Raw genomic sequence first — 108822 nt, 5'->3', positions numbered from 1 at the left:
ATTCCGCGATTTCGATTATACCGCCTGAGCTGATGAACCATTAAGGATTGAAGTGTGGAGACCGAAAGCATCCTCGAGATTGCCGGCCGCCTGACTGCTCCGGTTGTCGTCAGGCGAGGGATTTCAGTTTGAAACGCTGCAGCTTTCCGGTTTCAGTGCGAGGCAGCGCGTCGACGAAACGAATCTGTCGCGGGTACTTGTAGGGCGCGACGGTGTTTTTCACGAACTCCTGCAGTTCGGTGGCCATCTGCTCACTCGGCCGGCACTCTGGCTTGAGCACGACGAAGGCCTTCACAATCTGGCCCCGGGCCTCGTCCGGTACGCCGGTCACGCCGCACTCGGCCACGGCCGGATGTGCGAGCAGCGCCCATTCCACCTCCGGGGCCCCGATGTTGTATCCCGACGACACGATCATGTCGTCGATCCGGGCGTGGTAATAGTAGTAACCGTCCTCGTCCCTGTGAAAGGCGTCGCCGGGCAGGTTCCAGCCATTGCGGACGTAATTCTTCTGACGTTCGTCGGACAGGTAGCGACATCCGGTCGGCCCCTTGATCGCGAGCTTTCCGACCTCGCCGGCCGGCAGCGGATTCATGTCGTCGTCGACGATCATGCCGCTGTAGCCGGGCAGTATCCGACCGAGCGATCCCGGGCGGTAGTCCTCGGGCCCGGAGCCGAGATAGATGTGGATCATCTCGGTTCCGCCTATGCCGTCGTGAATCTCGATCCCGGTCGCATCGCGCCATCTGTCCCGGGTGTCGGTCGGCAGGGCCTCGCCCGCCGACACGCACTTGGCGAGCGAGCCGAGGTCTCGCGTGGAGGCCAGATTCGCCATCTGTCGATAGGCTGTGGGTGATGTAAAGCAGATGGTCGCCCGATGTTCGGCGATCGCATCGAGCAGGCGCTCGGGATTGAGTCGCTCGAGCAGGACCGTGCTGGCCCGCGCCCATAACGGAAAGCACAGCAGGCCGCCGAGTCCGAACGTGAACGCCAGCGGCGGCGTGCCGATGAAGACGTCGTCCTGGGCCGGCTTGAGGCAATGACGCGGAAAGACTTCGCACATTGCCATCACGTCCCGGTGGAAATGCACGGTGCCCTTGGGCACACCGGTGGTCCCGGACGTGAATGCGATCAGGGCCGGATCGTCGGCTGCGGTGTCGATCGTGTCGAAGCGTCCCGACTTCGTCGCCGCGCGCGCGTCCAGGTCGCCGCCGGAACCGTAATGCACAATGTGTGCGAGCGCAGGATGTTGTGCCTGGGCTGCGGCCAGCTCATCGGCGAGCGTCGAATCGCACAGCGCGTGTGACACCTCGGCGATCCGGATCACGTCGCCCAGTTCCTTCGCACGCAGCAGCGGCATGGTCGGTACCGCCACGCCGCCCGCCTTCAGGACCGCGAGCCAGCATGCGGCGAGCATCGGATTGTTGCCGCTGCGCAGCAGCACCCGGTTGCCGGGGACGAGGCCGAGATCCTCGACCAGCACCGCTGCGATGCGATTGACCTGGTCCAGCAAAGCCCGGTAGGTCCAGCGTGTGGACGCGCCGATGATCGCAGGTCGGTCGCCATGGCCCTCTTCGATGGCCTTTTCCAGCAGTTCAGCACAGGCATTGAGGCGATCCGGAAACTGCAGTTCCGGCCGCTCGAAGATCAGTTCGGGCCACTGATCTGCGGGTGGAAGGTGGTCACGGACGAAGCTGTCCCGATGGGCGCTGTGGGTCATGGTTGTCTCCTCTACCGTCTGCTGCGACAGGCGATGCGACGCATCCGACCGGCCCGTCATCGTCATTGCAATCCTTGCACTCCAGTTTCGAAAAAAATCACGAAGCTGTCAAGAACTAAATAATTTAACAGTAAAGTAATGCTTGCGTTCCCGAACTGGAATCAGATCGTCAGGGTGCCGACACTGGCGCCTCCGCATACGTAGAGCGTCTGGCCGGTGACGAATCCGTTGGCCGGGTCGGCGAAGAACATCACTGCGCGGGTGACGTCGCCGGGCAAGCCGATCCTGCCGACGGGAATGTTGCGGGCGAGCGCAGCTTCACGTTCGCTGCCTTCCGGAACGACATCGTGGAACATGTCGGTCTTGATGGGTCCGGGCGCCACCACGTTGACGGTGATTCCCTTGGGGGCGAGTTCGAGCGCCCAGGTGCGGGCCATGCCGATCATTCCGGCCTTGGTTGCCGAATAGGCGGTACGGGTCTGAAGGCCCAGTGCCCCGCGGGACGACATCATCACGATGCGGCCGAAGCGTGCGGCTTCCATTCCGGGCAGAACCGCCTGTACCAGGCTCAGCACGGATCCGAGGTGAATCTGGGTCAGGCCGTTGAGTTGGTCCAGTGTCACGTCGGCAAGCAGGTTGGGCCAGATCACGCCGGCGTTGTGCACCACATGACTGACCTTGAAACGGGATGCGATCTGCGCACTTGCAGCCTCGGTCGCGGCCGGATCGAGCAGGTCGACCTGAACGGCGTGCAGGCGAGGGTGAGCCCAGTCCGGAGCCCGTCTTGCCATCGACACGACCTCGTAACCCTGTTCCAGCAGGCAACGACAGATATCCGCACCGATGCCGGCGCTGCCGCCGGTGACGACCGCTGTATGCCGATCATTCATGGATGCGCCCTCATTCAAGCGTCGGCGCGAGCGCGAGCACGCGCAAGGGGCTGCCCGAGCCGCTGCGAATCTTGAGCGGCGCGGCCAGGATGAGGGTGCCCTGTGGCGGCAACTGATCCAGATTGGTCAGGCACTGCAGGCCATACCGGTTGTTGCCATGCATGAAGTAGTGGCAGGGGTAGGGCGGATTCAGATGCTGGGCCTGGCCGGCATCGGTACCGACCGACTCGGTGCCGAAACCATGCACATTGCGTTCCTGGATCAGCCAGGGTACGACCTGGGCATCGGGGCCGGGCGAGTGCGCGCCGTCCTCCGCCATGTTGAGGTAAGCCTTCGGCGTGGTCCGCTTGGACCAGTCGGTACGCATCAGCACCCAGGATCGTTCCGGAATCCGACCGTGTCGTTCTTCCCAGGCCTTCACGAAGTCGATGGTCAGCAGGAAGTCCGGGTTGTCGCGCGACTCGGCCGAAGTATCGATGACGACCGCGTGGGCAATGAAGTTTTCGACCGGAATGGAGTCGACACAGTTGTTCGGCTGGTCCTTGCCCGACACCCAGTGCACCGGCGCGTCGAAATGCGTGCCGGTGTGCTCCGACATCGAGAAGTTGTTCCAGTACCAGGCCGGACCACGTTCGTCATAGCGGGAGATCTCTTCCAGCCGGAACGGCCAGGCCTGGCCGAACTCCGGCGGCAGCACGATGGTGGGAAACTCCGGTGTCAAAGTCTGGGTGAGGTCGACCAGCTTGAGCCGGCCTGAAAGCAGTTCCTGCAGGAATTGCCCGAGAATCGGATTGGGGGTGCTCATCGAAGAACTCCGTTGAAATGGCAGGCAGGAATAGAGACCTGGCGCGGATGGCCGGCAACCCACGCGGAACGGACGTTCCACCGCCCGGCCGGAAAAGCCGCGATCAAGCCCTCAGCTCCCGTTCGACCGCCTTGTGGTTTTCGCGCAGCCGGGTGCGCAACTCCTCGGCGACATCGCCCACGTAGGCATCCTCCACGCCGTCCCGCAATGCCTTGACGACGGATCCTGCAATCGTCGAGGGTGCAAGCTTGGGCGGGGGCGTCAGCTGGTCCCAGCTCTCTTCTGCCGGGCCCGAGAACACGTTCAGCACCCTTACGCCGGCTCCATGAAACTCCGATCGCAAGGTCTTTGCGACCGACAGTGCAGCGGCCTGCGCAGCGCTCCATGCACCCCGGGCAGGGAGTGGGGACAAGGCGTAGATCGAAAGCAGATTCACCCACGCGACCGCATGGTGGGTGCCGTCAGCGGCGCGAAAACAGAGTCCGGGGCCAAAGGCCTGTGCAACGCGCATCAACCCGAACACATTGATCTCCATCGCGTCCTTTGCGAGGATGACGTCACGTCGGGTCATCACGCCGCCGTCCCGAAGATGGTCGGCGGTGTTCACGACGATCTCGACCCTGCCCCCTATCGAGGCTGCCAGCCGGTCCACCGAATCGGTGTCGGTCACATCGAGCTCGACCACCTGCAGGCGTGGATCGGATGCGGCGAAGGCGTCGAACACCGGGTCGGTCTTCCAGGTCTGACTGTCGCCGATAAAAACGATGTTCGCATCGGCGGCCAGCATAGCCTTCGCGACCGCCATGCCGATCTCGCTGCGTCCGTCGGTGACCAGCACCCGCCGATACTTGGGGTCACAGGTGGATTCGCGAAGCTGGGCGTCGTCCTGCATGGCGGGTGTATCCTTTTCCGGTAGGGCATGGAGAACCGCCTGGCCGCTGCGGTCGAGCTTGAGCACAAGTCTGACCCGAACCCCGTCACCAGCCACATCCTGATGCACATGGGCCACGACCGAAGGGCCTGCGTCCATTCTGACCGTGCCGATTCGCCAGGGCAGGCGTTCCCTGAAGTAGAGATCGTTGCTGTGACGCAGCACGGTGGTCGCGACGACTTCGCCGCCATTGGGCACGGCCTGCCAGGCCAGCCGGTCGGACAGGCACTGTCCGCACACCTCTCGCGGGGGATACTGAACGATGCCACAGTCGGCGCACACCTGTAGTTCGAAAAGGCCTTCTGCGGCCGCACGGGTCAGACCCTGTGCGGCACGGCTGCGCGGTGAGGGAGGGCGTGTCGGCAGACGCGTGCGCGCATTGGGATTCTTCTTGCGGGGCCGGGCGAGCGGTTCGGTCATGCGGCACCCCTCTTCAGCAGGGCAGCCCCGGAACACAGGCCGCGATCGTAGTTGATCATGCCGAAACCGGAGACCAATCCGATCGCCGCCCCTTCGACCTGCGTCGGCCCGGCACAGCCGGTGAGCTGGCGCAAGGCCTCGACCATGCCCAGATAGCCGCCCGCAGCACCAGCCTGACCGACCGACAGCTGACCACCTGAGGTATTGAACGGAAAACTTCCATCCACGGTGAAGGTGTGGCGACGGGTGAATTCGGGGGCCTCGCCCTTGGCGCAGAATCCGAGATCCTCGAACTGCATCATGTTGATCACCGGGTAGTCGTCATAGGTCTGCAGGAAATCGACATCCTCGGGTCCGATTCCGGCGTGCTCATACAACGCGTCCCTATCCATTTCCCAGCCTCCACGAAACTGGATCGGGTCTTCCGGAAACGCGTTGTGCCGCTCGATGGTCGAGCCGATGCGGGCGAAAGGCAACCGCAGCGCGCCTGCCCGTGATTCGCTCATGACCAGAAACCCTTCGGCGCCCGCGCAGGGCATGACGCAATCGAAGAGGTGAATCGGATCGGTGATCGGCCTTGCGTCCATGTATTGCTTGAGGCTGAGCGGTTTCTTCATCAGCGAATGCGGGAAGCGGAGCGCGTTGTCGCGTTGGGCGACGCACAGCTTTCCGAAGTCCTCGCGCGTGGCACCGTAGCGCCGCATGTAGTAGTCGGTCAGCAGCGCAAAACTCGCGTTGGGCCCGCCCGCGCCGTAAGGATAGACCGCGTCCTGGGCAAACTGCGAGAACTGGCTGACCGTGTTGCGAAAGGAATCGACATGGTTGGTGTCGCCGGCGATGCACGCGATGACCTCGGCGTCGCCACATTGCACCGCGCGTGCCGCGCGGCGAAGTGCGACCACGCCGCTCGCGCCCCCCATCGGAATGTGGTCCAGCCAGCACGGACTCATGCCCAGATGCTGCATCAGGCCGACCGCGGTGTCCGGTCCGAGCGTGAAGCTCGACACGCAGACTCCGTCGATGTCCGTCTTGTTCACGCCCGACGCACGAATCAGGGCGCGAAGTGCCCCCCCGAGCCACCAGTGCGCGCTGCGGGTCGAGTAGCGTACATACGGGACGGTGACCGGAACGGCTGCAACCACTCCATCGTAGGATTTGCGCGGTGTCATCCGGTATCTCCCTGACGTTTCTTGAGCCCGCGGGTGTCCACGCAGTTGGGTGCATCCAGCAGCGAATGGGCGAGCGCCTTCAGCTCGCCGCGCTGTATCTTGTTGGTCGCGGTCAGCGGCAGACTGTCCACGAAGACCACATAGCCCGGCGCCTTGAAGTACGCGAGTTCGGCGAGACACCACTCGACCAGTCCGGTCGCGGTCTGCTCCATCGCCGCCCGGTTGACCGGTGTCACCACCGTCACCACGCAGGCCATGATCTCGTCGCCTCGCACTGGATCGGGAACCGCTGCGACCGCGACCGACTTGACCTGTCGGTGCTGCTGCAGCACGCTCTCGACCTCGACCGCGGCGATGTTCTCTCCACTGCGGCGGATCACGTTCTTCTTGCGGTCGACGAAATGCAGTTGGCCGTCGGCGTCTCGGCGTACGATATCTCCGGTATGGAACCAGCCGCCTGCCCAGGCTTCGTCGGTGGCGACCTCGTCCTTGAGATAGCCGGCGAAGAATCCGTAGCGCGGATCGTCGCCGGCGTGCTTGACCAGCAGTTCGCCCTGCTGTCCGACCGCGGCTTCGTGCCCGTCGTCCGTGACCAGGCTTACCCGCACGTCCTCGCCTTCACGTCCGAAGCAATTGCTGCCGACCTGCCGCGGTTCCCTGTTCGCGATGATGACAGCGCCGGCACCGGTTTCGGTCATCGCCCAGGCCTCAAGCAGTGGAAATCCGAAGCGGTGCTCGAAAGCGGCGTGCAGCGTGCGATCGACGCCTGCGCCGAAGGCGAAGCGCACATGATGGTTCCTGTCCTCCGGACTTTCGGCTGCCTTCATCAGCATGGCCGGCATCACGCCGAGATAATGGACGACCGTGGCACCCGACGCGCGCACGCTGCGCCACCAGCTGCGAGGGTGAAAGCGATCCAGCGGAATCAGGCAGCCACCGGTGAAGATCATCGCCATGGCCGAATACGCCATCGCGTTCATGTGAACCAGGGGCAAGGGCGTGATCATCCTGTCGCTTCCGTCACGCAGCTCGGCCAGTCCACCGATGCCGGCGTACCATCTGCCGGCATGCAGGAAGTAGCGGTTCGGAAGGATGCAACCCTTGGGACGACCGGTCGTGCCCGATGTATAGAGCAGCGCGCACTCGGTCAGCTCGTCCGGAGCGGTGCCCGCCAGCGGCGGGGCCGAATCCGGTACGGGCGGGGCATCGCCGTCGGCCATCACAGCCATGCGGCGACCGGCCCGCCTGGCCCCCTCCAGGAGATCGCCGTGTCGGCCGGGTAGCGCCACCGCGAGCGCGATCCCGGAGTGGCCGATCAGATACTCGAGTTCGGCCGCGCGCAGGTCCGGATTGATCGGCACCACCGACGCGCCGAGCGCGTTCAGCGCAAACCAGTGAAAGAAGAAGGCCGGGCGGTTCTCCAGCAACAGACCGACCCGATGGCCGTGGCCATAGCCTGCGGCCGCATACGACGATCGCAGGAACTCGATCTGCGCGGCCGCCCCTGCATAGCTGATCTCGCCTGCTTCGATATCATAGAGGGCAGCGGTCTCGTCCAGTATGCACAGAAACGGCCTGGGCGCCCAGCGCGTGGCCGCGAGCGAGAACGCCTGATGCACGGTTGAAGTCAAGTTGAATTCCTCGTCTACATGAACAGCTGGATGTTGCCGAAGGCCGCATCACAGTTGACCAGATCGACTCGCTTGAGCCGGATCCGCAGTTTTCCGTCATCATCGACCAGCGTGTAGGTGCTCCAGCCGGCATAAAGCGTCTGGGTGTCGAGCCGCGTCTCCACGTAGTGGAAGGCGCATCGAACCGTGTATTCGCCGGCGACCGGATTGGACGCCTCGACGGTCGGCGCCTGCAGCAGGTGGTGGCTGCGGCTCATCGGCTGCTGCGAGAAGGTCCGCTGGCCCGACAGCCGCTCGACCCGGATCTTCAGCAGCAGCTTGTCTTCATAGAGGAGGGAAGTGTGCAGCCTCGGATCCTGCTGGTCGCGTGCGAGTGGCATCCAGTAGTAGCCGTCCTCGGCGAACAGGCTCAGCCAGTCCTCGAAGCGCTGTTCGTCCAGCATGCGCGCCTCCGCGTAGACGAAGTCGCTAAGTTGCTGCGGGGTGATTTCCTTGCTCATCGTGACTTCCTCACATGCTTTCGGTCATGAACCGGGCCCACGCGCGGAACTGGTTGCGCATCTGCCACTCGTTGGTGCCGTTGGTGACCACGTTCTTCTGGTCCCTTTCAGCCGGATCGAACAGACGCGCGACATTGACCCAGTCACGTCCGCGCGATCTCAGCCCGTCCTGGGCGCGCTCGTACATCTCGAGATCGTCATGTCCGACCACCGACGTGGGTGCATTGATCAGCCGGTTGTACATCAACGTGCGCTCGAGCAACAGGTCGGGCGCACCGACCAGGCGGAAGGTCCACGACTCGACCAGGGTCCTGTCCACCGCGATCGGCTTGAACAGGCGCAGCGTCTGAATCGGCCCCTTCACCATGATGTTCGGGAAATAAACGGTGTTGTGACGGGTGTCGCCGAGAATCCTGGATGCCCGTTCCTCGCCGTAGGCCGCGACCATCTGGTCCCAGTAACCGGGCACCGGCGAGTAGGCAGCATGGATCGAGTCGGCTACGCCAGTGTGCCCGTGACCGTTCTCCCAGATACGAATGCCCATACCTTCGAAGAATTCGTAGCTCGACATGAAGGGCGCGAACAGTTCGACCGCCATCGGTTTCGGGGTGCCCTCCGGCGCCTGTTCCCAGGCCTTGACCGCCGTCCCCGCCGACGATTCATGTGCGACCATCGGATGGCAGGTGTCGGTCTGGTTGTCCACCAGCATCTTCCAGTTGCAGTTGTGCATGTAGCGCAACACACCGCCCGCGATCTCCAGTCGGCCTTCGGGCGACCTGTCGATCATGTTGTCCAGCGTCGAAAGCGATTCGCCGAAGAAATCCCCGAACGAGATACCGCCCGGGTTCAGCTTGCAGAAGACGAATTCCCGATAGGCCCGAACCTCCGGAACGGCCGCCATGCCCTGACTGCCCTCGCAGGATTCGAACCCGGTGTTCTCGTAACCCTTCTTCAGCGGAACGCCAAGCAAGGAACCGTCGGTTTTGAAGGTCCATGCATGATAGGGGCATCGAAAGAACTTGCCGGTATTGCCGCAGACACCCCCCGCGACCTTGACGCCCTTGTGTGGACAACGGTTGTACAGCACCTTGATCGAACCGTCGCTATGGCGAACCATGACCACCGCTTCGCGACCGACCGTGGTGGTGTAATAGTCGCCCTTGTTCGGCACCTGGCTTGCGTGGCCGACATAGACCCAGGTATTGGCGAAAAGATGCTCCATCTCGAGGTCGAAGACCTCGGGGTCTGCGTAAACGTCCTTGTGTACCTCGAGATCCCGCACCAGCGCGCGAACCGCATCCGGGTTATCCCTGTATTTGCTCATTGCCGTCTCCTCCTGCGTCACTGCGCTCAAAGATCCAGAACCAGCCGCGGCGACTTCGAGCGCGAGACGCAGATCTGGATCAGTTTGCCTTCTGCCTTCTCGGCGTCGGACAGGTAATAGTCGCGATGGTCGGGCTCGCCTTCGAGCACCACCGCCTGGCATACGCCGCATTCGCCGCGCTTGCAGTCGAAGAAGGGGTCGAGCCCTTCGGCTTCGAGCACGTCGAGAATCGTCCTGTCCGGTGGCACCTCCAGCACCTTTCCGGCCTGACGCAGTTCGACTTCGAAGCTGTCATCGGTGGAGGAGGGCGCCGCCGTCGCAAACAGTTCGAAATGAATCCGTTCCGGCGGCCAGCCACGTGTCCGGGCGCCTTCGATCGCCGCGTCGATCATGGCCTTGGGTCCGCAGGTGTACAGGTGCTGGTGCGTGTCCAGCGCATCGAGCAGGGCGCCCAGATCGAGCCGGGTATCGGCTTCGTCATCGGCATGAACGATCAGGGCCTGCTCCGCGAGTCCGGTGAGTTCATCGATGAAAGCGAGTTGGTCGCGACTGCGTCCGCTGTAATGCAGCACGAACGGGCGGCCGCTGCGTCTGAGCGCTGCGACCATCGATGCGATCGGCGTGATGCCTATCCCGCCGGCGATCAGCACGACCGGTCCCTCGCCCTGTTCGGCCGGATGGAGCGGAAATTCATTCTTCGGTCCGACGACTCGGAGCCGGTCGCCAGCCTTCAGCGCGTGCATATGCGAAGACCCGCCCTTGCTCTGTTCCTCCAGCCTGACCCCCAGTCGGTAGCGGGCGGGGCGTTCGAAATCCGCCTGCTCGGTCGAGAAACTCACCAGGGAGTAACAGCGCGGGTCGCGCAATCCGGGGATGCTCACCTGCAGATGGGCGCCCGGCGAGAACGGCGGGAGAGAGGTTCCGGCTGGCGCGCGCAGATGCAGGGTGCGAATCAGTGGGGTGCTCGCGCATGTTTCGCAGATTTCGAGTTCCAACTCTTGCATGACAGTCGTTCCTGGGTGGTTCAGGCCGGGTTGCGGCTGAGACTAGGGTTTCCGGGGGAGGTCGGCGCCAGGCGCCCCAGCGCTTCATCCAGCGTGCGTCCCTGCTCGTCCGCCAATGCAGCGACGCGCAGGTCTCGGAGCCGGGTGGCGGCGTCGGCCTGTCCGGCCAGCGCGTCTGCGGCATTCATCAGTTTGCGGAACCGGTCGTCACCCCGTTCATGGGTACCCGAATAACCCTTGACCAGACGACGACAATTGAGGACTTCCACCGCCAGGTCGTAGTCCCTGGCGACCAGGTGCTTTGCCCGGGCCAGCCAGTCGTGAATGCCGGCAAACTCGATCTCGTGTCGCAGCGTCCTTCTACGGAAACGACGCATGCCGGCCAGGCCGTAGAGCGACAGAAACCACAGCAGCGTGCCAGACCTGATCCGACGCCCCTTCTCCATGCGACGCTTCACGAAAGCGCCGATCGATGTCGATCGTTGCAACCAACGGCCAAGGCCCGCGGGCAACGTTCCGCATATCTCCTCTAGACGAGGATGCATGAACTCGGTCGTGTAGACGATCTGATCGCCGGTGGCGCCCACTTCGGCACGCACCCGTTCGAAACGACTGCCGCGGGTCTTCAGGTCGGCAACCCGGATCACGTCGTCATAGGACATCGCGACCGCGAGATAGCGCGCGGCCGCGTGGCTGAGTGCCCATTGCCGTTGTTCGCCGCGATGTTCGCGGTCCATTCCATGCAGCGCGGCAAGGAGGTCCAGATACTCGCCCGCATAGTCGAGATCCTGATAGTCGATCAGACGACGCAGGCCGGCTACCAGCATTGGCTGAAGCGCGGCCGGAAAGCCGTTGCGAACCTTGCCGAGCAATGCGTTCACGGCCGGATCGCCGGCTGTGTCAGGGACGTCCGGTTGGGCGCGGCTGGTGTCGATCTGGTCCGGCCTTGCGGGTGCCGCGCGGGCGGCATCGTAGGCGTGCGAAAAAGCACGCAGGCTCGCGTCGACGCCCTTTCCGGAGTGCCGGATCGTGTCTTCGAAGGCTTCCCGGGGGAATGGCAGGGCATCGCTGCCGGCGATCGCACCGAACAGGCTGGCGGAGATCACGCTGCCCGCTTCGTCAGCCATCTTCTGAAGATCGAAACAGACCATTCGCTTCGCAGCTTCACGGCCGGCATCGATCACCTTGTTCGGATCGCCTATGCCATTGCCCAACGCCGCCTTCTCGGCGACGGCCAGACTGCGGTGGCTCGACGTGATCAGCAGCGTACGGTCAGGGGTCACCAGGCCTCGCTGCATCGCGCGTCCGGCTTCCATCAATTCGGCGGCCACGACCAGGTCGACATCACCCGGGGTCGGCATCATCGCGAGAGCGGGCGGGCGGCCGGCCCGGGCCACTGCGGATTCCGGGATCAGCTCCAGATAGTAGATCGTCGCCCCGGTGCGTTGCGCAACCCCCGGCACAGATGTCGTCTGGGCCCACCAGTGCCCGGATTCCGCCATCTCAACGATCCAGTCGGCCAGTACGCCGCCACCTTGACCCCCCATTGCGAGGATCGCGATCTTGATCGGCTCGTCATCGAACAGCGTGATCTTGTTCATGCGCTCGATCTTCCTTTCTCACAGAGCGTGGCGAGCGAGCCGCGCCGCACGACGACGCTGCAGGAAACCGATCACCGACGCCCGTATTCGCGCAATGAAGCGGTCGAAGCCGCCTGGATTGTGAATGACGTCGGCACGGTAGAAGGACGGGCAGAGCACCGCGGCTTCGGCCACCTCGCCGCAGTTGCCGCATGCGACGCAGCTGTTGTCTACATGGGCGACAGGATCTTCCTTGAGCGGATCGCCACTGTCCTTGACGGTCAGCGACGGGCAGCCCGAAAGACGGATGCAGGCGTGGTCTCCGGTGCACACATCAGGGTCGACGCCGAAGCGCTGCTTCACGACCCGTTGGCCGGATCTCACGGCCTGGTTGAACAATGGCTTTTCGCGACGCTGGCGGTTCAGCATGCACTCGGACTGCGCAATGATGACCTTCGGCCCCTTCACCGGCGTGGTCAGTGCTTCCTCCAGGGTCGCCTCCATCTTCGCGACATCGTAGGTCCGGTCGATCACGCGCACCCACTCGACGCCGACGCCTCGCACCGCCTTGTCGATCGGATTATTGGTCATCCGGTCGGGGTTCTTCGCCCGGGAGGACAGGATGTCCTGTCCTCCGGTCGCGGCCGAATAGTAGTTGTCGACGATGACGATCACGCCGTCGTATTTGTTGAAAACGGCGTTGCCGATGCCGGACGCGAGACCGTTGTGCCAGAAGCCGCCGTCGCCCATGAACGCGATCGCACGCTTGTTCGACCTGACGTTGAAGGCGGACGCACTGGAAGCGCCCAGGCCATAACCCATGGTCGTGGCACCGAGGTTGAACGGCGGCAGGATCGAGAACAGGTGACAGCCGATATCGCAGGAAATGTGGTGTTCGCCCAGCTTCTGCTGCACCAGCGTGACCGCCGAGAAGATCGGCCGTTCGGGACAGCCTACGCAGAACCCGGCAGGCCGGGCGGGTACGACGCCGGACAGGTCGGCGATTTTCGGATGAAAGATGATCGGACTCGCTGCCGGTTTGCCGACGGGCGCGTCATGCTTGACGTCAGCCAGAACGGTGACAGTTTCGTCTGCCACCGCGGGTGCCTGGGTCGCGAGCACATCGGGTCGATGGAGCTGCAGAAACGCATCGATACCCTCGCGCATCACCTGGGTCGTGTATTCCCCTGCCAGGGGCAGCACGTCCTTGCCGGACAGATGCGCGAGCACCCCATGCTTGCGCAGGATGGAATGCAGATTCTGTTCAATGTAATCGGGCTGTCCCTCCTCGAGCAGCAGCACGGCCTGCTTGCCCTCGCAGAAGCCGAGCACTTCCTCATCGATGACCGGGTAGGTGACGTTCATCACGTACAGCGGTATGCGCGAATTGCCGAAGCTGTCGGCCAGGCCGAGAAGCTGCAGCGCACGAATCACCCCGTTGTAGAGTCCGCCCTGGAGAATCAGTCCGATGTCCTCGATGTCACCTTCGAAGAACTCGTTGAGCTTGCGATCTCGGATGAAGCGAACCGCCGCCGGCCAGCGCTGCTTGATCTTCTCGTGCTCATGCACGAAGGACGCCGGCGGCAGCACGATGCGACTGGTGTCACGTACCGGGTTTTCCAGCGCCTGGGCCAGCGTGAAGCTGGGGCGCCGGTTCTCCTTGGTGATGAAGCGGCCATGCACGTGACAGGAGCGAATCCGCATCTCGAGGATGACCGGGGTGTTGCTGGCTTCGGACAGTTCGAAACCGTCCTCCACTGCCTTCACGATGGACTCGAGGTTTGGGCGGGGGTCGAGCAACCACATCTGCGATTTCATTGCAAAAGCGTGGGTGCGCTCCTGGATGATCGACGAACCCTCGCCGTAGTCCTCACCGACGATGACCAGTGCGCCGCCGGTGACCCCGCCCGATGCGAGGTTGGCCAGGGCGTCTGACGCGACGTTGGTGCCGACCGTTGACTTCCAGGTCACCGCGCCACGGATCGGATAATTCACGGAGGCTGCGAGCGTGGCCGCCGCCGTGGCTTCCGAGGCGCTTGCCTCGAAATGCACGCCGAGCTCCTCGAGAATGTCGTTCGCATCGGCGAGGACGTCCATCAGATGCGAGATCGGCGAACCCTGATAGCCGGCGACATAACCGACACCCGATTGCAGCAGGGCCTTGGTGACGGCAAGAATGCCTTCGCCGCGAAACTCCTCGCCGGCCGGGACCTTGAGTTGCTGTACCTCCTGTTTGAACGAACGTTCAGCCAAGGTGCGTCTCCCCGTTCGAACGCCGGCAGCACTCCGACGCCATTGTTGGAGCTGGGTGCCCGGCATCGATAACCATCCGGACCAGCAAGACCACTATCGGTTCAGTCACTGTCTCGAGTTCCGTTCAGCCAAGCATCGCTTTGGGCAGGTAGAGCACCATGTCGGGGAACACCCACATCAGCCCGATGCAGATGACGTAGGCGAGCAGGAAGTAGCTGACGCCCCTGAAGATGGTGCGGACCGGGATGTCAGGCGCCAGTCCATGAACGATGAACACGTTCACGCCGACGGGCGGGGTGATCGCACCCATCGTCGTCACGATCGTGAGTATCACGGTGAACCAGATCGGGTCATAACCCAGCGCGGCAGCCAGCGGGAAGAAGATCGGGATCGTCACCACGAGAAATCCGAGCGCATCCATCAGCGCGCCACCGATCAGATAGATCAGCAGTACTACCAGAAGGATCGCGAACGGTTCCACCGGCAGCGACGTGGCCCAGTCCGCGAGCTCGAACGGCAGGCGCGAGACGGTCAGAAATCGGCCGAAGAGCACGGCGCCGGTCATCAGCAACATGACCATCGCGGAAATTCGCAGGGTTTCGACCAGAGACTGGATGATCCCCCTGAGTGACAGACGTCGACGCAGCAGACCCACCATCAGCGCGCCGAAGGCACCTGCCGCACCGGCTTCGGTCGGCGTGAACCAGCCCAGGTAGAGCCCTCCGATGACGAGCATGAAAAGGATCATCGTCTCGATCACGCCCGACAGCGACGACAGCTTCTGCCTCATGCTGGTCCGGGGGCCGATCGGACCGAGCTTCGGGTCGCGCAGGCACAGGAGCAGGATGGTCAGCAGAAACAGCGCCGTCAGCAGCGCGCCCGGGATGATGCCGGCAAGGAACAGGCGCAACAGGGACTGTTCGGTCTGCATCGCGATCACGATCATCACGACGCTAGGCGGAATCACGATACCGAGCGTACCGCCGATGGCCACCGCGCCGCTGCTGAGGGTCGGGTGATAGCCGTATTTGCGCATTTCCGGCAACGCAATCGTTCCCATAGTGGCCGTCGTGGCGGAGTTGGAGCCGCATATGGCCGAGAAACCCGCACTGGCGAGGACGGTGGTGCCGGCGAGCCCGCCAGGCAGTCGACCGAACCAGGTGTAGGCTGCGTTGTAGAGTCGTTCGGTGATCCCGGCGCGGTAGGCGAACTGCCCCATCAGCACGAAGAGCGGGATCACGCTCAGTCCATAGGACGAGAACTGCGACCACACATTGGTCGAGAGCAGATGGGTTGCCGCCGGTACGGACAGCAGGTAGGCATTGCCGAGCACACCGGCGAGCAGCATCGCGAAAGCGATCGGCATGCCCAACAGCATGAACACAAACATGACTGCCAGCCCGATCAGGGCAACGGTGACGGGATCCACTGGATATATTCCTGCCGGTTCGGGGTTCTAGGAGCGACCGTGCGGAACGAACAGATTGATCGTCGCGCGCACGAAATCGACCAGCAGGCTGAGCGCAAGCCCTGTGCAGCCGACTGCGACCACATACACCCATGGATAGACGACGACTCTCAGCGTTTCGGACAGGGAGCCGGTGCGTTGAAGAACCTGACCGTATTTCGCGACATACCAGGCCACGGCGACAAAAAGGAGCAGAGCCAGCAGGCAGGTCACCAGGTCGACCGCGGCTTTCAGGCGGGGACCAAAACGGTTTTCGAGCAGTTGAACTGCGACATGTCCCTTATGCTGCTGGACGGCACCGAGTGCAAGCGCCATGGCACAGGCGGAAAGCCAGCCGATCACTTCATAGGAACCGGCCAGTGTCACGCCCCATGCCCGCAAGACCATGTCGGTCACCGTCAACAGCAACAATGCGAGCAGTGCGAGGCCAGCGAACCAGAGCAACACCTTATTGACGAATGTGCTGAATCCCTCGAGCCATTTCATCACAGTCTTCTCCAGTGGCGTCCCGTTTCGCTGGTCGATCGGATCAGTCCGCCTGCTGCGCGGCGAACTGGTCGCGCAGTTCGTGCAGGCGCTTCAGATAGCCCTCGGCGTCGAAGCCCTTCGCGGTCAGGTCCCGCACCCATTCCGCTTCCATCGGAGCCAGCTTCGCATCCCAGTTCGCACGCTCTTCGTCGGTGAGCGAAACGACTTGCAGGTTATGTTCCTTCTTGCTCCATTCCAGGGCCGCCCCGACGTTCTCGTTGTCGTGATAATTTCCGGTCCAGGTCGCCATCTCGGGACCCAGTTCGTCGATCACGGCCTTCACGTTGTCGGGCAGACCCTCCCAGCGCTTACGGTCCATGACAGCGGCGAAGCTGACCACGACGGTCGGGTAGTCGGTGACGTACTTCAGGGATTCGGCCAGCCGGAAATCCTGCAGAACCTCGCGCGAGGTCATGGCCCCGTCGATTACGCCAGTCTGGACGGACTGAGGCACTTCCGGCATGGGCATGCCGATCGGCGCGGCGCCGAGCGCGCTGAGCACCGGAACGCCGGTCCCCGCCGCGCGAAGTTTCATGCCGCTGAGCTCGGCTGCGTTCGAGGCCGGCGTGCGTGACATGATGTAGCCCGGTTCGTTGGTGAACATCGCGATCACCTTGAAATTCTCGAACTCCTTGGGCTGGACTTCCTGGGTCAGCGCCCACAACGTCTGACTTGCGACCGTGGCGTTGGGGAAGCCGAGCGGCAACGAGGTGCCGGCGGTCAGCGGAAACCGGCCCGGATCATAGGAAGGCGCACCCAGGCCGATATCGGCGACACCACTGCTTACACCGTCAAACATCTCGCGTGCGCCGAGCAGGGTGCCGCCCGGGAATGTCTGCACCTGGACCTGACCGTTGGTGCGCTCGTTGATCTGCTGCGCCCAATGTTCCATCTGCCTGGCCGGGAAGGTCGTGGCCGGTGCAAAGAAGGCGTATGTGAGCGTGATGGCCTGAGCATTGACGACCGCGGGAGAAGCGAGAACGACCAGGCCTGCGATCATCGAACAGAGTCGAGTGGAACGAAATGTCGAGCGATTCATGTTGTCACCTCATGTTTGTGGGCATAACAGGTCAAACGCGTGCCGTCGGGTAAGACACGTGATGCTGCTCTCCAAGCACGGTTCAGGCCCGATCGACGCTCGGTGATAAAAAACTTTCGACCGTCGCCGAAAACGACCATCCTGACCTCGGATCTCCTTGCGTGGCATCGAACCGATGCCTTTGCTTCTGTCCTGATAAATAATTTAAGGATAAAACAATCGGGGGTCAATAGAAAACATGAAATTTCATCTGGTTTGAAAAAATGCATGCAAAGACAATTACATAGTTGACTCCTTATGGTGCATCGCCGCACTGGAGTGGTGCAGATGATCCGGCATTGAAAGCATCGGCTATTCTGAACTTGAACCCGTCGGTACGCACCTGTGACTCTGGATTCATTGATGCGGAAGTCGCCGCGGCGTCTCGCTGCGCTTCCTACTTTCTGGTTCAGAAGAGGGATTGGAAAGATGCTCCGGCTGACTAGACACGGTTGCCCGGTGGTCAGCGGTTCGGGTGTGCCGCGGTTTTCGTGCTCAAATATAGTCTCGATCATTGACGAGGAAATGCGTGTGAGCGCGCTCCCGCACGAGAATGCCGGCAAGGGCGACCAGGAAGGGCCGGCTCGACGGCCGCGCTTCATCGACGACTACCTGCCGTATCTGCTCGCTCAGGCCAGTCAGCGTATTTCGGGGGAGTTTCACCGCGAGGTCAACCGTGCAGGTCTGTCGGTGACCGAATGGCGCATCCTGGCAAGCCTCGAAGGGAGCGACGGGGAGAGCATCGGCACGCTCGTTCAACTGACGTTGACGAAGCAGCCGACGCTGAGCAAGGTCGTTCAGCGCATGGAAGCCGAAGGCCTGGTCCGGCGTCACGGTCTCAGAGCCGACCGGCGCCAGACCCTGGTCAGCATCACACCGCACGGACATCGTCTCACCGAATCGCTCAGAGCGCGCGCTCGTCAGCATCAGGCAGCCATTCTGGAGCCTTTCGGACTGGACCAGGCCATGACCCTGATCGGCATGCTGAAGGCGCTTCTCGCCCTTCATCCGCATGCGGGGTCGATCGACGAGGATCGCAGAACGCGGTGACGGCAGCGACCGTCGGGCGCGGGATCAGGGACCGCAACGAGTTCGGGCAGGGTGTTGACAGAATAGTTTAGACATGAAATATTATTCGCTAAATGGGCAGGCATCGTCGATGTCCTGCAAGCCTGACCCGGCCGAGCCTGCCGGACAATCGAAGGAGCGACAGCATGCGCATCGTATGTATTGGCGGAGGACCGGCAGGACTCTACTTCGCGATCCTGATGAAGAAGCTCAACCCGTCCCACTCGATCACGGTGGTCGAACGCAACAAGCCCTATGACACCTTCGGCTGGGGCGTGGTCTTCTCCGACGCCACGATGGATAACATGCGTGAGTGGGATCCGGTGACCGCCGATGCGATCCAGGTCGCGTTCAACCACTGGGACGACATCGAACTGCATTTCAAGGACCGCTCGATTCGCAGCAGCGGTCATGGGTTCGTCGGCATCGGGCGCAAGAAGATGCTCAACATCCTGCAGGACCGCTGCGAACAGCTTGGCGTGGAGCTGGTGTTCGAGACGGACGTCGAGTCCGATGCAGAGTATCCGGATGCGGATCTGATCATCGCCTCCGACGGGATCAACTCGAGGATCCGCAGTCGCTACGCGGACGTCTTCAAACCGGACATCGTGACGCGGCCCAACCGCTACATCTGGCTGGGCACGAACAAGCTCTTCGATGCGTTCAACTTCATCTTCGAGAAAACCGAGCACGGCTGGTTCCAGGCGCACATATACAAGTTCGACGACCAGACGACCACCTTCATCGTCGAGACGCCGGAGCATGTCTGGAAGGCACACGGGCTCGACCAGTTCAATACCGACCAGTCCATCGAATTCTGCGAGAAGCTGTTCGAGAAGCACCTCGACGGTCATCCGCTGATGAGCAATGCGCGCCATCTGCGCGGCTCGGCGTGGCTCAACTTCCAGCGGGTGAAGTGCGACAAGTGGTACCACTTCAACGGGAAGAGCCATGTCGTGCTGATGGGGGATGCGGTGCACACCGCGCACTTCGCGATCGGGTCCGGCACCAAGCTCGCACTCGAGGATGCGATCGAACTCACCCGTCTGTTCAAGGAAGAGGGCGACACCGCGGAGCACATTCCCGATGTACTCGCCCGATACCAGCAAGTGCGAAACATCGACGTGCTGCGGCTGCAGAATGCGGCCTGGAATGCGATGGAGTGGTTCGAGGTCTGCGACGCGCGCTACTGCGACACGCTCGAGCCGGAGCAGTTCATGTACTCCATGCTGACCCGCTCACAGCGGATTTCGCATGAGAACCTGCGTCTGCGCGATGCACAGTGGCTGGAGGGCTACGAGCGCTGGTTCGCGCAAAGCGCGGGCGTGCCGGTCAGACCGGATGAGCAGGCGCCGCCGCCGATGTTCACGCCCTACACGCTGCGTGGGCTCACGCTTGCGAACCGGATCATCATGTCACCGATGGCCATGTACTCGGCCGACGACGGTGTCGCGGGGGACTTTCATCTGGTCCACTTCGGCTCGCGCGCGCTCGGTGGTGCGGGCCTGTTGTACACCGAGATGACCTGTGTATCGCCGGATGCGCGCATCACGAAGGGCTGCGCCGGAATGTACAAGCCGGAGCATGTCGGTGCATGGAAGCGAATCGTGGATTTCGTCCATGCCAATTCTGGTGCGAAGATGGGTATCCAGCTGGGGCATGCCGGCCGCAAGGGTGCGACCAGGCTGGCCTGGGAAGGCATCGACGAGCCGCTGGAGTCGGGTGCGTGGGAGCTGATTTCGGCATCTGCACTGCCTTACCTGGAACACTCCCAGGTGCCGCGTGAAATGAATCGTCACGACATGGACCGAGTGAAGGCCGATTTCGTGCGCTCGACCGAGATGGCTGCGGAAGCCGGTTTCGACATTCTCGAGTTCCACTGCGCACATGGCTACCTGATGTCGAGCTTCCTGTCGCCGCTGACCAATCGACGCACCGACGACTATGGTGGCACGGTCGAGAACCGGGCGCGCTATCCGCTGGAGGTTTTCGCCGCCATGCGTTTGGCATGGCCTGCCGACAAACCGATCTCGGTCCGTCTGTCCTGCCACGACTGGTTCCCGGGCGGCAATACGGCCGACGATGCGGTCGAACTGTCGCGCCTGTTCAAGGCGGCCGGTGCCGACATCATCGACTGCTCGTCGGGCCAGGTGTGGAAGGGCGACAAGCCGGTCTATGGCCGCATGTACCAGACGCCATTCGCCGACCGGATCCGCAATGAAGTCGGTATCCCGACCATTGCGGTGGGCGCGATCTTCGAGGCGGACCATGCCAACAGCATCATCGCGTCGGGCCGTGCGGACCTGTGCGCGGTGGCCCGACCGCACCTGGCCGATCCGTACTGGACATTGCACGAGGCGGCCAAGGTCGACTTCCCGGGGCTCGCGTGGCCGAAGCAGTACCTGTCCGGCCGCGCGCAGTACGAGACCAACCTCAAGCGTGCCGCCGCGGTTGCGGGCGGTTGAGGCGGCTTCGGTATGGAGACACTGACCAGGTCGGCAGGCAGTCCGCCGGGCACCGATCTCGCGGGCTCACACGCAGTGGTCACCGGTGGCGGTAGCGGCATCGGAGCGGCCATCGCATTGGAACTGGCACGCCTGGGGGCGACGCTGACCCTGGTGGGACGCCGCGCCGACGCGCTGGAGGCGATGCGTGCGCGTCTGCACGGGCAAGGCCACGGCATCGCGGTCGCCGACATCACCGATCATGACGCGATTCATGTGGCACTGGATCAGGCCGCAGGCGCACGCGGACGGGTCGACATCCTGATCAACAATGCTGGGGCGGCCAGAAGTGCGCCGGCGGCGCGCACCCCGCTTGAACTGTGGAACGAGATGCTCGCGGTGAACCTCACCGGCACCTATAACTGCGTGCACGCGGTCTTGCCGGGCATGCAGGCGGGCAGGGCTGGCCGCATCGTGAACATCGCCAGCACGGCGGGGCTGGTCGGGTATGCGTATGTCTCCGCCTACTGCGCGGCCAAGCATGGCGTGATCGGCTTCACGCGCGCGCTGGCGCTGGAAGTGGCTAAGCAGGGCATCACCGTCAATGCGGTCTGCCCGGGGTATACGGACACGCCACTGCTTGGGGATGCGCTGGACAACATCGTCGCCAAGACGGGGCGCAGCGAAGACGAAGCCAGGACGGTGCTTGCCGCAAGCAATCCGCAGGGGCGCCTGGTGAGTCCGGAGGATGTGGCGTGCACGGTGGCCTGGTTGTGTCTGCCCGGATCGGAGGCGATCCACGGGCAGGCGATTCCGGTGGCCGGTGGCGAGGTCATGGCCGGTTGAACCATGTCGATGTCCATGTGACATCGAATGAAGCAAGAATCGATTGCACGGCTGGCGTGCTTGCCACAGGCACGCGGTGCCAAGTGATCAACGGACAACGCAACGGACTGCCGCCACCAGCGAGGACATGGTTGCACCACGATCGAACAACAGAATCAGGAGAACGGAAATGGCTGAACTGTCGATGCAGGACCACAAGCGTCCCTTCAAGGGCTACAGTGCGCGCCACTTTCAATGGACGTGTTCCGAGGATGGACGGGTCGCGACGATCACGCTGAACCGTCCGGACAAGAAGAACCCGCTGACCTTCGACTCGTATGCCGAACTACGCGACCTCTTCCGCGACCTCAATTATGCGAACGACGTGCGGGCGGTAGTCATCACCGGCGCCGGCGCGAACTTCTGTTCGGGCGGCGACGTGTTCGAGATCATCGAACCGCTCACCCGGATGAGCATGCCGGAGCTGCTCGAGTTCACGCGGATGACCGGCGATCTGGTCAAGGCGATGCGCAAGGCACCGCAACCGATCATCGCCGCGATCGACGGCATCTGCGCCGGGGCCGGCGCGATGCTTGCCCTCGCGTCCGATTTTCGCCTCGGAACGCCCGACACCCGGACGGCCTATCTGTTCACGCGCGTCGGCCTGGCGGGCGCGGACATGGGGGCCTGTGGCCTGCTGCCGCGCATGATCGGACAGGGCCGGGCCACCGAGCTGCTGATGACCGGCCGCGCGATGAGCGCCGACGAGGGGCTTGCCTGGGGTTTCTTCAGCGCCTTGCATCCGTCAGCCCACGTGCTGGACAAGGCGCTCACGCTGGCGCGCAACCTTGCCGATGGGCCGTGGTTCGCGCATACCGTCACCAAGACCATGCTGAACCAGGAATGGAACATGGGCATCGAGGAGATGATCGAGTCCGAAGCCCAGGCCCAGGCGATCTGCATGATGACCGGTGATTTCCGCCGTGCCTTCGAAGCGTTTGCGGCCAAGCAGAAGCCCGTCTTCGAGGGCAATTGAGGGCCGGCAAGCAATGCTGCTTCACGAGCGTTTCCTCACCGGCCCGAGGCTCAGGGCCAACGGGTAAGGCTTAGACAATGGACAGAACCTCTCTCGAACTGCCGTTCTTCGGCCCCGAACACCGCCAGCTGTCGAACGCGATCTTCGACTGGGCCACGGACTCGATGCCGCAGGTCGATCATCATGACACGGACAACGCCTGCCGCCAGCTGGTGTCGGCACTCGGTCAGGCCGGCTTCCTGCGCTACTGCGTGCCTGCGGCCCATGGTGGCGCGCTGGAAGAACTGGACTCGCGTTGCTTGTGCATCGCACGCGAAACCCTGGCGTATCACGACGGACTGGCCGACTTCGCGTTCGCGATGCAGGGGCTGGGTAGCGGCGCGATCACCTTGGCGGGCAGCGAGTCCCTGAAACGCGAGGTCTTGCCCCGAGTGGCCGCGGGCGAATGGATCGCCGCCTTCGCGCTGACCGAACCGGATGCCGGCTCGGACGTCGGGGCGATGGCCTGCGAGGCGCGGCTCGAGGGCGACCACTACGTGATCAACGGCGAGAAGACCTGGATCTCCAATGGCGGTATCGCCGATGTGTATTGCCTGTTCGCCCGCACCGGCGAAGCGCCCGGCACGCGAGGCATTTCGGCCTTCGTCATCCAGCCGGACATGCCGGGCTTCGAGGTCGCCGAACGGCTGGACGTGATTGCGCCGCATCCGCTCGCACGGCTGCGTTTCACCGACATGGCGGTGCCGGTCGCGAATCGCCTGGGTGCTGGTGGCGAAGGCTTCAAGATCGCGATGCGAACACTCGACATCTTCCGCGCGTCAGTGGCCGGGGCTGCGCTCGGCTTCGCGAGGCGGGCTCTCGACGAGGCACTGAGCCATGCGTGTGGCCGCAGGATGTTCGGCCACACGCTGGCCGATTTTCAGCTCACGCAGGCGAAGCTCGGCGACATGGCCACGGACCTCGATGCGGCGGCGCTGCTGACGGCGCGCGCCGCGTGGAAACGTGACGTGCAGCGCCAGCCGACGACGCGCGAGGCGGCGATGGCGAAGATGACCGCGACCGAAAACGCGCAGCGGGTCATCGACGCTGCGGTGCAGATGCACGGCGGCCAGGGTGTGCGTAGCGGCGTCAAGGTCGAGTCGCTGTATCGCGAGATCCGCGCGCTTCGCATCTACGAAGGTGCGACCGAGGTGCAGAAACTCATCGTCGCGCGCGAATTGCTCAAGCGCTGACGCCCACACGGTCCATCTGGAATCCCGTCGGCATGCTCATCGACATCAGCCCCGCCATTCATCCGTCGCTCCCGGTGTGGCCCGGCGACGCACCGGTCGAGTTCGAGCGCACCTGGAGCATCGGTCCGGAGTGTCCGGTCAATGTGTCGAAGATCAGCCTGTCGACGCACACCGGCGCGCATGTCGATGCGCCGTTTCATTTCGACGCAGACGGTCAGACCATCGACGAGTTGGCGCTGGATACCTATGTCGGCCGGTGCAGGGTCATTCATGTCTTCGGTGCGCGCGGGACGATCACACCGCAGCAGGTGGCTGGTCATTTAGAAGACTGCCCGCCGCGCGTGCTTTTCCGCACCTACGAGATGGCGCCGCAACGCGCTTGGGACAGCGCATTTTGCGCGATCGCGCCTGAAACCATCGACCTGCTCGCGGCTGCGGGCGTGCGGCTGGTGGGGCTGGACACCCCGTCGCTGGATCCGGAAAGCTCGAAGACCATGGACGCCCACCTGGCGGTATGCCGTCACGGTATGGTCATCCTGGAAGGCCTGGTGCTGGACGCTGTCGCCGAGGGGGACTACGAACTGATCGCGCTGCCGCTCAAGCTCGCGGGACTGGACGCATCGCCTGTGCGCGCGGTGCTCAGAACCATCGATGGACGGAGGGCATGATGATGACGACACGATCCTTCCTCGTTCAGCGCGATGCCGAGGATCCACTGCGTGGCTTTCGCGCGCGTTTCGCACTGCCGACCGGCGTGATCTATCTCGATGGCAACTCGCTCGGCGCACGACCGGTCGCGACCGGCGAACGCTTGCGCCACGCGATCGAGCACGAATGGGGCCAGGACCTGATCCGGAGCTGGAACAGTGCCGACTGGATCAACCTGCCGGCGCGGGTCGGCGACAAGATCGGCCGGTTGATCGGTGCGCGGGACGGCGAGACGGTGGTCGCGGACTCCACGTCGGTGAACCTCTTCAAGGTGTTGGCTGCCGCGCTCGCGCTACGCCCCGGTCGGCACCGCATCGTGTCCCAGCGCGACAACTTTCCCACCGATCTCTACATGGCCCAAGGGTTGGCCGGCTTCCTTGGAAAGGGGCATGAACTGGTGCTGTTGCCGGACGATCCGGATGTCGAGACGGTGGAGTCCGCACTGGACGACGACACCGCGGTGCTGATGCTCACGCATGTCAATTACCGCAGCGGCCGCATCCACGACATGGAGCGCCTGACGACTGCGGCGCATGCGGCTGGCGCGCTGACGATCTGGGATCTTGCCCATTCGGCTGGCGCCCTCGTGGTCGACCTGAACGCGGTGCACGCCGATTTCGCGGTCGGTTGCGGTTACAAGTATCTGAACGGCGGGCCCGGCGCGCCAGCCTTCCTGTGGGTCGCCGAGCGGCACCAGAATGGTTTTTCGCAGCCGCTGTCCGGCTGGATGGGACATGCCGCGCCGTTCGCGTTCGATGCCGACTATTCCCCGGCCCCGGGCGTCGCCCGCTATCTGTGCGGAACGCCGCCGGTTCTGGCGACGACGGCACTCGAATCCGGGGTGGACCTGATGGTCGAGGCCGACATGACCCAGATCCGGCACAAGTCGGTCGCACTGACCGAACTGTTCATCGAACGGGTCGAGGTCCGCTGCCCTGGTCTCACGCTGGCCAGTCCAAGGGATTCGCGCATCCGCGGCTCGCAGGTGAGCTTTCATCATCCGCAGGGCTATGCACTGATGCAGGCGCTGATCAGTCGAGGGGTGGTGGGCGACTTCCGCGCACCGGATATCGTCCGCTTCGGTTTCGCGCCGCTCTATGTCGGCTACTGCGACGTATGGGATGCGGTCGAGACCCTGTCCGACCTGCTGAGCACCGGCGCCTGGGACAGGCCCGAGTTCCATGCACGCGCTGCAGTGACCTGAGGAGGCCTGTCAGATGAACCCGACCCATCAGCCTGCCATGGCGTCCGCCGACGGCGTCTTCGTCGCCCATCACCCGGTGCGGTTTTCGGACTGCGATCCGGCCGGCATCGTGTTCTTTCCGAACTATTTCCGCATGCTCAATGCGGTGGTCGAGGATTGGCTCGCCCACATCGGCCACCCGTGGACCGAACTCCTGGTCCGGCAACGTGTCGGCACGCCCACGGCACAGCTCGACACGCGTTTCGAACGACCGTCGCACTTCGGAGACACGCTGCGCTTCGAGCTCGGTGTCGAGAAGCTCGGCAATGCGTCGCTGGTCCTGCACCATGCCGTCAGTTGCGGCGGCGAAACCCGTTTTACCGCCGATCAGGTGCTCGTGGCGACCTCGCTCGACACCCATCGTGCAATTCCCTGGCCGGCGGATGTCCGTGCGGCCATCGCACATTTCAAGGAGAAAACGTGATGCACAGAGTTCTTCAACCGGAAGGATGGATGCAACCCAAGGGTTACGCCAACGGCATCGAGGCGCGCGGCCGCCAGATCTTCGTGGGTGGGCAGGTCGGCTGGAACGGACAGTGCGAGTTCAAGAGCGACGATCTCGTGCAGCAGACGCTGCAGGCGCTCCAGAACATCCGCGACGTGCTCGCGGTCGCCGGTGCCGGGCCCGAGCACATGACGCGCATGACCTGGTACCTGATCGACAAGAGGGAATACAACGCGCGACTCAAGGAGATCGGAGCGGTTTATCGCGAGGTGATGGGCAAGAACTTTCCCGCGATGACGGCAGTTCAGATTGCCGATCTGGTCGAAGAGGGTGCGAAGGTCGAGATCGAGGTCACCGCAGTCATCCCGGACTGAACCGACAGCCTCCTGGTCCGCCTCACGAAGATGGGCGCACAACGGGTCGACAGCAAATGGTGCAAAGACGTCCCCGGGTGACAGGATGCAGTTGTTGTTGCCAGACGTAATAGCCTTCGCCCTCGCGCTTCGATTCGCCTAGACTCGGAGCATTACGTGCGAGCACTTTTCACTGACGGAAATCTCATGATCGATCTGAATCTTATCGGCAGATTGGCCGCTGCCATCTCACTCGGCGCGCTGCTGGCCACACCGGCGTACGCGCAAAGGCTGGACGGCGCTGGTGGCGGCCGAGTCGAGCGGGCGGAGCAGCATGGGCAGCAGGGGCGTGGACAGGCTCAGCCTCCAGCCAGGGGCGGACCTCAAGGCAACCGCGGCGGAAACCGCGATGAGCAGCGGGCCCAACGCGACGGCCGGGCGGACGCGCCCGCGATCAGCGTGCATTTTACGGATCGCCATCGCACCCAGGCCAGGAGTTACTATGCTGACCAGATCCGCGCGGGGCATTGCCCGCCCGGTCTGGCGAAGAAGCGCAACGGCTGCATGCCGCCCGGACTCGCAAAGAGGTGGCGGCTGGGTCAGCCTCTGGGTCGTGACGTCAGCTTCTACGATCCGCCGTCGGCGATCATCAGGGCCTTTGGCGCGCCGCCGCGCAATCACCGCTATGTGCGGGTCGACAATGACCTGCTGCTGATCGAGATCGGCACCCGACTGGTCATCGACGCAATCGAGGGCCTCGGCAACATGTAGACCCCCATGGAGCGGGCGAGGGCGCAGGCTCAGCGTTGTACCGGGTTCAGCACTGCCGCCTCGCATAGCAGCGTTCGTTGCTGCTCGAGGTAGTGCAGCCAGGCTAATCGGGCGCGCCCGTGGGCCTCGGCCATATCGATCGGATACCTCAGCAGGCTCTCGACGGCTCTCGGCCCGTCTTTCCAGGACAGCATGCGTAGCGGTAGCAGCACCTCGGTGCTCACGCTCGCGGCGTGCGCGTCGCTGACGAGGCGATGCGCCGCCTCCTGCGTGCGTCGGTACAGGCTGACATGGTCCGGATGCGTCTCGCTTGCCAGGTCGGCGAGCATCTCCGTGATGTCGAATATCGTGATCAAGACCGTCCTCTTAGTGCGCGGAAGTGCGCGGTAAGCAGCATTCGGAATCGATTCGGCACATCTTGTGGTGATTATGCAAAAAAAAGCGGGTGTCGCGATACCCGCATGCGGCAATCCTGCAACAGATGCGAGTTCTTCTCTGCGGACTTTCTCACGGATCACGCACATGCCGGAATCGATGCCGGGTCCGGTATGCTTCCAGTCGAAACCATGCGGGAAGATCTTGATAAGCGCCAGTCCGGTCACGCTCGAAGGATATGGTGTGCGGCTCGAACCGCTCGCGCCAGGTCATCGGGACGAACTCGCCTCGGCGGCGGACGGCCGCCTGTGGGAGTTGTGGTTCGCATCGGTCCCGGCGCCGGATCAAACGGCTGCATATGTCGCCCAGGCGCTCGCGGGACAACAGGTGGGGCACATGCTGCCATGGGTGGTGCGGGAGTCGGCCAGTGGAGCGATCTTCGGCAGTAAGCGCTTTCACGACATCGTGGCCGCGGCCGATCGTGTCGAGATCGGTTATACCTGGTACGCGAAGCGCTTGCAGCGCAGTCATCTGAACACGGCCTGCAAGCTGCTGTTGCTGGCAAATGCGCTCGAAGCAGTAGGGTGCAAGGTGTTTGGCTTGCGCACCGAGCGTTTCAACTTTTCATCGAGGCGGCCGATCGAGGCCCTCGGCGCACACAGGGACGGCATCCTGCGTCACCATGCACTGCGCGCCGACGGTTCGGTCCGCGACACGGTCATGTACGGCATTCTGGCGAGCGAGTGGCCGGACATCAGACGTCACCTGGAATTCCGCCTGCAGCGATGGCAGGAAAGGGGGAACTGAGTGTCGCGGTAACTCGCCGGCCGAGGGTAGCATTCCGCCCGCGTATTTGCGCTAAAGATCCCGGCTCCGAACATTCAAGCATGGAGACAACATGACCAAGAATCCTTTCGATATGTCCGACGACCCGGTCGTGCCGCTCGATGACGGCGCCGCCGACCACCTCGCCGGCATGTGCCTGCCCGACGTCGCGCTGCAGAGCACCGATGGCACGGTGGTGAATCTCGCCCACCTTGCCGGCGCCTGGGTGATCTACGTGTATCCGCGAACCGGACGCCCCGGTGAGCCGAGCCCGGATGGCTGGAACGAGATTCCCGGTGCGCGCGGCTGTACGCCGCAAGCGTGCAGCTTCCGCGACCACCATGCCGAACTGGCGGAACTGGGAGTCAGGGTGACCGGATTGAGCGCACAGAGCAGCGAAGATCAACGCGAGGCACGCGACCGGCTTCATCTGCCTTTTTTGCTGCTCAGCGATGCGTCGCTACAGTTGAAGGGCGCGATACGAATGCCGACCTTCGTCGCGGCCGGCAAGGAGCTGTACAAGCGCATGGCGATCGTCGTGGTCGATGGCCGGATCGTAAAGGTCTTCTATCCGGTGTTTTCGCCCGCGCGGAACGCGGAAGAGGTGCTGGCCTGGCTCACGCAGAATCGCGAACTCATCCCGGTCGGAAGCGCCTGAGCCGCACTGGCACTGGCCGGGGGCGTGACGTGAGGCGTCGCGCCGAGCGGCCCCGTCGATTCGCGAGTGCCAGGCTCGTCCGACGGTCGCGTCGAGTATGTCCGCGAACGTCAGGGACTGGCGTAGGTTCGCTGATTCGACATAATGTAGGCGGACGCCGGGAGGCGGGGACGACAAGGTGAGGTCGGCCGCCGATCAGTAACTAAGTTTGCAGGATGACCCGCATGGAACAACTGGCGTGGAGTGACGCGCTGATGACCGGTATCGACGTGATCGACCGCCAGCACCGTGGACTGGTGGACATGGTCAATGCGACCGCGAAAAGGCTGGTCGGCGATGACGAGCTCGGTGCCGAGGAGGTTCGCGCGCTGGTCGGGTATCTGAAGGATTATGCCGAGGTCCATTTCGGTACCGAGGAAGCGCTGATGGCCTTGTGCGAATTGTCGCCCGGCTACGCTCAAGACCATCATCGGAAGCATTCCCGCTTTCTGTCGCATGTGGATGACATGCTCGACCAGCTCAGCGAACGTGCGGTGCCGGACGGTCGTCAGCTTCTGCGCTTTCTCGGACGATGGCTCATCGGTCACATCCAGGGCGAGGATCAGGGGCTCGCCCGGAAGCTGCGCGCTGCGCAGAAGGGTGCCACACGCGAACTTGGCGATCTTGCCGCAGCCGGTTCGACGGCTGGCCCCTCCAGCGCGATCGCCGTTGCACCGGCCTTCGATCTCGCGCTCGCGCAGGGCACTGCCACGCTGCATGCGAGCGAGGAGGACGTGCTGGCGCTGATCGACAAGGATGCGAACGCGGCGGTGGTGATTACGCTCGACGTATCCCTGCTTCCCGGCGTCATTGTTCACGCCAATGCGGTAGCGGCGAACTTCTTCGGATCCGATCCAGAAGGACTTCAGGATCGATCCAGCGCGGCGCTGTTCTCGGCGGCACAGATACAGCGCCTGCCGATCGTGATGAGTCAGGTGCTGATGTCCGGTCGCTTCGAAGGGCTGATCGAGTGCGTCGGGACGGACGGGGTGGCCAGACCCGTTTCCGCGCGCATCACGCATCTGGTGCTGCACGGACGGATGGCGATCCTGATCGTATTCTCCGTGCCGGCGGCGTCGGCGAACGCGTTCGCTGCGACTGGGCCGGCGCACGTGCCGGGCGGACGCGTGCAATCGGACGAAACGATACTGGCCCTTCACCCGTTGTTCCAGGACCTCGCTCGGGACGAGCTGGGCATGCTGGAGGGAGTCGCCAAGCTGATCCGGCTTTCCAAGGGGCAGACCCTGTTCCAGAAGGGGGACGAACCGGCGGGCCTGTTCATGCTGGTCAGCGGACAGATCAGTCTGGTCGCATCCAACAGTCGCAACGAGGAGCGGGTGCTGGATATCGTCGATCCGCCCGGGGTTCTGGGCGATGTCGAGATCTTCGCACGGCGCCCGTCCAGCGTGACCGCGCAGAGCCTGGCGCCGTCGGTCCTGCTGTTGATACCGGCCGATATGTTGCGTGGCCTGCACTTATCCAGTGTTGCGTTCGCGGCAGCCGCCGCGACCCATCTGGGGATGAAACTGTATCGATCCACCGCCCGGATCGAGGCCTTGACGCTGCATACCGCGCTGGAGCGGATCATCGATCATCTGCTGGAGCATGCGCGTCCTGTCGATGACGGTGGCGTCGAGGCGGTGCTGCCGGCACAGAAGCAGGTGATCGCGTCCTATCTGGACATCAATCCCTCCTCGCTGTCGCGGGCCTTCCAGCTGCTTGCCGAGAAGGGTCTGCTCACGATCAGCGGCCGCTATGTTCACATCCTGGACCCGGCCGGTCTGGTCCGGCTGCGCGCGCAAGGCGCGATCGGCTAGCCGGGCGCAGTCCGCCGTCGCAAGCGCTCGGGCATCGGTCCGTCGGAACCGGTGATCCGGTCACGTGTGCGTCAGCGCATCCCTGGCGCGCTGCTGCGGCGGAGACGCCCGTAAGGCCTGACGGTACGCACCCACAATGCCGAGCAGGTTCAACAGCAACCACGAACATTCCAGGGCCACCAACGCGCCGGCGAACTGCAGCAGGCCTGGATGGGCGGTCACGACCCCGAGTACGAGCATCGTGACCGCAACCGCATGGGCGGTCAGCTGCGCTTTCGCCGGTTTCTCGGGTTGGAGCTGCTTTACATTGGGGGCCTTCAGGCCGACCTGGGTCAGGTGAAGCCAGGCAAGAAACGGCACGATCTTGTAAAGCATGCCCTGGATGATGCTGACGAAACCACCATAGAGCACCAGCACACCGCACAGTACCGGAAGTACCGGATGGTCGATGAAGTCCTGCGCCAGCAACGGAACCAGACCGCCCAGCAGACACAGGATTCCGAATCGATAGGCGCGAAAGCTCGCGTCCGGACGACCGCGCCGGGTCTTTCGCAACTGACCGAGGGTGACCACCAGAAAGCTCGTAGCCAGCAAGCCCAGCCCCCAGGTCATGACGGACGCAGCCAGCGGCCAATCCAGTACGACCGGTACGGACCACAGCAGCAGCGCCAGTGCGCTCGTGATCGCCCACCAGCGGGTCAACAGTACAGGGTAGGGTGGCGTGATCTGGAACATCGGCACCACGATCCAGCTCGTCGCCGCAAGCAGGATGCCGGCACCGCCGAACAGCGCCCACCCGACATGCAGCTTCAACGTGGTCATCAGCGGCAGCCCGAGACCCCTGGCCAGGATGAACGTGACCGTCAGGCCCAGCATCACCGCGACCGCAAGTCCGATCAGCGCAATCCGGATGTCCCGCTGGCTTCCGCTTCCGGATGGCGCGCGCAGCAGCGCGAGTGCCGCGGCGGCAACGAACGCGGCCATGCCTGTCCCGAGCAACCAGCTCGCCAGGATCAGCCACGTGGGCGTCATCGTCAGCAGGCCGCCTGCCAGCGTCAGCGTGCCGGCGCTCAGCAGCGTGTGGACGACGATCGCACTGCGCCGCACCGCGGGCAGGCCGCCGCCGCATACGACCGGAAGGATCTGGAACAGCGCGCCGACCATGACCATCAGCATGAAACCGACGGTGATCAGATGGGTCGTCGCGAGCGCACCCGGCGTCCACCGCGAGTCCATCAGGTCCGGCATCAGCACCAGCATCGATCCGGCAGCGACGCCGAACAGCGGCGCAGTGAGAAAAAACCTCAGCGGCGCCGAAAACGGCGGCGCCGCATCATAACCCAGCCCGTGCCCCAGGCTCATGGCGCGGTGATGCCGATCTCGACCACGCCATCGTCACGGATCGTATGACCGTGCTTGTAGCCGTCCCGGTCCAGGATCCGGAAAAGTGGCCACGGCATGCGGTCCAGCAGAACGGTCAGGCTGTCGCCTGCGGGGAGATCGGCGAGTGCTTCCATTACCATCTCGAACGGCTGTGGGGGCTCGAGGCCACGTGCATCGACGATTTTCGCGCTCACCACGTGGTCCTCCCGCTTCGAGACGCGGCCCGGTCATGGTTGCCGGCCACGTTCTCGGCCTGCGCAAACGGTTCATCGCGGTCGCGGTGATCGTCGCCCATCCATCCGGTGATCAGTTTCATCATGCGCCCTCCGTTCGCGTCCAATGGATTCTTCCGAATGGTGGCCGGCGTCGCCTTGATGTCAATCAACACCGACCGATGACGGACCTGCACTGCGCACCCGTGTCAGCGCGCAAACGGGTTAGAATCCGCCGTTCTTCGTTCAGGATTGAACTAATGGCGTACGGCGAACGACCGAATGCGTGGGTCACGCTTTTCCTGCCCTTCGCGCTCGGCTACTACCTATCGTATCTGCTGCGTACCGTGAATGCGGTCATCTCGCCCGATCTGACGCGCGATCTCGCGTTGTCCGCGGCCGATCTCGGTTTGTTGACCAGTGCGTACTTCCTGACCTTCGGCATGGCCCAGATCCCGCTCGGCATCGCACTGGACCGCTACGGACCGAAGCGCGTCGAGGGTTTCCTGCTGCTGCTGGCGGCGATCGGTGCGGCCGCGTTCGCCCTCGGCGAGACGCTCGGGCAGCTCGGACTGGCACGCGGTTTGATCGGACTCGGCGTGTCGGCCTGCCTGATGGCGGGGCTGAAGGGCTTCGCGATGTGGTATCCGCCCGAACGCCAGAGCTCGATGGTCGGCTTCATCATGGCCGCGGGGGCGCTGGGCGCGCTGACCGCGAGTGCGCCGGTCGAGGCGATGCTGCCGGTACTGGGTTGGCGCGGCGTGTTCTGGGTCATCGCGGCGCTGGCTGCCGGTGTGGCGCTGTTCATCTTCCTGTCCCTGCCCGGCGACGCGCTGCACACGTCGAACGACAGCATCCCCGAAGCGTTCAGGTCGGTCGGACACATCTTCGTGTCACCGTCATTTCTGCGATTCGCGGGTTCGGCGATGTTCTTCACCGGCGGGTTCATGGCCTTGCAAAGCCTGTGGGCCGTCCCGTGGCTGATGAACATCAACGGCATGTCGCTGACCCGCGCAGCGAGTTATCTGATGGTGCTGAACATCGGCATGCTGGCCGGACAGTTGTCCATCGGCATGCTGGGCACGCGGCTGAACCGTCGCGGCGTGCATCCGCTCAACATGATGCAGTTCGGCTTCACGATGATGCTCGTGGTCCAGCTCCTGATCCTGTTCGACTGGGGCCCGGTGATGTTGTTGTGGTTCCTGCTGGGCGTGTTGTCGTCGGTCAACTCGCAGGCCTACCTCGCGTGTGCGTCGCACTTTCCGAAGGAAGCCTTCGGCCGGGTCAGCACTGCGATCAACCTGATGGCGTTCCTCGGGGCCTTCACCGTCCAGTGGGGATTGGGCTTGGTGCTGGATCTGCTGCAGGGTGGCGGGTGGTCGGCCGCAGGCGCCCTGCGGGCCGCTTTCGCCGGACTCATCGTGCTTCAGGCCGCGAGCCTGGTCCCGTTGTTGTCACGCGGTCGAAAGGCGGTTCAGACGAACTGACCGGCGGCATGGCCCGAGGACCAGGCCCACTGGAAGTTGTATCCGCCCAGGTGTCCGGTCACGTCCATGACCTCGCCGATGAAGTAAAGACCCCGGCAGCGGACCGCCTCCATCGTCTTCGAGGACAGCGCATGGGTGTCGACGCCGCCGAGGGTCACCTCGGCCTTGGCGTAGCCCTGGGTTCCGGACGGTGTGATGGTCCAGCCAGACAGCGCATCGGCCACGGCCTTCAGTTCGGCCGGTTGGAATTGCCGCATTGGTCTCTCCCAACCGTGAAGCGCGCACCACGCCTGCGCGAAGCGACGGGGCAGCTTTTCCGACAACAGGTTGGCGAGCAGGCTCCGTTCGTCCGCATGCCCGGACAACCAGGCTTCGGTGTCGGTACCCGGCAGCAGGTCGATGCTGACCGGCTCCCACGGGCGGTCGTCGTAGGCCTGGACCTGCCAGTAGCTGCTGACCTGCAGGACCGCCGGTCCCGACAGTCCGCGATGCGTGATCAGCATCGCGTCGCGGAAGCGTGGGCCGTTGCAACTGGCCTCTACGTTCAGCGACGCGCCGGCGAGGGCCTGAAAGCGTTGCAGGGTTTCCGGCGGCAGCGTCAGCGGCACCAGTGCCGGTCGTGGCGCCACCATCGGAATGCCGAACTGTTCCGCGACCCGATAACCGAACGGGGTGGCACCGATCTTCGGAATCGACAGCCCGCCGGTCGCGATCACCAGGCTCGCGCAGTGCAGTCGGCCGCGCGTCGAGTCCAGGGCGAAGCGCGACCCGTCTTCGTCGATCGGCTCGATTGCGGTGACGCTCGCCGGCATGGCCCACTCGACGCCGGCACTATCGCACTCGGTGCGCAGCATCGCGATGATGTCCTGCGCCGAGTCGTCGCAGAACAGCTGGCCGTGCTCACGCTCGTGAAAACGGATGCGGTGGCGCCCGATCAATTCGATGAAATCGTTGGGTGTGTAGCGGGCGAGCGCCGATCGCACGAAATGCGGATTGCGGCACAGAAAATTCTCGGGGCCGACCTTACGATTCGTGAAGTTGCAGCGACCCCCGCCCGAGATCCGGATCTTCTCGGCGAGTTTGACTGCGTGATCGACGAGCAGCACGCGCCGACCGCGATGGCCGGCCTGCGCCGCACACATCATGCCGGCCGCGCCGGCGCCGATCACGATGACATCGAAACGGGGATGTGACACGTTTTCAGCCTGAATCCGGGAGATGGGGGACGATACGTGTCGTTGGGCACTTCGCAAAGTGGAGGGTGCTAACGAGCCCGCGGGGCGAGATCACACTGTCACCCGATGAGGGGGGCAGGCGGGCCAAACTCGACTTCCGACTCGCCCGCTTCGCAGATCAGGCCGCAGCGAGCGCCTGATCCAGGTCGGCGATCAGGTCGTCGACATGTTCGATCCCGACCGACAAGCGGATCATGTCCTCGGTGACGCCCGCCGTGGCCATCTCCTCGGGGGAGAGCTGCCGATGCGTGGTCGAGGCCGGATGGCAGGCCAGCGACTTGCAGTCGCCGATGTTCACCAGGCGGGTGACCAGTTGCAGCGCATCCTGGAAGCGCGCACCGGCTTCCATGCCACCCTTCACACCGAAGTTCAGGATCCCCGACGCGCGCCCCCCCATGTACTTGGTGACCAGCCCGTAGTCCCTGTGGTCCTCGAGGCCGGCGTAGTTGACCCAGCCGACCTTGGAATGGTCCCTCAGGAAGTTCGCGATCTTCACGCTGTTCTCGCAGATACGGTCCATGCGCAGTGCGAGCGTTTCGATGCCCTGCAGGATCAGGAAGGCATTGAACGGCGAGATCGCTGCGCCCATGTTGCGCAAGGGCACCACGCGGGCGCGACCGATGTAGGCCGCCGGGCCGAGCGCCTCGGTGTACACGACGCCGTGATAGGACACGTCCGGTTCGTTCAGGCGCCTGAACTTCTGTTTGTGATCGGCCCACGGGAACTTGCCGGAATCGACGATGACTCCGCCGATCGAGTTGCCGTGACCCCCCAGGTACTTGGTCAGCGCATGCACGACGATATCGGCACCATGCTCGAACGGACGGCACAGGTAGGGTGACGGCACCGTGTTGTCGACGATCAGCGGCACGCCATGGCGGTGGGCGACGGCTGCGAGCTTCTCGAAATCGGTGACGTTGCCGAGCGGATTGCCGACCGATTCGCAGAAGATCGCCTTGGTGCGCTCGTCGATGAGCCGGTCGAAGGTATTCGGGTCGCGGTAATCGGCGAAACGCACCTCGACGCCGTATTGCGGTAGCGTATGCGCGAACAGGTTGTAGGTGCCGCCGTACAGCGTGCTCGACGTGATGATGTTGTCGCCGGCCTCGGCGATGGTCTGGATCGCGGCGGTGATGGCTGCCATGCCCGAGGCCATCGCCAGTGCGGCGATGCCGCCTTCCATCGCGGCGACCCGCTTCTCGAGCACGTCCTGGGTCGGATTCATGATGCGGGTGTAGATGTTGCCCTGTACCTTCAGGTCGAAAAGATCCGCGCCATGTTGCGTGTCGTCGAATGCATAGGATGTGGTCTGGTAGATCGGTACCGCGACGGCCTTGGTGGTCGGATCCGGCGAATAGCCGCCATGGACGGCGAGTGTCTCGAGTTTCATTGGCGAGGCTTCCTTTTTTGTCTGCTGGAGCGCGCAACGAGTATAACCATCGCGCCTCGCATACAGAAGCGACGTCGGACGCGTGTTCCGGGGCGCGCAAGGAGATGGCGGATCCGCAGCGACTGCGATGATGCGGCTTGCAGCGCAAGGTCCAGCGGGTACCATAGGCGGACTCGGACAACACGCCGGATCGAACCATGAAGAAATGCAGGGTAGTCGTGCTGCTGTCGCAGAAGGGCGGGGCGGGCAAGACCACGGTCACGATGCAGCTTGCGGCCGGTCTCGCATTGCGGGGCCATAAGCTGGGTGTGATCGACCTCGATCCGCAGCAAAGTGCATTGCGCTGGGCCGAATCCGCGCCGGATGCGCACCCTTTTCCGGCCGCGGTGCGCGCGGCCAGCGGCGACACCCGCGAGATTGCCGATACGCTGAAGGCGTTCGCGAAGGGTTTGGACTGCGTGCTGATCGACTGCCCGCCATCGATCGAACATTCCCACACGCTGACCGCACTGGATCTGGCCGATCTTGCACTGGTGCCGGTGGTGCCCAGTCCGCCCGATCTGTGGTCCGCACGCGCGGTCGAACGCCTGATCCTGCAGCGTATGGGAAGCAAGGGGCGCCTGCGTGGCGCGATGCTGCCCAACCGCGTGCAACGCACTGCGCTGGCCGGTAACGTGCTGGAGGTGATGCGGGAGTTCACATTGCCGGTGCTGAACGCGTCGCTGTCGCAGCGCAATGCGTACGCACAGAGTGCCGTGATCGGTGCATCCGTGTTCGATCTCGGCAAGGCGGCCGAGGCGTCACAACTCGAGGTCAACTGGTTGGTGGATGCAGTGCTCGAACTGCTGGAGAGAGCTTGATGACGACAAGTCACAGAACCCAATCGGCGCTGCGCGCAGCGCTGCAAAAAGAGGATGCCGCGCTGGTGAAGCGATTGCCCGACACAGCGGCAAAGCGTGCCACGACACCGATCAAGGACTCGCCCGGCGGCCCTGCGGTATCTGAACCGACGCCGGCACGCAAGCCTGCGGTGCGCCGCCGGACGACGGGTGCGTCCGCGGCAGCAAAGGCGGACGCTGTCGCCCGCAAGCCGAAAAAAGTCGCGGAGTCACCCTCGGGCGGCGTGGCTCGACCGCCGGTCACGCCTGCGGCAGGGCCGGTCGCCGATGCGGCGGTGGCCGAGCCGCCCAGGGCCGAAAAGCGCGTACGCGAGGACTTCGTGCTATCGGTCAAGGACGTCGAACGGCTCAGACGGGTGCAGTCCGCGGTCGAAAAGGCTGCGCCGAAACCGTCACGCTCGGCATTGCTGCGGGTCGCGGTCAGGTTGCTGGGCGAGCAGGACCCTGCGACGCTTGCGACAGTTCTGGAAGGACTGCCGCCGCTGAAGAAGAAGGGCAAGCGCGGCAAGAAGTGATCCGGATGCGCCCGGCAGCGGCAGGATCGTCACCCGCTCAGTGAAAGTCGCGGCTGCGCGCGTCCAGCTCGCCCAGCAGTCCGGACAGGTCGACCACGCGGCCGGCCTGCAGATGTACGACGCTGCCCTGACGGCTGATCTGACCATAGACGCCGAGCAGGCGTGCCCCCAGCACTTCCCGACGCTGACGCTCGATCAGTTCCGGACGCACGATGATGTTGATCAGGCCGGTTTCGTCCTCGAGCGTCACGAACATCGTCCCCCTGGCGGTGCCGGGACGCTGACGGCAGGTGACGATGCCGGCCGCCCGCGCCAGTTGCCGGTCGGCGCAGCCGGCGATGTCGGTCGCGCTGAGAAAACGCATGCCGGCGAGCCTGCTGCGCAGCAGGTTCAGCGGATGGCGGCCGAGCGTGAAACCGAGGCGGGCGTAATCGGCCGTCAGGTCTTCGGCTTCGGACGGGGCGACCAGACTGGCCGGTGATTCGGTGATCGGCGCGCCCTGCAGCACGCCGTCGGCGGGTCGGCTGCCGGCCGCCAGCCACAGCGCCTGACGGCGATTGCCGGCCAGACCCGCTAGCGCACCGGCGGCCGCGAGCTTCTTCATGTCGGGCGGGTCGATGCCGGCGCGTGCGGCCAGATCGTCCACCGACCGGAAGGAGCCGGACTGGCGGGCTGCGACCAACCGCTCGGCGGTCTCGCGCGCCAGCCCCTTGACCAGACGCAGGCCGAGTCGAGCAGCCGGTTCGGGTGATGGTGAAAAAGGCAGCGCGCCGTTCGCATGCCCGGCACGGACCACGCCGCCGGTCGCGGCCTCCAGCGTGCAGTCCCAGTCGCTCGCGCACACATCCGGGCCCCGTATCTCCACGTTGTGCCGCCGTGCATCCTGGATCAGTTGCGACGGGGAATAGAAACCCATCGGCTGGCTGTTGAGCAGCCCGCACAGGAAGGCGGCCGGTTCGAAGCGCTTGAGCCAGGCCGAAAAATACACCAGCAACGCGAAGCTCGCAGCATGGGACTCCGGAAAACCGTAGCTGCCGAAGCCTTCGATCTGGTTGCACAGGCGTTCGGCGAAGGCTTCGCAATAGCCGCGCTCCGCCATGCCGGCGAGCAGGCGGGCACGATGGCGCTCCAGCTCGCCCTTGCGCCGCCACGCCCCCATGGAGCGCCGCAACTGGTCGGCTTCGCCCGGCGTGAACCCGGCCGCGACCACCGCCAGCTGCATGACCTGTTCCTGGAAGATCGGTACCCCGAGGGTGCGCTCGAGCACGGCCTGCACGCCACTGCACTCGTCTGGCGCCGACGCGGCGGGGCGCGGATAATCGATCGCTTCACCGCGTTCGGCGCGCGCGCGCGCGTCCAGATACGGATGCACCATGCCGCCCTGGATCGGCCCGGGGCGCACGATCGCGACCTCGACCACGAGGTCGTAGAAGCGCCTGGGTTTCAGGCGCGGCAGCATCGTCATCTGCGCGCGCGACTCGACCTGGAACACACCGACCGAATCGGCCTCCGACAGCATCCGATACACCGCCGGCACCTCGCGCGGAATGTCGGCCAGCGTGAAGCGCCAGTTGCGCCAGCGCGACACCAGTTCGAGGCTGCGCCTGAGCGCCGACAGCATGCCCAGCGCCAGCACGTCGATCTTGAGCAGGCCGACCGCATCGAGGTCGTCCTTGTCCCACTGGATCACGGTGCGGTCGGCCATCGCCGCATTCTCGATCGGCACCAGCTCGTCCAGCCGGCCGCGCGCGATCACGAAGCCGCCGACATGCTGCGACAGATGGCGCGGAAAGCCGATCAGCGCATGGGTCAGTTCGACCAGCAGACGTACCGTCGGAGCGTCCGGATCCATGCCGGCCTCGCGAATGCGTTCGGGCAGGATATGGCGCCCGTCGAACCAGAAATGATCCCGGGTGAGCCGCTCGATCCGGGCCAGCGGAAAACCCAGGGCCCGTCCGACGTCGCGCAACGCACTGCGGGGACGGTAGCGGATGACGGTCGCGGCCAGCGCGGCGCGCTCGCGGCCGTATCGGTCGTAGATGTACTGGATGACTTCCTCGCGCCGGTCGTGCTCGAAATCGACATCGATGTCCGGCGGTTCGTTGCGCTCCCTGGAGATGAAGCGCTCGACCAGCATGATGCCCAGTTCCGGATCGACCTCGGTGATCCCCAGCGCCCAGCACACCACCGAATTGGCCGCAGAGCCGCGTCCCTGGCACAGGATGTCGCGGCTGCGTGCAAAGCGGACGATGTCGTGCACGGTCAGAAAATACGGTTCGTAACCGAGTTCGGCGATCAGCGCGAGTTCATGTTCGATCTGGGCGCGCACCCGGACGGGCACCGCATCCGGGTCCGGACTGCCGTAACGCCAGCGCAGGCCGTCCTCGACGAGGTGGCGCAACCATGAAGCGGCCGAATGTCCGTCGGGCACGATCTCGTCCGGGTAGGCGTAGCGCAGCTCGTCCAGGCTGAAGCGGCACTGACCGGCGACCCGCAGGGTTTCGGCCAGCAGCGCGGGCGCATGGCGCCGTGCGAGCGTGTCGCGCGGATGCAGGCAGCGCTCGGCATTGGGCGCGAGCCGCAGCCCGGCTTCGGCGACCGTGGTGCGCAGGCGGGTGGCCGCGAGCACATCGGCCAGACGACGCCGTCCGGCATCGTGCATCAGCGCACCGGTGGCCGCGAGCGCAGGCAGGCCGGCGCGTGTCGCAAGGTCCGTCAGCCGGGTCTGCCGCGCATGGTCGTCCGGCCCGCAGTGCAGGCTCACGGCCAGCCAGGCGCGTGCCGGAAAACAATGCCCCAGCCAGATCGCGTCGGCCAGCAGTGACGCATCATCGAAGTCGTCATGCTCCGGTGCCACCAGCAAGGCGATGCAGTCCGGCAGGCCGGCCTCGATGTCGGCCCTGCACAACCGGTATTGGCCTTTCCCGGCCTGTCTGCGGCCGAACGAGATCAGGCGCGACAACGCGCCGTATCCCTCCCGGTTCATCGCCAGCAGCACGACGGTCGGTCCATCCGTGAGACGGATCTCGGTGCCGATGATCAGTTCGAGCGCCAACGATTGGCGCCTGATCTCCTGATGCGCGCGCACCACGCCGGCGAACGAACATTCGTCGGTGATCGCCAGGGCCGCATAGCCGAGCGCCGCCGCCTGCGCGACCAGTTCCTCCGGATGCGAGGCACCGCGCTGGAAGCTGAAATTGCTCAGGCAGTGCAGCTCGGCATAGGGAAGCGTGTTTTGTGGGCTATACATATGTACAGTATAGCGTGTCGAATGTTGCCTTCTCAGGGAAGTCGAGACCCGTCGGGTCATTTACGCGGTGCCCGAGCCGGGTGTCTTCGCTGGCGGGGCAGACGCTCGCGGCCTTCGGCTTCCCGGATCGGCAAGCGCCTGCGGGGCGGCGACGGAACTCGGCCGCTGCGCGGCCTCAGACAGCCGTCGCCTCGTTTCCCCGCAGCCACTTGCCGATCCGGCGCTCACGGACAGCCCCGCCAGCGAAGACACCCGGCTCGGCTCGGCGCCGTGGTTCGACTGAGGTGCTCCGGATTGCGGGGTTAGAATTCGGACTCCTCCTCTGGCGCCCGATCGCGATGACCACACCCATCCGCTACACGATCACACCATCCAACCCGGCCGCGCACCTGTTCCGGGTCACCTGCACCGTCGCCACGCCCGACTCGGCCGGGCAACGCTTCAGCCTGCCGGTGTGGATACCGGGCAGCTACATGATCCGCGAGTTCGCGCGCAACATCGTGACGATGACGGCCGAGGCCGAGGGCAGGCCGGTGCGGCTCGACAAGCTCGACAAGAATACCTGGCAGGCCGCGCCGGTCGGTCCGGGCAAGGCGCTCACGCTGAGCTACGACGTTTATGCGTGGGACCTGTCGGTGCGCGCCGCGCACCTGGACCCGACCCACGGCTTCTTCAACGGCACCAGCGTCTTCGTCGCGGTGCAGGGTCAGACCGACCGTCCCTGTCGCGTCGACATCGAGGCGCCGCAAGGCAAGGCCTACACCGATTGGCGGGTCGCCACCGCACTGTCACCGCTTGCTGGCCACACAGCCGGAAAAAGCCGGCACGCACGCGGCGGCTTCGGGCCGTATCTGGCCGCGGACTACGACGAGCTGGTCGATCATCCGGTCGAGATGGGCACCTTCACGCAGTTCGCCTTCGACGCGGGCGGCGTACATCATGAATTCGTGATCACCGGCCGGCACGACTGCGACACGGCGCGCCTGTGCGCCGATCTCGGCCGGATCTGCGCCTGGCAGATCGAGCTGTTCGGCCAGCCCGCGCCGGTCGACCGCTATCTGTTCATGGCCATGGTCGTCGGCGACGGCTACGGCGGGCTGGAGCATCGGGCCTCGACCGCCTTGCTCGCGAGCCGCAAGGATCTGCCGTGGCCGGGCATGCAGGGCCTGCCGGACGGCTACAAGACCTTCCTGGGCCTGTGCAGTCACGAGTATTTCCACACCTGGAACGTCAAGCGCATCAAGCCGGCCGCGTTCGTCCCGTACGATCTCGACCGCGAGAACTACACCCGGCTGCTGTGGGCCTTCGAGGGCTTCACGTCCTATTACGACGATCTCGCGCTGGTACGGTCTGGCGTGATCGGCATGGAGGACTATCTCGGCCTGCTCGGCAAGACCATCGCCAATGTGTTGCGCGGCAACGGTCGGCACAAGCAGAGCGTCGCCGAATCCTCGTTCGACGCCTGGACCAAGTACTACCGCCAGGACGAGAACGCGCCCAACGCGATCGTCAGCTATTACGCCAAGGGCGCGTTGATCGCGCTCGTGCTCGACCTGCAACTACGCGAGGCCAGCCACGCCAAAGTCAGTCTGGACGACGTGATGCGGCTGCTGTGGCAGCGGCATGGGCAGACCGGCGTCGGCGTCTCGGAAGACGGTCTGTTCGAACTGTTTGCCGAGGTGGCCGAGCGCGGCGCGCCGGGGAGCGGGCGCAAGCTGTCGGGCTGGCTGCGGCGGACCGTGTCCGGCACCGGCGACCTGCCGCTGGAGCGCCTGCTGAAAACCTTTGGCGTCGCCTGGCGCACGGAGGCCGCAAGCAAGGGGCCGGTGCTCGGGGTCAAGCTCGCGGGCGGCAACAATGAAACGCGGGTGGCCAATGTCTTCGATGGCGGACCAGCCCAGCTCGCCGGATTGTCGGCCGGCGATGTGCTGATCGCGGTGGATGGACTGAAGGTCGGCGGGGCGGATGCCGTCGATGCGATGCTGGCCAGACGCAAGCCGGGCGAGCGGCTCGAACTGCATGCGTTCCGCCGGGATGAGCTGATGCGCTTCGACGTGGTGCTGGCGCCCGCGCCGGAAAGTGACGTGAAACTGTCGCTTCGCCCGAAACCGGGTGCCGCGGCGCTTGCGCTGCGCAAGGGCTGGCTGGGCGGCTGAGTGGTCGGTGTGGGCGGATCCTCGATCGGCCCCCGCGCCTCTGATCGGGCAACAGGGTCCGACAACGGATTGCGGCACCGAAGTCAGGCCGCGTGTTCGCGTTGCCGGAATTTTCCGCGCCAGTAGTACCAGGCCGGATAGGCCAGCGCGAGCGCGACGATCATCAGGAATCCGATGCTCTGCCAGAACGCGATCGGGTCGGTCGCGAGCAGGTATTGGCGTTGCGGGCGGGAAAAGCTGATCGAGCCGGCGAGCACCGCACGCAGCGCGCTGGCGGCCAGCGCGAGCGCCGGCGAGAACCACACCAGCAGGCCGACTGCGACGATGAGCCGGTCGAACAGCGGGGCGCTTCGGGTTCTGGCGCGATAGACGCTCTCGACGCCGTACCATACCGCCATCAACAGCGACGCCAGCGTCAGGATCGGCGTGATCGCGAGCACGGTACCGAGCAGCGCGGAGGCGATCAGAAAAATCCCGCCCTCGAGTGGAACGATGCGCAGCCAGATTGGTTCGACACGGGCGAAGAGCCACAGCGTGACCGGCAACAGCACCAGGAACAGCATCGTCGTGAAGCGCGCACGACGGCGCATGAAATCGCCATCGAGCTCGTCGTCGTCGTGGCGTTGGGGCAGGAAGGGCATCGTGGGGGCCGGCGTGAGGTGGAGGACGTTCGAAGCGGTCGGGCGTGAAGCGGACCGCGCGTAGTCTATCCAAAATAACCATGCACGTACCAGCCTTCGGGCGGATCGAGCCGACGGAAGATCCACCACAGCGCAGCGTCGGCGCTGCGGGCGACGAAATAGTCGCGGCGCACGTCCTCGCCATCCCACCAGCCCGACTCGATGCGCTCGGGACCACTTTCAAGCGTCAGCATGCGAATGGACGCGAGCGGGCGGGGCTGCGGCAACAGCCACAGCGGACGGGCTGCGGTGCTCATCGTGGGCCGGGCCGCGTCGACACGCCCGGGTTCGGTCACGCGCAGCGCGCGTTCGGGACGATGGTCGGGCCAGGCAGTCAGGCCGGTCACGGCCTGCGTGCCAAGACGGGCGCGCAGGCGCTCGAGCAGCAGCGACGCGGCATCGGCGTCGCGCGCAGGATCGCCGAACAGATCGGGCGTGGCCGACGCGCGCAAGACCGGATCGTCCGCGCTCAGACGCAGCGCCTCGACCGGCCCGGCCAGCTCCAGTGCGGCCAGCTGCTCGCGCAGGATCAGCTGCAGACGACCCGCATCGCGGTCCGGACGGGCGGTGACGATGTCGAGCACCGTGTCCTCGTGTTCATCATGCTCGAGAACGAGACGGCAGCGATCCACCACGGCATGGAGCCGGTCCAGCCATGCGACCAGATCGGCGATCAGACGAGCCGATGCAAACAGCAGGGGCTCGCTGTCGAGGACCGGACAGGGCAGCGCCAGCCGCGATTCGAAGCGGGCCGGCGGAACATGCCACGGACGCGGATCCGGAATCTCGCCGCGCGCGAGCGCAAGCGTGTGCATCACGGCGCTCGCGTGGCGGCGGGCCAGGCCGTCGCGGGGCAGGCGGGCGATGTCGGCGATCCGCTGGATGCCGATGCCTTCCAGCAGTTCCAGCATGGCGGGTGTGACCTCGCCGCCGGTGGCAAGCATCGCGACCGGCAACGGATCGAGCTCGCGCTTCCAGTTCTGCTCCGGCGTGATCAGCAGACCTGGGCGGCATTCGGCCAGCCAGCGGGCCGCGAGCGGGGTCGGCGCCGCAGCGAAGCGGATCTGCAGGCCCAGTGCGGGCACGGCCTGTTCGATCGAACTCGCGAGGGTACCCAGCCCCCCGAACAGGCGCAGGCTGCGACTGACTTCGAGCAGGACCGCATCGGGTGCGGCGATGCTGACGTCGGACGTGAAGCGGCCTGCCCAGTTGGCGACCGCTTCGAGCGTGTCGTGTTCGAGCGTGCGATTGCGTTCGAGCAGTTCCAGCGTCGGCGCCACCGCCAGCGCGCCGGCCACAGTGCCGCCGGCCTCGACACCGCAGGCCAGCGCCTGCGCACTGACCGCGATCAGGCGCTGTCCCGGACTGTACTCCACGACCGCGATCAGCCCTGGTTCAGGCACGCCACGGGTGAAGGCCTGCAGCGGCAGTGCGGCTAGATGGAGGGCGATCCACAGCATGATGTCTTCCATGGTCGACGGTGCCGCGCACCGGAACCAGAACCGGCGTCGGAGCGATCGGGCCGCGACGCTTGAGTATCGTGATCGCGAGCAGTCCGCCATCGCCGTCCGCATCCAGCCGTAGTCGCAGCACGGCGGGGGAGGGTTGCTGCGCCGCGCTGGCGGGCCGGAACAGGAACAATGGGGTTTCCGACGCTTCCGCAGCCAGTTGCAGACGACGCAGCACCGAATTGTCCGTTCGTCTGATCCATGCAAGCACCGCATGGCATGCGCTGGAAGCCAGGGCCTGACGCGTCGCCCACACGACGGCGGACGCAGTCTCGGGAGTGATCAGCAACAGACGTGGCAACGGGATGCCGGCGGCCGCGAGTGCGGGGGCGTAAGGCAGATGCGGCGGTGTGATCCACGCGATCCAGCGATCCGGGGCGACCGAGCGCAACCAGGGCAACAGCAAACCGACCTCACCCACGCCCGGTTGATCACCGATCAGTTCGATCAATGCACCGCGAGGCCAGCCTCCACCCGGCAGCGCGGCATCGAGCTGGGCAAAACCGGTCGAATGACCAGGGGTGGCTGGTCTGAGCAGGCTGTCACCCCGCCACACCAGGTCTCGCGGTAATTCAGCCAGGGATGGGGCAAGCACGGGTTTCATCGTGATCGGATCAGACCGGCATGCCGTTGCGGATCAGTCCTACCGCAACGCCCTCGATGATCAACGGTTCGCGGCGGGTATCCACGATGATCGGATCGAAATCCGGATTGGCCGGCAGCAGGGTCACGGTCGCGCCCTTGCGCGAAAAGGTCTTCACGGTGACCTCGTCCTGCACCCGTGCGACGACGATCTGACCCTTGCGCGCTTCGCTGCAGCGATGCACGACGAGCAGGTCGCCATCGAGGATGCCTGCATCGCGCATGCTCATCCCGGTCACGCGCAGAAGATAGTCGGCCCGCGGTGAAAAAAGGGCAGGATCGAGCTGATGGCGTGATTCGATATGTTCCAGCGCCAGAACAGGGTTGCCGGCGGCGACCCGGCCGACCAGCGGCAGACCCAGCCCCTCGGGCAGGCGAATGCCGCGGGCGCGGCCTTCCTCGAGCTTGATCGCGCCCTTGGCGGCCAGGGCCCGGAGATGACTCTCGGCCGCGTTCGGCGAACGGAAACCGAAGGCGGTGCAGACCTCGGCACGCGTGGGCGGGCGCCCGTCGGACTCGAGGGTGCTTCGGATGAAGTCGAGAATCTCGCGCTGGCGATGGGTGAGATGAGCGTCCAAGATCGTCATTCCTGAAACCGGATACTGTATTTTTGAACAGTTCTACAGGCTTCGCAAGCTCAACATGCTTGCACAAGCACCTTGAGCCTACCGAAACGGTGGACTATTCATTCAGATAGCAGTCATCTCCGAAGAAGACGCAGGGCCGCCTCGAGTTCTCTTGGGACAGGATCCATGCAGCGGATCCTCGGGGTGCTCGACAACGACAAGATATCGGGAGACAAGCCATGGCACTGCAAAGCACAGGTTCAGGCATCGCCGCATCAGGCGTCGGTAGTGTTCGCTCCGGCTCTCGGCTAGAATCGGGCCCACGCCAGGGAGTGCAGAGAGCGAATATGATTCAGATCGGTGAGGACGCCCCCGTTTTTTCGTTGCCCGACGCCGACATGGAATTGTTCGATCTGGCAGAGGAGATCGGACGACACCATGTGGTTCTCTACTTCTACCCACGGGACAACACGCCGGGTTGCACCTTGCAGGCGGCCGATTTCAGTGATCATGAAGATGATTTCACCAAGCTCGGTGCAATCGTAGTCGGCATCAGTCCAGACGACTGTCTGACCCATGCCGAATTCCGTGACTACCACGGTCTGTCGATCCGTCTGTTGTCCGACGAAGATACCGAGGTCTGCCGGCTGTATGGCGTATGGCAGTCCAGAATGGTCGATGGCGTACCCAGGGTGGGGCTGGCGCGCACGACCTTCATCATCGACAAGCACGGCGTCGTTCGCCATATACTGCGAGATGTATCCCCTCGCGGCCATGCGGCCGATGTTTATAAACTGGTCAAGGACCTGGAAACGGAATATGCAAACGGAAATCGTTAAGAACACGGTCGTCACACTCAAATACACGGTTCAGGACACCGACGGCAACATGATCGACGACGGCGCGCAGCCGCTCGTGTATCTGCATGGCGGCTACGACGGAATCTTTCCGGCTCTCGAGGAGGTCCTGCATGGCAAGAAGGTCGGCGAGAGCTTTCAGATCAAGCTCCAGCCCGAGGACGCATTCGGTGACTATGACGAAGAACTGGTCCTGATCGAGGACGTCTCCCAGTTTCCGGAGAACGTCGAAGTCGGCATGTCATTCGAACGGGTCGGCGACGACGGCGAGGAAGACCTCGTGTATCGCATCACCGATATCGCCGAAGGCAAGGTCGTCGTGGATGGCAACCATCCGCTCGCTGGTGTGGCGCTGGTGTTCGATGGCAGTATCGCCGAGGTCCGTATGGCCAGTGCCGAGGAAATCACCCATGGACATGTCCATGGGGCGGGTGGCCACCACCATTGACAGTCATGAACTGACCAAACGTTTCCTGCTCGGTCAGTTCCGCTTCATCGTCCCCGGGCCCCGATGGCGCGGGCGGCCTCCACGGCGCCCGACGGGTCCACCCCGTCGGGCACGAGCAAGGTATAGCCGGGTCCGACCCGGCTGCGCGCATTGAGACCATTGACCTGCTGCAGCTGCGCGACCGACAGACCGAAGCGGCGTGCGATCGTTGCCAGGTCTTCGCCTCGTCTGAGTTCGTAGGTTTTCCAGCGCTTGCCACCATTCTCGATTTCGCCGAGACGTTCCCGGAAAGGACCGGCACGGTCGACCGGAACCACGAGTGACTGACCACTCAGATTGACCACCGGCCGATTGAAGCCGGGGTTCAGTGCGATGAACTCGTCGATCGGCATTCCGGCGAACTCTGCGGCCGTGGCCAGATCGATTCCGCGTGGCGCCTCGACCGTCGTGAAGTGCTGATCGTTCGACACGTGCGGCAGTTCGAAGTTGAACAGCTCCGGTCTGGCGACGATGTTCTTCAGGGCCTGCAGTTTCGGGATGTAGCCGCGCGTCTCCGGCGGCATGTCCAGATACTGGTATTCCGCCGGCAGGCCAGCGTCGCGATTGCGCCGCATCGCTCTGCCGACCGCACCTTCCCCCCAGTTGTAGGACGCCAGCGCGAGATGCCAGTCGCCGTGCATCTCGTAGAGGTATTCGAGGTAGTCGAGCGCCGCGTCGGTCGACGCGATCACGTCGCGTCGCTCGTCCACCCACTTGTCCTGGACCAGATTGAAGTTGCGACCGGTCGAGGGGATGAACTGCCACAGCCCCGATGCATGAGAACGGGAATAGGCCAGCGGGTTGTAGTTGCTCTCGACCATCGGCAACAGCGCCAGCTCGGTCGGAAGACCGCGTTGCTCGAGCGCGTCGACGATGTAATACAGATAGCGTCCCCCCCGCTCGAAGACCTGTTTGAGAAAGGCAGGGCGGTTCAGGTAGAAGGTCTGTCGCTCGAGCACCGGTTCGCTGTCCAGGTCCGGCATCGCGAATCCGCGCCGAATTCTGTCCCAGATATCGTTCGCATCACGCGTCAGATCCAGCTTGAGCACTCTGGGCTGGTGGATAGGCAACTCCAGAACCTGTTGGGAAGACAGACTGAGTCCTGGCGTGCGGGTGCCCTGGAAGTCGGCCCGAGCCGGTGCGCGATCGGTGTGAGCGTCATGGTCGAGGGCGCTCCCCGATATTTCGGCACAGACCCGTGCCGCACTCAGTCCGAGTGCCGCGACGAGAACGCAACTGGCCAGACGAAGCGACATCGACGCAGACGCCTTTGGGGAAGGGAGTTCGAGTCTAGGCTACCCGGTCCATCCGCGTCAAACCGCCGGCGATCGGCCTTTCGCCGGCATCCAACGGCAGGAATGCGAATGGGCCACGCCGGTTTTTCGCCCCGCCCAATCAGAACTTGATAGCATTGAAACCCTGCTCCAGTGGATGAAGATCACACATGAAAGCCCTGGTCATAGAGGACACGGTCACCAGCGCGACCGTGATCTGCCATCTGCTCGAAAGAATGGGGCTTCAGCCGCTTCACGCACGCGACGCAGAGCAGGGCGTAGAGGCCTTCAAGCGCGAACGGCCCGATCTCGTGCTGCTCGATATCGTGTTGCCTGGCATGGACGGTTTCGAGGTCGCGCGTCGAATTCGTCAGCTCGAAAAGGACGGTGAATGGACGCCGATCATCTTTCTGTCGGCGCGCGCCAGCGATGAAGACCTGGCCCACGGCATCAACGTGGGGGGTGACGATTATCTGGTCAAACCTGTCCCGGAGCTCGTGCTCAAGGCCAAGGTTCGGGCCATGCAGAGGATTGCGCAGATGCGCTATTCATTGCTGGTCCTGACCCGCAAGCTCGATGAGGCAAACCGGGAACTCACCCGCTTGTCCGAAGTGGACGGTCTGACCGGGATTGCCAACAGACGGTGTTTCGACGAGACACTGTTGCGCGAATGGCGCCGCGCCGCGCGCAAGGGGACGCCGATCTCGCTGCTGATCGCGGACGTGGACCATTTCAAGGATTTCAACGACGGCTACGGGCACCAGCTCGGTGACGAGTGCCTGAAGAAAGTCGCGCATGGGCTGAAGGCCTGCCTGCACCGTTCGACCGATCTGGCAGCACGATACGGCGGGGAGGAATTTGCGGTGATCCTGCCCGATACCGATGCGGTCGGTGCCGCCGGCGTTGCCGAGACGATGCGTTCGGCTGTCGCAGACCTTCAGATCGCGCATGCCTTTTCACCGGTCGCCACACATGTGACGATCAGCATCGGGGTCGCCACCGCTACCCCCGACCGCTCGGACGAGCATGGCCATCGGGTCCTCACACAGCAAGCCGACCAGGCCTTGTATCGCGCAAAGCGCGCCGGGCGCAACCGTTATATGCAGGCGGAGCCCGGCCAGTTGATGGCACTGCGTTGACCGGCCCGCTGGAAGGGCTCAGAAGCTGTCCTTCCAGGCCCGCATGGCGGTGAAACAGGCCAGCGAATCGGCCGGCACCTGCCCTGCATGCGCCGCGACCGCGGCGAGTACCGAAGGCTGACCCGCGCGCAGAAACGGATTGATGCGCTTTTCGCGCGAGATCGTGCTCGGCAGCGTCGGCAGGCCCCGGGCGCGCAGCGACTCGCAGGACGCGCGCCACGCATCACGATCGGGGTTGATTGGATCGGCGGCAGCGGCAAACGCGAGATTGGCCAGCGTGTACTCGTGGGTGCAGAAGACCCGTGTATCCGGAGGCAGCGTCGCGAGCCGCTCCAGCGAGGCATGGAGCTGGCTCGCCGTGCCACCGAGAAGGCGACCGCAACCGCCACTGAACAGCGTGTCGCCCGGAAACAGCATGTCTCCCGACAGGTACGCCACATGCGTCCGGGTGTGTCCCGGCACCTCCAGCACGTCGAAGCTCATGTCCATGTCCGGCAGACGAATCACGTCATGTTCCCCGACCTGCCGGCTCACGCCGTCGATCGGTTGGCCCCGCGGTCCGAATACCGGTATGTCGCGATCCGTGACGAGATTCAGGATGCCACCGGTGTGATCCGCATGATGATGCGTGATCAGGATCGCGCTGAGCGTCAGACCATGCGCGCGCAGCCAGTGCTCGACCGGCGCGGCATCACCCGGGTCGACGACGACGGCGCGATTTCCCACCTGCAGCAACCAGATATAGTTATCCTGAAAGGCGGGGAGCGGTACGATCTCAGGTTTTTGGGCTGTCGAATGTCGAGTATTCATGTTGCGCAGACCTTCTCGGACTGGTTGAGCACGCCACAGGGGCAGTACCTGCTTCAATGGGAGCAGAGCCGATTCGATGCCATGGTGGCCGATATTTTTGGTTATAACGCAGTTCAGATCGGCCTGCCAGCCCAACCGTTCCTGCGCAGCAATCGCATCTCGTATCGTTTGTCGACCGCCGAGCAGGGCGAAGCACAACTGCTTTGCGACCCTTTTGCGCTGCCTCTGGCAACCACGAGTGTCGACCTGGTGCTGCTTCCACATGTGCTCGAGTATTCCCGCCACCCTCACCAGGTGCTGCGCGAAGTCGAACGCGTGCTGGTGCCGGAGGGCAGCGTGATCATCGCAGGTTTCAATCCGTTCAGCCTTTTCGGGCTCCGGCGCGCGCTGGCGAGGCGCGGCGCGAGCGTGCCCTGGCAGGGTCACTATTTTTCCGCGCCCAGAATTCGCGACTGGCTGACGCTGCTGGGGTTCGACACGCAATCGGGCGGTCTGGGCTGCTACGCACCACCGATGAGTTCGAACAAGTGGATCGAGCGCTGGGGGTTCATGGATCGGGTGGGTTCGCGCTGGTGGCCGTTCTGCGGCGGCGTTTACATGTTGCAGGGCATCAAGCGCGTCCATGGCATGCGACTCATCACGCCGAAATGGCGCGATAATCACGCCTCCAAGAAGGCCCTGTCACCGGTGGCGCGAAGAACGCGCAACTTGCCGGGTAACTCACATAAGACGGATTGATGGAACAGATCGAGATATTTACCGACGGAGCCTGCAGCGGCAATCCCGGGCCCGGCGGCTGGGGTGCGATCCTGCGCGCCGGGGGGCATGAGAAGGAAATCTGGGGTGGAGAGCCGGATACCACCAACAACCGCATGGAACTGACCGCGGTCATTCGTGCGCTGGAACTGCTCAAGCGCCCGGTGCAGGTGCGCGTCTACACGGACAGCCAGTACGTGCAGAAGGGTATTTCCGAATGGATCCACGGCTGGAAGGCGAGGGGGTGGAAGACCGCCTCGAAGACACCGGTCAAGAATGTCGACCTTTGGCAGGCGCTGGACAAGGCCACCGGAACACACCGTCTGGAGTGGATCTGGGTCAGGGGCCATGCTGGCCATGCCGAGAACGAGCGGGCAGACGAACTCGCACGCAAAGGCGTGGACGCGGTGCGAAGGGCCGGTGTGACGGTCGATGGTTGAGCCGCGCTGTGAGCCGTTCACCGCCAGGCATGTCCCGACCCGGAACAGGTCCGCAACATGATGAAATCAATGGAGGGTGATGCTTGAGACAGATCGTACTGGACACCGAAACGACCGGCCTCGACTGGCGCAACGGCGACCGCGTGATCGAGATCGGTTGCGTTGAACTGCTGAACCGCAACCTGACCGGTCGCCACTACCATGTCTACCTGAACCCGGAACGCGGCATCGCCGCAGAGGCGATCGCGGTGCATGGCATCACCGAGGAGTTCCTGGCCGACAAACCCAGGTTTCGGGATGTCGTGGGGGACTTCGAAGCCTTCGTGCGTGACGCGGAGCTGGTCATCCACAATGCGAGCTTCGACGTAGGCTTCCTGAATCACGAACTGAAGCTGCTTGGGCGCGAACCGCTGGAACGGGTCTGCAGCGGCGTCATCGATACGCTCAGGATGGCCAAGGAGCAGAACCCGGGCAAGAAGGCTTCGCTGGACGCCCTGTGTGACCGCCATCAGATCGAGAATGCACATCGTACATTGCACGGTGCCCTGCTCGACGCCGAGATCCTGGCGGAAGTCTATCTGGCGATGACCCGCGGTCAGGAGAGCCTGATCATGCAGCTCGACGAGCCGGCGCCAGACGCCAGCGAATCCGCCGCTCGGCTGGGCGACAGGGCGCCGATCCGCATCATCCGGGCATCGGCCGACGAACTCGCCGAGCACGACAAGGTGATCGTCGACATCGACAAGGCGACCAAGGGCCAGTGCCTTTGGCGGGTGCCGGTCGAGGAGATCGAACCGGCCTGAGCGTTGCGCACGGACACGATCCCGCGACGAGCCCGCTTCAGCGCGGATCGGACGCGCGAAGCACCTCTTCGCCGATGGCGAGGCAGGAGGTCAGGCCGGGCGACTCGATGCCGAACAGATTGATGAGACCGGAGATGCCGTGTTCGGTCCGGGTGTCGATCCTGAAGTCCGCCGGAGCTTCGCCGGGACCGACGATCTTGGCACGAATGCCGGCATAGTCCGGCGTCAGCGCATCGTCGGGCAGGGCGGGCCAGTAACGCCTGATCGCGTCGTCGAAGCCACGCAGGCGCGCCGGATCGACACGATAGTCGAACGGCTCGGGCTGCGAGAAGTCGTGTGCTGCGACGATGGCCGGATCCAGCCATTCCACGTCCGGGCCGAAACGCGCCCGCCCCTGCAGGTCCAGTGTCAGGTGGACGCCGAGGCCACCGGGTTCCGGCACCGGATAGACGAGGTGGGAGAACGGGGTCCGGCCGCGCAGCGAGAAATAACTGCCCTTGGCGAAGCGGGCGGGTGCGACCCATGCCGGCGGCAGGCCTTGCAGGCGTGATGCGAGCAGGGGTGCGAAAAGCCCGGCGGCATTGATCACGGTGTTCGCAGTGACGCTCATCGGTGCCTCGCCGCCGGTGTTGAGCAGCAGGCCGTCTTCGACTACCCGACCGTCGCGCACCGGGGTCTTCAGCGCGAGTATCGCACCGGCGTTCTCTGCGTCGCCGAGCAGCGCCAGCAGCATGCCGTGGCTGTCGACGATGCCGGTGGACGGCGAATGCAGCGCCGCGACGCAGCTCAGCTCGGGTTCCAGCGCGCGCGCGTCGGCCGATTCGATCAGACGTACATCGCCGACCCCGTTGGCGTGCGCCGCGCGGGCGATCTCCCCGAGTCGCCCGCGTTGTTCGTCGGACGTGGCGACCACCAGCTTGCCGCAGCGACGGTGCGCGACGCCGCGTGCGTCGCAGTACGCGTAGAGCAGGTCGCGCCCGCGCACGCACAGACGCGCCTTCAGAGAACCGGGCGGGTAGTAGAGGCCGGCGTGGATGACCTCGCTGTTGCGACTCGAAGCGCCGGCCCCGAAGTGCGGCGCCGCCTCCAGGATCAACACTTCGCGGCCGGCCAGCGCGAGGGCCCGCGCGCACGCCAGTCCGACCACGCCGGCGCCGATCACGACGCAATCCACACGTTCGATCACAGTATCAGCCTCCCGCCGGGAAGGCTGCCCGACGCTTCGACGCGTGCGACCGTCGGCAGAAGGTCCAGGCCGGTACGCTGCTTCAGTTCATGCGCGCGCTGGCGAATCTCCGCGACCGGCAGCGAGATCGGCTCGCCGTCCGCGGCCAGCGCGATCACGTTGCCGCTGTCGCAGGATGGAAACGCGATGGCGCGATCGTCGAAGGCCTGGATGATGCGTTCCACACTGGCTCGAAAACCCCGCGAGCGTCCGAACAGGTTCGCCGCCATCAAGCCCTGGTCGGACAGCCGGCCACGGACGGCGGCATAAAAGGGCAGCGTGTCGAGCGCGCCTGCGCGCGCATTGCGATCATAGCCGTCGACCAGGATCGCATCGAAATGACGCTCGGTCCGCAGCACATAGTCGACCCCGTCCCCGATCTGGATGGCCAGTCGCCGGTCGTCGTCGGGGAGACGAAAGAACTGGCGGGCCGCAGCGACCACGCGTGGTTCGATCTCGACGACCTGTATGCGGGTCCAGGGACAGTGCCGGTACAGGAACTTCGTGATCGAGGCCGCGCCCAATCCGATCACCAGGGCATTGCGTGGCCAACCCTCCGGTCTGAGCAGCAGGCCGGACATCATCTCCCGCGTGTAGACCAGCTCGAGCGCGTCCGGCGCACGGATGCGCATCGCGCCCTGAACCCATTCCGAGCCGAAATGCAGGTAGCGGATCCCGCCTTCCTCGCTGATGTCGATCGGGGTGCTCATCGGCTTCAGTTCAGCATGCGCTTGAGCGCGTAGAGCCGCTCGAGCGCCTCGCGCGGCGACAGCGCGTCCGGGTCGATGTCGGCGAGTTCGGTCAGCACCGGATGCGACAGGGTCTCCGGCTCGGGTTCGGGCAGATCGATGAACAGATCGGCCTGCGGACCGGCGGCCACCTCACGGTTCTCCAGCGCACGCAGGCGGCGTCTTGCATCCCGGATCACCGCGGCCGGGACCCCGGCCAGTGCGGCCACCTCGATACCATAGCTCTGGCTGGCCGGCCCTTCTTCCAGCGCATGCAGAAACACGATCCGGTGCCGATGTTCGACCGCGTCCAGGTGTACGTTGGCGCACTCGGCGTAATCCTGGGTCAGGCGGGTCAGCTCGAAATAGTGTGTCGCGAACAAGGTCAGACAACGATTGCGCTCGAGCAGGTGGCGCGCGATCGCGAAGGCCAGCGCAAGGCCGTCGAAGGTCGAGGTCCCGCGGCCGATCTCGTCCATCAGGACCAGGCTGTGCCCTGTCGCACCGTGCAGGATCGCCGATGCTTCGGTCATTTCCACCATGAAGGTCGATCGACCGGAGGCGAGATCGTCGGATGCGCCGATCCGCGTGAAGATCGCGTCCAGGGGTCCGATCCGGGCCGCGTCGGCCGGCACGAAGCTGCCGACGTGGGCCAGCAGTGCGATCAGCGCGACCTGGCGCATGAACGTCGACTTTCCGCCCATGTTCGGCCCGGTGATCATCAGCATGCGCCGGATCGGCGACAGCGCGCAGTCGTTGGCAATGAAGTGCTCGACCTGGCGCTCGACCACCGGGTGGCGCCCGGCGACGATCTCCATCCCGGGCTGGTCGACGAACACGGGGCAGATGTACCCGTGACGCAAAGCGGTTTCAGCGAGCGCAGCCAGGCCGTCCAGCGTGGCCAGGGCGCGGGCGATGCGCTGCAAGACCGGCACCGCTTCGGCAAGTGCGTCCAGCAGTGCCTCGAACAGGATCTTCTCGCGCGCGAGCGCGCGCTCCTGGGCCGACAAGGCCTTGTCCTCGAAGGCCTTGAGTTCCGGGGTGATGTAGCGCTCGGCATTCTTCAGCGTCTGGCGCCGCCGGTAGTCGTCGGGTACCTTGTCGCTGTTGGCGCGGCTGACCTCGATGAAGAAGCCATGGACCCGATTGAACTCGACCTTCAGGTTCGAGATACCCGTGCGCGCCCGTTCCCGGGTCTCGAGTGCGAGCAGGAACTCTCCACAGTTGTTCTGGATGTCCCGCAGTTCGTCGAGTTCGGCATCGAAACCCGGTGCGATCACGCCCCCGTCCCGCAGTGCGACCGCCGGATCCGAGGCCACCGCTCGGGTCAGCAAATCGAGCACCGGATGCGGTGTCCGTACATCGTCGGCCAGCGCGCACAACAGTTCGGCCTGCGGGTTCAGCAGCGTCGAGGCCAGCTCCGGCAGGCGTGCCAGACTGTCGCGCAGCGCGGCCAGATCGCGCGGCCGGGCGCTGCGCAGCGCAATACGGCTGCAGATGCGCTCGATGTCCGCGACGCCGCGCAACGCGGCGCGCACCGCGGCGAGGCGCATGCCGTCGCCGTCACCGATGAATTCGGCGATGACCGCATGTCTGGCCGCCGCGGGACGACTGTCGCGAAAGGGGTGATGCAGCGCGTGCCGCAACCAGCGCGCCCCCATGCTGGTGACGCAATGGTCGAACAGCGAGAGCAGGGTCGGGGAGGCCTCGCCCCGCAGTGTTTCGGTCAGCTCCAGATTGCGCCGCGTAGCCGCATCCATGCGCAGGAACGCGCTCTCGCGCTCGACCCGCAGCGTCGTGATGTGGTCCAGGCTCTGGCGTTGCGTGCTGCGCGCGTAGTCGAACAGTGCGGCCGCGGCGGCGATCGCGACGCCAAGTCCTTCGGCCCCGAAGCCGGCCAGATCGCGGGTGCCGAAATGCTCGGTCAGCAGCCGCTGTCCGGTTTCCCGGTCGAACTGCCAGTCTGCGAGCCGTCTGAGTACCGGCGACAGCGATTCGAGCAAGGGCAGGGACAGACCGTCCGGGGTCAGCACTTCGGCCGGACGCAGGCGCTCGAACTGGTGCTGCAGTTGTTCGGCGGCGCACTCCATCAGCACCAGATCGCCATTGGCCAGATTCAGCCACGCCAGCCCGAGCTGTCCCCGATGCAGCGTCGCGGCCAGCAGCAGCGCGTCGCGCCGCTCATCGAGCAGCGCGGCATCTGTGAGTGTGCCGGGCGTCACGATGCGGCTGACCGCACGCTCCATCGGACCCTTGGTCGCACCCGGTTCGCCGACCTGCTCGGCGATGACTGCCGACTCGCCGAGCTTGACCAGCTTGGCCAGGTAGGGCTCGAGCGCGTGAAAGGGAACGCCGGCCATCTTGATGGGCTGGCCGGCCGACTGACCCCGTGTTGTCAGCGTGATGTCGAGCAGCCGGGCGGCTTTTTCCGCGTCGTCGAAGAAGAGCTCGTAGAAGTCCCCCATGCGGTAGAAGAGCAGCGTGTCGGGGTGCTGCGCCTTGAGCACCAGATACTGCTGCATCATCGGGGTGTGGCTGGACATTGCGTCCGCCACGGTCGCGGAATTCATAAGCTCACTCTTTGGCGGACTCACGAGCCCGCCCTGATTCATGTCGATGCCGGATCGGGTGCCGTGCGGGACCGCGCGGGTGATCCGCGCGGCCGGGCGGGCCAATCCTGGTCGGCGCATCTGCCACCGAAGCACATGCGCCGCACGAACGCGGACGCACGGCGGCTGGCGCCACTGCGGCTGCGGCGATATCTTACCAGCACCGAATGACCCGGGCGCCTCACGGCTGACGTCCAGGGTGCGACAGCGCATCGTTGCCGCGGCGGCGGGGGCGCACATGCCGGCGCGACGACACAGTTATGGACCCGCGTGCGACGATCGGCTATATCCAGTATGTCGATCCTGACTATCCGTCCCTGCAAGGAGGGCTGCAATGAACTGGAGAGCGCGCAAACATGAAGAGGTCTATTCGGACGCCGAGGTGCAGCAGCGCCTGGAGGAGGAATTGCCGAAGTGGTATCTGGAAAACGGCTGGATACGACGCAAATACAAGACCAGCGGCTGGAAATCGACGCTGATGGTGGTCAATGCGGTGGGACATCTGGCCGAGGCCGCGTTTCACCATCCCGATCTGGCCGTTTCATATGCTTTCGTGACGGTCAAGCTGGTGAATCACGCCGCAAAAGGCATCACCCACAAGGACTTCGAGCTGGCCCGCAAGATCGAGGAGGTGATCATGTGGCAGCCCGGCATGGAGGAAGGTTCGAGCCTGGAAGGAACGCCTGACGACCCCCGCTTCAAGTACCTCAATTACGATTAGACCGTGCGCCCTTGACCCCAGCCGGCGAAATCGCGATTCGCGGCGAAGTGCTGCGCGGCGCCGACCAGGGCCTTTGTGAGCGGAGGATCGAAGGGGCTGTGACCAGCGTCGTCCGGCAGATGCACCTGCATCAGCCCGGCACCGCCGGGTCTCCCGGGCCAAGCCTGCACGCCGCGTACTTGAATTCCGGAATCTTCCCATAGGGGTCAAGCGCCGGATTGGTCAGGATGTTCGCCGCGGCTTCCACATAGCAGAAGGGCACGAAGACCATGCCTTCGGGCATCAGCGGATCGCTGCGGGCGGTCAGCACAATCTTCCCGCGGCGGGTTTCGATCGTCAGCGCGGCGCCCGGTTCGAGGCCCATACGGGCGAGTTCGCCGGGGGCCAGTGTGGCCACGGCCGCAGGTTCCAGCGTGTCGAGCACGGTGGCGCGGCGGGTCATGGAGCCGGTGTGCCAGTGTTCGAGCTGACGGCCGGTGATGAGCACGGTCGGGTAGGCGTCGTCGATCGGCTCGTCGGGCGGCAGCGGGACGGTGGGACGGAAACGGGCGCGACCGCTGGCGGTGGGAAAGCGGTCGCCGAACACCACATCCATGCCGGGCGCGTCGTCCGCGGGGCAGGGGTAGGTGACGGATTGCTCGGCTTCGAGCCGTTCCCAGGTGATGTGGTCGAGCGAGTGCATGCCGCGCTTCATCTCGGCGAACACGTCGCGCGGGTGGGTGTAATGCCAGTCGAGGCCGAGGCGGCGAGCGACTTCCTGGATGATCCACCAGTCGGGGCGGGCGTCGCCGGGCAGCGGCACGGCGGCGCGGCCCATCTGCACCTGGCGGTTGGTGTTGGTGACGGTGCCGTCCTTCTCGGCCCAGGCGGAGGCGGGCAGGATGACGTCGGCGAACTGAGCGGTTTCGGTGACGAAAATGTCCTGCACCACGAAGTGTTCGAGCCTGGCGAGTGCGCCGCGTGCATGATCGAGGTCGGGGTCGGACATCGCCGGGTTCTCGCCCTGGATGTACATGCCGCGGATGGTGCCGTCATGAATGGCGTGCATGATCTCGACTACCGTGAGGCCGGGTTTGTCCGCGAGCGGGGTGTTCCACAGCTCCTCGAAGGCGGCACGGATCTGCACGTCACCCACCGGCTGGTAGTCGGGGAAGACCATCGGGATGAGGCCGGCATCGGACGCCCCCTGCACGTTGTTCTGGCCGCGCAGTGGATGCAGGCCGGTGCCCGGTCGGCCGATCTGGCCAGTGGCGAGCGCGAGCGAGATCAGGCCGCGCGCGTTGTCGGTGCCGTGGGTGTGCTGCGAGATGCCCATGCCCCAGAAGATCATCGCGCGTTCGGCTTGGGCATACAGGCGGGTGATGTCGCGGATCTCATCGGGGGCGACGCCGCAGGCGGGTGACATGGCTTCGGGTGTCATCGGTGCGACATGGGCCTTCAGCGCCTCGAACCCTTCGGTGTGTCCGGCGATGTAGGCCTCGTCGTAGAGCTTCTCGGTGACGATGACGTTGAGCATGGCGTTGAGCAGCGACACGTCGCTGCCCGGCGTGAAGCGCACCATGCGATGCGCGTAGGTGCCCATGGTGATGCCACGTGGGTCGAGCACGATGAGCTTGGTGCCGCGCTTGGCCGCCTGCTTGAAGTAGGTGGCGGCGACCGGGTGGTTGACGGTCGGGTTGCAGCCGGTGAGGATGACCACGTCGGCCTGCTGCGCCTGCATGAAGGAAGCGGTGACCGCACCCGAGCCGATGCACTCCATCAGCGCGGCAACCGAACTGGCGTGGCACAGCCGCGTGCAGTGGTCGACATGGTTGGAATGGAAACCGGTGCGAACCAGCTTCTGGAACAGCCAGGCTTCCTCATTGGAACACTTGGCGCTGCCGAAGCCGGCCAGCGCATTGGGGCCGTGTTCGTCGCGCAGGCGTCGCAGGCCGGCGGCGGCAAAGTCCAGCGCCTCGTCCCAGTTCGCGACGCGGAAGTGCGTGAGCGGCTCGGCGGGGTCGAAGCTCGGGTCGAGGCCCTTGGGCACGCCTTCCCGACGGATCAGCGGCATGGTCAGGCGCGAAGGGTGGTTCGGGTAGTCGAAGCCGAAGCGGCCCTTCACGCACAGACGGTTCTCGTTGGATGGGCCGTTGCGGCCTTCGACGAAGACGACCTTCTCGTTCTTGACGTGGTAGGTGAGCTGGCAGCCGACCCCGCAGTAGGGGCAGACCGAATCTACCGTGCGATCGGCGCAGGCCGAGTCGCCGCGGCCGGTGGCATCGACGATCGTGGCCGGCATCAGTGCGCCGGTCGGACAGGCCTGTACGCATTCTCCGCAGGCCACGCAGGTGCTGTCGCCCATCGGATCCTCGAAATCGAACACGATCCGTGACGATGGCCCGCGATGGGCGAGCCCGATCACGTCGTTGACCTGGACCTCTCGGCACGCCCGGACACACAGATTGCAGCCGATGCATGCATGCAGGTCCACATGCATCGCGGGATGCGAAGTGTCCGGGCTGGACGTTTCGTTGCGGCGTGCGGGGAGACTCTGCCGCACCGCCACGGCATCGATCCCGAGCTGTTCGACCATGTCCCAGAAGTGGCTGGAGCGGTCCGGGCTGCGTTCGCGCGCAGGCTGATCCGCGAGCAGCAGTTCCAGCACCCCTTTGCGGGAACTGCGGGCACGCTCGGAACTGGCGCTCTTGACGACCATCCCGGGCGCGGCGGTCCGGATGCAGCTCGCCGCCAGCGTGCGTTCGCCCTGGATCTCGACCATGCATGCTCGGCAGTTGCCATCGGCACGATAGCCCGGCGCGTCCTTGAAGCAGAGGTGGGGGATGAGCTCACCCGCCCGCTTGGCCACCTGCCACAAGGTCTCGCCGGAAAAGGCCTGAACCGCAACGCCATCGAGCGTGATTTCGAAGGCTTCGACCTGCGCGCTCGCCGTCGCGGGATTCCGGGTGATCATCGTCATTGCGCTGCATCCCTGTTCTCGCCCCGCACGGTGACGCCTTGCTGCGCGAGTTGCTTGGGAAAGTACCGGAGTAGTCCCAGTACCGGGTTCGGTGCGGCCTGTCCGAGGCCGCAGATCGACGCGTCCTGCATCACCTGCGCCAGGCGTCCGAGCTGGTCGGCGTCCCATTCGTCGCGGGCGAGCAGCGTCAGCATCTTCTCGGTTCCTACGCGGCAGGGCGTGCATTGGCCACAGGATTCATCGGCAAAGAAGGCCATCAGATTGCGCGCTACGGTGCGCAGATCATCTTTGTCCGAAACGACGATCACGGCAGCCGAGCCGATGAAGCAGCCGTAGGGCTGCAGGGTATCGAAATCGAGCGGGATGTCGGCCTTGGAGGCCGGCAGGATGCCACCCGAGGCTCCGCCGGGAAGGTAGGCAAGCAACGCATGCCCCTCCAGCATCCCACCACAGTGTTCGTCGACGAGCTCGCGCAAGGTGATGCCTGCCGGGGCGAGATGCACCCCAGGTTTATTGACCCGGCCGGACACCGAGAAACTGCGCAGGCCCCTGCGTCCATGGCGGCCCTGATCCGCAAACCACGCGGCGCCGCGCTCATACAGCAGAGGAATCCAGTAGACCGTCTCGACGTTGTTCACCAGCGTGGGTCGGTCGAACAAGCCTTTCTGTGCAACGAAGGGCGGGCGGTGCCTGGGTTTGCCGGGTTTGCCCTCGAGCGACTCGATCAGCGCGGATTCCTCGCCGCAGATGTACGCACCCGCGCCGCGGCGCATCACGATGAAGCCGGGTTGGACCAGACCGGCCGCCTCGAGCTCGCCAATCGCGTCGCGCAAGACCTGGTGCAGGCCGGGGTATTCATCGCGCAGATAAATATAGATCGCACTGGCCTCGACGGCCCAGGCGCTGACCAGTGCACCCTCGAGAAACCGGTGTGGCGCCTGTTCGAGATAGAACCGATCCTTGAATGTGCCGGGTTCGCCCTCGTCGGCGTTGATGACGACGTAGCGGGGCGCCGGCTCGGCGCGGACGAACTGCCATTTCCGGAAGGTCGGAAAACCGGCGCCACCAAGCCCGCGCAGCCCGGACGCTTCGAGCAGGCGGGTGAGTTCGTCGAGTCCGACCTCGCCATCGCGCGCGTGTTCGAGCAGCGCATAGCCGCCTTCGCTGCGATATTCCGACAGCCGTTGCCAGCTCACTGGTTGAGGATGAAGGTCACGCGAGTCGAGCACTCGCTGCACCGCCGTCGGCGTCGCATGGCCGAGGTGACGATGACCGATCTCGACCACCGGTGCGTCCTCGCAGCGGCCCATGCAGGGGGCGCGTGTCACCCTGACTTCGGACGGGTCGTGCGCGGCAGTCAGTGCGGCATGCAGGGATTGGGCACCGGCCAGCTGACAGGACAGCGAATCACAGACCCGGATCGTGATCGGTGCCGGAGGCACTTCTCCGTCCCGCACGATGTCGAAGTGGGCATAGAACGTCGCGGTCTCGTAGACGGCGGCCATCGGAAGATTCATCCAGTGCGACAAGGCCCGCAAATGCCGAAGAGACAGGCAGCCGAATCGATCCTGGAGTGTGTGCAGGTGCTCGATGAGCTGGTCGCGACCACGCCCCTTGCCGTTCAACAGAGCGGAGATCTCGTCGAGCGCTTTGGGGTCGAGCTGGCGGCCGCGCGGTGTGCTCCGGGTCTTGCGGGTGTCGGGTACTCGAGTAGAGGTGGGCGTCGATGGGGACATCTGCGTGAAGTTTCCCTGACTGGAGGTTGGATTCGACCGCGGTAGGCGATCGTAGCAATGTTCTGGCCCGCGTTGGCAGCTCTGCTGATGCACGCACCACGATTTCGATCATAATGATTTCCCACGCGTTGCGGCTCGCAGATCCTGGACGGGCAGACTGATCGCAGTCACTCCGGAGGAGATGATCATCGGGGCGCGTTCTGTTACTCACCTGTTCTGCAGAACGCAGCAACCGGCGAGCGCTTCAAGCAGGTGTTCCATTGAGCGCTCGCTCCGGGCATCATTCGGTCTCGATCCCGGGGTGTCTTTCAGGTCGAGCTGGTTCGGACGACTCCCGCGTACGCTGGGCATTGGATAAAACTACACAAGGGTCGTTCATGTTCGTCTATCTTGGCCTGGGGTCGAACCTGGGCGATCGGTGCGCCCACCTCGAAAGCGCCATCGTGCAGTTGCAGGCAAGGGGAGTGGTCGTTCGACGGATTTCGCCGGTGGTCGAAACGCCGGCGTTGCTGCCCGAATCCGCCCGCACGGACTGGAATCTTCCGTACCTGAACCTGGCGCTCGAATGCGAAATGCCAGCATGCTCCCCGGAGCGCATGAGCGAATGGATCGACGAGATCCAGGCCAATCTGGGGCGCAACGACGATGATCGCTGGTCGCCGCGGACGATCGATATCGACATCCTGCTGTGGGGCGAGGCGCGCATCGACACGCCCCGACTGACGATCCCGCATCGCGACCTGCACCGTCGGCAGTTCGTGCTGACACCGCTGGTGGCGCTGCAGCCTCGCCTGGTCGTGCCCGGGCACGGGGGTCGGACCTTGATCGAGTGCTCGGTCGAGCTGGGCCGGCCGGTCCCGCTGTGGATGGGTATCCTGAACGCGACGCCGGACTCCTTCAGCGATGGCGGTCGGTATCAGCAGATCGAGACGCTCGATGTCCATCTGGGCGCAATGATCGACGCCGGCGTGCACATCATCGATGTCGGCGGTGAGTCGACGCGTCCCGGCGCCCAGGCGATCCCGGCGGACAGCGAATGGGCGCGTATCGCACCGGTGCTCGAGCGTCTGATCGATCGTTTCGGCGGGGCACTGTTGCGCCCGCAGATCAGCGTGGATACGCGTCATCCGGAAACCGCGCGGCGGGCGCTCGAACTCGGTGTGGACATGATCAATGACGTCAGCGGTCTGACGGACCCCGCGATGATCGAGTTCGCACAGGGCAGCGGCAAGGACTGGGTGGCCATGCATCAGCTGAGCGTTCCGGTCGATCCGGCCGTCACGCTGCCGGCAGATTGCGATCCCGTCGCAGCGGTCGAGCAGTGGCTGACGGACCGGATCGAGAGGTGGGACAAGGCGGGGCTCGACCTGAATCGGATCGTCTTCGACCCGGGCATCGGCTTCGGCAAGGACGCGCTGCAGTCGCTGAAGATTCTGCGTGAAATAGATCGCTTCCGCCGATACGGGCTGCGCGTGCTCGTCGGCCACTCGCGCAAGTCCTTCATGAAGAATTTTTCGGCCCTGACGAACGACATCAAGGACCTCACCACGCTGGGCGCTTCACTCGACCTGTGTGCGAAGGGCGTGGATATCCTGCGGGTGCATAACGTCCCGCTGCATGCTGCCGCCTACCGCGGCTGGTCGCACCTGGCCGTCTGAGCGGCACAGGCCGGATCGTTTCTGCCTGCGCACCCGCGGGCAGGCCGCCGGGACCGCGCCGACGTCGGGCTCCGATCGCGGTCGCCCGTTTCGTCGGCGTGTGTGGTGAGCGATGATTGGTTCATGTTCGGATGCATTCGCAGGCGGGTTCAAGCACCGATAGGGTGCGCCGGCCCGAAGGCCGGGCGGGAAATCAACTGTTCGTCATCAGTGAGGGCAGCCAGGTCGCGATCTCCGGCACGGCCGCAATCACGACCAGCAGGAACAGGACCATCACGAGGAACGGGATCGTTGCATAGAAGAGCGGTCCCATGCGGATGTCGGCCTGCACGATCGCGATATGTGCCGCAGCGGTCCGGATACCTAGTGCCAGCAGGCCGGTAGAGCCAGGCTGACCCACGCGATCCGCCACCGCAAATGAGAGCAGGCCCTAAGGCTCTTGATGATCGAATTACGGATGTTTCTCTCCTCGTGTGTGGTTTTGGTGCAAGTCTTGTTCGAATCAGCTGATGCTGATGCTGATGCTGGATACGTGTGCTCGGGCGGACTCACTTCGGCGCGTCGGGCTGTCTGCCCGGTGCGGCGGCGCTGAAGGCCGGCAACGCGTTGCAGGCCTCGTCGATCGACACGATGATCGGCCAGCGCGCCAGGTCGACCTCGAAGCGACGCGCGCTCTCGACCTGCGGAATCAGGTATACGTCGGCCAGCGTCGGCGTGTCTCCGAAGCAGAACCGGCCGCGACGGGTGTCCGCGGCGAGCAGCGCTTCGAGCGCGTCGAATCCCGCCGCGATCCACGTCCCGCACCAGGCCTTCACTGCCGTCTCGTCGCAACCGAATTCCTTGCGCAGATAGTCCAGAATGCGCTTGTTGTTGATCGGATGGATGTCGCACCCGACGATGGCCGCCAGCGCGCGCACCCTGGCCCGGTCCTCGGCGCTCGCCGGCAGCAGCGGCGGCTCGGGATGACGCTCTTCCAGCCACTCGATGATCGCGGGCGACTGGATCAGCGTCAGTGCTCCGTCGGTCAGCGCCGGCACCAGTTGCTGCGGGTTCAGCGCCTTGAACGCTTCCCGCTGGTGCTCGTTGCTGCGCAGGTCGACCGGCACGTATTCGTATGCCAGGCCCTTCAGGTTCAGTGCGATCCGCAGGCGATGCGAGGTGCCGCTGCGAAAGAAGTTGTGCAGTTTCATAGATGGAATCCCCCTTCAATTCTTGGTCAGGCAGTTCGTGACGTTCCAGCCGTACAACCACTCCATTGCGTCATAGAAACGCTTGGCGCTGCGACCTTTCCACAGTTCGTTGCGCACCAGCCGTTCGACACCGCTGGCATGGTAGATGCGACCCATTCTTCCTTGTTGCGTCATGTGTGTCTCCTCGTTTACTTATTCGGCAGGGCCGATGGTCAGCGCGACGTCGCCCACCCCATCGACATGGCCGGTGATCATGTCGCCCGGCTGAACCGCACCCACACCTTCCGGCGTACCGGTGTAGATCAGGTCACCCGGCTCCAGGTGATAGAATTTCGACAGGTCCGCGATGATCTCGCGCACATTCCAGATCAGCTTCGACAGGTCGGAGCTCTGCTTGGTCTCGCCGTTGACCTTCAGGTCGATCGCGCCCTTCTCGAGCACGCCCAGCCCGGCAGCCGGCACGATCTCGGAGCACACCGCAGAGTTCTCGAAGTTCTTGCCGAGGTCCCACGGTCGGCCCTGCTCACGGGCGACGAGCTGCAGATCGCGGCGGGTCATGTCCAGACCGGCGGCATAGCCGTAGATCATGTCATCGGCGTCCGCTTCGGCGACACGAAAACCGGGCTTGCCGATCGCCACGACCAGTTCCATCTCGAAGTGATAGTTCGACGTGCCGGTCGGGTAGGGCACGGTCGCGCCGGACTCGATCAGGCTCGAAGCGTCCTTCAGGAAGTAGAACGGGCTCATCGTGGCCTTGTCGACCGGACGACCCATCTCCACCGCATGGGCGTGATAGTTGCGGCCCACGCAGAAGATGCGCTTGACCGGCAGTCGTGCGTCGCTGCCGCGGACCGGCAGGGAATAGACCGGGGAGGGGTTCCACAGGTAGTTGGTCTGGCTCATTTGGGTACTCTCCATGTCGAATGGGTTGAGGATGTGTGGCGGCGTTCAGGCGCGAACTGCGTGACGTACGCGACCTGCACCGCGTCGATCTGCGGCTGGGTTTCGGTCAGATTCCGCAGTGCGGCGCGCGCTTCCGCCCACGGGTAACGCAGCATCGGGTAGCGGCGCTCGCTGTCGCGGGAGAACACCGGGGACGGCACCAGGCCGCCGCGCGCGTAATTGCGTTCGAGCTGCGATGCGATGACATCCTGCACCTTGCCCTCGACTGCATAGGACGTCTCGGTGTAGCAGATCAGCGGCAGATCGAGCACATCCAGCCAGACCATCGGTTCGCTGCCGTCGTGACCATGCTCATGCCACAGGCCGGTCGGGGTCAGGATCAGGTCGCCGCGGCTCATCGGGCATTTCTCGCCATCCACCGTCGTGTAGGCTCCTTCGCCCTCGACGATCATGCGAACTGCGTTTGGCGTATGCCGGTGCGCCGGCGCCCACTCCCCCGGCAACAGCAGCTGCATGCCGAGGTACATCGACGAACTGGCCTGCATCTTCTCCAGTCCATGGCCGGGGTTGGCCAGCACCAGCACGCGACGCTCGGCTTTCTCGATCGGGGTCAGCTCGCCGGCCTGGATCAGCAGCGGACGCAGCGCCGCATACGACCAGAAGGTCGGCTTGGTACGCGAACCGGGCTGGCCCGGCGGCAGTACCGCGCGGAGGCTGGGCCACAGCGGCACCAGATTCTGGGCGGTCAGGGCTTCGCGGTATTCGAGGGGCAGGTCTTCCAGGGTTCCGAGCTGGTGCATGTTCGCGTCTCCAATGTTGGACGAGGGCCGCACGTGAAGCGCGGTGCGAAATCGATCATCAATCGTTTTCCAGGCATCAGTGACGTTTCTGTGGAACGAACTATAGGCTTGGCGCACAATTCGATCCATGCAATGCATCGAATAAATAATATTCTTAAATCGAATAAAACCCATGTCCAAAATGTCGCTCGATATCCGGCTCCTCCAGGTCTTCGATGAGATCTACAAGACGCGAAGCGTCAGTCGCGCAGCCGATCAGCTCGGTCTGGGCCAGCCGGCCGTCAGCATCGCGCTGGGCAAGCTGCGCGCGCATTACGACGATCCTCTGTTCGTGCGAACCTCGTCCGGCATGGACCCGACCCCGCTGGGTGAAGAGTTGGTCGAACCGATAAGGCACGCAATCGAAGCATTGCATGCGGCGATGGGACACCGCTCCGAATTCGATCCCGCCACGGTCCAGCGCACCTTCACGATCGCGATGCCCGACATCTCCCAGCTCGTGCTGCTGCCCACGCTCTGGGCATGGCTGCGCAAGGTGGCGCCCGGCATCAAGATCGAAGTGGTGAATCTGTCGACCGATACGGCACGCATGCTCGAATCCGGGGAGGCGGATCTGGCGCTGGGTTTCATGCCCCAGCTCGATGCGGGCTTCTACCAGCAGGCACTGTTCAGACAGAATTACGTCTGCCTGGCAAGCACGCATCATCCGCGGATACGGGGCGGCCTCAGCCTGTCACAGTTCGAGGCCGAGGATCATGCGGTGGTGACGACCTCCGGTACGGGTCATCTGCATGTCGACCACGAACTGGCGCGTCAGAACATAACGCGCCGGATCGCGGTCAGGCTGCCGACCTTTCTCGGTGTCGCCTTCGTCATCGAACGCACCGACCTGCTGGTGACCATCCCCGAACGGCTCGGGGAAATGCTGGCCGGGCGCGGCGAGTTCATCTCATATCCGGTACCGTTCGAACTGCCGGATTATGCGGTGAAGCAAAACTGGCATGAGCGCTATCACGACGACCTGGGCAACCGCTGGCTCAGGGGGGTCATCCGGGAGTTGCTGGGCACCCCGGACGCGTGACGATCGTCCGGTCAGGCCGTCAGGCTGGCGGGTCTGTGCGCCTGAATGACCGGTAGCAACTGACCGAATATCTTGGGGCCACCGGCTACGATATTGCCCGAGCGTATGAAGTCCGCGTCTCCGGCCAGGTCGCTGACCAGGCCGCCTGCCTCCTGGATCAGCAATACCCCCGCCGCCATGTCCCATGGCTGAAGACCCATCTCCCAGAACCCGTCCAGGCGGCCACAGGCCACGTAGGCGAGATCGAGCGCGGCCGCGCCCGGACGGCGGATACCGGCGGTGCGCTGGGTCAGGTCTCGAAACATCGCGAGATAGGCGTCCATGTGGTCGAACTCGCGGAACGGAAAACCGGTCCCGATCAGGGCCTCGCCCAGGCGAATACGTTTCGAGACCCGGATGCGGCGTTCGTTCAGGTAGGCGCCGGCGCCCTTGCTGGCGGTGAACAGTTCGTTGCGGGTCGGATCGAACACGACCGCCTGTTCCAGCACCCCATTACGGGCCAGCGCGATCGAGATCGCATACTGCGGAAAACCGTGGATGAAGTTGGTCGTGCCATCGAGCGGATCGATGATCCACTGATACTCGCCTTCGCCGGTCTGACCCGACTCCTCTGCTAGAATCCCGTGTTGTGGATAGGCATCCCGCAACACATCGATGATCGCGGCCTCGGCAGCCCGGTCGACCTCGGTGACGAAATCATTCGGTGATTTGGTCTGGACCGGAAGGAGGTCGATCTGCGTCGAGGCGCGGTTGATGATGCTGGCGGCCCGACGGGCGGCCTTGACGGCGATGTTCAGGGTGGGATGCATGTGTCAGGTCTCGCTGGCGGGTGTCCGCCCAAGTCGGTGCATGAAACGAAGCATTTTAACCCCAATCGTGATCCCGGCGGATCCGGCCGCGCCGATGACGGCCGATGGATCAAATGCCAGCCATGAATGCAACGGACCTGCGTGAGCGCTGAAATCATGTATGCATACCGTGAATGACCCTCAGGTCGGCCGCATGTCGGCGCTCGGTCGCATCCGGGTGGTGCTGATCCGGACCAGTCACCCCGGCAACATCGGCGCGGCCGCACGCGCGATGAAAACCATGGGACTGCATCGCCTGTACCTGGTCGAGCCGGCGTCCTTTCCCGATCCGGTGGCCGAGGCCCGTGCCTCCGGTGCGACCGACGTGCTCGACGCGGCAGTGGTCGTAGCCTCGCTTGAAGAGGCCTTGACGGGCACGCATTTTTCGGCAGCCCTCACCGCACGGCGCCGGGAGTGGTCGGTGCCGCCCGGCAGTGCGCGCCAGATCGCACCGGAAATCGTGACCCACGCCGCAGCAGGCGAGGTTGCGCTCGTGTTCGGGGCCGAGGCCAGCGGCATGACCAACGAGGAGGTCGCACTGTGCACGCTGCCGGTGTCGATTCCCGCGAACCCGGTCTATTCATCGCTCAATCTGGGCGCAGCGGTGCAGTTGCTGTGCTACGAGTGCCGCGTCGCGGCCCTGGATCCGACCCCGATGGAGGAGCCGACGCGCGAGCTCGCCACCTTCGACGACATCGAGGGCTTTCATCGTCACCTCGAACAGGCGATGGCCGACAGCGGATTCTACAAGCCGGACAACCCCGGACGACTGCTTGCCAGGGTCCGTCGTCTGTATGGCCGGATCCGTCTCGAGCGCGAGGAGGTCAACATTCTTCGCGGGATTCTGGGTGCGTTGCAGCGCAAACCTGATTAAAATACTCGGGTATATTTAAATCATCGGAGACATGCACCCATGTTCAGTCGCCTGCGCGAAGACCTCGCCAGCGTTCGCGAGCGTGATCCCGCCGCCCGCTCGACCTGGGAGGTGCTGACCTGCTACCCGGGGGTGCACGCGTTATTTCTCCACCGGCTTGCACATGCAGCGTGGAACCATCATCTGTATTGGGCGGGACGCTTCATCAGTCATGTCGCTCGGTTTCTGACCGGCATCGAGATTCATCCCGGGGCCAAGATCGGCCGTCGCGTGTTCATCGACCACGGCATGGGGGTCGTGATCGGCGAAACCGCCGAGATCGGTGACGAATGTACGATCTACCAGGCGGTCACGCTCGGCGGCACGTCGCTTTATCGCGGAACCAAGCGCCATCCGACGCTGGAGAACGGAGTCGTCGTGGGTGCCGGCGCCAAGGTGCTCGGAGGCTTCACGGTGGGCGAGGGGGCCAGAATCGGTTCGAATGCAGTCGTCGTGAAGCCCGTTCCGCCGAGGGCAACCGCGGTCGGTAACCCGGCGCGCATCATCGAACCGGGGCGTAGCGCCGACCGCGACGAGGCCCGTGAGCGCAAGGCCGAGCAGATGGGCTTTTCGGCCTACGGTGTATCGCGGCAAATGGACGACCCGCTTGCCAAGGCGCTGCACGGACTGCTCGATCACGCAGTCGAGACCGACCGGCGGATACAGGTGCTGATCGAGCGACTCGAGAAGGCAGGCGTGCACCTCGACGAGTCGGTCGAAAGAACCGATGAGTTCGATGCGCAGAAGCTGTCCAGACTGGTGGACTGACGAGCATCCGAGTAGTTGACCATTTTTGTCGGGAACCGTATAGTTGAGTGAAACGTTCAGGTATTGTCCTGCACGAAGCAAGCAGCGTGAGGAACGCATCATGAGACTGACTACCAAGGGACGATTCGCGGTTACGGCAATGATCGATCTGGCCTCCCGTGAGGAAGACGGACCGGTCACCTTGGCCGGTATCGCCGATCGGCAGAGAATTTCCCTGTCCTATCTGGAACAGTTGTTCGGCAAGCTCAGGCGCTACAAGCTGGTCAGCAGTGTCCGGGGGCCCGGCGGCGGCTATCGGCTCGCGCGTGGCATGGACGCGATCACCGTCGCGGACATCATCATCGCCGTCGACGAACCCCTCGACGCGACCCAGTGCGGCGGCAAGCAGAATTGTCACGACGAGCATCGCTGCATGACTCACGACCTTTGGGCGAACCTGAACAAGCGGATGTACGAGTATCTCGATTCGGTCACGCTGGAGGCGCTGGTGAAGCAGCAGCTCAAGCCCGATCCGGACATGAACGTGCTCAAGGAAGTGCGTCGCCGCGCGACGATCTCGTTGCGCGAAGCAGCGACGGCCTGATCGGAAGACGAGCCTCCATGTTTGCGCCGACTTACCTCGACTGGAACGCGAGTTCGCCACTGCACCCCGCAGTGCGCGAGGCGATGCTGCCGTGGCTGGACAGCCGCTTCGGCAATGCCTCCAGCCGTCACGAGTATGGAAGACATGCGCGCGCGGCGATCGACGAGGCGCGCGCCCGGGTGGCCCAGTCGGTGGGTGCGCATCCGACCGAGGTGATCTTCACCAGCGGCGGCTCGGAAGCGAACAATCTGTTTCTCAAGGGCGCAGCGGCCTGCCTCAAACCCTCCATGCTTGCATTCAGTGCGATCGAGCATCCCTGTGTGCGGGAGCCGGCTCGACAACTGGGTCGGGCCGGGTGGAAGGTGCGTGAGATCCATGTCGACGCGACGGGTCGCGTCGACATGAACGACTGGCGTGCCTGTCTCGATGAACGTCCCACGCTGGTGTCGGTGATGCTCGCGAACAACGAAACCGGCGTACTGCAGGACATCCGGGCGCTGGCCGCCGATGCGTCGGTCGCCGGTGCATGGTTTCACAGCGACGCCGTCCAGGGGCTGGGCAAGGTGAAGGTGGACTTTCGATCGCTCGGCGTGCACGCATTGACGCTTTCCGCGCACAAGATCGGCGGGCCGCTCGGCGCGGGTGCACTGATCGCGGACAAACGGGTGGAACTCGCACCGCTGATCGCCGGTGGCGGGCAGGAGCGGGGGCTGCGTTCCGGGACGGAAAATGTCGCGGCCATCGTCGGTTTCGGGGTCGCGAGCGAACTCGCGGCCGCGCGGGTCGAGGAGGAGGCACGACGCCTCGAAGGCCTGCGCGACCGCCTGGAGGCCTTCGTCGTGCAGCGTGGGGCGCGCGTCTTCTCGGATGGCTCGCCGCGTCTGGCCAACACCAGCTTCTTCTCGGTGGACGGCATAGACGGCGAGACGCTGGTGGCCAAGCTGGATCGGGAGGGATTCGCAGTCGCGAGCGGTTCGGCCTGCTCGAGCGCGAATCCGGAGCCGTCGCGCACGCTGATCGCGATGGGGGTGCAGCCGGATTTGGCGAGGAACGCGATCAGGGTGAGCCTGGGGACCCGGACCACCGAGGACGACATCGTCGGCTTTTGCGCCGCATTCGAAAAATTGTTGAACAGTCTCAAGCACATGACCGCAGTGGCGGTCTGATACGAAAACAGTCACAAGGCTACGGAGAAACGCAATGCTCAAGTTTCCGATCTATCTCGATTACTCGGCAACGACACCGGTCGACCTCAGAGTGGCCGAGAAGATGGTCCCCTGGCTGACCGAACATTTCGGCAACCCGGCCAGTCGATCTCACGCCTACGGCTGGGAGGCCGAAAAGGCGGTCGAGGATGCACGCGAACAGGTTGCAGCACTGGTCGGGGCCGATTCCAAGGAGATCATCTGGACCTCGGGGGCGACCGAGTCGAATAACCTCGCGATCAAGGGTGCGGCGCAGTTCTACAAGGGCAAGGGCAAGCACCTGATCACGCTGAAGACCGAGCACAAGGCGGTACTGGACACGGTGCGCGAACTCGAGCGCCAGGGCTTCGAGGCGACCTATCTCGACGTCCAGGACAATGGCCTGGTCGATCTGGAGGCCTTCAAGGCGGCCATCCGTCCCGACACCATAGTGGTGTCGATCATGATGGTGAACAACGAGATCGGCGTGATCCAGCCGATCGCCGAGATCGGGGAGATCTGTCGGGACAAGGGGATCGTCTTCCATGTCGATGCCGCCCAGGCGACCGGAAAGGTCGCGATCGACCTGACCCGACTCAAGGTCGACCTGATGTCCTTCTGTGCCCACAAGACCTATGGACCGAAGGGGATCGGCGCGCTGTACGTGCGACGCAAGCCGCGGGTTCGCCTCGAGGCACAGATGCACGGTGGGGGCCATGAGCGCGGTCTGCGCTCCGGCACGCTGGCGACCCATCAGATCGTCGGCATGGGTGAGGCGTTCCGCCTTGCGCGCGAGGAGATGGGGACAGAGAACGAGCGCATCCGCATGTTGCGTGACAAGCTGTTGAGCGGCCTGCAGGACATGGAGGCGGTATATGTCAATGGCGACCTCGACAGTCGGGTACCGCACAACCTGAACATTTCGTTTGCCTATGTAGAAGGCGAATCGCTGATCATGGCGATCAAGGACGTCGCGGTGTCATCCGGTTCGGCCTGTACGTCGGCCAGCCTTGAACCGTCGTATGTGCTGCGCGCGCTGGGGCGCAACGATGAACTCGCGCACAGCTCGATCCGCTTTACGCTGGGACGCTTCACCACAGAGGAAGAGATCGATTACACGATCAAGCTACTGCACCATAAGATCGGCAAACTGCGCGAACTGTCGCCGCTCTGGGAGATGTTCCAGGACGGCGTGGACCTGGACTCGGTGCAGTGGGCAGCACATTGACCCCCCCATACAAGGAGAAACATCATGGCTTATAGTGAGAAAGTACTGGATCATTACGAGAATCCCCGCAACGTCGGTTCGTTCGGCAAGGAAGACGACGGGGTCGGCACCGGCATGGTCGGGGCGCCGGCCTGCGGTGACGTGATGAAACTGCAGATCAAGGTCGGCGCGAATGGGCTCATCGAGGATGCCCGCTTCAAGACCTATGGCTGCGGCTCCGCGATCGCATCGAGCTCGCTGGTCACCGAATGGGTGAAAGGCAAGACCGTCGATCAGGCGCTGGACATCAAGAACACGCAGATCGCCGAGGAACTCGCGCTGCCGCCGGTCAAGATCCATTGCTCGATCCTGGCGGAGGATGCGATCAAGGCTGCGGTCGCCGATTACAAGAAGAAGCATGAACAGTGAAACGGGGGTGATCCGATGGGCGTAACACTGAGCGAGCGTGCGGCCCAGCATGTCTCCAACTTCATCGCCAAGCGCGGGAAGGGTGTGGGCATACGCCTCGGCGTGCGTACCACCGGCTGCTCCGGCATGGCGTACAAGCTGGAATTCGTCGATGAAGCGCATGACGAGGATCTGGTGTTCGAGACCCACGGACTGAAGGTCGTCGTCGATCCGAAGAGTCTGCCCTACATAGACGGCACCGAGCTCGATTTCGTGCGCGAGGGATTGAACGAGGGCTTCAAGTTCAACAACCCCAACGTGAAGGACGAGTGCGGCTGCGGCGAAAGCTTCAACGTCTGATGGAGTGCATGGCTGGATGAGCCTGGACCTGAGCAAGGATTTTTTCGAGCTGTTCGGACTGCCCCGTCGCTTCCGAATCAATGTCGAGGCACTCGAGGTCGCCTACCACGAGTTGCACAGCCAGGTGCATCCGGACCGTCATGCACATCTGCCGGACGCCGACAAGCGCCGCTCCATGCAATGGGCGACGCGCGTCAACGAGGCGTTTACGACCCTGAGCAGACCGTTGCCGCGCGCGATGTATCTGCTCGAACTGGAAGGCGTGGACTGCGGTCTGGAAAGCAATACCGCGATGTCGCCCGACTTTCTGATGGAGCAGATGGAGTGGCGTGAAGCGGTTGAGGAGGCGCGTGGTGCCGGCGATAGCGCAGAACTGGAGCAACTTCACCATCGACTGCGCCAGCATGCTCGCGGGCTTCTCGACGCACTGGCGCAAAGCTTCGACGATGATCGGGATCTCGCCGAGGCCGCGGAGACGGTTCGTCGCCTGAAGTTCATCGAAAAACTGCAACACGAAATAGACGACGCCCTTGAGGCACTGGAACACTGATGGCGCTACTGCAAATCGCTGAACCGGGGATGTCGGCCGAGCCGCACAAGCACAGACTCGCCGCAGGTATCGATCTCGGAACGACGAACTCGCTGGTCGCGACCGTGCGCAACGGCATCGCGGTCTGCCTGCCTGACGAATCCGGTGCGACGGTGCTTCCATCGGTCGTTCACTATCTTGCCGAAGGCACGATCGCGGTCGGCAAGAAGGCAGTGCACGCGCACGCGACCGACCCGAAGAACACGATCATGTCGGTCAAACGCTTCATGGGGCGCGGACTGAAGGATGTCGCACATGTCGAGTCCATGCCATATGATTTTCTCGACGCCGAAGGCATGGTTCGGTTGCGCACCGTCCTGGGGGTCAAGAGTCCGGTCGAGGTGTCGGCCGAGATCCTGAAAGTACTCGGCACCCGTGCCGAGGCCAGTCTCGGCGGGCCACTCACCGGTGTGGTGATCACGGTTCCGGCCTATTTCGACGATGCGCAGCGTCAGGCCACCAAGGACGCCGCACGGCTGGCCGGGCTCAATGTGTTGCGCCTGCTGAACGAACCGACCGCCGCTGCCGTTGCCTACGGTCTGGACAATGCGTCCGAGGGGATCTACGCGGTCTACGATCTGGGGGGCGGTACCTTCGATCTGTCCATTCTGAAGCTGTCACGCGGCGTATTCGAGGTGCTGGCAACCAATGGTGACAGTGCGCTGGGCGGCGACGATTTCGACCACCGCCTGTTCTGCTGGGTCCTGGACGAAGCCAAGATCTCGCCGCCGTCGAGCGAAGACGCCCGACGGCTGCTGATGAAGGCGCGTGAAGCCAAGGAACAGCTCACCGTCTGCGAGGAGACGTCGATCAAGGCGCGCCTCGATTCCGGTGAGGAGATCGGCCTGACGGTCACCCGCGACGCGTTCGCGAACATCACGGAGCATCTGGTCCGGAAGACGCTCGCGCCGATGCGCAAGGTCCTGCGTGACGCCGGTCTCGCACCGGAAGACGTCAAGGGCGTCGTGATGGTCGGTGGGGCCACACGCATGCCCCACATCCAGCGCGCAGTTGCAGACTTCTTTGGCCAGGAGCCGCTGACCAATCTGGATCCGGACAAGGTCGTCGCGCTCGGCGCCGCGATCCAGGCCAATATCCTCGCGGGCAATCGCAAGGAAGACGACGACTGGCTGTTGCTGGACGTGATTCCGTTGTCGCTCGGTCTCGAGACGATGGGCGGCCTGGTCGAGAAGGTCATCCCGCGCAACTCCACGCTACCGATCGCGCGCGCGCAGGAATTCACCACCTTCAAGGACGGCCAGACCGCGATGGCCTTCCATGTCGTGCAGGGCGAACGTGAGCTGGTCAGCGATTGTCGTTCGCTGTCGCGCTTCGAACTGCGCGGGATTCCGCCAATGGTCGCCGGTGCGGCGCGCATCCGGGTCACGTTCCAGGTCGACGCCGACGGTCTGTTGTCGGTATCGGCGCGAGAGATGTCTTCCGGCGTCGAGGCCAGTGTGCTGGTGAAGCCTTCCTATGGACTGAGCGACGACGAGATTGCGGACATGCTCAGACAGGGCATGGATCACGCGGGCGACGACATGAACGCACGCGCGCTGCAGGAGCAGATCGTGGAGGCCGAGCGCGTGCTCGAGGCGACCACCCATGCACTCGAAAAGGATGGAGAGCTTCTGGATCCGAAGGAGCGCGAGCGCATCGACGCTGCAATGTCGGCCTTGACGACGCTGAAGACCGGTGGCGATCATCGGGCCATCAAGACCGGCATAGACGCGCTGGCTGCCACAACCGACGAGTTTGCAGCCCGTCGCATGGACAAGAGCATTCGATCGGCGCTGACCGGTCGCAAGGTGAATGAGATCGAGGTATGACGCAAATTATCGTTCTTCCCCATGTCGAACTGTGCCCTGATGGCGCAGTCATTGACGTACAGCCGGGCACGACAGTGTGCAACGGGTTGCTGGCCAACGCGATCGAGATCGAGCACGCGTGCGAGCAGTCCTGTGCGTGCACGACCTGTCATGTCATCGTGCGCGAGGGTTTCGCGTCCCTGAATGAGGCGGAGGAAGAGGAAGAGGATCTGCTCGATAAGGCGTGGGGACTCGAGCCACAGTCGCGCCTGTCCTGTCAGGCGGTGGTCACCGACACACCGCTGGTGATCGAGATTCCGCGCTACACGATCAACATGGCACGTGAGGGGAAGCACTGATGAAATGGACCGAAGTGGGAGAAATCGCGATCCAGCTCTCCGAGGCGCATCCCGATGTGGATCCGATGCGCGTCAGCTTCGTGGATCTGATGAGCTGGGTGATCGCACTACCAGAGTTCGACGACGACCCGAAGCATTGCGGTGAGCGCATTCTGGAAGCGATCCAGCAGGCCTGGATAGACGAGGTCGCATGACATGACCAATCCGGGTGAGGGAAGCGTCTATGAGTTCGACATCGCCACGATCGATGGCGAGCCGTTGCCACTGGCGAGGTTCGACGGGGATGTGCTGTTGCTCGTGAATACTGCAAGCCAGTGCGGATTCACGCCGCAATACGAGGGCCTGCAGCAACTCCAGCAGACATACGGGGCGCGCGGTTTCTCGGTGATCGCATTTCCGTGCAATCAGTTCGGCGGTCAGGAACCGGGTGATGCCCAGGAAGTCGCCGAGTTCTGCCGCACCCGGTACGATGTCGGCTTTCCGGTCAGCGCGAAGATCGACGTGAACGGGTCGGACGCGCATCCGCTGTTCAAGTACCTGACCGCGTCAGCACGTACTGGGAACCGAGGCGATCAAGTGGAATTTCACCAAATTCCTGGTCGACCGGACAGGCCGGGTGGTCGGACGCTTCGCGCCGACGACGCGTCCAGACGAACTTTCGCCGAAGATCGAAGAACTGCTCCGGGAGCCTGTCGGAGGCGACCTGCCCCGGGTGTGATGCCCAGGCCGCCGTCACCCCGGGTGTCCGATCAGGTGCTGGCGGAAGGCTCGTTCAACTGCAACCAGTAGTTCAGGATCGCATTCACCGACTTTACGAAATCCTGGTAGTCGACCGGTTTCCGGATATAGCTGTTAGCGCCGAGTTGATAGGCCTGCTCGATGTCGCGCGGCTCACCCGACGTGGTGAGCACGACCACCGGAAGGAGGGTCGTGTGCTCGTCGGCCCGGATCCGCCGCAACACCTCGAGACCGTCGATGCGGGGCAACTTCAGATCCAGAAGGACCACCGCCGGCATCACATGCCTGTCCCGGCCGGCATTGTCCCCCGTCCCGAACAGGTAGTCGATCGCCTCCACTCCATCGCGTGCGACCACGACCGGATTTGCAAGAGCATTCTTGCCGAAAGCGCGTAGCGTCAGCGCCTCGTCATCCGGGTTGTCTTCGACCAGCAGGATCGGGCGTTCGGCAATCATGTCTCACTCGTCTTGGGCTTGGTCAACTGATCGGACGATGAGCGGTCCGACCGTGGCGGCAAAGCGCGGCATCACGTGGTGGGCTCTTCGGGAAGATCGGCTGCAGCAATGACGAAAACCGCATCCTGCGTGGCGCCTGCCGAAAGCCACACCAGCGGCAGATCGGGAAATGCGGCATCCACTATGGCGCGATTATGACCCACTTCGACTGCAAGTACACCGTCGGCGCTCAGGTGCGCCCGCGCCTGGGCGATGATTTTCCTGACCACGTCCAGTCCGTCCGCGCCCGCCTCGAGCGCCATGCGAGGTTCATGCAGATATTCCGCTGGCAAACACGCCATTGCGTCGGCGGTGACATAGGGCGGATTGCTGACGATCAGCTCGAAGCGTCGTTCGGCCAAGCCTTCGAACACGTCACTGCGCACCAGTTCGATCCGTTGCTCGAGCGCGTAGCGCGCACGGTTGATGCGGGCCACGTCGAGCGCATCCGGCGACAGATCGGCGCCCACTACGTGCGCATTCGGGAACACGTGCGCCATCAGGATCGCCAGACAGCCCGAGCCGGTGCACAGGTCGAGGACGTTCTCCACCGCATGCTCGTCGGCGATCCATGGTGCCAGGCCTTCGCCCAGGAGCTCGGCAAAGTAGGATCGCGGCACGATCACACGCTCATCGACATGGAACTGGAAGTCCCCCAGCCAGGCTTCCTGCGTAATGTACGCGGTCGGCACACGCTCGACGACGCGACGCTCGATCGCTGCCAGCAGGGTCTCGCGTTCCTCGGCGGTGATGCAGGCGTCCAGAAACGGTTCCAGCCGTTCGAGTGGCAGCGACAGCGTATGCAGCAGCAACCAGGCCGCTTCGTCGTACGCGTCCGTGCAGCCGTGGCCAAAGAACAGCTTCTCGCGGTTGAAGCGACTCACCGCGTACCGGAGCCAGTCCCGCAACGTGACCAACTCGGCCAGCGGGCCGAGTTCGTGTTCATGCTCATCGTCCGGAAGGTCGATCGGATCGCTCATGTCATTGCCCTTCCGGCGACAGCAGCAGCGTCAGCGTACGGCGATAGACCGCGGCAAGCGGTTCCATCGAATCCACCGGTACGCATTCGTTCAGTTTGTGGATGGTGGCGTTGATCGGGCCGAACTCGACGACCTCGTCGCAGATGTCCGCGATGAAACGCCCGTCCGAGGTGCCCCCGGTGGTCGACAGTTTGGTATCGATACCGAGTTCGTCGCGGATGGCTTGCGTCAGCGCCGCGACCAGCCGACCCCGGCCGGTCAGGTATGGTTTCCCGGAAAGATGCCAGTCGAGCTCGTACGCCAGGCTGTGCCGATCGAGGATCTCATGGGTGCGTGCCTTCAGCGATTCGGCACTGCTCACCGATGCGAAGCGGAAGTTGAACATCAGCTCGCACTCGCCCGGAATCACGTTGTTCGCACCGGTTCCGGCATGGATGTTCGAAATCTGCCAGGTCGTCGGCGGAAAGAATTCGTTGCCGTCATCCCATCGCACCGCGGCCAGTTCCGCCAGTGCCGGCGCGAGCTCGTGTATCGGGTTGCGCGCCAGATGCGGGTAGGCGACATGGCCCTGCTGACCCTTGACTCGCAGCGTCCCGGACAATGAACCGCGCCGGCCGTTCTTGATCATGTCACCCAGACGTTCGACTGACGTCGGCTCACCGACGATGCAGTAGTCGAGCCGCTCTCCACGGTCGACCAGCGCCTCCACCACCTTGACCGTGCCATGGGTGGCCACGCCCTCTTCATCCGAGGTCAGCAGCAGCGCGACCGAACCCCGATACGCGGAGCATCCCGCAACGAAGCGCTCGATCGCGGTCACGAAGGCCGCCAGCGAGGTCTTCATGTCGGCCGCACCCCGACCGTAGAGCATGCCAGCGCGGATCGTCGGTTCGAACGGCGGGCTGTTCCACCGTTCGAGTGGCCCGGTCGGAACGACATCGGTATGACCGGCGAAGCACACGATCGGCGATGCACTGCCGCGCCGAGCCCACAGATTGCTGACGCCGCCTGCATCGATCCGCTCGAACGTGAACCCCAGCGGTGCGAGACGCGCGCGGATGAGGTCCAGACAACCGGAATCGTCGGGCGTGATGGAGGGTCGCGCGATGAGTTGACTGGCCAGCGCCAGCGTGGGGGAGGGAGGGTGGTTTGTCATGGTCCGTATTGTTGTTGTCGCCCCGGGAAGCCGCTCGCAGGCGACCGGTCCATCGCCCGTGTCTCAGGCGCTTTCGGGGATCGGTCCGGCTCGGCTGCTGCGTCCGGGGTTCAGTCGTTCCTGTCCACGTGCAGGGAGAACTCCCGGAACGAAGCGCCATCGGTCTCCGTACGATCGAACTCGAGATTGGCGTTCTGCCTCTTCTCTACCTCGCTTGCGTTCTCGTTTCCGAACTGGCCGTTGTTGATCAGCCAGGACAGGTTGGTCGGAGAATCGGCGTTGGCCAGCGCCTCGTCCAGCGAGATGGTTTTTTCCTGATACAGCCTGAACAGGTCCTGCTCGAACGTCTGGGAGCCCGGCGCGAGACTCTGCTCCATGGCCTCCTTGATCTCCATGAGCTCGCCCTGTTCGATCAATTCGGACAGGTGGCGGGTGTTCATCAGGATCTCGACCGACGGGATCCGCGTGCCGTCGGGCTTGCGTACCAGGCGCTGAGACATGATGCAGCGCAAGGCGACCGCCAGATCGAGATAGAGCAGAGAACGGCTCTCGAGCGGGAAGAAGTTCACGATCCGGTTCAGCGCGTGATACGCGTTGTTTGCATGCAGGGTCGCCAGACACAGGTGTCCGGTCTGCGCGTAGGCGAGACCGGCTTCCATGGTCTCGCGATCCCGGATCTCACCGATCAGGATGCAGTCCGGAGCCTGTCGCATCGCGTTGCGCAACGCTTCGTCCCAGCTTTCGGTGTCGATGCCGACTTCGCGCTGGTTGACGACGGATTTGCGATGCTTGAACAGGTATTCGATCGGGTCCTCGACGGTCAGGATGTGTCCGGACCGATTGCGGTTGCGGTAATCGAGCATGGATGCCAGCGTGGTCGACTTGCCCGAACCGGTGGAACCGACCACCAGCACCAGTCCACGCTTTTCCATCACGATATCCGCGAGGACCGCCGGCAGACCCAGCTCGCTCAGTGTCGGGATGTCGCTCTGGATGAAGCGCATGACGATGCTGATGCTACCTCGTTGCCAGAACGCATTGATGCGGAAGTTGCCGAGATCGCGAACTCCGTGCGAGATGTTCAGTTCACGCTTCTTCTCGAAGTTGGCCGCCTGCTCCGGCGTGATGAGTTCGTACAGCATCTTCCGGATCATGGCCGGATCCATGATCTGCTGATTGATCGGTACCGTGTGCCCCTCGATCTTGATATGAATCGGCGCGCCCGCGGAGACGTAGATGTCGGAGGCCCGTTTCTCGGCCATCAGCTGGAACAGTTTTTCGAAGATCATCGTCACGCTTCTCCGGTTCGGGATTCGGGTGCCGCCGGAACAGACCCGACGGTCGTCAAAGTGTCGTGATCAGGCGCCTCTGAGCAGTTCGTTGATTCCGGTCTTGGCGCGGGTCTGCGCATCGACCTTCTTCACGATGACCGCACAATACAGACTGTACTTGCCATCGGCCGACGGGAGGCTGCCGGGCACCACGACCGAACCGGCAGGCACGCGTCCGTAATGCACTTCACCCGTCTCGCGATCATAGATCTTCGTGCTCATGCCGATGTAGACCCCCATCGACAGTACCGCATTCTCCTCGACGATGACGCCCTCGACCACCTCGGAGCGCGCACCGACGAACACATTGTCCTCGATGATGACCGGTCCCGCCTGCACGGGCTCGAGTACGCCGCCGATTCCGACGCCGCCCGACAGATGCACGTTCCTGCCGATCTGCGCGCAGGAACCGACCGTCGCCCAGGTATCGACCATCGTGCCTTCACCGACATACGCGCCGATGTTCACATAGGACGGCATCAGCACGACGTTCTTCGCGATGAAGCTGCCCTTGCGCGCGACTGCGGGCGGGACCACCCGAAAACCCCCTTCGCGGAACTGCTCGGGCGTGTAGTCACCGAACTTGGTCGGCACCTTGTCGAAGTACTGGTTCGCCCCCCCGGCCATGACCTGATTGTCTGCCAGGCGGAAGGAGATCAGCACCGCCTTCTTGATCCACTGGTTGACCACCCACTGGCCGTCGACCTTCGAGGCGACTCGCAGACTCCCGTCATCCAGGCCCGCGATGACGGTGGCGACTGCATCGCGGACCTTGGTGGGCGCGGACGCTGGCGACAGATCGGCACGGTTGTCGAAGGCTTCATCGATGATCTTCTGGATTTCTTGCATGAGGGTTTCCGTCAGTGATTGTCACAGGGTGGTGCAAAAGTGCGCGATCCGCTCTGCGGCCTGGACACACTGGTCGAGTTCGGCGACCAGCGCGATGCGCACGAAACCGGCGCCCGGATTGATGTCATCGGCCTCGCGGGCCAGGTAGCTGCCTGGCAGAACGGTCACATTATATTCAGCCTGCAGGCGTCGGGCGAAGTCGGTGTCTGCGACAGGCGTCGGCGCCCACAGATAGAAACCGGCCTCGGGTCGCGCGACAGCGAGGTGGGGCGCGAGAACAGGAATGACCGCGTCGAACTTCTGACGATACAGACGACGGTTCTCCTGGACATGCGCTTCGTCGTTCCATGCCGCGACCGACGCGGCCTGGATCGTCGGGCTCATCGCGCAGCCATGATAGGTCCGATAGCGCAGGAAGGATTTCAGAATCCGGGCGTCGCCGGCGATGAATCCCGAACGCATGCCCGGCACGTTCGAGCGCTTCGACAGACTCGAGAACATGACGAGGTTGCGAAAATCGCTGCGTCCCGCCCGCTGTGCAGCCTCGAGCGCGCCGATCGGCTTGTCGTCGTCGAAATAGATCTCCGAGTAACACTCGTCGGCGGCGATCACGAAACCATGATGGTCCGACAACTCGAACAAGGTGCTCCATTCGTGCTGCGTCAGTACCCGTCCGGTCGGATTTCCCGGCGAGCAGACGTACACCAGTTGTACATCCGGCCAGACCGACGCCGGCACCGATGCGAAATCGGAGCCGAAATCCTCATTGGCTACATTATTGATGAACACCGGCGTTGCACCCGCCAGCAAGGCCGCGCCTTCGTAGATCTGATAGAAGGGGTTGGGACACAGCACCTTTGCGTTCGCGCGCGATCCGTCGATCACACACTGCCCGAACGCGAACAGCGCTTCGCGGGAACCGGTGACCGGCAGCACCTGGGTCGCCGGATCGACCGTGGCCAGGCCGTAGCGACGCATCAGCCAGGCCGCGATCGCATCACGCAGCGCTTCGCCGCCCTGTGTGCTCGGGTAGCTCGCCAGGCCGCTCAGGTTGTCGGCCACCGCCTGAATGATGAAGGCCGGCGTCGCATGACGGGGTTCGCCGATCGACAACCTGATCGGCGCCAGATCGGCCGTGGGGACGATCCCGTCGAACAGGGCGCGGAGTTTCTCGAAGGGATAGGGATGGAGACGGTCGAGATTCGGATTCACGCTCGATGAATTTCGCATGGAGAGGGGCAAGGGACGGGCTCCGCCCGTCCGCCGACCTTGCAACGGCGGATTCGTCGCCTGTCATGCCGAACGGGCCGGAAGGCCATTAAGCTTCAATGTTATCATGCGTCGCCTCGATAACCGCTGCCGCAAAAACGCTCCGACGTGCGTCTCACCAAGCTCAAACTTGCCGGTTTCAAGACCTTCGTCGACCCCACGACCGTGCTGACACCGGGCAACCTGGTGGGAGTAGTCGGCCCGAACGGTTGCGGCAAGTCCAATATCATCGATGCAGTCCGCTGGGTGCTCGGAGAAACGCGGGCCAGTGCGCTGCGCGGCGAATCGATGCAGGATGTCATCTTCAACGGTTCGACCACGCGCAAACCGGTGTCGCGTGCGAGCGTGGAACTCGTTTTCGACAACGCCGAGGGCAGGGCGGCCGGGCAGTGGACCCGGTACGCAGAGATTTCGGTCAAGCGGGTGCTTGATCGCAGCGGCGAATCGTCGTACCACATCAACAATGTGCATGTGCGACGCAAGGACGTGGTGGACCTGTTCCTCGGCACGGGTCTTGGACCGCGCGCCTATGCGATCATCGAGCAGGGCATGATCTCGCGCATCATCGAGGCCAAACCGGAGGAGATCCGCGGTTTTCTCGAAGAGGCGGCGGGAGTCACCAAGTATCGCGAGCGCCGACGCGAGACCGAGGGGCGACTGTCGGATGCGCGTGACAACCTTACCCGCCTCGACGACATCCGCAACGAACTGGTCGAGCGCATCGCGCATCTGGCGACCCAGGCCGAGGTGGCCACGCGCTATCGGGATCTGAACGCCGCGCATGTACAGCGCCAGCAACTGCTGTGGTTGCTTAAGCGCGAGGAAGCCCGGCATGAGCAGCAAACGCTTGCCACCGAACTGAACCAGCTGAGCGCGCGCATGGAGTCGGACAGTGCCCGGCTGCAGGCACTCGAATCCGAAGTCGAGGCCGTGCGCGAGGCGCACTTCGCATCCTCCGAACACACGCACGAAGCGCAGAGCGCACTCTATGCGGCGTCGGCCGAGGTCAGCCGCCTCGAGGGCGAACTCAGACACTTGGATGACGCCCGGGCGCGTCTCGAAAAGCGGCTGCTGGAGCTGGCCGCCGAACAGCAACACTGGGCGGGCAGACAGCAAGCCCAGCGGCACGACCAGCAACGCTGGCAAACCCTGCTGGACAACGCCCGGATGCGCGTCGAACGGTCGGATGCGCGACACGCCGAGGTCGCATTGCAGCTGCCCGAGTCCGAGGGGGCGCATCACGCTGCCAATTCGACGGTCGCAGCCGCGCGACGCGAGCTCGGCCAGACCGAACAGCAGCTCAGGGTCGAAGAGGCGAATCGGACGAGCGCGACTCGCGCGCTGGACGCACTCGGTCAGCGCCGCGCAAGGCTGGAAGGCGAGCGCGGACAGATCGATGGGCCCGAGCCGGTACGCGTGGCCGAGGCGGAGCGCAAGGTGGAGGCCCTCGAGGCCGCCCTGCTCACCAAACGCGAGGAACTCGTCGCGCTCCAGGCCCGCTTGCCCGATGCGCAGCACACGCTGAAAGGCGCCCTCGAGAACGAAAAGCAGCGGCAACGTCGTCTCACCGAACTTCGCGCCCGCCGCGATGCGCTGATGCAACTGCAGTCGCGGGTGCAGTCGCAGGGCAAGCTCGGTGACTGGTTGCGGCGGCATCGACTGGACGCGCTGGTCCCGCTGTGGCAGGGCCTGCGGGTCGAGTCGGGCTGGGAGCTCGCAGTCGAAACGATGTTGCAGGACCGTGTTTCGGCGCTGACCGGCGATGTGTCGTCGGCGGTGCAGGCGGTCTTCGAGGCCGCGCCGCCCGAATCGGTGTCGATCGCATTCGGCGATGTGCCGGCGGATTCATCCGGGGTTCCGGTTCCGGCGCCTGCCGGTGCGACGCCCTTGCTGGATCGGATCTCGATCACCGATGCCGCATTGCGGCCGGTGTTGCAGGGGTGGCTGGCCGAGTGCTTCGTCGTCGATCGACTCGAGGACTGGATCGATCGTCGCATGGAGCTGGCGTGCGGCGTCACGCTGGTGGATGCGCGGGGACGGGTTCTGGCCCGACACATGCTTGGCCACTATGCGCCGGACAGCCGCACCCACGGGGTCATGGAACGTCAGCGTGAGATCGAGACGCTCGGCTCGGAGCTGCTGGTGACCGAACGTGATGCGCAGCTCGCCCACGATGCGCTGGTGTCGGCCGAGGCTCGTGCAGCCGAACTCAACGACCGGGCCAATGCGCTTCGCCGCGAATTGCAGAATGATCAGCAGTATTTGCATGGCGAGCAGGTGACGCTGCTCAAACTGACCCAGGCACGACAGCGGGCGCAGGAGAAAAGCGAACAGATCGAACGCGATCTGTCGGACCTCGTTCATCTCGAATCCACCGAACGCGAGCACCTGGCGCGTGCCGACATGGAGCTTGCCCGTTGCGCCGAACTCGGTGAACTCCAGCATGACAGGTTGAACGCAGCGCTCGACATACTCGCGGAGCGTGAGCGCGTGCTGAAAGAGACGGGTGCGCTGGAGCAGGCGAGCGCGCGCGAACTGCAGGAAGCCCGTTTCTCCGAGCGGGAATGTGCCGGCAAACTGGATGACATCGCGCGCAACCTGCAACTGGCGCTGGAACAACTCGACCGCATTGCGCGCGAAATCACGCTTCGAGAACAGGAGCTGACCGCAACCGACAGCAGCCGCAGCGCCAGCGCATTGCAGCAGGCACTGGGCGTGCGGCAATCGCGCGAGACGGCGCTCGCCGCCTGTCGTGACGCGCAGGAGCAGGCCGCTGCACGCCTGAAGCAGATCGAGGAAATGCGCCTGCGCACCGAACAGGAGGCCGCGCCGGCGCGAGTCCGGGTCGGCGAATTGCGCCTCGCCGTGCAGGCGGCCGAAATGGCCACGGCCCAGTACGCCGAGCGCCTGGCCGAGGCCGAGGCCGATGAGGCGGCCTTGATGCCCTTGCTGTCGCCCGACTTGCGGGAGGCCACGCTGCAACGCGAGGTGACGCGCCTGGCCCGCGAGATCGCCGATCTCGGCCAGGTCAACCTGGCCGCACTGGACGAGCTACGCACCGCGCAACAGCGAAAGGCCTACCTGGACGCCCAGAACGACGATCTGAGCGAGGCGATCGGCACGCTCGAAGACGCGATTCGGCGCATCGATAGAGAAACCCGCGAACAATTGCAGGAAACCTACGATACGGTCACACGTCACTTCGGCCAGTTGTTTCCGCAACTGTTCGGCGGGGGCCAGGCGCGCCTGGTGCTGACCGGCGACGAGATCCTGGATGCGGGCATCCAGATAGTCGCGCAGCCACCCGGGAAGAAGAACGCTTCGATTCATCTGCTTTCGGGCGGCGAAAAGGCGCTGACCGCGATTGCGCTGGTCTTTTCGATGTTTCAGCTCAATCCGGCGCCGTTCTGTATGCTTGACGAGGTCGATGCCCCACTGGACGATGCCAACACTGAACGGTATTGTCAGATGGTCAAACGAATGGCGTCGCAGACCCAGTTCGTATTCATCAGTCACAGCAAGGTCACGATGGAAATCGCGCAACAGCTGGTCGGCGTGACGATGCAGGAGCAAGGCGTGTCGCGCGTGGTGGAAGTCGACATCGAGGAGGCCCTGCGACTGGCGGAGGCCGTCGAAGCCTGACGCGCGTGATCAATGGTAAAAACGGTTTCAACGACGATTCGAACACGGAATACTGCTGACGAAGGCTTCGCGATCGCAGACGGAGCGCTTTATATCGGGAAGGACAATGGATAGCGAATTGCAGATCGGATTGGTCGCACTCGGGGTGGCGGCTGTCATTGGCATCATCGCCTACAACAAATGGCAGGAGCGCAAACACCGCCAGCACGCCGAACGGGCCTTCAGGTCGGAACATCGGGATGTGCTGCTCGAGCAACAGACTGCCCGCAAGACGGGCCGTGTCGAACCGCGTGCAAACAGCGACGATGAATTCGACGAGGGCATCATCTCCGCTCCGCGACCGGTAGCCACGCCGGCCCCGGCGCAGCCGTCGGGACGCCACAGCACGCCCGGCGTCCCGGATGCAATCGATACCCGTGTCGATTGCGTGATTCGCATCGAATCGATCGAGGCCCTCGACGCACCCCGCCTGTGGTCAGCGCAACGCGAGCAGTTGCAGGCGCTCGACAAGCCGGTGCGCTGGTTTGCGTTCGATGACCGCGAGAACGTGTGGCGGGCTCTGACCGCGCACAGCGCCGGGGCCTATCACTGGTTCTGCGCCGCACTGCAGATGGTCGACCGGCGTGGTGCAATCGGCGAGCAGGACTTCCAGCTCTTCGCCAGCGGCATACAGATGGTGTCCGATCATTTTCTCGCGGTGCCCGCCGACATTCCGGCCCGGGCGGCGGCCCTTGCGAGCGCTGCGGAGCTGGATCAGTTCTGCGCCAGCGTGGACATCCAGGTTGGCATCAATGTCGTGTCTAACGGCGAGCCCTTCGTCGGTACGAAGATTCGCGCGCTGGCCGAGGCAGGCGGCATGACGCTCGGAGACGACGGGGCATTCCATGCACTCGACGATGACGGGCGAACATTGTTCACGCTTTCGAACCTCGAGGAAGGGCTGTTCTCTGCCGGCGAAATGCGCAATCTGCGCACCAGCGGGCTGACCTTGCTGATCGACGTTCCGCTGGTCGCCGACGGTGTCGGCTCCTTCGATCGCATGATGCGACAGGCCACACAACTGGCCGACACGCTGCACGGCAGCATCGTGGACGACAACCGCACGCCGTTCGGTCCCGAAGCCGCATCGGTCATCCGTAACCAGATCAAGCAGTTCCAGGCGCAGATGGTAAGCCGCGACATCCCGTCTGGCGGTCCGCTCGCAAGTCGTCTGTTCTCTGCATGAAGGCAGCGGCTTCCGCAGTCGCGGAGCGGGTCGCCCTGCTCAGGGAGATGCTCGACCGCCATAACCACGCCTACTATGTGCTCGATGCGCCGACCGTGCCGGACGCAGAGTACGACCGTCTGTTCGCGGAACTGCAGGCGCTCGAGTCGGCGCACCCGGAGTTGCAGTCACCAGATTCGCCGACTCAGCGGGTCGGCGGCGCGGCGCTGCCGGAACTCGGTGCGGTGCGCCATGCGGTACCGATGCTGTCCATCCGCACCGAGACCGACACCACTGCACAAGGCGTCCGGAACTTCGACGCCCGGGTCCGCAATGCGCTCGGGCTGACACCCGGCGATCCTGCGGTCGAGTACCTGGGCGAACTCAAGTTCGACGGACTCGCGATCAGCCTGCGCTACGAGCACGGCGCGTTAGTGCGGGCAGCGACCCGCGGCGACGGCGAGACCGGTGAAGACGTCACCCACAACATCCGCACCATCCGTCAGATCCCGCTGAAACTGACGGGCCCCGCGCCCGCCGTCATCGAAATCCGGGGCGAGATCTATATGCGGCGGGCCGACTTCGATGCGCTCAATCGGCGTCAGCGCGCGGCCGGCGAGAAGACCTTCGTCAATCCGCGCAACGCGGCCGCCGGCGCGGTGCGTCAGCTCGACCCTCGCATCGCGTCACGCCGTCCACTGTCCTTCTTCGCTTACGGCATCGGCGAGCAGGTCGGATTTGCGTCGTCCGGTACGCAGGCCGGGCTGCTGGCCGCGCTGACCGCCTTCGGCGTGCCGGTATGCGAACATCGTGTGGTGTCCAGCGGTCCGGAGGGTCTGATAACATTCCATGCGCGGATCGAGGCACTGCGAAACGACTTGCCGTACGACATCGACGGCGTGGTGTACAAGGTCAATCGCATCGACCTGCAGCGCGAACTGGGTTTCGTGTCGCGCGAACCCCGCTGGGCGGTCGCGCACAAGTATCCGGCCCAGGAAGAGCTGACCGAACTGATCGACATCGAGATCCAGGTCGGACGGACCGGTGCACTGACGCCGGTCGCGCGTCTGAGGCCGGTGTTCGTCGGGGGCGCCACCGTCACGAATGCGACCCTGCACAATGAAGACGAGATTCGCCGCAAGGGTTTGCTGATCGGTGACCAGGTCATCGTCAGACGGGCGGGAGACGTGATCCCCGAGGTGGTCGCACCGATCGTCGAGCGCCGCAGCGGCACCGAGCGACCGTTCGTGATGCCCGGCACCTGTCCGGTGTGTGGCTCGCATGTCGTTCGTGGCGAGGACGAGGCGATCTCCCGGTGCTCCGGCGGCCTGTTTTGTCCGGCGCAACGAAAACAGGCGCTGATCCATTTCGCCAGCCGCCGAGCGGTCGACATCGATGGCCTGGGCGACAAGCTGATCGAACAATTGGTCGACGCGGCAATCGTGCGCACGCCAGCCGACCTCTACCGTCTCGGCATCGTCAAGCTGGCCAATCTGGCGCGCATGGGCGAGAAATCCGCGTCGAACCTGCTGGCCGCGATCGACAGGAGCCGTCACACGACGCTCGCCCGCTTCATCTTCGCGCTCGGCATTCGTAATGTCGGCGAAACGACCGCCAAGGATCTCGCCCGGCACTTCGGCAGTCTTGACGCGCTGATGGACTCAGACCAGACGGCACTGCAGCAGATCAACGACGTGGGACCGGTGGTTGCGCGCAGCATCGTCGAATTCTTCGCCGAGGCGCACAACCGCGAGGTCATCGAACAGTTGCGCGCCTGCGGTCTGAGCTGGGACGAGCGCGAGCCGACCCAGCTTCGCTCGCAGCGCCTGACCGGCAGGACCCTGGTGTTGACCGGCACGCTACCGACCATGAGTCGTGACCAGGCCAAAGCCCTGATCGAAGCGCATGGCGGCAAGGTCAGCGGTTCGGTATCGAAGAAGACCGACTATGTCGTCGCCGGCGCGGACGCCGGCTCCAAGCTTGCGAAGGCCGAGGAACTCGGCATCCCGGTGCTGGCTGAGGCGGACCTGCAGGCGCTGTGCGCTGAAGACGAAACGACTGAAAACTGAATGAAAACCGAGCAACCACGTTCCATATCACGGAGATTCCACCGTTCATGAAGAAGATCACCAAGGCCGTATTCCCGGTTGCCGGGATGGGCACCCGCTTCCTACCCGCGACCAAGGCCAGCCCGAAGGAAATGCTCCCCATCGTCGACAAGCCACTGATTCAGTATGCGGTGGAGGAGGCCGTCGCTGCCGGCATCACCGAGATGATTTTCATCACCGGGCGTACCAAGCGCGCGATCGAGGACCACTTCGACAAGGCCTACGAGCTCGAGACCGAACTCGAAGCGCGCGGCAAGCACGCGATGCTCGAACTGGTACGCAAGACGGTGCCGGCAGGCGTGAACTGCATCTACATCCGCCAGTCCGAGGCACTCGGCCTCGGCCATGCCGTGCTGTGTGCGTCGCACGTGATCAGTGACGACGAAGCCTTCGCGGTGATTCTCGCGGACGACCTGCTCGACAATCACGGGGGCGATCCGATCCTGCAACAGATGGTCGGCGTCTACAATTACAATCGCTGCTCGGTTCTCGGCACGATGAACGTGCCGCGCGAGGATACGCGACAGTACGGCATCGTCAGCACCGAGGGCCAGGCAGGCGATCTTCAGCGCGTCACCGGCATCGTCGAAAAGCCGAAACCGGAAGATGCGCCGACCACGCAGGCGGTGGTCGGCCGCTACATCCTGACGCCCCGGATCTTCCAGCATCTGCGCAACCTGAAACCCGGCGCAGGCAGCGAGCTGCAGCTCACCGACGCGATCGCTTCACTGCTCAAGGAGGAGGCGGTGCAGGCCTATCAGTTCAAGGGGCAACGCTTCGATTGCGGCTCCAAACTGGGCTATCTGAAGGCCACGGTGGAATTCGCGCTTCGGCATCCGGAGGTCAGCACGGACTTTGCCGCATATCTGGCCGCGCGGGAGCAGGGCGGGGCTGCGAGCTGAGCTGGACGCGGTCCGCAGCCCAAGAGAAGAAAATGGCGCCCGGAATCGGCGCCATTTTCTTTTCCTGCAGACTACCCGCTTTGATCAGGCGTCGCTCTTGGCGGCACGCTTGCGATCGTTCTCGCTGAGGTAACGCTTGCGCAGCCGGATCGATCGGGGCGTGATTTCGACCAGTTCGTCGTCGGCGATGAACTCGATCGCGGACTCCAGCGTCAAGCCAATCGGCGGAACCAGTCGCACGGCCTCGTCGGTGCCCGACGAACGCACGTTGGTCAGCTGCTTGCCCTTGATCGGATTCACGACCAGGTCGTTGTCACGGGAGTGGATACCGATGATCATGCCTTCATAGACCGGGTCGTTGTGGTTGACGAACATCCGGCCTCGATCCTGCAGTTTCCAAAGTGCGTAGGCGACCGCCTGTCCGTTTTCCTGCGAGATCAGCACGCCGTTGCGACGATCCGCGATCGCGCCGGCCATCGGACCGTAGTCGTCGAAGACATGGCTGGCCAGGCCCGTGCCACGGGTCAGCGTCAGGAATTCACCCTGGAATCCGATGAGGCCGCGCGCAGGAATGCGGTACTCGAGCCGGCAACGACCCTTCCCATCCGACTGCATGTCCAGCAGCTCGCCGCGGCGACGACCCAGTTCCTCCATGATCGCGCCCTGGTGATCCTCCTCGACGTCGACCGTGAGCATCTCGTATGGCTCGCACTTGACGCCGTCGATGTCCTTGAACACCACGCGTGGACGACCCACCGCGAGCTCGAAGCCTTCGCGACGCATGTTCTCGAGCAGAATCGTCAGGTGCAGCTCACCTCGGCCGGATACCATGAAGACGTCCGAATCGTTTGTGTATTCGACCCGCAATGCAACGTTTTTCAGCAATTCCTTCTCGAGTCGCTCGCGAATCTGACGACTGGTCACGAACTTGCCTTCGCGACCGGCCAGCGGAGAGGAGTTGACCATGAAATTCATCGTCAGCGTCGGTTCATCGACCGCGATCGGCGGCAAACCCTCGAGGCGCTCCGGATCGCAGAGCGTCACACCGATTCCGACCTGTTCGATACCGGAGACCAGCACGATGTCGCCCGCCTCGGCGTAGTCGGCCGCGCTGCGCTCGAGCCCGGTGAAGGTCAGGATCTGACCGATGCGGGCCTTGCCGCGATTCTGGTCGCCGTACATGACGACCACTTCCTGGTTGGGGCGCATGCTGCCGCGTTTGATTCGCCCGATGCCGAGCTGACCGATGTAGGTCGAGTAGTCCAGCGAACAGATCTGGAGCTGAAGAGGCCCGTCACGGGACACCTCGGGTGGCGGCACGAACTCGAGGATGGCCTCGTACAGCGGCTGCATGTCGGTGCCCGTCTGGCTGGAATCGAGCATCGCATAGCCGTTCAGTGCCGATGCGAATACGACCGGGAAATCGAGTTGCTCCTCGCTGGCGCCCAGTTTGTCGAACAGATCGAAGGTGTGATTGATCACCCAGTCCGGACGGGCACCCGGCCGGTCGATCTTGTTGATCACGACAATCGGCTTCAGACCCAGCGCAAGCGCCTTGCGGGTCACGAACCGGGTCTGCGGCATCGGACCCTCGACGGCATCGACCAGCAGCAGCACACCATCGACCATCGACAGCACGCGCTCGACCTCGCCACCGAAATCGGCGTGTCCCGGCGTGTCGACGATGTTGATATGGGTATCCTTGTACCTGATCGCGCAATTCTTGGCGAGAATCGTGATGCCCCGTTCCCGCTCGATGTCGTTGCTGTCCATGACCCGTTCCGACAGCGCCTGGTGCGCGGCGAAGGTGCCGGACTGACGCAGTAACTGGTCCACCAGCGTGGTCTTGCCATGGTCGACGTGGGCGATGATGGCGATATTGCGAATGGCGCGGGACATGGGAAAACCAGAAGTAATTGAAAAGTCGATAATTATAGCATGAGCTGCGGCACTGCAACATCGAATGATGGCCAGGCGATCGAGCCCGGCCGAGGGGTACGCAGAACACCCCCATGCTAGAATCTGACCGCCCTCAACGGAGACCTGCGCATATGCTCGCGATCATCGGCGGAAGCGGCCTGACCCGCTTGTCCTCCCTGGAAATCGTGCGACGAGAAGTTGCACGAACGCCCTACGGGGCACCGTCCGGCGCGCTCCTTTTCGGCACGCTGCGCGATAAGCCGATCGTGTTTCTGGCGCGACACGGCGACGGGCACACGATTGCCCCTCATCAGGTGAATTATCGCGCCAATATCTGGGCGCTCAGGCAGGTCGGGGCGACGGAGATCGTGTCGGTGGCATCCGTGGGTGGCATCCGGGCGGAGTTCGGACCCGGAAAGCTGGTCGTACCGCACCAGATCATCGATTACACATGGGGCAGGGTCAGTACCTTCTTCGATGACATCGATCAGCCGGTCCACCACATCGATTTCACCAACCCTTACGATCAGGCACTTCGTCAGCGCATCCTGGACGCCGCGCGCGCATCGGGGGAGTCGGTTTTCGATGGTGGCGTATATGCCGCGACCCAGGGCCCCCGTCTGGAGACGGCGGCCGAGATCGACCGGCTCGAGCGCGACGGTGCCGACCTGGTCGGCATGACGGGCATGCCCGAAGCGGCGCTTGCGCGTGAGCTCGGTTTGCCCTATGCGGCCATCAACGTCGTCGCGAACCACGCGGCGGGACGCGCGACAAGTGAACAGCGTATCGAGTTCGACAGCATCGAAAAGGTGTTGCAGGAGGCGATGGCGAGAGTCCGGACAATTCTCAATGGGGTCTGCGCGGGCTGACGTTCAGCAGGCCTGGCAGCCGGAGCCCGACCAGGAAAAGGGGATGGTGAGGATGACTCCAACCGAACGCTTCGCGACGCGACGACCCGATCGGGAGCGTCATCGACCCCAACTCAGATCCGCGTCGCGTTGCCTTCGATGACACGTCGCTGCACCTCGTGAGGAACACCGCGCTCGGTCATGTTCATCATCGCGTTGGCGTGATCGCCGCCGGCCATCAGATAATCGATGATCTTGCCGACGAACTGGCGCATCGCAAAGTCGATCCGCTGATCCGGTCCAGGGTGGTTCATTTTCGCTCCCATTACAAGGCAAGGCCCACTCATGATTCGGCCGGCTTTTGTTTGTCTTCTCGAATGCTGCACGAGCAATAATCGCGCCTGGAAAAAGATAGTATTTCGTTTTCAAATGACTAAATCGCGGATAAGCGTGGAAAAGGTCTCGCTAATCCACTCAATGTAAAAATCTCCGACACATTCGTATTCCGGAGGCTGGGCTGGAGTTCGAACGCAACGGCAGTTCTCATCGTATCTGCCGTCATCACAACCGCGATAATCTGTATTATGTAAACTATAGCGTCGGATCGTTGCCCTTCGACCTGCCTCTACCACCAAGGTCGGTCGTCGAACCGGACCCGCTGCGGATCCGAGCGCAGGGATCACGCCTCGATCTCACGGGCACGCTCGATCGCCTGCTCGATCCTGTCGACTGCGATGATCCGCATGCCTTCCGGGGCCTGCTTCGGCGCGTTGGCCTTCGGAATGATCGCAGTCGTGAAGCCCAGCTTCGCCGCTTCCTTGAGCCTTTCCTGGCCCCTGGGTGCGGGCCGGATCTCGCCGGCCAGCCCGACCTCTCCGAAGACGGCCAGACCCCGCGGAAGAATCCTGCTGCGCAGCGACGATACGATCGCGAGCAGCACCGCGAGGTCGGCCGCAGGTTCTGCGATCTTGACACCGCCCACCGCATTGACGAAGACGTCCTGGTCGAAGCACACCACCCCAGCATGGCGATGCAGCACCGCGAGCAGCATCGCGAGACGGTTCTGTTCAAGCCCGACCGTCAGACGCCGGGGATTGGGGCTCTGAGCGCCATCTACCAGCGCCTGGATCTCGACCAGCATCGGGCGTGTGCCTTCCTGCGTGATCAGCACGCAACTGCCCGAAACCTGCTGTTCGTGCTGTGACAGAAAGATCGCGGACGGATTGCTGACCCCGCGCAGGCCGCGATCGGTCATTGCAAAGACGCCGAGTTCGTTCACCGCGCCAAAACGATTCTTGAACGCGCGCACCAGCCGAAAGCTGGAATGGGTGTCGCCCTCGAAGTAAAGCACGGTATCGACGATGTGTTCCAGCACGCGCGGTCCGGCCAGCGTGCCGTCTTTTGTGACATGTCCGACCAGGATCAGGCTGGTGCCGCTCTGTTTCGCGAAACGGGTCAGTTGCGCGGCGCATTCGCGCACCTGGGCGACCGAGCCCGGTGGCGACTGCAGTACCTCGGAATAGACGGTCTGGATCGAATCGATGACCGCGATGCGCGGACGCGCTTCGGTCAGCACGGCGATGATCCGCTCCAGATTGATCTCGGGCAGCAACTGCAGCCCGGCCGGATCGAGTTGGACCCGGCGCGCACGCAGTGCGACCTGCTCGCCGGACTCCTCGCCACTCACGTAGATCGCCGACTCGCGCACAGCCAGCATCGCGAGGGCCTGCAGCAACAGTGTGGACTTGCCTATACCGGGATCGCCACCGATCAGCACCACCCCGCCCTGTACCAGACCGCCGCCGAGCACGCGGTCGAACTCGTCGATCCCCGTCGGGACGCGTGGCTCCTCGCGGGGCTCCAGCTCGGCCAGGGAACTGAGTCGTCCCACGCTACCCGCCAGTGCGGCGAATCGGCTACCGCTCGGGGTGCCCTGCTCCAGCACGGTTTCGGCGATCGTGTTCCACGACTTGCACTGCGGACACTGACCCTGCCAACGCGGAGACTGGGCGCCGCAGTCGGCGCACACATATGCGGTCCTGGCCCTGGCCATCAGTCGTCCTCCGAGCCCTCGGTGGACATGTCGGCCAGTTGCTCGACGGCATGATCGGCGAAGACGGTGATCAGTCTGGATCGGAACTTGTCCTTGGGAACGATCACTTCCAACGGCGTGTACAACCGCGGCTCGAGCGGTATCGCGGCAAGTCGCCCCTCCCGCAGGTCGCGCTGTATCGCGGCCTTCGAAGCGATCGCAAAGCCGAGGCCCTGTGACGCGAGATACTTGACCGTCGCCAGGCTCCCGAGCTCGGCGCAGACCATCAGCTGATCGATGCCTATGTCGGCCGCTTCAAAAAAGTTTTCGGCAAGCTCACGAATGGCGTTGCCCGGATCACGCGTGATGAAGGGATGGAGCAGCAGGTCGGATGCCTCCAGGGACGACTTCTCGGACAACGGGTGGCCGGGCTGGCAGATGACGAGCAGTTCATCGCGTGCCGCACGCCTGCGCTCGATGGCAGGCTGATCGCTGACGATCTCGATCAGGCCGAGGTCGATGTCACGGGATGCCACCCGGTCTTCGGTCAGCTCCGAGTTGCCGACGATGACGCGCGGCACCACACGCGGATAGCTGCGCTTGAAGGTCTCAAGCAGTCGCGGCAGCCAATATGCTGCGATGGTCGTGCTGGTGCCGATCGTCAAGGTACCGGCGAGTTCATCCGTGAGTTCGGATACGCGCGATTCGAGCTCCTCGGACAGATCGAGGATCCGTTCGGCATAGGCAAGCACGATCTCACCCGCCGGCGTGAGTCCGACCCGTCCATGGCCCCGTTCCAGCAGACGCGTGTCGAAGTGCTCCTCGAGTTGCTTGATCTGGAACGTGACCGCCGGCTGGGTCATGAAAAGATGCTCGGCTGCGCGGGTGAACGAGCCGTGCTTGGCTACTGCGTGAAAAACCTGGAGTCTGCGATCGGCCACGGTCGCCTCGTCTGAGTCGGGCAGGGCAAGGTGGACTTCCTTTCGTCCTGAGGACTTGAGCCGACTCCCGCGCTGCAGACATTGCGCGAGTCGGTCGGAAACCGCCCCTGCGGATTTATAAAATCTGCTTATGCCATCGATTTAAGCACATTTTCCGGAGATTGCGCATCGACTTGGCCGGATCGGTGAACCGATCGAATGGAAATGCCCGATGTGACGCAATAAAGCTACGCGCTTCATGATATAAACCGGCATCCGACCACAGGACGGCGCATTCCGACACGATGCCGCTCGGCTTCTACATCATCATGGCGGCGCAGTTTTTTTCTGCGTTGGCCGACAATGCGCTGCTCATCATCGCGATCGCCCTGCTCCGGGACATGGCCGCCCCGGACCAGTACGAACCCCTGCTGAAGCTGTTCTTCACCCTTTCCTATGTGCTGCTGGCCGCATTCGTCGGCGCGTTTGCCGACTCGATGCCGAAATGGCGGGTCATGCTGGTCAGCAACACGATCAAGATCGGGGGGTGTCTGATGTTGTTCCTCGGCACGCATCCATTGTTCGCCTATGCAGTGATCGGACTGGGCGCGGCCGCCTATTCCCCGGCCAAGTACGGCATCCTGACCGAGTATCTGCCGCATCGACTGCTGGTCGTCGCCAACGGCTGGATCGAGGGACTGACGGTGTCCGCGATCATCCTCGGAACGGTGCTGGGTGGCATCCTGATCCATCCCGGCGTGCAAAGCTGGCTGCAGTCGGCCGGTTCGCCGCTGACGAGCACCGGATTTCAGGCGGCCATCGCGCTCGTGGGACTGTCCTACCTCGTGGCAGCATTGCTGAACTTCTATGTTCCGGATACCGGTGTCGATCACAAGCCGCTGAAGAACAACCCGCTGTACCTGCTGCATGATTTCACCCATTGTCTGAAGTTGCTGTGGCGAGACAAGCTGGGACAGATTTCACTGGCGGTGACGACGCTGTTCTGGGGGGCCGGTGCGACGCTGCAGTTCATCGTGATCAAATGGGCCGAACACAATCTCGGCTTCAACCTCACGGAAGCATCGATGCTGCAGGGCGTGGTCGCGATCGGTATCGTGGCCGGATCCATCCTGGCCGCGCGAATGGTCAGCCTGCGCCATTCGGTGAGGGTGGTCCCGCTCGGGATCGTGATGGGCCTGGTGGTGCTGCTGATGACGCGGGTGACCACCGTCCCGACGGCGGTGATCATGATGATCGCGATCGGCGCGCTGGCCGGCTTCTTCGTGGTCCCGATGAATGCCCTGCTGCAGCACCGCGGTCACATCCTGATGGGCGCTGGTCATTCGATCGCCGTCCAGAACTTCAACGAGAACCTGTCGATCCTGGTCATGACCGGCACCTATGCGCTGATGATCATGTCCGGGGTGTCGATCAATGCCGTGATCGTGATGTTCGGACTGCTGGTGGCCGGAACGATGTCGCTTGTGAAGTTTCGCCATGCGTACAACCAGCGCAGGCACGATGCCGAGGCCTTGCTCGAGGACCATCGGCACTGAAGGAGCACTGGCCACGCTCCATGGATCACTGGCGCGCCCGGTCGCCGGTCTCTCGTGCGATGAGTTCGCATGCGAAGCACAGGTCTTCCCAGGCCTTCGCCTTGTCGGACGGGTTGCGCAGAAGATAGGCCGGATGGTAGGTCACCACCACCGGTATTCCACCAAACTCGAAAGCTTGCCCGCGTGCCGCATTGATTCGCAGTTCCGTGTGCAGCAAAGCCTGCGCCGCAGGTCGACCCAGCGCGATCAGAATGCGAGGACGGACCAGCGCGATCTGCCTTTCCAGGTAAGGGCGACAGGCGGCGATTTCGGCCGACTCCGGTGTGCGATTCATCGGCGGACGGCATTTGACCGCGTTCGCGATGTATACGCCCTTGCCGCGCTCCAGCCCGATCGCAAGCAACATCGCGTCGAGCAGCTTGCCCGCCTGGCCGACGAAGGGCTCGCCAAGCCGGTCCTCCTCGGCGCCTGGCCCCTCCCCCACGAACATCCAGTCGGCATTGCGGTCGCCTACGCCGGGCACGACCTGTCTTCGCTGCGCACACAAACCGCAAGCGTTGCAGTGACGCATGTCTTCTTCGAGCGCGTCCCAATCAAGGATCTCGATGCGCGCGCGATCGTCCTGCCCCTGGACGGGGACACTCGTCCGTGCCGGTTCCGCCGGCGACGCGCTCACCGCCCGAACAGTCCGGCTCGCAGGTACAACGCCCGAACCGCCCTCCTCTTTTGTCAAAAAAGGAGCTTCGGGCGCGCTCACACCCGCGCGGATGGGGGCTGTTGCCGGTGCAGCCACAGCCACGCCGGCCTCTGTCGGGTCGGTGGCGCGCTCGGTCGCTTCGCGCCTACGGAGCCGCCAAAGCGGAGCCAGTCCCATCTCGCGCAGGATCGCCTCGCGATAGGTGCTCACAGGTCCATTCTCATCACGATCGCGTCCTCACGTCCCCCCTGAAGTGCGGGGTAATACCCTTTGCGACGGCCGATCGACACGAACCCCAGGCGACGATAGACCGAAAGGGCCGCTTCATTGGTCGGCCGAACCTCGAGAAAGCACTGGGTCGCCCCGGCCGCTCTCGCCTCGTGCATCAGCCGGTCCACAAACACGGATCCGACGCCCTGGCCCTGCATGGAGCGGGTGATGCTGATGTTGAGCAGATGTACCTCATCGACCACCAGCAGCATCACCGCATACCCGGCCCGTTGTTGATCGATGCTGATGATTCGGGCAGTGTATCCGGCGCTGAGCGAGTCCGCGAAGTTGCCCCGGGTCCACGGAAACGCATGAAGCTGCCGCTCATGCTCGACGACCCATGCCAGGTCGGCTTCGGTCATCGGCCGGATGTCGAAACGCCGCCCGTGCTCCGAATTCAAGCGCGCCCCCCGCGTGCCCGGCGCTCGGCCGTGGTCAGGGCAACCTTGTTCCGCACGTAGATCGGTGCCGTCAGCTCCGGAGCGAGCAGCGAACCCTCCGCGATCCTCACGGCAGCCAGACGCAACACGCCCGCTGCGGTCGGCACGGCATCTGCATCGAATGCGACGAGCCGCTGGCCCAGCGACGCAGCGAATGTCGCCGCATGAACCCGGAAGGCCGAACCGACGCCATACCAGAGCGTCCGGTCCGGAAGGGTCAATTGCTGCGGCGGCACACACACGGGTTCGCCCAGCGCTAGGGGATAACCGTCGATCATCCGATAGAACGCACCGTAGACCTCGCCCATGCGGGCGTCGGTAGCGACGGCGATCCAGACGCCTTCACCCCGTTGGCTCAGCACCTCGAGGCTGCTGATCGGGGCGACCCCCAGGCCTGCCCCCATCGCCAGACCCTGCGCCACCCCGCACGAAAGCCTCAGACCGGTGAACGCCCCCGGTCCGGCGCCGAAAGCAACCCCATCCAGGTCGCCCAGCACAATGCCCGCTTCGGCGAGCACGGCCTGCACCGACGGCAATAATTTCTCCGAGTGATTTACATGACCTTCCAGCGTGCGCTGGATGATCTCGCCATCGATCGCGAGGGCGACCGTCGCATGCTCGCAGGAAGTTTCGAACCCGAGGATCTTCATAGCGACGGCATTTTAACGCCTGCGCATGCTGGCCGGTGAACCGCTTGCCGACCGGTCCTCCGGCTCCGCTAATCGACCGATCGGCCGAGACCGCGGGCATCGCCGCGGTCGTAGATTCCGGAAATCGCCTCACGCAACTCGCGGTTCAACAGATCACGCTCTTCCTGGGACAGACGTTTGCGCTTCTCGCCGACAGCCGGATAGTCACCGCCGGCCAACAGCGCCCGCCTGAACTCGTAACGCGGATCGCTCTGCACATCGATGATGATCTCGCCGGTCGATGTCGTCTCCGGATCCGGACCCTTTTGCTCAGGTTCGCTTGCAGAGGCTGACAACGACACGCAAAGCCCCGCCCCGACGAGAATGGCGGACAATGGATTCAACCACCGCAGGCCCTGCAGGTCGTGCCCGCACCGTTCGGGTGTGCAGGCATGCGGCGCCAGCTGACGGACAGAAGCGGACAACATCACGGATCTTTTTTCCACTGACTTTTCCATGGATCGAAAATACAGGCAAATCAGAATGCAATGACGACCGAATTGCAAGCGTATGCATTGGTTTGTAAGGAGATATTGCTATGCTTGGCTTCCTTACGAAGCGTTACCCGTATCTGTGCGAGCGGTTCCGGTTTGCGCACTAGGATGCCAACGAACCGCCCGATAGGATGTGACATATGAACGCAAAAGTGCGATACAAGGTGCTGCTGGTCGACGATGACGCCCGCCTGAGGGAACTGCTGTCCCGTTACCTGATGGAACAGGGGTTCTCGATCAAGTCTGTCGGCGACGGCCAGGCGATGGATCGAGCGCTGCATCGCGAGCACTTCGACCTGATCGTGCTCGATCTGATGCTCCCGGGTGAAGACGGTCTCGCGATCTGCCGTCGCCTGCGCGCGAGCGAAAACGTTGTTCCGATCGTGATGCTGACCGCCAAGGGAGACGAGGTCGACCGCATCATCGGCCTGGAGATGGGCGCGGACGATTACCTCCCCAAGCCTTTCAATCCGCGCGAACTGGTCGCGCGCATTCATGCTGTGATGCGACGTCATCCAACCACGCTGCCCGGTGCGCCGACCATCGAGGATGAAGTGGTCAGTTTCGGCCGTGTCAGCGTCAACCTCGGCACCCGGGCGCTGACGCGGGATGGCGAGGACATCGCCTTGACCACGGGCGAATTCTCCTTGCTGAAGGTTCTCCTTCAGCATCCCCGTCAGCCCCTGTCGCGCGACAAGCTGATGGAGCTTGCACGCGGCCGCGAATACGGAGTTTTCGATCGCGCCATCGATGTTCAGGTCAGTCGACTGCGCAAACTCGTCGAGGACGATCCGTCCAAACCGCGCTTCATCCAGACCGTCTGGGGCTTCGGCTACGTATTCGTTCCGGAAGACAGTGCCAAGAGCGATAGTGACGAACGAGACGTCTGACCTGGGCACGACAACGCCCGGCCGGCCTGCACCCGACGCGGCCCGGAAGGATCGTCCGTCACTGTCCCTGCTGCCACGCACGCTGATGTGGCAAACCTTTCTGTTGATGGGGCTGGTGCTGATCCTGGCGTTGGCCGTCTGGTCGCAGATATTCCGCTATTTCCAGGAGCCCGCGCGCGCCAAGGATCTTGCCCAGATGGTCGTCAGCGTCGTGAACCTGACCCGCACTGCATTGATCAACGCCGAGGTCACGCGGCGGACCGAGTTGCTGATCGATCTGGCAGCCCTGGAAGGCATCCGCATCTATCCATCCGAGCCGTCGGACGAGCTGGTACCGCTGCCGGATACGCGGCCAATGCAACTGCTGGCCCACGAGATCCGGCGGCAACTCGGATCGGACACGCTGCTCGCCTCGCGGTGGAAGACGCTGGAGGGCTTCTGGGTAAGCTTCAAGCTCGATCCCGAGGACTCGGAAGACTTCTGGGTCATGCTTCCGTCCGAGCGCATCTTCGAGCCCCGCACGCTGGACTGGCTGATCTGGGGCGTCGGTGCGCTGATCGTAGCGCTGCTCGGCGCGTTTCTGATCGTGTCACGCATCAACAAGCCCCTGCGCAACCTCGCCCGTTCGGCGCGTCTGGTCGGCCGGGGACGGACGCCGCCGATGCTGCCGGAGACCGGGCCCATCGAGATCTCCACGGTGGCTCACGCGTTCAACCAGATGGCCGGCGATCTGGCTCGCACCGATGCGGACCGGGCGCTGATCCTGGCCGGAGTCTCCCACGACCTGCGCACGCCGCTCGCCCGTCTGCGGCTCGGAGTGGAGCTGTCTGGCGCAGCCGAGCAGGACATCCTGCCCATGGTCAGCGACATCGAAGAGATGGACCGCATCATCGGGCAGTTTCTGGATTACGGACGTGGCGAAACCAAGGAGCCGTTCAGGTCGGTCGATCTGGGCGACATGCTGAGGGATCTGAGCGAACCGTATCGACTGCGAGGCTCCCGGATCGAACTGAGCTTGCCGAAGACGGCTGTCGTAATCGGAGTCAGGCCCCTGTCGCTCCGACGTGCGATTGCGAACCTGATCGACAACAGTCTGCGCTACGGTGGGGCGGAAGGTCTGATCGACGTAGTGTTGTCCCGCTCGTCGGCCGAGGTTTGCATCGAGGTGGCCGATCGTGGACCGGGCATCCCGAAGCAGGAGGTGACCCGTCTGCGTCACCCCTTCACCCGCCTCGAGAGTGCGCGCTCGGATACCAAGGGCGCAGGGCTCGGCCTGGCCATCGTGGACCGGATCATGGCGTCGCATGGGGGCAGTCTCGATCTGCTGGTCCGCGAAGGCGGCGGGCTTCGCGCGATACTCCGGATTCCCGATGGAAGCGATCGGCGCAGGCAAGATAGAATCGCAGATTCCGGTTCGTGAGATGTTTCCAACATCTGGCGGAACTCGCACCCACTTTCATGTCGAAAGGAAGTCAGCTCATGTTCTACGCGCTCATCGGTGAAGATGCTCCCGGCACCCTCGATGCCCGCATGGCCGCCCGCCCCGCCCATGTGGCGAGACTGGAAGCCTTGCGGGATGAAGGTCGCCTCCTCGCCGCCGGTCCGATGCCGGCGATCGACTCGCCGGATCCCGGCCCGGCCGGGTTCTTCGGAAGCCTAGTGATCGCCGAGTTCGCCAGTCAGGCGGACGCGGAAGCCTGGCTGGCCGAAGATCCCTACGTTCAGCAAGGCGTCTTCGCACAGACTCACGTTCATCCATACAAAAAGGTTCTGCCTTGAACATCATTGACGAAATCACGACCCGCCTCGGCGCGCTCGAACCGCTCTCGATCGACATCCAGGACGAAAGTGCGCTGCACGCCGGCCATGCTGGTGCGCGCAGCGGTGGCGGCCATTACCGGCTGACCATCGTGTCTGACCGTTTCGTCGGACTCGGGCGTGTGGCCCGGCATCGGCTTGTGTACGATGCCGTCGCCGACCTGATGAGCGGCGCGATTCATGCGCTCCCGCTCAACACGTTGACCCCCGAAGAAGCTCGTATCCCACTCAAGTAAAAGGAAGTTTGATGAGACGTTTTCCAAGCAAGCTCACGCTGACACTGATCGCTGGTCTGCTGTCCTGTTCAGTGTTCGCGGCCGATCCGGTCGCCGTAGTCAACGGCACACCGATTCCTGCTAACCGTGCGACCGTGATGATGGACGAGCAACGCACGCAGGGTGCGGAGGACAGTCCGCAACTGCGCGATGCGGTGCGTGAAGAGTTGATCCGTCGTGAGATCCTGTCGCAGGCGGCGACCAAGGCCAGTATCGACAAGCGCAGCGAGGTTCAGGCGCAGATGGATCTCGCGCGCCAGGCGGTGCTGATTCGCGCGTATCTGCAGGACTACGTGAAGAATAATCCGGTCAGTGATGCTGAGATCCAGCGCGACTACGATCAGATCAAGGCGCGCATGGGCGGCAAGGAATACCTGCCCCGCCATGTGCTGGTAGAAACCGAGAATCAGGCCAAGGCGGTCATCGCGCGCCTGCGCGAGGGTGAAGCATTCGAGGTGGTGGCAAAGGAATCGATCGATCCGGGTTCCAAGGATCGGGGCGGCGAGCTCGGCTGGAGCAACCCTGGCATGTTCGTTCAACCTTTTTCCGAAGCGATGGTAGCCCTCGAGAAAGGGCAATACACTGCGACCCCGGTCAAGAGCGATTTCGGCTACCACGTGATCCGGCTCGACGACGTGCGCGACGTGCAGCCGCCGCCGCTGGACGAGGTCAAGCCCCAGCTCAGTCAGCGCATCCAGCAGCAGAACGTCGAGCGCCATCTGATGGAATTGCGTAGCAGCGCAGAAGTGAAATGAGCCGCGCTGCTGCCGACTGAGCGCGCACGCTGAAAGGCCCCTCGGACCGAACGAATCCGAGGGGCCTGGTCTCGTGCACTCGGCTGTCCTGGGTCAGAAGGCCTCTTGGTCCAGTTCGAGCGCGCCGGCCGCACCATTAACCACCGTATAGGCGAGTCCCGGTGCCTGCGACATCACATGATCGGCAAAGAAGCGAGCGGTCACGATCTTGGAGTGGTAGAAGTCAGCGTCTGACGTACCTTCGACCATCCGCCGCTGGGCCGCCAGTGCCGCGCGTGCCATCTGCCATCCACCAGCGACGATGCCGAGCAGCTTCAGGAATGGAACCGACCCCACCGACGCTGCCTTGATGTCGCTCGGATAGGTTTCGAGTATGTATGCGACCGCGGATTCGACCGCCGCCACACCGGCTTCGAGCGATCTCGCGATCGCCTCGAGCGCGCCGTCCTGTGGAGCCCGCAGCGCAGTGACGACGTCCTGCATCTCCGCCAGAACGGTCCTGATCGTACGGCCATCGTCACGCACGATCTTGCGGCCGAGCAGATCGTTGGCCTGGATCGCCGTCGTGCCCTCGTAGATCGTGGTGATGCGCGCATCCCGCAGGTGCTGTGCCGCCCCGGTCTCCTCGATGTAGCCCATGCCGCCATGAACCTGAATACCGGTCGAGGCCACCTCGATCGAGTTCTCTGTGCACCAGCCCTTGACCACCGGAATCATCAGATCGACGAAGGCCTGCCTGTGCGCCCGGACGTCCTCGTCCGGATGAAGATGTGCCAGGTCGGTCGCCGCGCCCACGACATAGGCAAGTGCTCGCATCGCTTCGGTTTGCGACTTCATCGACATCAGCATGCGTCGCACGTCGGGATGATGGATGATCGACACCTTGGCCCCGCCGCGAACACCCGCCTCGGTGCCCTGCACGCGGTCCTTGGCGTACAGCAGTGCGTGCTGATAGGCCCGCTCGGACAGGGCCAGGCCTTCCATGCCGACCGCAAAACGGGCCTCGTTCATCATGATGAACATGTACTCGAGTCCGCGGTTCGGCTCGCCGACCAGCGTGCCGATCGCACCCACGTTGTCCCCGAAGGCCAGCACGCAGGTTGGGCTCGCGTGGATGCCCAGCTTGTGCTCGATCGATACGCAATGCACGTCGTTGCGCTCGCCCAGGGTGCCGTCGGCCTCGACGATGAGTTTGGGCACGACGAACAGCGAGATCCCCTTCACCCCCTCCGGTGCATCGGGCAACCGGGCCAGTACCAGATGGATGATGTTGTCGGTGAGGTCATGCTCGCCATAGGTGATGAAGATCTTCTGGCCGAACAGACGGTAGGTGCCATCCCCCTGCGGCTCTGCACGGGTGCGGACGGCGGCGAGATCGGAACCGGCCTGAGGTTCGGTCAGGTTCATCGTTCCGGTCCACTCGCCGCTGATCATCTTGGGCAGATACATGGCCTTCTGCTCGTCGCTTCCGCGCAGCAGCAGCGATTCGATGGCACCGGTGGTCAGCATCGGGCACAACGAGAACGCCATGTTGGCCGACTTCCACATCTCCATCACCGCTGTGGACAGCAACTTGGGCAGGCCCTGACCCCCGAATTCGGGCTTCCCGGCAAGCGACGGCCATCCGGCCTCGCAGAACTGTCGATACGCTTCCTTCCACCCGGTCGCGGTGGCAACCGCACCATGGTCCCATTTCGCCCCCTCCTGGTCGCCCGACCAGTTCAGGGGCGTGAGCACGCCGCTGGCAAACTTGTCGGCTTCCTCGAGAATGGCATCGACCAGGTCTGTGGAGACTTCCTCGCATCCCGGAAGTCCCTGCACATCTTCCAGCCCGGCCAGTTCGCGCATCACGAACTGCATGTCACGGATCGGTGCTGAATAACTAGACATATCTGACTCGCTCCAATTTGTTTATCGAATCTACGAAAGGCACGGACGGGCTCATTTGCCGAGGAGATACCTGCGATCATCGAAGGCGGCAACCCATTCCGGCTTGAATACCACCATCATGGTCGTCACCGCACCGCCGATCCAGGCCTCCGAGAATCCCAGCAGGATGAAGTACGGCAAGTAGTCGCTGACGAGAAAGGCCATCGGGTAGGCTCCGGCCATCACCAGCGCCACCGACACGATCAGTCCGCCCAACATGATCACGACCGCCGAACCCAGAAAGGCCATGATGAAGACGAAAATGAAGAAATGCGCCGGCAACCAACGCTCCACCAGCCGCCGGAAGCCATGGGCAAGCGTGACCGGCACCAGCACCATGAAGACGAAGTTGA

At 64.0% G+C, this 108822-nt stretch carries 103 protein-coding genes (1 of these 103 only partly in view); 49 read left to right on the top strand and 54 right to left on the bottom strand.

Going from position 1 to position 108822, the window contains the following annotated elements:
• Nucleotides 1-109: 109 nt before the first annotated feature.
• From ACKVEX_RS09860 to ACKVEX_RS09795, 14 genes are all read right to left on the bottom strand, one after another.
• On the bottom strand, nucleotides 110-1717 hold the full coding sequence (locus ACKVEX_RS09860) for an AMP-binding protein (RefSeq protein ID WP_473215546.1): 1608 nt from the start codon (nucleotides 1715-1717) through the stop codon (nucleotides 110-112).
• A 161-nt stretch (nucleotides 1718-1878) separates the two neighbouring features.
• A complete protein-coding gene (locus ACKVEX_RS09855; protein ID WP_473215545.1) occupies nucleotides 1879-2607 on the bottom strand; it encodes an SDR family NAD(P)-dependent oxidoreductase in 729 nt (242 codons plus the stop codon).
• Nucleotides 2608-2617: 10 nt separating this feature from the next.
• On the bottom strand, nucleotides 2618-3412 hold the full coding sequence (locus tag ACKVEX_RS09850; RefSeq protein WP_473215544.1) for a cyclase family protein: 795 nt from the start codon (nucleotides 3410-3412) through the stop codon (nucleotides 2618-2620).
• 103 nt (nucleotides 3413-3515) lie between these two features.
• Nucleotides 3516-4763 (bottom strand): SDR family NAD(P)-dependent oxidoreductase, encoded by a 1248-nt coding sequence (locus tag ACKVEX_RS09845; RefSeq protein WP_473215543.1) that lies wholly within the window; start codon nucleotides 4761-4763, stop codon nucleotides 3516-3518.
• Nucleotides 4760-5932, bottom strand: coding sequence for a thiolase family protein (locus ACKVEX_RS09840; protein WP_473215542.1), 1173 nt, complete (start codon nucleotides 5930-5932; stop codon nucleotides 4760-4762). The genes ACKVEX_RS09845 and ACKVEX_RS09840 overlap by 4 nt, the downstream gene beginning before the upstream one ends.
• Entirely contained in the window at nucleotides 5929-7563 is a 1635-nt protein-coding gene (locus ACKVEX_RS09835) for an AMP-binding protein (RefSeq protein WP_473215541.1), read from the bottom strand. The genes ACKVEX_RS09840 and ACKVEX_RS09835 overlap by 4 nt, the downstream gene beginning before the upstream one ends.
• A gap of 14 nt (nucleotides 7564-7577) precedes the next feature.
• Nucleotides 7578-8063 (bottom strand): aromatic-ring-hydroxylating dioxygenase subunit beta, encoded by a 486-nt coding sequence (locus ACKVEX_RS09830; protein ID WP_473215540.1) that lies wholly within the window; start codon nucleotides 8061-8063, stop codon nucleotides 7578-7580.
• A gap of 10 nt (nucleotides 8064-8073) precedes the next feature.
• A complete protein-coding gene (locus tag ACKVEX_RS09825) occupies nucleotides 8074-9387 on the bottom strand; it encodes an aromatic ring-hydroxylating dioxygenase subunit alpha (RefSeq protein ID WP_473215539.1) in 1314 nt (437 codons plus the stop codon).
• Between the two features lie 26 nt (nucleotides 9388-9413).
• Nucleotides 9414-10391: a PDR/VanB family oxidoreductase gene (locus ACKVEX_RS09820; protein WP_473215538.1), complete on the bottom strand. Its 978-nt coding sequence runs from the start codon at nucleotides 10389-10391 to the stop codon at nucleotides 9414-9416.
• Between the two features lie 20 nt (nucleotides 10392-10411).
• Nucleotides 10412-11992, bottom strand: coding sequence for an indolepyruvate oxidoreductase subunit beta family protein (locus tag ACKVEX_RS09815; protein WP_473215537.1), 1581 nt, complete (start codon nucleotides 11990-11992; stop codon nucleotides 10412-10414).
• Nucleotides 11993-12010: 18 nt separating this feature from the next.
• Nucleotides 12011-14224, bottom strand: coding sequence for a thiamine pyrophosphate-dependent enzyme (locus ACKVEX_RS09810; protein ID WP_473215536.1), 2214 nt, complete (start codon nucleotides 14222-14224; stop codon nucleotides 12011-12013).
• Between the two features lie 124 nt (nucleotides 14225-14348).
• Nucleotides 14349-15653 (bottom strand): TRAP transporter large permease, encoded by a 1305-nt coding sequence (locus ACKVEX_RS09805; protein ID WP_473215535.1) that lies wholly within the window; start codon nucleotides 15651-15653, stop codon nucleotides 14349-14351.
• Nucleotides 15654-15680: 27 nt separating this feature from the next.
• Nucleotides 15681-16178 carry a TRAP transporter small permease gene (locus ACKVEX_RS09800; RefSeq protein ID WP_473215534.1) on the bottom strand — a complete coding sequence of 166 codons (498 nt, stop codon included), beginning with the start codon at nucleotides 16176-16178 and terminating at the stop codon, nucleotides 15681-15683.
• Nucleotides 16179-16221: 43 nt separating this feature from the next.
• Nucleotides 16222-17259 carry a TRAP transporter substrate-binding protein gene (locus ACKVEX_RS09795; RefSeq protein WP_473215533.1) on the bottom strand — a complete coding sequence of 346 codons (1038 nt, stop codon included), beginning with the start codon at nucleotides 17257-17259 and terminating at the stop codon, nucleotides 16222-16224.
• Nucleotides 17260-17829: 570 nt separating this feature from the next.
• Between ACKVEX_RS09795 and ACKVEX_RS09790 the strand changes: the two genes are divergently transcribed.
• The 10 genes from ACKVEX_RS09790 (at nucleotide 17830) to ACKVEX_RS09745 (ending at nucleotide 27423) form a co-directional block, all read left to right on the top strand.
• Complete coding sequence (locus tag ACKVEX_RS09790) at nucleotides 17830-18348, top strand: MarR family winged helix-turn-helix transcriptional regulator (protein WP_473215532.1); 519 nt, start codon at nucleotides 17830-17832, stop codon at nucleotides 18346-18348.
• A 164-nt stretch (nucleotides 18349-18512) separates the two neighbouring features.
• Nucleotides 18513-20831 carry a bifunctional salicylyl-CoA 5-hydroxylase/oxidoreductase gene (locus ACKVEX_RS09785; RefSeq protein WP_473215531.1) on the top strand — a complete coding sequence of 773 codons (2319 nt, stop codon included), beginning with the start codon at nucleotides 18513-18515 and terminating at the stop codon, nucleotides 20829-20831.
• Between the two features lie 12 nt (nucleotides 20832-20843).
• On the top strand, nucleotides 20844-21656 hold the full coding sequence (locus ACKVEX_RS09780) for an SDR family NAD(P)-dependent oxidoreductase (RefSeq protein WP_473215530.1): 813 nt from the start codon (nucleotides 20844-20846) through the stop codon (nucleotides 21654-21656).
• 169 nt (nucleotides 21657-21825) lie between these two features.
• Nucleotides 21826-22671 carry an enoyl-CoA hydratase family protein gene (locus ACKVEX_RS09775; protein ID WP_473215529.1) on the top strand — a complete coding sequence of 282 codons (846 nt, stop codon included), beginning with the start codon at nucleotides 21826-21828 and terminating at the stop codon, nucleotides 22669-22671.
• Between the two features lie 77 nt (nucleotides 22672-22748).
• The gene (locus ACKVEX_RS09770; RefSeq protein ID WP_473215528.1) at nucleotides 22749-23903 is read left to right on the top strand and encodes an acyl-CoA dehydrogenase family protein; all 1155 of its coding nucleotides are present in this window, start codon (nucleotides 22749-22751) and stop codon (nucleotides 23901-23903) included.
• Nucleotides 23904-23935: 32 nt separating this feature from the next.
• Complete coding sequence (kynB, locus tag ACKVEX_RS09765) at nucleotides 23936-24571, top strand: arylformamidase (RefSeq protein WP_473215527.1); 636 nt, start codon at nucleotides 23936-23938, stop codon at nucleotides 24569-24571.
• The gene (gene kynU / locus ACKVEX_RS09760; RefSeq protein WP_473215526.1) at nucleotides 24568-25815 is read left to right on the top strand and encodes a kynureninase; all 1248 of its coding nucleotides are present in this window, start codon (nucleotides 24568-24570) and stop codon (nucleotides 25813-25815) included. Before kynB ends, kynU begins: the two co-directional genes overlap by 4 nt.
• A 13-nt stretch (nucleotides 25816-25828) precedes the next feature.
• Complete coding sequence (locus tag ACKVEX_RS09755; protein WP_473215525.1) at nucleotides 25829-26278, top strand: acyl-CoA thioesterase; 450 nt, start codon at nucleotides 25829-25831, stop codon at nucleotides 26276-26278.
• Nucleotides 26278-26673, top strand: coding sequence for a RidA family protein (locus ACKVEX_RS09750; RefSeq protein ID WP_473215524.1), 396 nt, complete (start codon nucleotides 26278-26280; stop codon nucleotides 26671-26673). Before ACKVEX_RS09755 ends, ACKVEX_RS09750 begins: the two co-directional genes overlap by 1 nt.
• 186 nt (nucleotides 26674-26859) lie before the next feature.
• A complete protein-coding gene (locus ACKVEX_RS09745; RefSeq protein WP_473215523.1) occupies nucleotides 26860-27423 on the top strand; it encodes a hypothetical protein in 564 nt (187 codons plus the stop codon).
• Nucleotides 27424-27452: 29 nt separating this feature from the next.
• Here the strand turns inward: ACKVEX_RS09745 and ACKVEX_RS09740 are convergent, their stop codons facing one another.
• Nucleotides 27453-28025 carry a hypothetical protein gene (locus ACKVEX_RS09740; protein ID WP_473215522.1) on the bottom strand — a complete coding sequence of 191 codons (573 nt, stop codon included), beginning with the start codon at nucleotides 28023-28025 and terminating at the stop codon, nucleotides 27453-27455.
• A gap of 16 nt (nucleotides 28026-28041) precedes the next feature.
• Between ACKVEX_RS09740 and ACKVEX_RS09735 the strand changes: the two genes are divergently transcribed.
• The 3 genes from ACKVEX_RS09735 to ACKVEX_RS09725 all read left to right on the top strand — a co-directional run bounded on the left by ACKVEX_RS09735 (nucleotide 28042) and on the right by ACKVEX_RS09725 (nucleotide 31137).
• The gene (locus ACKVEX_RS09735; protein ID WP_473215521.1) at nucleotides 28042-28605 is read left to right on the top strand and encodes a GNAT family N-acetyltransferase; all 564 of its coding nucleotides are present in this window, start codon (nucleotides 28042-28044) and stop codon (nucleotides 28603-28605) included.
• 91 nt (nucleotides 28606-28696) lie between these two features.
• Nucleotides 28697-29281 (top strand): peroxiredoxin, encoded by a 585-nt coding sequence (locus tag ACKVEX_RS09730; RefSeq protein ID WP_473215520.1) that lies wholly within the window; start codon nucleotides 28697-28699, stop codon nucleotides 29279-29281.
• 224 nt (nucleotides 29282-29505) lie between these two features.
• The gene (locus ACKVEX_RS09725; protein WP_473215519.1) at nucleotides 29506-31137 is read left to right on the top strand and encodes a hemerythrin domain-containing protein; all 1632 of its coding nucleotides are present in this window, start codon (nucleotides 29506-29508) and stop codon (nucleotides 31135-31137) included.
• A gap of 60 nt (nucleotides 31138-31197) precedes the next feature.
• Here the strand turns inward: ACKVEX_RS09725 and ACKVEX_RS09720 are convergent, their stop codons facing one another.
• The 3 genes from ACKVEX_RS09720 to ACKVEX_RS09710 are packed head-to-tail and all read right to left on the bottom strand — an operon-like array spanning nucleotide 31198 to nucleotide 32839.
• Complete coding sequence (locus ACKVEX_RS09720) at nucleotides 31198-32499, bottom strand: hypothetical protein (protein ID WP_473215518.1); 1302 nt, start codon at nucleotides 32497-32499, stop codon at nucleotides 31198-31200.
• Entirely contained in the window at nucleotides 32496-32714 is a 219-nt protein-coding gene (locus ACKVEX_RS09715; RefSeq protein WP_473215517.1) for a DUF2249 domain-containing protein, read from the bottom strand. The genes ACKVEX_RS09720 and ACKVEX_RS09715 overlap by 4 nt, the downstream gene beginning before the upstream one ends.
• The gene (locus tag ACKVEX_RS09710) at nucleotides 32711-32839 is read right to left on the bottom strand and encodes a hypothetical protein (protein WP_473215516.1); all 129 of its coding nucleotides are present in this window, start codon (nucleotides 32837-32839) and stop codon (nucleotides 32711-32713) included. Before ACKVEX_RS09710 ends, ACKVEX_RS09715 begins: the two co-directional genes overlap by 4 nt.
• A gap of 153 nt (nucleotides 32840-32992) precedes the next feature.
• Here ACKVEX_RS09710 and ACKVEX_RS09705 point away from each other — a divergent pair, with 153 nt between their 5' ends.
• Nucleotides 32993-34219, top strand: coding sequence for an MFS transporter (locus ACKVEX_RS09705; protein ID WP_473215515.1), 1227 nt, complete (start codon nucleotides 32993-32995; stop codon nucleotides 34217-34219).
• Here the strand turns inward: ACKVEX_RS09705 and ACKVEX_RS09700 are convergent.
• Both ACKVEX_RS09700 and ACKVEX_RS09695 read right to left on the bottom strand, forming a co-directional pair.
• Nucleotides 34207-35415 (bottom strand): BaiN/RdsA family NAD(P)/FAD-dependent oxidoreductase, encoded by a 1209-nt coding sequence (locus ACKVEX_RS09700; RefSeq protein WP_473215514.1) that lies wholly within the window; start codon nucleotides 35413-35415, stop codon nucleotides 34207-34209. The genes ACKVEX_RS09705 and ACKVEX_RS09700 overlap by 13 nt on opposite strands.
• A gap of 157 nt (nucleotides 35416-35572) precedes the next feature.
• On the bottom strand, nucleotides 35573-36844 hold the full coding sequence (locus ACKVEX_RS09695; RefSeq protein ID WP_473215513.1) for an O-acetylhomoserine aminocarboxypropyltransferase/cysteine synthase family protein: 1272 nt from the start codon (nucleotides 36842-36844) through the stop codon (nucleotides 35573-35575).
• A 197-nt stretch (nucleotides 36845-37041) separates the two neighbouring features.
• Between ACKVEX_RS09695 and parA the strand changes: the two genes are divergently transcribed.
• Nucleotides 37042-37704 carry a ParA family partition ATPase gene (parA, locus tag ACKVEX_RS09690; protein ID WP_473215512.1) on the top strand — a complete coding sequence of 221 codons (663 nt, stop codon included), beginning with the start codon at nucleotides 37042-37044 and terminating at the stop codon, nucleotides 37702-37704.
• On the top strand, nucleotides 37704-38258 hold the full coding sequence (locus tag ACKVEX_RS09685; protein WP_473215511.1) for a hypothetical protein: 555 nt from the start codon (nucleotides 37704-37706) through the stop codon (nucleotides 38256-38258). The genes parA and ACKVEX_RS09685 overlap by 1 nt, the downstream gene beginning before the upstream one ends.
• Nucleotides 38259-38295: 37 nt before the next feature.
• On the opposite strand, the gene ACKVEX_RS09680 is transcribed toward ACKVEX_RS09685, so the two are convergent.
• Nucleotides 38296-41508, bottom strand: coding sequence for an error-prone DNA polymerase (locus tag ACKVEX_RS09680; RefSeq protein WP_473215510.1), 3213 nt, complete (start codon nucleotides 41506-41508; stop codon nucleotides 38296-38298).
• 338 nt (nucleotides 41509-41846) lie between these two features.
• On the opposite strand from ACKVEX_RS09680, the gene ACKVEX_RS09675 reads away from it, so the two are divergent.
• Nucleotides 41847-43664 (top strand): M61 family metallopeptidase, encoded by a 1818-nt coding sequence (locus tag ACKVEX_RS09675; RefSeq protein ID WP_473215509.1) that lies wholly within the window; start codon nucleotides 41847-41849, stop codon nucleotides 43662-43664.
• An 83-nt stretch (nucleotides 43665-43747) separates the two neighbouring features.
• Here ACKVEX_RS09675 and ACKVEX_RS09670 read toward each other — a convergent pair whose 3' ends face one another.
• The 4 genes from ACKVEX_RS09670 to lexA form a co-directional block, all read right to left on the bottom strand.
• Nucleotides 43748-44305, bottom strand: coding sequence for a hypothetical protein (locus tag ACKVEX_RS09670; protein WP_473215508.1), 558 nt, complete (start codon nucleotides 44303-44305; stop codon nucleotides 43748-43750).
• 65 nt (nucleotides 44306-44370) lie between these two features.
• Complete coding sequence (locus ACKVEX_RS09665; protein WP_473215507.1) at nucleotides 44371-45804, bottom strand: Y-family DNA polymerase; 1434 nt, start codon at nucleotides 45802-45804, stop codon at nucleotides 44371-44373.
• Entirely contained in the window at nucleotides 45740-46456 is a 717-nt protein-coding gene (gene imuA / locus ACKVEX_RS09660; protein ID WP_473215506.1) for a translesion DNA synthesis-associated protein ImuA, read from the bottom strand. Before imuA ends, ACKVEX_RS09665 begins: the two co-directional genes overlap by 65 nt.
• 10 nt (nucleotides 46457-46466) lie before the next feature.
• The gene (lexA, locus tag ACKVEX_RS09655) at nucleotides 46467-47072 is read right to left on the bottom strand and encodes a transcriptional repressor LexA (protein ID WP_473215505.1); all 606 of its coding nucleotides are present in this window, start codon (nucleotides 47070-47072) and stop codon (nucleotides 46467-46469) included.
• 335 nt (nucleotides 47073-47407) lie between these two features.
• On the opposite strand from lexA, the gene ACKVEX_RS09650 reads away from it, so the two are divergent.
• Both ACKVEX_RS09650 and ACKVEX_RS09645 read left to right on the top strand, forming a co-directional pair.
• The gene (locus ACKVEX_RS09650) at nucleotides 47408-47899 is read left to right on the top strand and encodes a peroxiredoxin (protein WP_473215554.1); all 492 of its coding nucleotides are present in this window, start codon (nucleotides 47408-47410) and stop codon (nucleotides 47897-47899) included.
• Complete coding sequence (locus ACKVEX_RS09645) at nucleotides 47880-48365, top strand: FKBP-type peptidyl-prolyl cis-trans isomerase (protein WP_473215504.1); 486 nt, start codon at nucleotides 47880-47882, stop codon at nucleotides 48363-48365. The genes ACKVEX_RS09650 and ACKVEX_RS09645 overlap by 20 nt, the downstream gene beginning before the upstream one ends.
• A gap of 44 nt (nucleotides 48366-48409) precedes the next feature.
• On the opposite strand, the gene ACKVEX_RS09640 is transcribed toward ACKVEX_RS09645, so the two are convergent.
• Nucleotides 48410-49660, bottom strand: a complete 1251-nt coding sequence (locus tag ACKVEX_RS09640) for a transglycosylase SLT domain-containing protein (RefSeq protein ID WP_473215503.1) — start codon at nucleotides 49658-49660, stop codon at nucleotides 48410-48412.
• A 188-nt stretch (nucleotides 49661-49848) separates the two neighbouring features.
• Here ACKVEX_RS09640 and ACKVEX_RS09635 point away from each other — a divergent pair, with 188 nt between their 5' ends.
• A complete protein-coding gene (locus ACKVEX_RS09635) occupies nucleotides 49849-50817 on the top strand; it encodes a diguanylate cyclase (RefSeq protein WP_473215502.1) in 969 nt (322 codons plus the stop codon).
• Nucleotides 50818-50835: 18 nt separating this feature from the next.
• Here ACKVEX_RS09635 and gloB read toward each other — a convergent pair whose 3' ends face one another.
• Nucleotides 50836-51627, bottom strand: a complete 792-nt coding sequence (gene gloB, locus ACKVEX_RS09630) for a hydroxyacylglutathione hydrolase (protein ID WP_473215501.1) — start codon at nucleotides 51625-51627, stop codon at nucleotides 50836-50838.
• Between gloB and ACKVEX_RS09625 the strand changes: the two genes are divergently transcribed.
• From ACKVEX_RS09625 to dnaQ, 3 genes are all read left to right on the top strand, one after another.
• Nucleotides 51613-52365, top strand: coding sequence for a class I SAM-dependent methyltransferase (locus tag ACKVEX_RS09625; RefSeq protein ID WP_473215500.1), 753 nt, complete (start codon nucleotides 51613-51615; stop codon nucleotides 52363-52365). The two genes, gloB and ACKVEX_RS09625, sit on opposite strands and share 15 nt — an antisense overlap.
• Nucleotides 52365-52823 (top strand): ribonuclease HI, encoded by a 459-nt coding sequence (gene rnhA, locus ACKVEX_RS09620; RefSeq protein ID WP_473215499.1) that lies wholly within the window; start codon nucleotides 52365-52367, stop codon nucleotides 52821-52823. The genes ACKVEX_RS09625 and rnhA overlap by 1 nt, the downstream gene beginning before the upstream one ends.
• Before the next feature lie 83 nt (nucleotides 52824-52906).
• The gene (dnaQ, locus tag ACKVEX_RS09615) at nucleotides 52907-53626 is read left to right on the top strand and encodes a DNA polymerase III subunit epsilon (RefSeq protein ID WP_473215498.1); all 720 of its coding nucleotides are present in this window, start codon (nucleotides 52907-52909) and stop codon (nucleotides 53624-53626) included.
• Between the two features lie 37 nt (nucleotides 53627-53663).
• On the opposite strand, the gene ACKVEX_RS09610 is transcribed toward dnaQ, so the two are convergent.
• Genes ACKVEX_RS09610 through mutS form a run of 3 tightly spaced genes read right to left on the bottom strand, consistent with a single transcriptional unit; the run spans nucleotide 53664 to nucleotide 58149 of the window.
• On the bottom strand, nucleotides 53664-54809 hold the full coding sequence (locus tag ACKVEX_RS09610; RefSeq protein ID WP_473215553.1) for an NAD(P)/FAD-dependent oxidoreductase: 1146 nt from the start codon (nucleotides 54807-54809) through the stop codon (nucleotides 53664-53666).
• Nucleotides 54809-55561 carry a spermine/spermidine synthase domain-containing protein gene (locus tag ACKVEX_RS09605; protein ID WP_473215497.1) on the bottom strand — a complete coding sequence of 251 codons (753 nt, stop codon included), beginning with the start codon at nucleotides 55559-55561 and terminating at the stop codon, nucleotides 54809-54811. The genes ACKVEX_RS09610 and ACKVEX_RS09605 overlap by 1 nt, the downstream gene beginning before the upstream one ends.
• 5 nt (nucleotides 55562-55566) lie before the next feature.
• Nucleotides 55567-58149, bottom strand: coding sequence for a DNA mismatch repair protein MutS (gene mutS, locus ACKVEX_RS09600; protein WP_473215496.1), 2583 nt, complete (start codon nucleotides 58147-58149; stop codon nucleotides 55567-55569).
• A 373-nt stretch (nucleotides 58150-58522) separates the two neighbouring features.
• Here mutS and ACKVEX_RS09595 point away from each other — a divergent pair, with 373 nt between their 5' ends.
• Nucleotides 58523-58909: a 4a-hydroxytetrahydrobiopterin dehydratase gene (locus tag ACKVEX_RS09595; RefSeq protein WP_473215495.1), complete on the top strand. Its 387-nt coding sequence runs from the start codon at nucleotides 58523-58525 to the stop codon at nucleotides 58907-58909.
• A gap of 130 nt (nucleotides 58910-59039) precedes the next feature.
• Here the strand turns inward: ACKVEX_RS09595 and fdhF are convergent, their stop codons facing one another.
• Both fdhF and ACKVEX_RS09585 read right to left on the bottom strand, forming a co-directional pair.
• Nucleotides 59040-61862 (bottom strand): formate dehydrogenase subunit alpha, encoded by a 2823-nt coding sequence (fdhF, locus tag ACKVEX_RS09590; RefSeq protein ID WP_473215552.1) that lies wholly within the window; start codon nucleotides 61860-61862, stop codon nucleotides 59040-59042.
• Between the two features lie 2 nt (nucleotides 61863-61864).
• Nucleotides 61865-63604, bottom strand: coding sequence for an NADH-ubiquinone oxidoreductase-F iron-sulfur binding region domain-containing protein (locus ACKVEX_RS09585; protein ID WP_473215494.1), 1740 nt, complete (start codon nucleotides 63602-63604; stop codon nucleotides 61865-61867).
• Between the two features lie 377 nt (nucleotides 63605-63981).
• On the opposite strand from ACKVEX_RS09585, the gene folP reads away from it, so the two are divergent.
• A complete protein-coding gene (gene folP, locus ACKVEX_RS09580) occupies nucleotides 63982-65262 on the top strand; it encodes a dihydropteroate synthase (RefSeq protein WP_473215493.1) in 1281 nt (426 codons plus the stop codon).
• A 193-nt stretch (nucleotides 65263-65455) separates the two neighbouring features.
• On the opposite strand, the gene ACKVEX_RS09575 is transcribed toward folP, so the two are convergent.
• The 5 genes from ACKVEX_RS09575 to ACKVEX_RS09555 form a co-directional block, all read right to left on the bottom strand.
• Nucleotides 65456-65662 (bottom strand): hypothetical protein, encoded by a 207-nt coding sequence (locus ACKVEX_RS09575; protein WP_473215492.1) that lies wholly within the window; start codon nucleotides 65660-65662, stop codon nucleotides 65456-65458.
• 148 nt (nucleotides 65663-65810) lie between these two features.
• A complete protein-coding gene (maiA, locus tag ACKVEX_RS09570) occupies nucleotides 65811-66452 on the bottom strand; it encodes a maleylacetoacetate isomerase (protein WP_473215491.1) in 642 nt (213 codons plus the stop codon).
• A gap of 15 nt (nucleotides 66453-66467) precedes the next feature.
• A complete protein-coding gene (locus ACKVEX_RS09565; RefSeq protein WP_473215490.1) occupies nucleotides 66468-66626 on the bottom strand; it encodes a hypothetical protein in 159 nt (52 codons plus the stop codon).
• Nucleotides 66627-66644: 18 nt separating this feature from the next.
• On the bottom strand, nucleotides 66645-67355 hold the full coding sequence (locus ACKVEX_RS09560) for a fumarylacetoacetate hydrolase family protein (protein WP_473215489.1): 711 nt from the start codon (nucleotides 67353-67355) through the stop codon (nucleotides 66645-66647).
• Nucleotides 67352-68155: a cupin domain-containing protein gene (locus ACKVEX_RS09555; RefSeq protein WP_473215488.1), complete on the bottom strand. Its 804-nt coding sequence runs from the start codon at nucleotides 68153-68155 to the stop codon at nucleotides 67352-67354. Before ACKVEX_RS09555 ends, ACKVEX_RS09560 begins: the two co-directional genes overlap by 4 nt.
• A 172-nt stretch (nucleotides 68156-68327) precedes the next feature.
• On the opposite strand from ACKVEX_RS09555, the gene ACKVEX_RS09550 reads away from it, so the two are divergent.
• Complete coding sequence (locus ACKVEX_RS09550; RefSeq protein WP_473215487.1) at nucleotides 68328-69236, top strand: LysR family transcriptional regulator; 909 nt, start codon at nucleotides 68328-68330, stop codon at nucleotides 69234-69236.
• A gap of 11 nt (nucleotides 69237-69247) precedes the next feature.
• Here the strand turns inward: ACKVEX_RS09550 and ACKVEX_RS09545 are convergent, their stop codons facing one another.
• Entirely contained in the window at nucleotides 69248-70045 is a 798-nt protein-coding gene (locus ACKVEX_RS09545; protein ID WP_473215486.1) for an inositol monophosphatase family protein, read from the bottom strand.
• A gap of 160 nt (nucleotides 70046-70205) precedes the next feature.
• On the opposite strand from ACKVEX_RS09545, the gene ACKVEX_RS09540 reads away from it, so the two are divergent.
• From ACKVEX_RS09540 to ACKVEX_RS09485, 12 genes are all read left to right on the top strand, one after another.
• A complete protein-coding gene (locus tag ACKVEX_RS09540; protein WP_473215485.1) occupies nucleotides 70206-70958 on the top strand; it encodes an RNA methyltransferase in 753 nt (250 codons plus the stop codon).
• 39 nt (nucleotides 70959-70997) lie between these two features.
• A complete protein-coding gene (gene cysE, locus ACKVEX_RS09535) occupies nucleotides 70998-71765 on the top strand; it encodes a serine O-acetyltransferase (RefSeq protein WP_473215484.1) in 768 nt (255 codons plus the stop codon).
• 100 nt (nucleotides 71766-71865) lie between these two features.
• A complete protein-coding gene (gene iscR / locus ACKVEX_RS09530; protein WP_473215483.1) occupies nucleotides 71866-72348 on the top strand; it encodes a Fe-S cluster assembly transcriptional regulator IscR in 483 nt (160 codons plus the stop codon).
• Nucleotides 72349-72365: 17 nt separating this feature from the next.
• Nucleotides 72366-73514, top strand: a complete 1149-nt coding sequence (locus tag ACKVEX_RS09525; protein WP_473215482.1) for a cysteine desulfurase family protein — start codon at nucleotides 72366-72368, stop codon at nucleotides 73512-73514.
• A 34-nt stretch (nucleotides 73515-73548) separates the two neighbouring features.
• On the top strand, nucleotides 73549-74760 hold the full coding sequence (locus ACKVEX_RS09520; protein ID WP_473215481.1) for an IscS subfamily cysteine desulfurase: 1212 nt from the start codon (nucleotides 73549-73551) through the stop codon (nucleotides 74758-74760).
• A 24-nt stretch (nucleotides 74761-74784) separates the two neighbouring features.
• A complete protein-coding gene (gene iscU, locus ACKVEX_RS09515) occupies nucleotides 74785-75168 on the top strand; it encodes a Fe-S cluster assembly scaffold IscU (RefSeq protein ID WP_473215480.1) in 384 nt (127 codons plus the stop codon).
• Between the two features lie 15 nt (nucleotides 75169-75183).
• Entirely contained in the window at nucleotides 75184-75507 is a 324-nt protein-coding gene (iscA, locus tag ACKVEX_RS09510; RefSeq protein ID WP_473215479.1) for an iron-sulfur cluster assembly protein IscA, read from the top strand.
• Between the two features lie 16 nt (nucleotides 75508-75523).
• Nucleotides 75524-76057, top strand: a complete 534-nt coding sequence (gene hscB / locus ACKVEX_RS09505; RefSeq protein WP_473215478.1) for a Fe-S protein assembly co-chaperone HscB — start codon at nucleotides 75524-75526, stop codon at nucleotides 76055-76057.
• A complete protein-coding gene (gene hscA / locus ACKVEX_RS09500; RefSeq protein WP_473215477.1) occupies nucleotides 76057-77925 on the top strand; it encodes a Fe-S protein assembly chaperone HscA in 1869 nt (622 codons plus the stop codon). Before hscB ends, hscA begins: the two co-directional genes overlap by 1 nt.
• A complete protein-coding gene (gene fdx / locus ACKVEX_RS09495; protein ID WP_473215476.1) occupies nucleotides 77922-78263 on the top strand; it encodes an ISC system 2Fe-2S type ferredoxin in 342 nt (113 codons plus the stop codon). The genes hscA and fdx overlap by 4 nt, the downstream gene beginning before the upstream one ends.
• A complete protein-coding gene (iscX, locus tag ACKVEX_RS09490; RefSeq protein ID WP_473215475.1) occupies nucleotides 78263-78457 on the top strand; it encodes a Fe-S cluster assembly protein IscX in 195 nt (64 codons plus the stop codon). Before fdx ends, iscX begins: the two co-directional genes overlap by 1 nt.
• Nucleotide 78458: 1 nt before the next feature.
• Nucleotides 78459-79052: a glutathione peroxidase gene (locus ACKVEX_RS09485; RefSeq protein ID WP_473215474.1), complete on the top strand. Its 594-nt coding sequence runs from the start codon at nucleotides 78459-78461 to the stop codon at nucleotides 79050-79052.
• Here ACKVEX_RS09485 and ACKVEX_RS09480 read toward each other — a convergent pair.
• The 6 genes from ACKVEX_RS09480 to dapC form a co-directional block, all read right to left on the bottom strand.
• On the bottom strand, nucleotides 79013-79456 hold the full coding sequence (locus ACKVEX_RS09480) for a response regulator (RefSeq protein WP_473215473.1): 444 nt from the start codon (nucleotides 79454-79456) through the stop codon (nucleotides 79013-79015). The genes ACKVEX_RS09485 and ACKVEX_RS09480 overlap by 40 nt on opposite strands.
• Nucleotides 79457-79527: 71 nt before the next feature.
• Nucleotides 79528-80475, bottom strand: coding sequence for a 50S ribosomal protein L3 N(5)-glutamine methyltransferase (prmB, locus tag ACKVEX_RS09475; protein ID WP_473215472.1), 948 nt, complete (start codon nucleotides 80473-80475; stop codon nucleotides 79528-79530).
• 1 nt (nucleotide 80476) lies between these two features.
• Nucleotides 80477-81631: a succinyl-diaminopimelate desuccinylase gene (dapE, locus tag ACKVEX_RS09470; protein ID WP_473215471.1), complete on the bottom strand. Its 1155-nt coding sequence runs from the start codon at nucleotides 81629-81631 to the stop codon at nucleotides 80477-80479.
• 110 nt (nucleotides 81632-81741) lie between these two features.
• Entirely contained in the window at nucleotides 81742-82920 is a 1179-nt protein-coding gene (locus ACKVEX_RS09465) for a PilT/PilU family type 4a pilus ATPase (protein WP_473215470.1), read from the bottom strand.
• A 69-nt stretch (nucleotides 82921-82989) separates the two neighbouring features.
• A complete protein-coding gene (dapD, locus tag ACKVEX_RS09460; RefSeq protein ID WP_473215469.1) occupies nucleotides 82990-83811 on the bottom strand; it encodes a 2,3,4,5-tetrahydropyridine-2,6-dicarboxylate N-succinyltransferase in 822 nt (273 codons plus the stop codon).
• A gap of 21 nt (nucleotides 83812-83832) precedes the next feature.
• A complete protein-coding gene (gene dapC / locus ACKVEX_RS09455; protein WP_473215468.1) occupies nucleotides 83833-85023 on the bottom strand; it encodes a succinyldiaminopimelate transaminase in 1191 nt (396 codons plus the stop codon).
• A gap of 165 nt (nucleotides 85024-85188) precedes the next feature.
• Here dapC and smc point away from each other — a divergent pair, with 165 nt between their 5' ends.
• The 4 genes from smc (at nucleotide 85189) to galU (ending at nucleotide 92936) form a co-directional block, all read left to right on the top strand.
• On the top strand, nucleotides 85189-88722 hold the full coding sequence (gene smc, locus ACKVEX_RS09450) for a chromosome segregation protein SMC (RefSeq protein ID WP_473215467.1): 3534 nt from the start codon (nucleotides 85189-85191) through the stop codon (nucleotides 88720-88722).
• Between the two features lie 106 nt (nucleotides 88723-88828).
• The gene (locus ACKVEX_RS09445; RefSeq protein ID WP_473215466.1) at nucleotides 88829-89947 is read left to right on the top strand and encodes a cell division protein ZipA; all 1119 of its coding nucleotides are present in this window, start codon (nucleotides 88829-88831) and stop codon (nucleotides 89945-89947) included.
• Nucleotides 89944-91995 carry an NAD-dependent DNA ligase LigA gene (gene ligA, locus ACKVEX_RS09440; RefSeq protein WP_473215465.1) on the top strand — a complete coding sequence of 684 codons (2052 nt, stop codon included), beginning with the start codon at nucleotides 89944-89946 and terminating at the stop codon, nucleotides 91993-91995. The genes ACKVEX_RS09445 and ligA overlap by 4 nt, the downstream gene beginning before the upstream one ends.
• Nucleotides 91996-92042: 47 nt before the next feature.
• Nucleotides 92043-92936 (top strand): UTP--glucose-1-phosphate uridylyltransferase GalU, encoded by an 894-nt coding sequence (galU, locus tag ACKVEX_RS09435; protein ID WP_473215464.1) that lies wholly within the window; start codon nucleotides 92043-92045, stop codon nucleotides 92934-92936.
• Between the two features lie 84 nt (nucleotides 92937-93020).
• Here galU and typA read toward each other — a convergent pair whose 3' ends face one another.
• Nucleotides 93021-94835: a translational GTPase TypA gene (typA, locus tag ACKVEX_RS09430; RefSeq protein WP_473215463.1), complete on the bottom strand. Its 1815-nt coding sequence runs from the start codon at nucleotides 94833-94835 to the stop codon at nucleotides 93021-93023.
• Between the two features lie 152 nt (nucleotides 94836-94987).
• Here typA and ACKVEX_RS09425 point away from each other — a divergent pair, with 152 nt between their 5' ends.
• Nucleotides 94988-95725, top strand: a complete 738-nt coding sequence (locus tag ACKVEX_RS09425) for an S-methyl-5'-thioinosine phosphorylase (protein WP_473215462.1) — start codon at nucleotides 94988-94990, stop codon at nucleotides 95723-95725.
• Between the two features lie 113 nt (nucleotides 95726-95838).
• Here the strand turns inward: ACKVEX_RS09425 and ACKVEX_RS09420 are convergent, their stop codons facing one another.
• The 3 genes from ACKVEX_RS09420 to ACKVEX_RS09410 form a co-directional block, all read right to left on the bottom strand.
• A complete protein-coding gene (locus ACKVEX_RS09420; protein WP_473215461.1) occupies nucleotides 95839-96018 on the bottom strand; it encodes a hypothetical protein in 180 nt (59 codons plus the stop codon).
• A 365-nt stretch (nucleotides 96019-96383) separates the two neighbouring features.
• Nucleotides 96384-97757 (bottom strand): DNA repair protein RadA, encoded by a 1374-nt coding sequence (gene radA, locus ACKVEX_RS09415; RefSeq protein ID WP_473215460.1) that lies wholly within the window; start codon nucleotides 97755-97757, stop codon nucleotides 96384-96386.
• The gene (locus tag ACKVEX_RS09410) at nucleotides 97757-98677 is read right to left on the bottom strand and encodes a LysR family transcriptional regulator (protein ID WP_473215459.1); all 921 of its coding nucleotides are present in this window, start codon (nucleotides 98675-98677) and stop codon (nucleotides 97757-97759) included. The genes radA and ACKVEX_RS09410 overlap by 1 nt, the downstream gene beginning before the upstream one ends.
• Nucleotides 98678-98961: 284 nt before the next feature.
• On the opposite strand from ACKVEX_RS09410, the gene lplT reads away from it, so the two are divergent.
• Nucleotides 98962-100212 carry a lysophospholipid transporter LplT gene (lplT, locus tag ACKVEX_RS09405; protein ID WP_473215458.1) on the top strand — a complete coding sequence of 417 codons (1251 nt, stop codon included), beginning with the start codon at nucleotides 98962-98964 and terminating at the stop codon, nucleotides 100210-100212.
• Between the two features lie 25 nt (nucleotides 100213-100237).
• Here the strand turns inward: lplT and ACKVEX_RS09400 are convergent, their stop codons facing one another.
• The 4 genes from ACKVEX_RS09400 to ACKVEX_RS09385 form a co-directional block, all read right to left on the bottom strand.
• Complete coding sequence (locus ACKVEX_RS09400; RefSeq protein WP_473215551.1) at nucleotides 100238-101086, bottom strand: uracil-DNA glycosylase; 849 nt, start codon at nucleotides 101084-101086, stop codon at nucleotides 100238-100240.
• 29 nt (nucleotides 101087-101115) lie between these two features.
• Nucleotides 101116-101541 carry a ribosomal protein S18-alanine N-acetyltransferase gene (gene rimI / locus ACKVEX_RS09395; RefSeq protein ID WP_473215457.1) on the bottom strand — a complete coding sequence of 142 codons (426 nt, stop codon included), beginning with the start codon at nucleotides 101539-101541 and terminating at the stop codon, nucleotides 101116-101118.
• A 35-nt stretch (nucleotides 101542-101576) separates the two neighbouring features.
• Nucleotides 101577-102269 (bottom strand): tRNA (adenosine(37)-N6)-threonylcarbamoyltransferase complex dimerization subunit type 1 TsaB, encoded by a 693-nt coding sequence (tsaB, locus tag ACKVEX_RS09390; RefSeq protein WP_473215456.1) that lies wholly within the window; start codon nucleotides 102267-102269, stop codon nucleotides 101577-101579.
• Nucleotides 102270-102337: 68 nt separating this feature from the next.
• A complete protein-coding gene (locus ACKVEX_RS09385) occupies nucleotides 102338-102754 on the bottom strand; it encodes a hypothetical protein (RefSeq protein ID WP_473215455.1) in 417 nt (138 codons plus the stop codon).
• 188 nt (nucleotides 102755-102942) lie between these two features.
• Here ACKVEX_RS09385 and ompR point away from each other — a divergent pair, with 188 nt between their 5' ends.
• From ompR to ACKVEX_RS09360, 5 genes are all read left to right on the top strand, one after another.
• Nucleotides 102943-103692, top strand: coding sequence for an osmolarity response regulator transcription factor OmpR (gene ompR, locus ACKVEX_RS09380; RefSeq protein WP_473215454.1), 750 nt, complete (start codon nucleotides 102943-102945; stop codon nucleotides 103690-103692).
• Nucleotides 103693-103777: 85 nt separating this feature from the next.
• Complete coding sequence (locus ACKVEX_RS09375) at nucleotides 103778-105112, top strand: ATP-binding protein (RefSeq protein WP_473215453.1); 1335 nt, start codon at nucleotides 103778-103780, stop codon at nucleotides 105110-105112.
• Between the two features lie 59 nt (nucleotides 105113-105171).
• Nucleotides 105172-105471, top strand: coding sequence for a YciI family protein (locus tag ACKVEX_RS09370; protein WP_473215452.1), 300 nt, complete (start codon nucleotides 105172-105174; stop codon nucleotides 105469-105471).
• On the top strand, nucleotides 105468-105746 hold the full coding sequence (locus ACKVEX_RS09365; protein ID WP_473215451.1) for a BolA family protein: 279 nt from the start codon (nucleotides 105468-105470) through the stop codon (nucleotides 105744-105746). The genes ACKVEX_RS09370 and ACKVEX_RS09365 overlap by 4 nt, the downstream gene beginning before the upstream one ends.
• 11 nt (nucleotides 105747-105757) lie before the next feature.
• Nucleotides 105758-106540 carry a peptidylprolyl isomerase gene (locus tag ACKVEX_RS09360; RefSeq protein WP_473215450.1) on the top strand — a complete coding sequence of 261 codons (783 nt, stop codon included), beginning with the start codon at nucleotides 105758-105760 and terminating at the stop codon, nucleotides 106538-106540.
• Between the two features lie 93 nt (nucleotides 106541-106633).
• Here the strand turns inward: ACKVEX_RS09360 and ACKVEX_RS09355 are convergent, their stop codons facing one another.
• A complete protein-coding gene (locus ACKVEX_RS09355) occupies nucleotides 106634-108430 on the bottom strand; it encodes an acyl-CoA dehydrogenase (RefSeq protein WP_473215449.1) in 1797 nt (598 codons plus the stop codon).
• Between the two features lie 51 nt (nucleotides 108431-108481).
• On the bottom strand, nucleotides 108482-108822 hold the 3' portion of the coding sequence (locus ACKVEX_RS09350) for an energy-coupling factor ABC transporter permease (protein WP_473215448.1). Its footprint extends 325 nt past the window's final position; the window shows 341 of its 666 coding nt (coding positions 326-666); its start codon lies off the right edge, out of view; its stop codon occupies nucleotides 108482-108484.

Origin of the sequence: Denitraticella aggregata, from assembly GCF_048158365.1 — a bacterium.
In the GTDB taxonomy this organism is placed as follows: domain Bacteria; phylum Pseudomonadota; class Gammaproteobacteria; order Burkholderiales; family Rhodocyclaceae; genus Azoarcus_F.
The sequence above is the reverse complement of the archived record's forward strand: the minus strand, read 5'-3'. Positions and strand labels throughout refer to the sequence as shown.

Coding starts and splice junctions, on each gene's coding strand:
- ACKVEX_RS09485 (WP_473215474.1), top strand. CDS start 78,459: ATGACCAATCCGGGTGAGGGAAGCGTCTATGAGTTCGACATCGCCACG.
- ACKVEX_RS09555 (WP_473215488.1), bottom strand. CDS start 68,155: ATGCACCAGCTCGGAACCCTGGAAGACCTGCCCCTCGAATACCGCGAA.
- ACKVEX_RS09370 (WP_473215452.1), top strand. CDS start 105,172: ATGTTCTACGCGCTCATCGGTGAAGATGCTCCCGGCACCCTCGATGCC.
- hscB (WP_473215478.1), top strand. CDS start 75,524: ATGAGCCTGGACCTGAGCAAGGATTTTTTCGAGCTGTTCGGACTGCCC.
- tsaB (WP_473215456.1), bottom strand. CDS start 102,269: ATGAAGATCCTCGGGTTCGAAACTTCCTGCGAGCATGCGACGGTCGCC.
- ACKVEX_RS09840 (WP_473215542.1), bottom strand. CDS start 5,932: ATGACACCGCGCAAATCCTACGATGGAGTGGTTGCAGCCGTTCCGGTC.
- kynB (WP_473215527.1), top strand. CDS start 23,936: ATGCTCATCGACATCAGCCCCGCCATTCATCCGTCGCTCCCGGTGTGG.
- ACKVEX_RS09705 (WP_473215515.1), top strand. CDS start 32,993: ATGGCGTACGGCGAACGACCGAATGCGTGGGTCACGCTTTTCCTGCCC.
- maiA (WP_473215491.1), bottom strand. CDS start 66,452: ATGAAACTGCACAACTTCTTTCGCAGCGGCACCTCGCATCGCCTGCGG.
- ACKVEX_RS09640 (WP_473215503.1), bottom strand. CDS start 49,660: ATGTCGCTTCGTCTGGCCAGTTGCGTTCTCGTCGCGGCACTCGGACTG.
- ACKVEX_RS09695 (WP_473215513.1), bottom strand. CDS start 36,844: ATGAAACTCGAGACACTCGCCGTCCATGGCGGCTATTCGCCGGATCCG.
- ACKVEX_RS09540 (WP_473215485.1), top strand. CDS start 70,206: ATGCATACCGTGAATGACCCTCAGGTCGGCCGCATGTCGGCGCTCGGT.
- ACKVEX_RS09400 (WP_473215551.1), bottom strand. CDS start 101,086: ATGGGACTGGCTCCGCTTTGGCGGCTCCGTAGGCGCGAAGCGACCGAG.
- iscA (WP_473215479.1), top strand. CDS start 75,184: ATGGGCGTAACACTGAGCGAGCGTGCGGCCCAGCATGTCTCCAACTTC.
- ACKVEX_RS09785 (WP_473215531.1), top strand. CDS start 18,513: ATGCGCATCGTATGTATTGGCGGAGGACCGGCAGGACTCTACTTCGCG.
- ACKVEX_RS09585 (WP_473215494.1), bottom strand. CDS start 63,604: ATGTCCCCATCGACGCCCACCTCTACTCGAGTACCCGACACCCGCAAG.
- ACKVEX_RS09820 (WP_473215538.1), bottom strand. CDS start 10,391: ATGCAAGAGTTGGAACTCGAAATCTGCGAAACATGCGCGAGCACCCCA.
- ACKVEX_RS09595 (WP_473215495.1), top strand. CDS start 58,523: ATGAACTGGAGAGCGCGCAAACATGAAGAGGTCTATTCGGACGCCGAG.
- ACKVEX_RS09745 (WP_473215523.1), top strand. CDS start 26,860: ATGATCGATCTGAATCTTATCGGCAGATTGGCCGCTGCCATCTCACTC.
- kynU (WP_473215526.1), top strand. CDS start 24,568: ATGATGATGACGACACGATCCTTCCTCGTTCAGCGCGATGCCGAGGAT.
- ligA (WP_473215465.1), top strand. CDS start 89,944: ATGAAGGCAGCGGCTTCCGCAGTCGCGGAGCGGGTCGCCCTGCTCAGG.
- dapE (WP_473215471.1), bottom strand. CDS start 81,631: ATGACAAACCACCCTCCCTCCCCCACGCTGGCGCTGGCCAGTCAACTC.
- ACKVEX_RS09360 (WP_473215450.1), top strand. CDS start 105,758: ATGAGACGTTTTCCAAGCAAGCTCACGCTGACACTGATCGCTGGTCTG.
- radA (WP_473215460.1), bottom strand. CDS start 97,757: ATGGCCAGGGCCAGGACCGCATATGTGTGCGCCGACTGCGGCGCCCAG.
- ACKVEX_RS09605 (WP_473215497.1), bottom strand. CDS start 55,561: ATGAGCACCCCGATCGACATCAGCGAGGAAGGCGGGATCCGCTACCTG.
- ACKVEX_RS09565 (WP_473215490.1), bottom strand. CDS start 66,626: ATGACGCAACAAGGAAGAATGGGTCGCATCTACCATGCCAGCGGTGTC.
- ACKVEX_RS09465 (WP_473215470.1), bottom strand. CDS start 82,920: ATGATCTTCGAAAAACTGTTCCAGCTGATGGCCGAGAAACGGGCCTCC.
- cysE (WP_473215484.1), top strand. CDS start 70,998: ATGTTCAGTCGCCTGCGCGAAGACCTCGCCAGCGTTCGCGAGCGTGAT.
- ACKVEX_RS09355 (WP_473215449.1), bottom strand. CDS start 108,430: ATGTCTAGTTATTCAGCACCGATCCGTGACATGCAGTTCGTGATGCGC.
- gloB (WP_473215501.1), bottom strand. CDS start 51,627: ATGAATACTCGACATTCGACAGCCCAAAAACCTGAGATCGTACCGCTC.
- ACKVEX_RS09685 (WP_473215511.1), top strand. CDS start 37,704: ATGACGACAAGTCACAGAACCCAATCGGCGCTGCGCGCAGCGCTGCAA.
- ACKVEX_RS09825 (WP_473215539.1), bottom strand. CDS start 9,387: ATGAGCAAATACAGGGATAACCCGGATGCGGTTCGCGCGCTGGTGCGG.
- ACKVEX_RS09680 (WP_473215510.1), bottom strand. CDS start 41,508: ATGTATAGCCCACAAAACACGCTTCCCTATGCCGAGCTGCACTGCCTG.
- fdhF (WP_473215552.1), bottom strand. CDS start 61,862: ATGATCACCCGGAATCCCGCGACGGCGAGCGCGCAGGTCGAAGCCTTC.
- parA (WP_473215512.1), top strand. CDS start 37,042: ATGAAGAAATGCAGGGTAGTCGTGCTGCTGTCGCAGAAGGGCGGGGCG.
- imuA (WP_473215506.1), bottom strand. CDS start 46,456: ATGAAACCCGTGCTTGCCCCATCCCTGGCTGAATTACCGCGAGACCTG.
- ACKVEX_RS09550 (WP_473215487.1), top strand. CDS start 68,328: ATGTCCAAAATGTCGCTCGATATCCGGCTCCTCCAGGTCTTCGATGAG.
- ACKVEX_RS09815 (WP_473215537.1), bottom strand. CDS start 11,992: ATGAACAAGATCACGCTGTTCGATGACGAGCCGATCAAGATCGCGATC.
- ACKVEX_RS09775 (WP_473215529.1), top strand. CDS start 21,826: ATGGCTGAACTGTCGATGCAGGACCACAAGCGTCCCTTCAAGGGCTAC.
- ACKVEX_RS09860 (WP_473215546.1), bottom strand. CDS start 1,717: ATGACCCACAGCGCCCATCGGGACAGCTTCGTCCGTGACCACCTTCCA.
- ACKVEX_RS09665 (WP_473215507.1), bottom strand. CDS start 45,804: ATGCTGTGGATCGCCCTCCATCTAGCCGCACTGCCGCTGCAGGCCTTC.
- ACKVEX_RS09420 (WP_473215461.1), bottom strand. CDS start 96,018: ATGAACCACCCTGGACCGGATCAGCGGATCGACTTTGCGATGCGCCAG.
- ACKVEX_RS09375 (WP_473215453.1), top strand. CDS start 103,778: ATGTGGCAAACCTTTCTGTTGATGGGGCTGGTGCTGATCCTGGCGTTG.
- ACKVEX_RS09780 (WP_473215530.1), top strand. CDS start 20,844: ATGGAGACACTGACCAGGTCGGCAGGCAGTCCGCCGGGCACCGATCTC.
- rimI (WP_473215457.1), bottom strand. CDS start 101,541: ATGACCGAAGCCGACCTGGCATGGGTCGTCGAGCATGAGCGGCAGCTT.
- ACKVEX_RS09795 (WP_473215533.1), bottom strand. CDS start 17,259: ATGAATCGCTCGACATTTCGTTCCACTCGACTCTGTTCGATGATCGCA.
- ACKVEX_RS09635 (WP_473215502.1), top strand. CDS start 49,849: ATGAAAGCCCTGGTCATAGAGGACACGGTCACCAGCGCGACCGTGATC.
- iscU (WP_473215480.1), top strand. CDS start 74,785: ATGGCTTATAGTGAGAAAGTACTGGATCATTACGAGAATCCCCGCAAC.
- ACKVEX_RS09720 (WP_473215518.1), bottom strand. CDS start 32,499: ATGAGCCTGGGGCACGGGCTGGGTTATGATGCGGCGCCGCCGTTTTCG.
- hscA (WP_473215477.1), top strand. CDS start 76,057: ATGGCGCTACTGCAAATCGCTGAACCGGGGATGTCGGCCGAGCCGCAC.
- ACKVEX_RS09520 (WP_473215481.1), top strand. CDS start 73,549: ATGCTCAAGTTTCCGATCTATCTCGATTACTCGGCAACGACACCGGTC.
- ompR (WP_473215454.1), top strand. CDS start 102,943: ATGAACGCAAAAGTGCGATACAAGGTGCTGCTGGTCGACGATGACGCC.
- ACKVEX_RS09770 (WP_473215528.1), top strand. CDS start 22,749: ATGGACAGAACCTCTCTCGAACTGCCGTTCTTCGGCCCCGAACACCGC.
- ACKVEX_RS09670 (WP_473215508.1), bottom strand. CDS start 44,305: ATGCCCTTCCTGCCCCAACGCCACGACGACGACGAGCTCGATGGCGAT.
- typA (WP_473215463.1), bottom strand. CDS start 94,835: ATGTCCCGCGCCATTCGCAATATCGCCATCATCGCCCACGTCGACCAT.
- ACKVEX_RS09560 (WP_473215489.1), bottom strand. CDS start 67,355: ATGAGCCAGACCAACTACCTGTGGAACCCCTCCCCGGTCTATTCCCTG.
- rnhA (WP_473215499.1), top strand. CDS start 52,365: ATGGAACAGATCGAGATATTTACCGACGGAGCCTGCAGCGGCAATCCC.
- ACKVEX_RS09645 (WP_473215504.1), top strand. CDS start 47,880: ATGCAAACGGAAATCGTTAAGAACACGGTCGTCACACTCAAATACACG.
- galU (WP_473215464.1), top strand. CDS start 92,043: ATGAAGAAGATCACCAAGGCCGTATTCCCGGTTGCCGGGATGGGCACC.
- ACKVEX_RS09625 (WP_473215500.1), top strand. CDS start 51,613: ATGTCGAGTATTCATGTTGCGCAGACCTTCTCGGACTGGTTGAGCACG.
- ACKVEX_RS09845 (WP_473215543.1), bottom strand. CDS start 4,763: ATGACCGAACCGCTCGCCCGGCCCCGCAAGAAGAATCCCAATGCGCGC.
- ACKVEX_RS09755 (WP_473215525.1), top strand. CDS start 25,829: ATGAACCCGACCCATCAGCCTGCCATGGCGTCCGCCGACGGCGTCTTC.
- ACKVEX_RS09480 (WP_473215473.1), bottom strand. CDS start 79,456: ATGATTGCCGAACGCCCGATCCTGCTGGTCGAAGACAACCCGGATGAC.
- folP (WP_473215493.1), top strand. CDS start 63,982: ATGTTCGTCTATCTTGGCCTGGGGTCGAACCTGGGCGATCGGTGCGCC.
- ACKVEX_RS09750 (WP_473215524.1), top strand. CDS start 26,278: ATGCACAGAGTTCTTCAACCGGAAGGATGGATGCAACCCAAGGGTTAC.
- prmB (WP_473215472.1), bottom strand. CDS start 80,475: ATGAGCGATCCGATCGACCTTCCGGACGATGAGCATGAACACGAACTC.
- ACKVEX_RS09855 (WP_473215545.1), bottom strand. CDS start 2,607: ATGAATGATCGGCATACAGCGGTCGTCACCGGCGGCAGCGCCGGCATC.
- ACKVEX_RS09525 (WP_473215482.1), top strand. CDS start 72,366: ATGTTTGCGCCGACTTACCTCGACTGGAACGCGAGTTCGCCACTGCAC.
- ACKVEX_RS09445 (WP_473215466.1), top strand. CDS start 88,829: ATGGATAGCGAATTGCAGATCGGATTGGTCGCACTCGGGGTGGCGGCT.
- ACKVEX_RS09675 (WP_473215509.1), top strand. CDS start 41,847: ATGACCACACCCATCCGCTACACGATCACACCATCCAACCCGGCCGCG.
- ACKVEX_RS09730 (WP_473215520.1), top strand. CDS start 28,697: ATGACCAAGAATCCTTTCGATATGTCCGACGACCCGGTCGTGCCGCTC.
- dapD (WP_473215469.1), bottom strand. CDS start 83,811: ATGCAAGAAATCCAGAAGATCATCGATGAAGCCTTCGACAACCGTGCC.
- iscR (WP_473215483.1), top strand. CDS start 71,866: ATGAGACTGACTACCAAGGGACGATTCGCGGTTACGGCAATGATCGAT.
- iscX (WP_473215475.1), top strand. CDS start 78,263: ATGAAATGGACCGAAGTGGGAGAAATCGCGATCCAGCTCTCCGAGGCG.
- lplT (WP_473215458.1), top strand. CDS start 98,962: ATGCCGCTCGGCTTCTACATCATCATGGCGGCGCAGTTTTTTTCTGCG.
- mutS (WP_473215496.1), bottom strand. CDS start 58,149: ATGAATTCCGCGACCGTGGCGGACGCAATGTCCAGCCACACCCCGATG.
- fdx (WP_473215476.1), top strand. CDS start 77,922: ATGACGCAAATTATCGTTCTTCCCCATGTCGAACTGTGCCCTGATGGC.
- ACKVEX_RS09425 (WP_473215462.1), top strand. CDS start 94,988: ATGCTCGCGATCATCGGCGGAAGCGGCCTGACCCGCTTGTCCTCCCTG.
- ACKVEX_RS09830 (WP_473215540.1), bottom strand. CDS start 8,063: ATGAGCAAGGAAATCACCCCGCAGCAACTTAGCGACTTCGTCTACGCG.
- ACKVEX_RS09650 (WP_473215554.1), top strand. CDS start 47,408: ATGATTCAGATCGGTGAGGACGCCCCCGTTTTTTCGTTGCCCGACGCC.
- ACKVEX_RS09545 (WP_473215486.1), bottom strand. CDS start 70,045: ATGCATCCCACCCTGAACATCGCCGTCAAGGCCGCCCGTCGGGCCGCC.
- ACKVEX_RS09710 (WP_473215516.1), bottom strand. CDS start 32,839: ATGATGAAACTGATCACCGGATGGATGGGCGACGATCACCGCGACCGC.
- ACKVEX_RS09800 (WP_473215534.1), bottom strand. CDS start 16,178: ATGAAATGGCTCGAGGGATTCAGCACATTCGTCAATAAGGTGTTGCTC.
- ACKVEX_RS09725 (WP_473215519.1), top strand. CDS start 29,506: ATGGAACAACTGGCGTGGAGTGACGCGCTGATGACCGGTATCGACGTG.
- ACKVEX_RS09850 (WP_473215544.1), bottom strand. CDS start 3,412: ATGAGCACCCCCAATCCGATTCTCGGGCAATTCCTGCAGGAACTGCTT.